The organism is Anaerostipes sp. AF04-45 (genome assembly GCF_003461725.1).
Lineage (GTDB): Bacteria > Bacillota > Clostridia > Lachnospirales > Lachnospiraceae > Anaerostipes > Anaerostipes caccae.
This window is the reverse complement of record NZ_QTXQ01000001.1, coordinates 115,343-229,548: the sequence shown is the minus strand read 5'-3', so window position 1 is coordinate 229,548 and position 114,206 is coordinate 115,343. Positions and strand designations below refer to the sequence as shown.

General features: G+C 45.5%; 119 protein-coding genes, 5 tRNA genes and 1 pseudogene (2 of these 125 running past the window's edge). 108 read left to right on the top strand and 17 right to left on the bottom strand.

Annotated elements, in window-relative coordinates:
• From DWV34_RS01110 to DWV34_RS01050, 14 genes are all read left to right on the top strand, one after another.
• A protein-coding gene (locus DWV34_RS01110; protein ID WP_118475084.1) for a BglG family transcription antiterminator crosses the window boundary here: on the top strand, nucleotides 1–1,538 show its 3' portion. Its footprint begins 454 nt before the window's first position; 1,538 of the gene's 1,992 nt are visible here — the last part of the coding sequence; its start codon lies off the left edge, out of view; its stop codon occupies nucleotides 1,536–1,538.
• 1 nt (nucleotide 1,539) lies between these two features.
• Nucleotides 1,540–1,986, top strand: coding sequence for a PTS sugar transporter subunit IIA (locus tag DWV34_RS01105; RefSeq protein WP_006567563.1), 447 nt, complete (start codon nucleotides 1,540–1,542; stop codon nucleotides 1,984–1,986).
• A 52-nt stretch (nucleotides 1,987–2,038) separates the two neighbouring features.
• Nucleotides 2,039–2,329 (top strand): PTS sugar transporter subunit IIB, encoded by a 291-nt coding sequence (locus DWV34_RS01100; RefSeq protein WP_006567562.1) that lies wholly within the window; start codon nucleotides 2,039–2,041, stop codon nucleotides 2,327–2,329.
• Between the two features lie 32 nt (nucleotides 2,330–2,361).
• Nucleotides 2,362–3,639: a PTS ascorbate transporter subunit IIC gene (locus DWV34_RS01095; RefSeq protein ID WP_006567561.1), complete on the top strand. Its 1,278-nt coding sequence runs from the start codon at nucleotides 2,362–2,364 to the stop codon at nucleotides 3,637–3,639.
• A gap of 43 nt (nucleotides 3,640–3,682) precedes the next feature.
• Nucleotides 3,683–4,066, top strand: a complete 384-nt coding sequence (locus DWV34_RS01090) for a tetratricopeptide repeat protein (protein ID WP_118475082.1) — start codon at nucleotides 3,683–3,685, stop codon at nucleotides 4,064–4,066.
• A gap of 14 nt (nucleotides 4,067–4,080) precedes the next feature.
• Nucleotides 4,081–4,926, top strand: coding sequence for a class II fructose-bisphosphate aldolase (locus DWV34_RS01085; RefSeq protein WP_118475080.1), 846 nt, complete (start codon nucleotides 4,081–4,083; stop codon nucleotides 4,924–4,926).
• A gap of 116 nt (nucleotides 4,927–5,042) precedes the next feature.
• A complete protein-coding gene (gene deoC, locus DWV34_RS01080; RefSeq protein ID WP_006567558.1) occupies nucleotides 5,043–5,693 on the top strand; it encodes a deoxyribose-phosphate aldolase in 651 nt (216 codons plus the stop codon).
• 3 nt (nucleotides 5,694–5,696) lie between these two features.
• A complete protein-coding gene (locus DWV34_RS01075; RefSeq protein ID WP_118475078.1) occupies nucleotides 5,697–6,599 on the top strand; it encodes a PfkB family carbohydrate kinase in 903 nt (300 codons plus the stop codon).
• Nucleotides 6,596–7,198 carry an AAA family ATPase gene (locus DWV34_RS01070; RefSeq protein WP_009289323.1) on the top strand — a complete coding sequence of 201 codons (603 nt, stop codon included), beginning with the start codon at nucleotides 6,596–6,598 and terminating at the stop codon, nucleotides 7,196–7,198. The genes DWV34_RS01075 and DWV34_RS01070 overlap by 4 nt, the downstream gene beginning before the upstream one ends.
• A gap of 154 nt (nucleotides 7,199–7,352) precedes the next feature.
• A complete protein-coding gene (locus DWV34_RS01065) occupies nucleotides 7,353–7,730 on the top strand; it encodes a BlaI/MecI/CopY family transcriptional regulator (protein WP_118475076.1) in 378 nt (125 codons plus the stop codon).
• Nucleotides 7,731–7,906: 176 nt separating this feature from the next.
• Nucleotides 7,907–8,119: a M56 family metallopeptidase gene (locus DWV34_RS18065; protein ID WP_227051754.1), complete on the top strand. Its 213-nt coding sequence runs from the start codon at nucleotides 7,907–7,909 to the stop codon at nucleotides 8,117–8,119.
• 543 nt (nucleotides 8,120–8,662) lie between these two features.
• Nucleotides 8,663–8,866 (top strand): hypothetical protein, encoded by a 204-nt coding sequence (locus DWV34_RS17325; protein WP_147342245.1) that lies wholly within the window; start codon nucleotides 8,663–8,665, stop codon nucleotides 8,864–8,866.
• 120 nt (nucleotides 8,867–8,986) lie between these two features.
• Entirely contained in the window at nucleotides 8,987–9,724 is a 738-nt protein-coding gene (locus DWV34_RS01055) for a hypothetical protein (protein ID WP_118475074.1), read from the top strand.
• Nucleotides 9,725–9,869: 145 nt separating this feature from the next.
• Nucleotides 9,870–12,344: a DsrE/DsrF/DrsH-like family protein gene (locus tag DWV34_RS01050; RefSeq protein WP_118475072.1), complete on the top strand. Its 2,475-nt coding sequence runs from the start codon at nucleotides 9,870–9,872 to the stop codon at nucleotides 12,342–12,344.
• A gap of 48 nt (nucleotides 12,345–12,392) precedes the next feature.
• Here DWV34_RS01050 and DWV34_RS01045 read toward each other — a convergent pair whose 3' ends face one another.
• Nucleotides 12,393–13,073, bottom strand: coding sequence for a Crp/Fnr family transcriptional regulator (locus DWV34_RS01045; RefSeq protein ID WP_009289317.1), 681 nt, complete (start codon nucleotides 13,071–13,073; stop codon nucleotides 12,393–12,395).
• Nucleotides 13,074–13,224: 151 nt separating this feature from the next.
• On the opposite strand from DWV34_RS01045, the gene DWV34_RS01040 reads away from it, so the two are divergent.
• The 4 genes from DWV34_RS01040 to ftsH are packed head-to-tail and all read left to right on the top strand — an operon-like array spanning nucleotide 13,225 to nucleotide 18,355.
• Nucleotides 13,225–14,622 (top strand): SpoIIE family protein phosphatase, encoded by a 1,398-nt coding sequence (locus DWV34_RS01040; RefSeq protein WP_118475070.1) that lies wholly within the window; start codon nucleotides 13,225–13,227, stop codon nucleotides 14,620–14,622.
• Nucleotides 14,623–14,653: 31 nt separating this feature from the next.
• Nucleotides 14,654–15,967, top strand: coding sequence for a tRNA lysidine(34) synthetase TilS (gene tilS / locus DWV34_RS01035; protein WP_118475068.1), 1,314 nt, complete (start codon nucleotides 14,654–14,656; stop codon nucleotides 15,965–15,967).
• Nucleotides 15,968–15,982: 15 nt separating this feature from the next.
• On the top strand, nucleotides 15,983–16,507 hold the full coding sequence (gene hpt, locus DWV34_RS01030; protein WP_009289313.1) for a hypoxanthine phosphoribosyltransferase: 525 nt from the start codon (nucleotides 15,983–15,985) through the stop codon (nucleotides 16,505–16,507).
• A gap of 18 nt (nucleotides 16,508–16,525) precedes the next feature.
• Complete coding sequence (gene ftsH, locus DWV34_RS01025) at nucleotides 16,526–18,355, top strand: ATP-dependent zinc metalloprotease FtsH (protein WP_187115064.1); 1,830 nt, start codon at nucleotides 16,526–16,528, stop codon at nucleotides 18,353–18,355.
• Between the two features lie 582 nt (nucleotides 18,356–18,937).
• Here the strand turns inward: ftsH and DWV34_RS01020 are convergent.
• Nucleotides 18,938–20,197 (bottom strand): dicarboxylate/amino acid:cation symporter, encoded by a 1,260-nt coding sequence (locus DWV34_RS01020; RefSeq protein ID WP_118475066.1) that lies wholly within the window; start codon nucleotides 20,195–20,197, stop codon nucleotides 18,938–18,940.
• 145 nt (nucleotides 20,198–20,342) lie between these two features.
• Here DWV34_RS01020 and DWV34_RS01015 point away from each other — a divergent pair.
• Nucleotides 20,343–20,424, top strand: a tRNA-Tyr gene (locus DWV34_RS01015).
• A gap of 3 nt (nucleotides 20,425–20,427) precedes the next feature.
• A tRNA-Leu gene (locus tag DWV34_RS01010) sits at nucleotides 20,428–20,514 on the top strand.
• 105 nt (nucleotides 20,515–20,619) lie between these two features.
• Here DWV34_RS01010 and DWV34_RS01005 read toward each other — a convergent pair.
• A complete protein-coding gene (locus DWV34_RS01005) occupies nucleotides 20,620–22,038 on the bottom strand; it encodes an MATE family efflux transporter (RefSeq protein WP_118475064.1) in 1,419 nt (472 codons plus the stop codon).
• Nucleotides 22,019–22,477, bottom strand: coding sequence for a MarR family winged helix-turn-helix transcriptional regulator (locus DWV34_RS01000; protein WP_022260654.1), 459 nt, complete (start codon nucleotides 22,475–22,477; stop codon nucleotides 22,019–22,021). The genes DWV34_RS01005 and DWV34_RS01000 overlap by 20 nt, the downstream gene beginning before the upstream one ends.
• Before the next feature lie 239 nt (nucleotides 22,478–22,716).
• Between DWV34_RS01000 and DWV34_RS17320 the strand changes: the two genes are divergently transcribed.
• Nucleotides 22,717–22,893, top strand: a complete 177-nt coding sequence (locus DWV34_RS17320; RefSeq protein ID WP_009289308.1) for a hypothetical protein — start codon at nucleotides 22,717–22,719, stop codon at nucleotides 22,891–22,893.
• 100 nt (nucleotides 22,894–22,993) lie between these two features.
• On the top strand, nucleotides 22,994–23,242 hold the full coding sequence (locus tag DWV34_RS00995) for a hypothetical protein (RefSeq protein ID WP_009289307.1): 249 nt from the start codon (nucleotides 22,994–22,996) through the stop codon (nucleotides 23,240–23,242).
• 144 nt (nucleotides 23,243–23,386) lie between these two features.
• Here the strand turns inward: DWV34_RS00995 and DWV34_RS00990 are convergent, their stop codons facing one another.
• Entirely contained in the window at nucleotides 23,387–23,590 is a 204-nt protein-coding gene (locus DWV34_RS00990; protein ID WP_022260655.1) for a cold-shock protein, read from the bottom strand.
• A 290-nt stretch (nucleotides 23,591–23,880) separates the two neighbouring features.
• Nucleotides 23,881–23,953, bottom strand: a tRNA-Gly gene (locus DWV34_RS00985).
• A gap of 235 nt (nucleotides 23,954–24,188) precedes the next feature.
• On the opposite strand from DWV34_RS00985, the gene DWV34_RS00980 reads away from it, so the two are divergent.
• The 12 genes from DWV34_RS00980 to DWV34_RS00935 all read left to right on the top strand — a co-directional run bounded on the left by DWV34_RS00980 (nucleotide 24,189) and on the right by DWV34_RS00935 (nucleotide 36,865).
• Nucleotides 24,189–25,226 (top strand): CpaF/VirB11 family protein, encoded by a 1,038-nt coding sequence (locus DWV34_RS00980; protein WP_009289305.1) that lies wholly within the window; start codon nucleotides 24,189–24,191, stop codon nucleotides 25,224–25,226.
• Entirely contained in the window at nucleotides 25,223–26,725 is a 1,503-nt protein-coding gene (locus DWV34_RS00975) for a hypothetical protein (protein WP_022260656.1), read from the top strand. Before DWV34_RS00980 ends, DWV34_RS00975 begins: the two co-directional genes overlap by 4 nt.
• A 132-nt stretch (nucleotides 26,726–26,857) precedes the next feature.
• Nucleotides 26,858–27,004 (top strand): hypothetical protein, encoded by a 147-nt coding sequence (locus DWV34_RS17155; RefSeq protein ID WP_006567517.1) that lies wholly within the window; start codon nucleotides 26,858–26,860, stop codon nucleotides 27,002–27,004.
• A 9-nt stretch (nucleotides 27,005–27,013) separates the two neighbouring features.
• Nucleotides 27,014–27,499, top strand: coding sequence for a hypothetical protein (locus DWV34_RS00970; RefSeq protein ID WP_009289302.1), 486 nt, complete (start codon nucleotides 27,014–27,016; stop codon nucleotides 27,497–27,499).
• Nucleotides 27,477–28,166, top strand: coding sequence for a CPBP family intramembrane glutamic endopeptidase (locus tag DWV34_RS00965; protein WP_022260658.1), 690 nt, complete (start codon nucleotides 27,477–27,479; stop codon nucleotides 28,164–28,166). The genes DWV34_RS00970 and DWV34_RS00965 overlap by 23 nt, the downstream gene beginning before the upstream one ends.
• Nucleotides 28,163–28,492 carry a hypothetical protein gene (locus DWV34_RS00960; protein ID WP_009289300.1) on the top strand — a complete coding sequence of 110 codons (330 nt, stop codon included), beginning with the start codon at nucleotides 28,163–28,165 and terminating at the stop codon, nucleotides 28,490–28,492. The genes DWV34_RS00965 and DWV34_RS00960 overlap by 4 nt, the downstream gene beginning before the upstream one ends.
• A 12-nt stretch (nucleotides 28,493–28,504) precedes the next feature.
• A complete protein-coding gene (locus tag DWV34_RS00955; RefSeq protein ID WP_118475062.1) occupies nucleotides 28,505–28,858 on the top strand; it encodes a DNA methyltransferase in 354 nt (117 codons plus the stop codon).
• A 16-nt stretch (nucleotides 28,859–28,874) separates the two neighbouring features.
• The gene (locus tag DWV34_RS17315; RefSeq protein WP_006567512.1) at nucleotides 28,875–29,051 is read left to right on the top strand and encodes a hypothetical protein; all 177 of its coding nucleotides are present in this window, start codon (nucleotides 28,875–28,877) and stop codon (nucleotides 29,049–29,051) included.
• Between the two features lie 33 nt (nucleotides 29,052–29,084).
• A complete protein-coding gene (locus DWV34_RS00950) occupies nucleotides 29,085–29,462 on the top strand; it encodes a hypothetical protein (protein WP_009289299.1) in 378 nt (125 codons plus the stop codon).
• A 14-nt stretch (nucleotides 29,463–29,476) separates the two neighbouring features.
• A complete protein-coding gene (locus DWV34_RS00945) occupies nucleotides 29,477–33,616 on the top strand; it encodes a right-handed parallel beta-helix repeat-containing protein (protein ID WP_118475060.1) in 4,140 nt (1,379 codons plus the stop codon).
• 328 nt (nucleotides 33,617–33,944) lie between these two features.
• Nucleotides 33,945–36,239, top strand: coding sequence for a leucine-rich repeat protein (locus DWV34_RS00940; RefSeq protein ID WP_187115063.1), 2,295 nt, complete (start codon nucleotides 33,945–33,947; stop codon nucleotides 36,237–36,239).
• A 95-nt stretch (nucleotides 36,240–36,334) separates the two neighbouring features.
• Nucleotides 36,335–36,865 carry an HAD domain-containing protein gene (locus tag DWV34_RS00935; RefSeq protein WP_118475058.1) on the top strand — a complete coding sequence of 177 codons (531 nt, stop codon included), beginning with the start codon at nucleotides 36,335–36,337 and terminating at the stop codon, nucleotides 36,863–36,865.
• Here DWV34_RS00935 and DWV34_RS00930 read toward each other — a convergent pair.
• Entirely contained in the window at nucleotides 36,862–37,470 is a 609-nt protein-coding gene (locus DWV34_RS00930) for an ATP-binding protein (RefSeq protein ID WP_009289293.1), read from the bottom strand. The genes DWV34_RS00935 and DWV34_RS00930 overlap by 4 nt on opposite strands.
• Nucleotides 37,471–37,564: 94 nt before the next feature.
• Here DWV34_RS00930 and DWV34_RS00925 point away from each other — a divergent pair, with 94 nt between their 5' ends.
• The 7 genes from DWV34_RS00925 to DWV34_RS00895 all read left to right on the top strand — a co-directional run bounded on the left by DWV34_RS00925 (nucleotide 37,565) and on the right by DWV34_RS00895 (nucleotide 42,269).
• The gene (locus tag DWV34_RS00925; RefSeq protein WP_009289292.1) at nucleotides 37,565–38,239 is read left to right on the top strand and encodes a Crp/Fnr family transcriptional regulator; all 675 of its coding nucleotides are present in this window, start codon (nucleotides 37,565–37,567) and stop codon (nucleotides 38,237–38,239) included.
• A 73-nt stretch (nucleotides 38,240–38,312) separates the two neighbouring features.
• A tRNA-Phe gene (locus DWV34_RS00920) sits at nucleotides 38,313–38,385 on the top strand.
• A gap of 32 nt (nucleotides 38,386–38,417) precedes the next feature.
• Nucleotides 38,418–38,488: transfer RNA gene (locus DWV34_RS00915), tRNA-Gly, on the top strand.
• Between the two features lie 116 nt (nucleotides 38,489–38,604).
• Nucleotides 38,605–39,090, top strand: coding sequence for a GNAT family N-acetyltransferase (locus DWV34_RS00910; RefSeq protein WP_006567504.1), 486 nt, complete (start codon nucleotides 38,605–38,607; stop codon nucleotides 39,088–39,090).
• A gap of 49 nt (nucleotides 39,091–39,139) precedes the next feature.
• Entirely contained in the window at nucleotides 39,140–40,294 is a 1,155-nt protein-coding gene (locus DWV34_RS00905; RefSeq protein WP_009289291.1) for an NAD(P)-dependent malic enzyme, read from the top strand.
• Between the two features lie 66 nt (nucleotides 40,295–40,360).
• The gene (locus DWV34_RS00900; protein WP_006567502.1) at nucleotides 40,361–40,786 is read left to right on the top strand and encodes a MarR family winged helix-turn-helix transcriptional regulator; all 426 of its coding nucleotides are present in this window, start codon (nucleotides 40,361–40,363) and stop codon (nucleotides 40,784–40,786) included.
• Between the two features lie 118 nt (nucleotides 40,787–40,904).
• A complete protein-coding gene (locus DWV34_RS00895; protein WP_006567501.1) occupies nucleotides 40,905–42,269 on the top strand; it encodes an MATE family efflux transporter in 1,365 nt (454 codons plus the stop codon).
• A gap of 56 nt (nucleotides 42,270–42,325) precedes the next feature.
• On the opposite strand, the gene DWV34_RS00890 is transcribed toward DWV34_RS00895, so the two are convergent.
• The gene (locus tag DWV34_RS00890) at nucleotides 42,326–44,218 is read right to left on the bottom strand and encodes an X-X-X-Leu-X-X-Gly heptad (protein ID WP_009289290.1); all 1,893 of its coding nucleotides are present in this window, start codon (nucleotides 44,216–44,218) and stop codon (nucleotides 42,326–42,328) included.
• Nucleotides 44,215–46,305: an efflux RND transporter permease subunit gene (locus tag DWV34_RS00885; RefSeq protein WP_009289289.1), complete on the bottom strand. Its 2,091-nt coding sequence runs from the start codon at nucleotides 46,303–46,305 to the stop codon at nucleotides 44,215–44,217. Before DWV34_RS00885 ends, DWV34_RS00890 begins: the two co-directional genes overlap by 4 nt.
• Nucleotides 46,306–46,488: 183 nt before the next feature.
• On the opposite strand from DWV34_RS00885, the gene DWV34_RS00880 reads away from it, so the two are divergent.
• The 18 genes from DWV34_RS00880 (at nucleotide 46,489) to DWV34_RS00795 (ending at nucleotide 62,504) form a co-directional block, all read left to right on the top strand.
• The gene (locus tag DWV34_RS00880) at nucleotides 46,489–47,088 is read left to right on the top strand and encodes a TetR/AcrR family transcriptional regulator (protein WP_006567498.1); all 600 of its coding nucleotides are present in this window, start codon (nucleotides 46,489–46,491) and stop codon (nucleotides 47,086–47,088) included.
• Nucleotides 47,089–47,201: 113 nt separating this feature from the next.
• Nucleotides 47,202–48,617: a 4-alpha-glucanotransferase gene (malQ, locus tag DWV34_RS00875; RefSeq protein WP_006567497.1), complete on the top strand. Its 1,416-nt coding sequence runs from the start codon at nucleotides 47,202–47,204 to the stop codon at nucleotides 48,615–48,617.
• Nucleotides 48,618–48,630: 13 nt separating this feature from the next.
• The gene (gene nth, locus DWV34_RS00870) at nucleotides 48,631–49,281 is read left to right on the top strand and encodes an endonuclease III (RefSeq protein WP_009289286.1); all 651 of its coding nucleotides are present in this window, start codon (nucleotides 48,631–48,633) and stop codon (nucleotides 49,279–49,281) included.
• A 3-nt stretch (nucleotides 49,282–49,284) separates the two neighbouring features.
• On the top strand, nucleotides 49,285–49,989 hold the full coding sequence (locus DWV34_RS00865; RefSeq protein WP_118475056.1) for a 3'-5' exonuclease: 705 nt from the start codon (nucleotides 49,285–49,287) through the stop codon (nucleotides 49,987–49,989).
• Between the two features lie 136 nt (nucleotides 49,990–50,125).
• Complete coding sequence (locus DWV34_RS00860) at nucleotides 50,126–51,613, top strand: VanW family protein (RefSeq protein ID WP_022261203.1); 1,488 nt, start codon at nucleotides 50,126–50,128, stop codon at nucleotides 51,611–51,613.
• 13 nt (nucleotides 51,614–51,626) lie between these two features.
• Nucleotides 51,627–52,616 (top strand): AIR synthase family protein, encoded by a 990-nt coding sequence (locus DWV34_RS00855; RefSeq protein WP_009289283.1) that lies wholly within the window; start codon nucleotides 51,627–51,629, stop codon nucleotides 52,614–52,616.
• Nucleotides 52,617–52,624: 8 nt separating this feature from the next.
• A complete protein-coding gene (locus tag DWV34_RS00850) occupies nucleotides 52,625–53,107 on the top strand; it encodes an Lrp/AsnC family transcriptional regulator (protein ID WP_039930266.1) in 483 nt (160 codons plus the stop codon).
• Complete coding sequence (locus DWV34_RS00845; RefSeq protein WP_009289281.1) at nucleotides 53,107–54,267, top strand: aminotransferase class I/II-fold pyridoxal phosphate-dependent enzyme; 1,161 nt, start codon at nucleotides 53,107–53,109, stop codon at nucleotides 54,265–54,267. The genes DWV34_RS00850 and DWV34_RS00845 overlap by 1 nt, the downstream gene beginning before the upstream one ends.
• Nucleotides 54,268–54,269: 2 nt before the next feature.
• Nucleotides 54,270–54,770: a tRNA (cytidine(34)-2'-O)-methyltransferase gene (locus DWV34_RS00840; protein WP_009289280.1), complete on the top strand. Its 501-nt coding sequence runs from the start codon at nucleotides 54,270–54,272 to the stop codon at nucleotides 54,768–54,770.
• A 28-nt stretch (nucleotides 54,771–54,798) separates the two neighbouring features.
• Complete coding sequence (locus DWV34_RS00835; protein ID WP_022261202.1) at nucleotides 54,799–55,509, top strand: DUF975 family protein; 711 nt, start codon at nucleotides 54,799–54,801, stop codon at nucleotides 55,507–55,509.
• Between the two features lie 14 nt (nucleotides 55,510–55,523).
• A complete protein-coding gene (locus DWV34_RS00830) occupies nucleotides 55,524–55,706 on the top strand; it encodes a DUF975 family protein (protein ID WP_009289278.1) in 183 nt (60 codons plus the stop codon).
• Nucleotides 55,707–55,730: 24 nt separating this feature from the next.
• A complete protein-coding gene (locus tag DWV34_RS00825; RefSeq protein ID WP_108912300.1) occupies nucleotides 55,731–56,468 on the top strand; it encodes a hypothetical protein in 738 nt (245 codons plus the stop codon).
• A 52-nt stretch (nucleotides 56,469–56,520) separates the two neighbouring features.
• On the top strand, nucleotides 56,521–57,957 hold the full coding sequence (proS, locus tag DWV34_RS00820; protein ID WP_009289276.1) for a proline--tRNA ligase: 1,437 nt from the start codon (nucleotides 56,521–56,523) through the stop codon (nucleotides 57,955–57,957).
• Between the two features lie 9 nt (nucleotides 57,958–57,966).
• Nucleotides 57,967–59,316, top strand: a complete 1,350-nt coding sequence (locus DWV34_RS00815) for a CCA tRNA nucleotidyltransferase (RefSeq protein ID WP_009289275.1) — start codon at nucleotides 57,967–57,969, stop codon at nucleotides 59,314–59,316.
• Nucleotides 59,313–60,110, top strand: coding sequence for a glycerophosphodiester phosphodiesterase family protein (locus DWV34_RS00810; RefSeq protein WP_118475054.1), 798 nt, complete (start codon nucleotides 59,313–59,315; stop codon nucleotides 60,108–60,110). The genes DWV34_RS00815 and DWV34_RS00810 overlap by 4 nt, the downstream gene beginning before the upstream one ends.
• 58 nt (nucleotides 60,111–60,168) lie before the next feature.
• Nucleotides 60,169–61,221, top strand: a complete 1,053-nt coding sequence (locus DWV34_RS00805; RefSeq protein WP_006567484.1) for a D-alanine--D-alanine ligase family protein — start codon at nucleotides 60,169–60,171, stop codon at nucleotides 61,219–61,221.
• 2 nt (nucleotides 61,222–61,223) lie between these two features.
• A complete protein-coding gene (murI, locus tag DWV34_RS00800) occupies nucleotides 61,224–62,042 on the top strand; it encodes a glutamate racemase (RefSeq protein ID WP_009289273.1) in 819 nt (272 codons plus the stop codon).
• A 9-nt stretch (nucleotides 62,043–62,051) separates the two neighbouring features.
• On the top strand, nucleotides 62,052–62,504 hold the full coding sequence (locus tag DWV34_RS00795; RefSeq protein WP_009289272.1) for a DUF1934 domain-containing protein: 453 nt from the start codon (nucleotides 62,052–62,054) through the stop codon (nucleotides 62,502–62,504).
• Here the strand turns inward: DWV34_RS00795 and DWV34_RS00790 are convergent.
• A complete protein-coding gene (locus DWV34_RS00790; protein WP_009289271.1) occupies nucleotides 62,430–62,951 on the bottom strand; it encodes a phosphatase PAP2 family protein in 522 nt (173 codons plus the stop codon). The genes DWV34_RS00795 and DWV34_RS00790 overlap by 75 nt on opposite strands.
• A 93-nt stretch (nucleotides 62,952–63,044) precedes the next feature.
• Between DWV34_RS00790 and DWV34_RS00785 the strand changes: the two genes are divergently transcribed.
• The 3 genes from DWV34_RS00785 to DWV34_RS00775 are packed head-to-tail and all read left to right on the top strand — an operon-like array spanning nucleotide 63,045 to nucleotide 64,451.
• A complete protein-coding gene (locus tag DWV34_RS00785; RefSeq protein WP_022261201.1) occupies nucleotides 63,045–63,473 on the top strand; it encodes a GNAT family N-acetyltransferase in 429 nt (142 codons plus the stop codon).
• Nucleotides 63,474–63,479: 6 nt separating this feature from the next.
• Nucleotides 63,480–64,103 carry a DUF4190 domain-containing protein gene (locus DWV34_RS00780; protein ID WP_009289270.1) on the top strand — a complete coding sequence of 208 codons (624 nt, stop codon included), beginning with the start codon at nucleotides 63,480–63,482 and terminating at the stop codon, nucleotides 64,101–64,103.
• Complete coding sequence (locus tag DWV34_RS00775; protein WP_022261200.1) at nucleotides 64,104–64,451, top strand: DUF2752 domain-containing protein; 348 nt, start codon at nucleotides 64,104–64,106, stop codon at nucleotides 64,449–64,451.
• A gap of 59 nt (nucleotides 64,452–64,510) precedes the next feature.
• Here DWV34_RS00775 and DWV34_RS00770 read toward each other — a convergent pair whose 3' ends face one another.
• The gene (locus DWV34_RS00770; RefSeq protein ID WP_118475052.1) at nucleotides 64,511–65,878 is read right to left on the bottom strand and encodes a putative bifunctional diguanylate cyclase/phosphodiesterase; all 1,368 of its coding nucleotides are present in this window, start codon (nucleotides 65,876–65,878) and stop codon (nucleotides 64,511–64,513) included.
• A gap of 136 nt (nucleotides 65,879–66,014) precedes the next feature.
• On the opposite strand from DWV34_RS00770, the gene DWV34_RS17830 reads away from it, so the two are divergent.
• The 16 genes from DWV34_RS17830 to DWV34_RS00690 all read left to right on the top strand — a co-directional run bounded on the left by DWV34_RS17830 (nucleotide 66,015) and on the right by DWV34_RS00690 (nucleotide 80,054).
• Nucleotides 66,015–66,143: a hypothetical protein gene (locus DWV34_RS17830; protein ID WP_022261199.1), complete on the top strand. Its 129-nt coding sequence runs from the start codon at nucleotides 66,015–66,017 to the stop codon at nucleotides 66,141–66,143.
• A gap of 121 nt (nucleotides 66,144–66,264) precedes the next feature.
• The gene (locus DWV34_RS00765) at nucleotides 66,265–67,578 is read left to right on the top strand and encodes an O-acetylhomoserine aminocarboxypropyltransferase/cysteine synthase family protein (RefSeq protein WP_006567474.1); all 1,314 of its coding nucleotides are present in this window, start codon (nucleotides 66,265–66,267) and stop codon (nucleotides 67,576–67,578) included.
• Nucleotides 67,579–67,708: 130 nt separating this feature from the next.
• Entirely contained in the window at nucleotides 67,709–68,605 is an 897-nt protein-coding gene (gene metF, locus DWV34_RS00760) for a methylenetetrahydrofolate reductase [NAD(P)H] (protein ID WP_006567472.1), read from the top strand.
• Nucleotides 68,598–69,224, top strand: coding sequence for a vitamin B12 dependent methionine synthase activation domain protein (locus tag DWV34_RS00755; RefSeq protein ID WP_022261198.1), 627 nt, complete (start codon nucleotides 68,598–68,600; stop codon nucleotides 69,222–69,224). The genes metF and DWV34_RS00755 overlap by 8 nt, the downstream gene beginning before the upstream one ends.
• Nucleotides 69,215–71,569, top strand: coding sequence for a homocysteine S-methyltransferase family protein (locus tag DWV34_RS00750; RefSeq protein ID WP_009289266.1), 2,355 nt, complete (start codon nucleotides 69,215–69,217; stop codon nucleotides 71,567–71,569). The genes DWV34_RS00755 and DWV34_RS00750 overlap by 10 nt, the downstream gene beginning before the upstream one ends.
• Nucleotides 71,569–72,294, top strand: coding sequence for an AzlC family ABC transporter permease (locus DWV34_RS00745; protein WP_006567469.1), 726 nt, complete (start codon nucleotides 71,569–71,571; stop codon nucleotides 72,292–72,294). Before DWV34_RS00750 ends, DWV34_RS00745 begins: the two co-directional genes overlap by 1 nt.
• Nucleotides 72,291–72,605, top strand: a complete 315-nt coding sequence (locus DWV34_RS00740; RefSeq protein ID WP_009289264.1) for a branched-chain amino acid transporter permease — start codon at nucleotides 72,291–72,293, stop codon at nucleotides 72,603–72,605. Before DWV34_RS00745 ends, DWV34_RS00740 begins: the two co-directional genes overlap by 4 nt.
• Before the next feature lie 153 nt (nucleotides 72,606–72,758).
• Complete coding sequence (gene fba, locus DWV34_RS00735; RefSeq protein ID WP_006567467.1) at nucleotides 72,759–73,628, top strand: class II fructose-1,6-bisphosphate aldolase; 870 nt, start codon at nucleotides 72,759–72,761, stop codon at nucleotides 73,626–73,628.
• A 335-nt stretch (nucleotides 73,629–73,963) separates the two neighbouring features.
• Complete coding sequence (locus DWV34_RS00725) at nucleotides 73,964–74,413, top strand: GGDEF domain-containing protein (protein WP_287629951.1); 450 nt, start codon at nucleotides 73,964–73,966, stop codon at nucleotides 74,411–74,413.
• An 88-nt stretch (nucleotides 74,414–74,501) separates the two neighbouring features.
• A complete protein-coding gene (locus DWV34_RS00720; RefSeq protein ID WP_009289261.1) occupies nucleotides 74,502–75,200 on the top strand; it encodes a TrmB family transcriptional regulator in 699 nt (232 codons plus the stop codon).
• 1 nt (nucleotide 75,201) lies between these two features.
• Nucleotides 75,202–76,452 (top strand): diaminopimelate decarboxylase, encoded by a 1,251-nt coding sequence (locus DWV34_RS00715; RefSeq protein WP_009289260.1) that lies wholly within the window; start codon nucleotides 75,202–75,204, stop codon nucleotides 76,450–76,452.
• A gap of 162 nt (nucleotides 76,453–76,614) precedes the next feature.
• Entirely contained in the window at nucleotides 76,615–77,646 is a 1,032-nt protein-coding gene (locus DWV34_RS00710; RefSeq protein ID WP_022261197.1) for a hypothetical protein, read from the top strand.
• Between the two features lie 22 nt (nucleotides 77,647–77,668).
• Nucleotides 77,669–77,887, top strand: a complete 219-nt coding sequence (locus DWV34_RS00705) for a hypothetical protein (RefSeq protein WP_022261196.1) — start codon at nucleotides 77,669–77,671, stop codon at nucleotides 77,885–77,887.
• Nucleotides 77,888–77,924: 37 nt separating this feature from the next.
• Nucleotides 77,925–78,122 carry a hypothetical protein gene (locus DWV34_RS00700; RefSeq protein ID WP_022261195.1) on the top strand — a complete coding sequence of 66 codons (198 nt, stop codon included), beginning with the start codon at nucleotides 77,925–77,927 and terminating at the stop codon, nucleotides 78,120–78,122.
• Nucleotides 78,123–78,585: 463 nt separating this feature from the next.
• Nucleotides 78,586–79,044, top strand: a complete 459-nt coding sequence (locus tag DWV34_RS17125) for a hypothetical protein (protein ID WP_147342244.1) — start codon at nucleotides 78,586–78,588, stop codon at nucleotides 79,042–79,044.
• A 110-nt stretch (nucleotides 79,045–79,154) separates the two neighbouring features.
• The gene (locus DWV34_RS00690; RefSeq protein ID WP_009289257.1) at nucleotides 79,155–80,054 is read left to right on the top strand and encodes an AraC family transcriptional regulator; all 900 of its coding nucleotides are present in this window, start codon (nucleotides 79,155–79,157) and stop codon (nucleotides 80,052–80,054) included.
• Here the strand turns inward: DWV34_RS00690 and deoC (DWV34_RS00685) are convergent.
• Nucleotides 80,015–80,728 (bottom strand): deoxyribose-phosphate aldolase, encoded by a 714-nt coding sequence (gene deoC, locus DWV34_RS00685; RefSeq protein WP_006567459.1) that lies wholly within the window; start codon nucleotides 80,726–80,728, stop codon nucleotides 80,015–80,017. The genes DWV34_RS00690 and deoC (DWV34_RS00685) overlap by 40 nt on opposite strands.
• A 232-nt stretch (nucleotides 80,729–80,960) precedes the next feature.
• On the opposite strand from deoC (DWV34_RS00685), the gene DWV34_RS00680 reads away from it, so the two are divergent.
• The 11 genes from DWV34_RS00680 (at nucleotide 80,961) to DWV34_RS00630 (ending at nucleotide 91,028) form a co-directional block, all read left to right on the top strand.
• Nucleotides 80,961–82,892 (top strand): BglG family transcription antiterminator, encoded by a 1,932-nt coding sequence (locus DWV34_RS00680; protein ID WP_243000795.1) that lies wholly within the window; start codon nucleotides 80,961–80,963, stop codon nucleotides 82,890–82,892.
• The gene (locus DWV34_RS00675; protein WP_118475050.1) at nucleotides 82,889–83,305 is read left to right on the top strand and encodes a PTS sugar transporter subunit IIA; all 417 of its coding nucleotides are present in this window, start codon (nucleotides 82,889–82,891) and stop codon (nucleotides 83,303–83,305) included. The genes DWV34_RS00680 and DWV34_RS00675 overlap by 4 nt, the downstream gene beginning before the upstream one ends.
• The gene (locus DWV34_RS00670) at nucleotides 83,302–83,574 is read left to right on the top strand and encodes a PTS sugar transporter subunit IIB (protein WP_006567456.1); all 273 of its coding nucleotides are present in this window, start codon (nucleotides 83,302–83,304) and stop codon (nucleotides 83,572–83,574) included. Before DWV34_RS00675 ends, DWV34_RS00670 begins: the two co-directional genes overlap by 4 nt.
• Before the next feature lie 19 nt (nucleotides 83,575–83,593).
• Nucleotides 83,594–85,003, top strand: coding sequence for a PTS ascorbate transporter subunit IIC (locus DWV34_RS00665; RefSeq protein ID WP_006567455.1), 1,410 nt, complete (start codon nucleotides 83,594–83,596; stop codon nucleotides 85,001–85,003).
• A 131-nt stretch (nucleotides 85,004–85,134) separates the two neighbouring features.
• Nucleotides 85,135–86,745 (top strand): PTS system mannose/fructose/sorbose family transporter subunit IID, encoded by a 1,611-nt coding sequence (locus tag DWV34_RS00660; RefSeq protein ID WP_006567454.1) that lies wholly within the window; start codon nucleotides 85,135–85,137, stop codon nucleotides 86,743–86,745.
• 16 nt (nucleotides 86,746–86,761) lie between these two features.
• Entirely contained in the window at nucleotides 86,762–87,169 is a 408-nt protein-coding gene (locus tag DWV34_RS00655) for a PTS sugar transporter subunit IIA (RefSeq protein WP_006567453.1), read from the top strand.
• A gap of 2 nt (nucleotides 87,170–87,171) precedes the next feature.
• Complete coding sequence (locus tag DWV34_RS00650) at nucleotides 87,172–88,221, top strand: galactitol-1-phosphate 5-dehydrogenase (protein WP_009289254.1); 1,050 nt, start codon at nucleotides 87,172–87,174, stop codon at nucleotides 88,219–88,221.
• A gap of 18 nt (nucleotides 88,222–88,239) precedes the next feature.
• Nucleotides 88,240–88,914 carry a D-allulose 6-phosphate 3-epimerase gene (gene alsE, locus DWV34_RS00645; RefSeq protein ID WP_006567451.1) on the top strand — a complete coding sequence of 225 codons (675 nt, stop codon included), beginning with the start codon at nucleotides 88,240–88,242 and terminating at the stop codon, nucleotides 88,912–88,914.
• Nucleotides 88,915–88,927: 13 nt separating this feature from the next.
• Nucleotides 88,928–89,488, top strand: coding sequence for a 6-phospho-3-hexuloisomerase (hxlB, locus tag DWV34_RS00640; RefSeq protein ID WP_006567450.1), 561 nt, complete (start codon nucleotides 88,928–88,930; stop codon nucleotides 89,486–89,488).
• A gap of 12 nt (nucleotides 89,489–89,500) precedes the next feature.
• Nucleotides 89,501–89,971 carry a PTS sugar transporter subunit IIB gene (locus tag DWV34_RS00635; RefSeq protein ID WP_006567449.1) on the top strand — a complete coding sequence of 157 codons (471 nt, stop codon included), beginning with the start codon at nucleotides 89,501–89,503 and terminating at the stop codon, nucleotides 89,969–89,971.
• Nucleotides 89,972–89,987: 16 nt separating this feature from the next.
• Nucleotides 89,988–91,028 (top strand): galactitol-1-phosphate 5-dehydrogenase, encoded by a 1,041-nt coding sequence (locus DWV34_RS00630; RefSeq protein WP_022261193.1) that lies wholly within the window; start codon nucleotides 89,988–89,990, stop codon nucleotides 91,026–91,028.
• 63 nt (nucleotides 91,029–91,091) lie between these two features.
• Here DWV34_RS00630 and DWV34_RS00625 read toward each other — a convergent pair whose 3' ends face one another.
• Nucleotides 91,092–91,892: an ElyC/SanA/YdcF family protein gene (locus tag DWV34_RS00625; RefSeq protein WP_006567447.1), complete on the bottom strand. Its 801-nt coding sequence runs from the start codon at nucleotides 91,890–91,892 to the stop codon at nucleotides 91,092–91,094.
• Nucleotides 91,893–92,438: 546 nt separating this feature from the next.
• On the opposite strand from DWV34_RS00625, the gene sdaAB reads away from it, so the two are divergent.
• Both sdaAB and sdaAA read left to right on the top strand, forming a co-directional pair.
• Complete coding sequence (sdaAB, locus tag DWV34_RS00620) at nucleotides 92,439–93,101, top strand: L-serine ammonia-lyase, iron-sulfur-dependent subunit beta (RefSeq protein WP_006567445.1); 663 nt, start codon at nucleotides 92,439–92,441, stop codon at nucleotides 93,099–93,101.
• 11 nt (nucleotides 93,102–93,112) lie between these two features.
• Nucleotides 93,113–94,003: an L-serine ammonia-lyase, iron-sulfur-dependent, subunit alpha gene (gene sdaAA, locus DWV34_RS00615; protein ID WP_006567444.1), complete on the top strand. Its 891-nt coding sequence runs from the start codon at nucleotides 93,113–93,115 to the stop codon at nucleotides 94,001–94,003.
• 52 nt (nucleotides 94,004–94,055) lie between these two features.
• Here the strand turns inward: sdaAA and DWV34_RS00610 are convergent, their stop codons facing one another.
• Nucleotides 94,056–94,913 (bottom strand): tagatose bisphosphate family class II aldolase, encoded by an 858-nt coding sequence (locus DWV34_RS00610; protein ID WP_022261192.1) that lies wholly within the window; start codon nucleotides 94,911–94,913, stop codon nucleotides 94,056–94,058.
• Between the two features lie 150 nt (nucleotides 94,914–95,063).
• Between DWV34_RS00610 and DWV34_RS00605 the strand changes: the two genes are divergently transcribed.
• The 4 genes from DWV34_RS00605 (at nucleotide 95,064) to DWV34_RS00590 (ending at nucleotide 99,043) form a co-directional block, all read left to right on the top strand.
• Nucleotides 95,064–95,816 carry a MurR/RpiR family transcriptional regulator gene (locus DWV34_RS00605; RefSeq protein WP_006567442.1) on the top strand — a complete coding sequence of 251 codons (753 nt, stop codon included), beginning with the start codon at nucleotides 95,064–95,066 and terminating at the stop codon, nucleotides 95,814–95,816.
• Between the two features lie 377 nt (nucleotides 95,817–96,193).
• Nucleotides 96,194–97,117 carry a 1-phosphofructokinase gene (gene pfkB / locus DWV34_RS00600; RefSeq protein ID WP_022261191.1) on the top strand — a complete coding sequence of 308 codons (924 nt, stop codon included), beginning with the start codon at nucleotides 96,194–96,196 and terminating at the stop codon, nucleotides 97,115–97,117.
• A gap of 1 nt (nucleotide 97,118) precedes the next feature.
• Entirely contained in the window at nucleotides 97,119–98,504 is a 1,386-nt protein-coding gene (locus DWV34_RS00595; RefSeq protein WP_006567438.1) for a PTS fructose transporter subunit IIC, read from the top strand.
• 89 nt (nucleotides 98,505–98,593) lie between these two features.
• On the top strand, nucleotides 98,594–99,043 hold the full coding sequence (locus tag DWV34_RS00590) for a PTS sugar transporter subunit IIA (protein ID WP_006567437.1): 450 nt from the start codon (nucleotides 98,594–98,596) through the stop codon (nucleotides 99,041–99,043).
• Between the two features lie 148 nt (nucleotides 99,044–99,191).
• On the opposite strand, the gene DWV34_RS00585 is transcribed toward DWV34_RS00590, so the two are convergent.
• Nucleotides 99,192–99,953: a DeoR/GlpR family DNA-binding transcription regulator gene (locus DWV34_RS00585; protein WP_009289251.1), complete on the bottom strand. Its 762-nt coding sequence runs from the start codon at nucleotides 99,951–99,953 to the stop codon at nucleotides 99,192–99,194.
• A gap of 211 nt (nucleotides 99,954–100,164) precedes the next feature.
• On the opposite strand from DWV34_RS00585, the gene DWV34_RS00580 reads away from it, so the two are divergent.
• The 4 genes from DWV34_RS00580 (at nucleotide 100,165) to DWV34_RS00565 (ending at nucleotide 104,582) form a co-directional block, all read left to right on the top strand.
• Complete coding sequence (locus DWV34_RS00580) at nucleotides 100,165–100,911, top strand: nucleoside/nucleotide kinase family protein (protein WP_006567434.1); 747 nt, start codon at nucleotides 100,165–100,167, stop codon at nucleotides 100,909–100,911.
• 3 nt (nucleotides 100,912–100,914) lie between these two features.
• A complete protein-coding gene (locus tag DWV34_RS00575) occupies nucleotides 100,915–102,180 on the top strand; it encodes a zinc-binding dehydrogenase (RefSeq protein ID WP_009289250.1) in 1,266 nt (421 codons plus the stop codon).
• 131 nt (nucleotides 102,181–102,311) lie between these two features.
• The gene (locus DWV34_RS00570) at nucleotides 102,312–103,460 is read left to right on the top strand and encodes an aldo/keto reductase (protein WP_009289249.1); all 1,149 of its coding nucleotides are present in this window, start codon (nucleotides 102,312–102,314) and stop codon (nucleotides 103,458–103,460) included.
• 18 nt (nucleotides 103,461–103,478) lie between these two features.
• Entirely contained in the window at nucleotides 103,479–104,582 is a 1,104-nt protein-coding gene (locus DWV34_RS00565) for a metallophosphoesterase (RefSeq protein WP_009289248.1), read from the top strand.
• Here DWV34_RS00565 and DWV34_RS00560 read toward each other — a convergent pair.
• Nucleotides 104,571–104,918 carry a winged helix-turn-helix transcriptional regulator gene (locus DWV34_RS00560; protein WP_009289247.1) on the bottom strand — a complete coding sequence of 116 codons (348 nt, stop codon included), beginning with the start codon at nucleotides 104,916–104,918 and terminating at the stop codon, nucleotides 104,571–104,573. The two genes, DWV34_RS00565 and DWV34_RS00560, sit on opposite strands and share 12 nt — an antisense overlap.
• A 180-nt stretch (nucleotides 104,919–105,098) precedes the next feature.
• On the opposite strand from DWV34_RS00560, the gene DWV34_RS00555 reads away from it, so the two are divergent.
• The 5 genes and pseudogenes from DWV34_RS00555 to DWV34_RS00535 all read left to right on the top strand — a co-directional run bounded on the left by DWV34_RS00555 (nucleotide 105,099) and on the right by DWV34_RS00535 (nucleotide 108,407).
• Entirely contained in the window at nucleotides 105,099–105,980 is an 882-nt protein-coding gene (locus DWV34_RS00555; RefSeq protein WP_009289246.1) for a hypothetical protein, read from the top strand.
• Nucleotides 105,981–106,041: 61 nt separating this feature from the next.
• Nucleotides 106,042–106,830 (top strand): protein-ADP-ribose hydrolase, encoded by a 789-nt coding sequence (locus DWV34_RS00550; protein WP_009289245.1) that lies wholly within the window; start codon nucleotides 106,042–106,044, stop codon nucleotides 106,828–106,830.
• Nucleotides 106,831–106,984: 154 nt separating this feature from the next.
• A pseudogene (locus DWV34_RS18060) lies at nucleotides 106,985–107,398 on the top strand (GNAT family N-acetyltransferase).
• Between the two features lie 15 nt (nucleotides 107,399–107,413).
• Nucleotides 107,414–107,941 carry a YgjV family protein gene (locus tag DWV34_RS00540; RefSeq protein ID WP_009289243.1) on the top strand — a complete coding sequence of 176 codons (528 nt, stop codon included), beginning with the start codon at nucleotides 107,414–107,416 and terminating at the stop codon, nucleotides 107,939–107,941.
• 142 nt (nucleotides 107,942–108,083) lie between these two features.
• On the top strand, nucleotides 108,084–108,407 hold the full coding sequence (locus DWV34_RS00535) for a hypothetical protein (RefSeq protein WP_009289242.1): 324 nt from the start codon (nucleotides 108,084–108,086) through the stop codon (nucleotides 108,405–108,407).
• Nucleotides 108,408–108,748: 341 nt separating this feature from the next.
• On the opposite strand, the gene DWV34_RS00530 is transcribed toward DWV34_RS00535, so the two are convergent.
• Nucleotides 108,749–109,330, bottom strand: coding sequence for a zinc dependent phospholipase C family protein (locus DWV34_RS00530; protein ID WP_009289241.1), 582 nt, complete (start codon nucleotides 109,328–109,330; stop codon nucleotides 108,749–108,751).
• Nucleotides 109,331–109,487: 157 nt separating this feature from the next.
• On the opposite strand from DWV34_RS00530, the gene DWV34_RS00525 reads away from it, so the two are divergent.
• From DWV34_RS00525 to larC, 4 genes are all read left to right on the top strand, one after another.
• Entirely contained in the window at nucleotides 109,488–110,378 is an 891-nt protein-coding gene (locus DWV34_RS00525) for a DMT family transporter (protein ID WP_009289240.1), read from the top strand.
• A gap of 152 nt (nucleotides 110,379–110,530) precedes the next feature.
• A complete protein-coding gene (glpK, locus tag DWV34_RS00520) occupies nucleotides 110,531–112,027 on the top strand; it encodes a glycerol kinase GlpK (RefSeq protein ID WP_009289239.1) in 1,497 nt (498 codons plus the stop codon).
• Between the two features lie 190 nt (nucleotides 112,028–112,217).
• Nucleotides 112,218–112,964, top strand: coding sequence for a nickel pincer cofactor biosynthesis protein LarB (larB, locus tag DWV34_RS00515; protein WP_006567423.1), 747 nt, complete (start codon nucleotides 112,218–112,220; stop codon nucleotides 112,962–112,964).
• Nucleotides 112,961–114,206, top strand: partial view of a nickel pincer cofactor biosynthesis protein LarC gene (gene larC / locus DWV34_RS00510; RefSeq protein WP_009289238.1) — the 5' portion only. It continues 17 nt past the right edge of the window; 1,246 of the gene's 1,263 nt are visible here — the first part of the coding sequence; it begins with the start codon at nucleotides 112,961–112,963; its stop codon lies off the right edge, out of view. The genes larB and larC overlap by 4 nt, the downstream gene beginning before the upstream one ends.

Sequence of the window (114,206 nt, the reverse complement as noted above, 5' to 3'; positions counted from 1 at the left end):
TTCGGATCCGTGATACGAAAAAGGAAGGAATGAGAGTCGCAGGGCAGGAGACGAAGATCCGGTTTTGTATTTCGGAATACATTTTCAACAGTCAAAAAGACACAGGAGATATAGGAAACCAGTTTTATAAAGATATGTTTTCGTCCGATGAGGTGGAGAATCTGAGGATCATTCTCATGGAAGCGATCACAGATTTTAACCTTAGGCTTACGGATATCGCGTTCCGCAACCTGCTCGTACACAGCCTGATCATGCTGAAGCGTTTCGAGAAGAAACGGCATGTAAAATACGATGAAGAAGAGATTGAGCTGTTCTCGGGAACAAAGGAGTTCCGCTGTGCCCAGCAGATTATAACTGAGATTTCCGGGAAACTGGGCATCTCCCTGGGAGATGAAGTCTATTATCTGACCCAGCATCTGATTTCCAGCCAGCGTTTTCTGATCGAAAATCTGGACGGGGATTACGAGTATAAGGAAGAAATTGAGGATATCTTAAATACCATCCGATCGGGGACAGGAATCGATCTGTCCGACGACAATCAGCTGATCAACGGGCTGGCCATGCATTTGAGCGCGGCTCTGCAGAGGCTCCGGTTTGACATGAATATCAGAAATGAGTTTCTGGACAGCATCAAAAATCTGTATCCGCTTGCCTTTGAACTTGCAGTCGTGGCAGGGGAGGTGATTGAAAAGAAACATAAGCTCAAGGCAAAAGAGTCGGAGATCGGATTTCTGGCCATGCATTTCGGAGCGGCACTGGAGAGAAAAGGTCTGAACCGAAAACAGGAGCCAAAGAAAGTCGTTCTGGTCTGTATCGCAGGCATTGCCACGGCTCTGCTTTTAAAAGAAAAATTACAGCATAAGTTCGGTCAGTACATAGAGATCGTAAAATCCTGTCCGGTGCAGGACGTGGATGAGGAATTGATCGACGGCGCCGATCTGGTGCTGACTACGGTAGAGCTTCCGGATTTTCAGTCCGAAAAAATAAAAAAGATCAAACTGTTTCTGGATGACGATGATTTGAATCATTTGGCTACGGTGATCACAGACAGCGGAAACCAAATGAAAGTAATTGATTACAGCAGCATCTTCCGGGAAGATCTCTTCTTCACCGATATGGAGTTTAAGGATAAACAGGAAATCCTTGAATTTATGACCGATGCCATGGTCGAAAAGGGCTATATCAACCAGGAAATCAAGCAGTCCATCTTTAAAAGAGAGGAGATGTCAACCACGGAACTGGGAAGCCTGGTGGCTATCCCCCATGCACTGTTTAACGATATGCAGGAGGCGGCGGTTTCCGTCATGGTCCTGAAAAAACCGGTCATCTGGGAAAATGAAAAAGTCCAGGTCGTCTTGATGTTAAACATTCCCCAGAGCAAATACGATGTCTGGGAAGTTGTATTTAAAAACCTATATCAGTTTTTGATCGGAAATTCCGGCGTGGCGAAGCTGGTGAGGCACCCTTGTTACGGGCAGTTTATCAAAGACTTATTAGAACAGGAAGAGAAGCTTAAAGAAACAGCAGGGAGGATATGAAGTGGAAAAGCTAATCTTAAACGAAAACAATGTGCAGCTGCAGACAGAAGCAAAAGACTGGGAGGAGGCAGTGAGGATCGGAGCGGAAATGCTGGTCAGCCAGGGATGCGCCGAACAATCCTATGTGGAAGGAATCATAAGTGCCATCAAAGAACTGGGGCCGTACATCATCGTGGCCGACGGCCTGGCTATGCCGCATACAAGGCCGGAATGCGGGGCCACCGGCATCGGCTGCAGCCTGATCACCTTAAAAGAACCTGTCTACTTTGACGGGGATAAGGAACCGGTGAGAGTCCTGATCTGTTTTTCGGCGGTGGACAGCGAAAGCCATCTGGACATTCTGAAAATGATCGTTGGCTTCGTGGAAAAAGGATGGATTCCGGAGATCGCTGCAATGAAGGATCAGCAGGAATTATTTGATTTTCTCAATAAGAATAGTAATGCCTGACAAGGCTTCTATAAAAAGAAACACGACAACCAATTTAAAAGGAGGATAGAACATGTTAAAAATTTTAGCAGTGTGCGGGGCAGGACTCGGAAGCAGTTTTGCATGCCAGATGAGTGCGGAAGCGGTACTGAAAGACCTGGGAGTAGACGCAAAGATGGATCACACGGATATTTCCAGTGTATCCGGGGCACAGGCAGACATCATCATCGCCGCAAAGAATTTCGAAAAGCAGTTTGAGCGTTATACGATCAGCTGCCCGACCGTATTTTTGGAGCGTCTGGTAGACAAAAACGAAATCCGGGAGAAGCTTGTACCGGTGTTAAAAGAACTGGGAGAACTTTAAAAACAAGAGGAAAAAGAAAGTGAGGAAAAACTATGCAAGTATTGAATTTTATCATCAATAATATTTTAACGCAGGCCTCCATCATCATCGCATTGATTGCGCTGCTCGGTCTGGTCCTGCAGAAAAAACCGGTGGGAGCCGTCATCTCAGGAACAATGAAAACCATGCTCGGATTTCTTGTACTGTCCGCAGGTTCCGCTGTCATCGTCTCATCGCTGACGTATTTCGGAGATATCTTTAAGGCCGCGTTCGGACTGAAGGGTCTGGTGGCCTCCATCGAGGGAATCAACGGACAGGCCATGAATGAGCTTGGTCTTGGAAGCGAGATCGCCATCACCCTTGCGGGAATTTTCATCGTTAATATTATCATTGCAAGATTTACAAAATTTAAATACATATTCCTGACAGGCCAGGCACTGTTGTGGGAGGCGACGCTCTGTGTGGTATTCGCTTATTACTGTGGTTTAACAGGTGTACCGCTGATTATCATCGGAAGTATCGTGGGAGGATTCTTTGCGACCTTCATGCCTGCCTTTGCACAGCCCATTGTAAAGAAGATCACCGGCAGCGAAGATATCGCGCTCGGACATTTATGTACCATCGGTTATATGTTCACGGCTCTTATCGCAAAACTGACCGGCGGAAAATCAAAATCCACAGAGGAAATCAATCTTCCTAAGAGCCTGGAATTTTTACAGGATACGTACCTTTCCGTCATGGTTGTCATGGTACCGCTTTATGTAATTACAGCCGCGTTTGCAGGGCCTGCCGCATGTGCAGAATATGCGGGAAATACAAACTTTATCGTTCATGCATTTTTACAGGGTATGCAGTTTGTCGTAGGTGTCTATGTGCTGATGACAGGAGTCCGTATGCTTTTGGCCGAGATCGTTCCTGCATTCCAGGGAATTTCTATGAAGCTGGTTCCAAACTCAGTGCCTGCACTGGACTGTCCGGTATTGTTCCCATATGCACCGAATGCGGTCATATTCGGATTTGTCTTTACAACCATCGGTTCTATCATCGGAATGTTCCTGACTCCGGTATTCGGACTTCCTATGGTACTGCCGGGTGTACTTTCCAACTTCTTCGCAGGCGGAACTGCAGGTATATTTGCAAACCAGGTAGGAGGAAGACGGGGAGCCATGATCGGATGTATCGCCCACGGAATCTTTATTACCTTCCTGCCGGCGATGCTCTCACCGATGCTTGCCGACATCGGATTCATCAATACGACCTGTACGGATGTGGATACGGTAGTGACCGGCTTCCTGTTCATGCTGTTTAAATCAATCGCTGCAATATTTTAGTCCGTAAATAAATTGTTTATGATGCGGCAGGAGGAAATAAAAAATGTTTTTGTTTAAAAAGAAAAAAGAGAAAGCGGTCAAAGAAGAGGCTGTGCCTGAAATCAGCCGGGAAGAGCTTTTAAAAAAGGCTGAGGCCATACAAAAAGAGCTCCCGGAGCTTTCAGGGGAGGAGCGGAACAAGGCACTGAACGAGCTTGGAGGCCTGTATTTTGAGGCTGAGGAGACAGACAAGGCGATCAGCACATATGAAACCAGCCTTTCAGAGAGCAAAGCCCTTGGGAAAGCATATACCGATCTGCTGAAGCTTTATAACATAAAGAGAAGAGAAGCTTCAGAGGCAAAAGATGATGCAAAGATGAAAGAATACATGGATAAAATTGACGGGCTGATGAAACTGTCAAAAGATGTAATTCGTGGAAAAGCGTAAAGGAGATAACCGATATGTATAGAAATTTAATAGACTTGTTTAAAGAAAATGAAGGTAAGGGGGCTGTGGGTGCTTTTAATGTGCACTGTTTCGAGATGCTTCCGGCAATGGTCCAAGCGGCAGAGGAACTCGGCGTGCCCGTGATCCTTCAGACTTCTCTCGGCACTGCCAGATACATCGGATTTGAACCGCTGATCGCCGCAGTGAAAGCGATCGCAGAAACATCTTCTGTAAGTGTTGCCTTACATATGGATCACTGCAAAGATATTGATGCGCTGAAAGAAGCTATTGACAAGGGGTATTCCTCTGTCATGTATGACGGGTCTTCCCTTTCTTTAGAAGAAAATATCAAAAATACAAAAGAAGTGGTTGCCTATGCCCATAAAAGAAATGTATCTGTGGAAGGTGAAGTAGGCTCCATAGGCGGCGCGGAGGAAGGTGTGGTCGTTGCGAAAGATGATGCCATGTATACGAAACCGGAAGATGCCCTTTATTTTGCCGAAAACACCGGGGTGGACGCACTGGCTGTTTCCATCGGGACAACCCACGGGCAGTACAAATCCAAGGCAAAGATCAACTATGAACTGCTGACCGAGCTGAAAGCGAAACTTGGGGATACCGGTCTGGTCCTCCACGGAGGTACCGGAGTGTCTGACGAAGATATGAGGCGCTGCGTCAGAGAGGGAATGAAAAAGATCAATGTTGGAACAGAACTTAACAAATCCTATATCGAAGTGGTGAGGGAAACCTTTACCGGGGAGGATGTGACTCCTCTGACTTCACTGAGAAATCTTCTCGGGCCTGCAAATGACAAGATCGCAGATGTTGTAAAAGAGAAAGCATCTTTATTCAGAATCTAAGAGGCAGAAGATAAAACCGGGAAAACGCATCTTACTTTCCCGGTTTTATCTGTTACAATAGAAAGTAAGAAACCAGTCAAACAGCCGCTTTAGTTTCAGAGAGAAGGAGCCTTGTTATGGAGAGAAATGAAATCTTAAAAACTGTTGATCACACACTGCTTGCACAGACGGCCGTATGGGAGGAGATCAGGGTGATCTGTGACGATGCCATTGCCTACGGGACAGCTTCCGTCTGTATTCCGCCGTCTTTTATTAAAAGAGCCAAAGAATACGTGGGGGACAAGATGAAGCTTTGTACGGTCATCGGCTTTCCCAACGGTTATTCTACCAGTGCAGTAAAGGAATTTGAGACAAAGAATGCCCTTGTAAACGGTGCAGATGAGATCGACATGGTCGTAAATCTGGGAGATATAAAAGAAGGCAGGGACGATAAAATTATAGAAGAAATTCGTCTTTTAAAGAAAGCCTGCGGCGACAGGATTCTGAAAGTGATCGTAGAGACCTGTCTGCTGACGGAAGAGGAAAAGATCCGCATGTGCCGGGCAGTGACAGACGCAGGGGCTGACTTCATCAAGACATCTACGGGATTTTCCACGGGCGGCGCCACGTTTGAGGATGTGGAGCTGTTTAAAAAACACGTGGGAGAGGGTGTAAAGATCAAAGCCGCAGGCGGGATCGCCTCTTTTGACGACGCGGAACGCTTTCTTTCACTGGGGGCAGACCGTCTCGGAACCAGCAGGCTGATCAAGATCATGAAGGAGGAATAGCCTATGGCAGTAGTCTGTGTAGGGCAGTCTGCCTATGATATTGTAATCCCATACGATGGGGAGCTGACAGAGAATCAGAAGTACCGTGTCAGAGACCAGCTGGAATGCGGGGGAGGCCCTGCCATGAATGCGGCTTATCTCTGTGCCCTGTGGGGAGAGGAAACCAGTCTCATCAGCCGTATCGGGGACGATGATTATGGAAAGAAGCTTAAAAAAATCCTGAGAGAAGCTGGAGTCGATACGGCCCATCTCGTGGAGGAAGACGGGATAGAGACGCCTTACAGCATCATTCTTTCCAATACAGGAAACGGAGCCAGGACCATCTTTAATTTCCCGGGAGAAATACGGTACCGGCAGTATACCTATCCCAGAATTGATGTGAGTGTGATTTTAAGCGACGGACATCTCCCAAAATTAAGCATCGGGGCCATTGAAAAATATCCGTCGGCATTGTCTGTACTGGATGCGGGGACCTGCCGTGAGAGTACTATGGAAGTCGCCCCATATGTGGACTATATTGTCTGTTCTGAAGATTTTGCCAGACAGTATACAGGAAAGGCTGTGGATCTTTATAACCCCGGACTGTGCAGAGAGATATTTAGTCAGATTCAGAGCATCAACCGGAAGCATGCGGTGATCACTCTCGGAGAAAAGGGACTGCTGTATGAAGAGGACGGGGAACTGAAACATCTTCCCGCCTATCCTGCCAGGGCCGTTGATACGAGTGGTGCCGGGGATATCTTTCACGGGGCATTTGCCTACGGACTGGCAAGAAAGATGCCTCTTGAAGATATTTTAAAGCTGAGCTCCATGGCTTCTGCGATCTCGGTGGAAAGTCTGGGAGGACAGAGTTCCATACCGTCTCTGGATCTGACGGAACGAAAGCTAAAGGAGCAGGAGAGATGAAAAAGACATTGATTTTACTGGCGGGGTATCCGGGCACCGGAAAGACTTATATGTGCAATAAGCTTTTGGAGCAGGAGAAGGATTTTCAGGTGATTTCCCAGGATGACATGAAGGAACAGCTTTGGGACGAATTTGGCTTTGACAACATGGAAGAAAAGACGGCTCTGGAGAATAAAAGCTGGACGCTTTACTATGAGCAGATAGAAGATGCCATGAATCAAGGGAAACGGCTGGTATCTGATTATCCTTTCAGCGAAAAGCAGAGAGGAAAGCTTAAGAGACTCTGTGAAGAATACGGATATCAGCCTGTTACGATCCGCCTGGTGGGTGATCTGGAAGTCCTTTTCGGGCGGTCAAAGCAGAGAGATCTGGACACAAGCCGCCACTTAGGCCATGTGGTGAGCCGTTATCACAAAGGGGATGTGCTTCTGGACAGGACGAAAGGCGACTGCTTTGTGGATTATGATATTTTCATGGACCGGTGCAGAAACCGGGGATACGGAGAATTCTGCCTGGGGAAACTAATCGAAGTAGATGTGACCGATTACAGCAAGATCGATTATGATAAAATATTAGGACAATTGAAAAAGTGGCTTTAGAGATAGCCGTAAACCTCATTCTATTATAGGATGGGGTTTTTTTAATAAATTCTTGCGAAAACCGCGATTAGTCTATTAGGTTTCTTGTGATTCCGTTTCTGCTGTGCTATAATTATGCTAAAATATTAAATGAATAACAAAGGAGAATTTAGTTATGAGAGAAAAAGATTTGACAAACAGGGAAATATTGATTATGAAATGTGCGTGGAGTTCAGAAAAAGAATTGTCGGTTATGGAGATGCAGGAAAGGCTGAGAGAAGAATTCGGCTGGGATGCAAAACATTCTACGCTCCGTACATTTCTTGTGGATATGGAGGGAAAAGGATTTATAACGCTCGAAAGGAGGGGGAGACATTCCTATATTAAGGTGTTGTCCGGGGAAGATGAGTATAAAAAGACCGAGACAGCAAAGATGCTGGATTTCTGGTTTGACGGGTCAAGTCAAAGGATGATGAGTGCATTGACAAATGAAGTGACCGAAGATTCGGTGGATCATCTTATGGGGGTATTAGATGAGCTGGGAGATGACTGAAATCCTTGTCCGGGTGTTTTCAGGGATTTTTTATTTATTTAAACACAACCGCCTGAAGGCAGCTTTGAACAATGCCTGTATTTGCAGCAGGCAAACGCAAAAAGTGGCGGAAATTTGAAGAAAGTAAATGTCTGTAAGACGAAAAAAAATGTGTTTTTCAAAGCTATCAGGCACCAGTGCCGTTTATCTGCGGAGTTATCAGACCTAAAATCATACTACCTGAAGAACAGTACACGAAAAAGGAACTTGAGATCATCCTGCTCCATGAACTAGAATATTATAAACAGAAGGATATATTTTGGAAACCTAAAGCAGTATTTTGGGACGATCATTTCGAGCGTTGCAAGAAAAAGCGGATACCGCCAGTATCTGGCCTCTTCACTTTATGAAAACAGCAGGAGGCTGGAACTGCGGATACGGAGAACCGCCTCTATCAGGAAGATGAAGGGAGTGCCGTCGAAAAGCGCATAAATATTTTTTATGCTGCTTTTGTACTTTTAGAGCAGCAACTATTTCCGTAATATCATATTGGTATTATAAAGGATATCTCTATCTAGAAGATAAGACCTGCATCAAGATAGAAGAAAAGGCAGATTCGTCCAAGATAATGAAGGAGAAAAAAAGATCAGGAACATTATTGTCAAAGAAGAGAATCATGAAAGATGCGGTGCCGGGTAAAGAGAAAGATATATGGATTGACTGGTTGCCGGGGGTAAAAGAATTATTGATGAGTAAGAAATTCCGAGCAGAGAAAGGGAACAGGATCCAGATGATGCTGCTCTGTTCTGAATGTGATAGATAATCCAAAGGTAAAAATTAATGAAATCCTTGCAGGGATTATAGAGCCGGGCGGAACGCAGAATTTGTCTGTGATAACGATTATCTGCGGCACAGCTTTTTGATAGAGGAAAGAGGAGAATACCAGTTTTTACATGTTAAAAACAGGAGAAAGTGGTGTCGATATGAAAATAGGAAGATATAAAAATAGATTCATATTTTTAATAATAATCAGTTTGATTTGTGTCGGATGTCAGAGGGAAAAAGAACATTTATCAGATGTGTTCGATTTAAAAAATGACAAATTAGCGGGAGTCTATGATCCGGAATATTCTTCAACGATCGTTCAAAACGCTTAGTTTGTTTTTTATGAAACGGAAAATCAGGAAATCATTAGAATCAACAAAAAGAATCATAAAAGAACAACAATCATAAGCCCAGATGAGAAGTCGGAAGTACAAAGTGAAGGCGGATTGGAATTGTCAAAAGACAGTTTATATTACGTCCATAATAATTGTGTTTTTAAAAGCGATCTGAATGGAAAAAACATCCAAAAACTTCTTTCCGCAAAAGATAAGAAAGAAATAGAATGGATACATGGAATTAAATTATATAACAATGAAATATACTTGTTAGTCGAAGGTGATGAAGGTAATACTATTTTTCGATTCTATCCTAAGAACAAGAAAATGGAAAAGATTGCAGAAGATATAAGAAAGTCATGTTTTTCTGGGGACAATTTATATTATATAGAATATGGGGAGGTGGGAATTAATAAGGTTAACTTAAAGACTCTGAAGGGTAAGATTGTACGGGGACAAGCATGGAAAGATAAACTGCAGTATGAGGATAATATAGTTCTATATAAGGGAATTGTAGAGAATCAAGGGAAAGTATATTATATTTGCTGGGGCGAGGATGGAAAGGTGAGACTATACGAATATAGAAATCATAAGAAAGACAAAATACAACATGGTTTTTCCAACAATTCTTATGAGTTTGTTTATAACTCCTCCATGATTGTTGGATATAACACTCATTGGGATACCTCGGAGGAAAGATATATACAAATTTATCACTTGGATTCTGAACAGGAACAAAAGATTAAAATGCCAAATGATGATTGGTATGCTTTGCTTGTAGTAGATGACTTGTTATTTTGTGGTTATCCCGATGATAAAGATGATTTCTATCATATGATAAAAATAGATAATTAATGGAAAAACACTGGACATCCATAAAGATGTATATGACTTCAGACATGAATAATATTTTCCTGTGTGACATGGTCACAGAGTAATCACTGTATTTCAGATATGATAACACCAGATATGATATTTTAAAAAATATGAGGTGGAAAATATGAGGAAAAAAACAGTGATCATCGGCGGTGTGGCAGGCGGGGCGACGACAGCGGCCCGTCTTCGGAGAAAAGATGAGAGTATGGAAATTGTGCTTCTGGAACGGGGCGAATATATTTCCTATGCCAACTGCGGGCTTCCGTATCATGTGGGTGATGTGATCAAAAACAGGGAGTCTCTGCTTCTTCAGACTCCGGAGGCCATGAAAAAGAAATTTAACATAGACGTCAGAGTGCAGAATGAAGCCGTGAAAATTAACCCGGAAGACCAGACAGTGACCATAAAAGATTTAAAGAAGGGCATAGAATATGAGGAAAGCTACGATTATCTGGTGATCGCCACAGGCTCCTCTCCGGTCGTGCCTCCGATCCCGGGCATTGACGGACCGGATATTTATACTCTTTGGACGGTTCCGGACACAGACAGAATAAAGAAAGTCATAGAGATAAAAAAGCCGAAGACAGCAGCGGTAATCGGCGGCGGATTCATCGGCCTTGAGATGGCGGAGAATCTTAACAGGGCAGGCCTTCAAGTGAGTATTGTGGAGATGCAGGACCAGGTCATGGCACCTCTGGATTTTGAGATGGCCCAGCTCCTTCACGAAAACATAGAAATGAACGGTGTCAGCCTGCTACTGGGAGACGGCGTGGCATCTTTTGAACATAAAGACGGGAAAACGTTGATCACACTGAACAGTGGGAAGGAATTACAGACAGATATGGTCCTGCTGTCCATCGGAGTGCGTCCAAACAGCGAACTTGCGGGGGAAGCAGGTCTAAAACTTAACGGCAGAGGCGGTATTCTGGTTGATGAGATGCTCCGGACTTCCGAAGAGAATATATATGCAGTAGGCGATGTCATAGAGGTTGAAAACTATGTATTGAAAGAACCAGCAATGATTCCTTTAGCCGGACCGGCCAACAAGCAGGGAAGGATCTGTGCGGATAATATTGCAGGAGGACAGAAGAAATATAAAGGAACTCTCGGGACTTCAGTCGCACAGGTTTTTGACCTGACAGCCGCGGCAGCCGGGGTTAATGAAAAGATGCTGATCCGTAAGGGGAAGGTCCGGGGGAAGGACTATGAAACTGTACTGATTAATCAGAAATCCCATGCGGGATATTACCCTGGCGCTGTTCCGGTTACGTTAAAGCTGTTGTTTGACCTTGATGGAAATATTCTTGGCGCACAGGCAGTGGGGCAGGAAGGTGTGGATAAACGAATCGACGTGCTTGCAGGCGCCATGCGTTCTGGAAATACGATCTATGATCTGGAAGAGCTGGAGCTTGCCTATGCCCCTCCTTATTCATCAGCGAAAGATCCGGTAAATATGCTTGGCTTTACGGCAGAGAATGTTTTGGAGAAGATGGTCTCTTTCATGAGCTGCCGGGAACTGGATGACAGGATTGAAACAGAAGGATGGGAGAAGGACTTAACCATTTTGGATGTAACCGAAGAGATGGAGCGGATGGTGTTCCATATTCCGGGTTCCGTTCACATTCCGCTGGGGCAGCTGAGGCAGAGAATGTCTGAACTGCCGAAGGACCGGCTGATCGTGACTTACTGTGCGGTTGGAGTCCGTTCCTACAACGCAGCCAGAATCCTTGAGCAGAATGGTTTTTCAGATGTAAAGGTGCTGGAAGGAGGAACAAGTTTTTATCAGTCTATGCATTATAAAGACAGCCAGTCATCTGCCTGCCGGGAAGAAGAGCAGCTGAAAGTAGCAGAGGCAGAGCCAAAAGAAGTAAGGCTTGTTGACTGCTGCGGCCTTCAGTGTCCGGGGCCGATCATGAAGGTTCACGAGACCTTAGAATCCATGGAGGATGGCGAGACGGTCAAAGTAGCAGCCACAGACATGGGATTTCCGAGGGATATTGAGTCCTGGTGCCAGAGGACAGGAAATACTTTAGTCAAGAAGGAGCGGGACGGAAAACAAAATGTAGTCTTTATAAAAAAAGGAAAAGAAGGGCAGGAATTGTGTGCGGCAGCCGCTGACGTAATCAGCGGTCAGGGCAAGACGATGGTCGTGTTCAGCGGAGATATGGATAAGGCCCTTGCATCCTTTATTATCGCCAACGGTGCCGCAGCCATGGGCAGGCCGGTCACCATGTTTTTTACCTTCTGGGGGCTGAATATTCTGAGGAAGCCGGAAAAACAGCATGTAAAAAAATCAGCTGTGGAGAAGATGTTCGGAGCTATGATGCCGAGAGGAAGCAGGAAGCTTAAACTGTCCAAAATGAATATGGGCGGTATGGGAACAAAAATGATGAAGCGGGTCATGAGAGAGAAGAATGTGGAAACTCTTGAAAATCTGATGAAACAGGCCATGGAAAACGGTGTGAAGCTGGTGGCATGCACCATGTCCATGGATGTGATGGGCATCAGAAAAGAAGAGATCATTGACGGTGTGGAGTTCGCAGGAGTGGCCTCCTATTTGGGAGACGCGGAAAATTCTGATGTAAATCTTTTTATCTGAACAACAAAATGCAGCAAAACGGCATCTGTCCGTTTGCTGCATTTTATTTCAGCTGATCAGCTGTTTTAAGCCCTTTTTATCAAGGATTGTGACTCCGCCTCTGGACAGTTTTACCAGTCCTTCCGATGAAAAGTATTTCAGCATACGGCTCACAACTTCCCTGGCGCTTCCGGTGTATTTGGCGATCTGTTCATGGGTCATATGGATGTCGTCAAAACCTGTTTTTCCACTCTCATCCAGGAGAAAAATCGCAAGCCTCTGATCGAAACTCATGAACAAAATCTGCTGCATGGTCCACATCACGTCGGAAAAACGCTCGGTAGCCTGTTTATAGGTAAAGGCTTCCGCATAAATATTTTGGTCAACAATTTCGGAATATGCGCCTGCGCTGATCTGTATGATCTCACTTTCTGTTACCGCCTCCATCTGTACTTCAAAAGTGATGGCAGACAGTACGCAGGAAGCAGAAAGGACACAGACATCTCCCTGATCCAGACGGTACAGAGTGATCTCCTTTCCTTCTTCTGAGAGCATGTATGTCCGCACACTTCCGCTTTTGATGATCAGCACGCCGGTACATTCACAGTTCTGGCACCGGATAATTCCTCCCTTTTCGTAGCGGACAAGCTGAGACCACTGGGAGAGAGTCTTTTTTTCTGTTTCTTTCAGGTGCTCCCAAAAAGGAAGGGACGACTTTAAGATAGGGATGATTTCGTCTGCATGCTCCATTCGTTACCTCCAATCAATACTTTAAATTTATTTTAGCTGTCCCAAAGAGAAATAACAAGAGCTGTTTGTATGGAAATCGGTCCCTTAGATTCGTTTCAGCAAATTATGACACAAGACCCTTGTATAATTAGAAGCTGAAGGAGGGTGCAGGATGCCGATTATTAAGAAAAAAGAACCAGTGGAAGAGATATTTTTCAATGAGCTGGAAGATATCATATCATATAATATGAAACAGATGGAGCACTGCCTCACTACGATCGGAAAGAGGATGTGCGCAGAGCAGGATGAAGACTTGGAAAAAAAGACCGGAAGAACGATCATAGAGAGCACGATTTTAAAAGAATGTATGCTGTGCCGGGAAAAAGATAAGTGCCGGCTGACTCTCGACGACAGGGACAAGCTGGGGGAACTTCTGGAGAAGCAGGGAGGCCTCAGTGTGCAGAATATCCGCTCTGTCTGCAAATGCCAGCGGGAGAAGGAGTGGGTGGAAGAGATCAATACGATCTATGAAAGGGAGCTTTTTTTGTATGCCTCTGAACAGCGTTTTATCGAAATGCGCAGGATGATCGGGGAACAGTACATAGAGGCGGGAAGGATGTTTAAAAGCTTCTCGGCCCAGAAATATCAGCTGTCCGGAGTCCGCCCCATGCAGGAAGTTATTGAGAAGGGGCTGAAAGCCCATCATCTGAAAGTGAAAAAGGTGTACATATATGAAGATGACATGAGGGGAAAGCAGATTTACCTGTTTTTAAAAGCCCAGAAGGGAAGGGAAGTAACGACCAAAGAAGTAGCCCGGTGGCTGTCGGTCATTTTACAGGAAAAACTTCAGCCGCTGCCCAACGGTAAGCAGGCCATCGGAGAGAACTATGAGATGATGGGGGTGCAGGCGGCGACCAAATTTCATGTGCTGACAGGGGTGATCTCCAGGGCGGAGAAAGAAGATATGAAAAATGGGGATAATTTTTCTATGGGTACTGTGGGAAATCACAGGTTTGTCTCTATGATCTCCGACGGCATGGGCACAGGAACCGCTGCAAACAGAGACAGCAAAGCGGTGATCGAGACACTGGAGGAACTTCTGGAGGTGGGATTGGACGAGAAAAGAGCCGTCCAGCTTCTGCAGTCTATTTTTGTGTTCTGGCCGGAGAAGGAGCGCTATTCGACCCTTGATTATCTGCAGATCGATCTGCACGCCGGAATCGGTAGTTTTCTCAAATTGGGTGCCTGCCCGTGTTTCCTTAAGCGGAAGGGACAGGTGGAGATGGTGCAGCTTCCAAGCCTGCCGGTAGGTGTTTTAAAGGAAAAGACACTGCCGATACACCGGAAGAAGCTGGAGGCGGAAGATTTCATTTTACAGGTCAGCGACGGCATCATTGACTCCATGGGCGAAAAAGGAGTGGAACTGCTGATGGAGTATATGAAGCAGATCCATACCACACGGCCCCAGGGATTTGTGGATGAACTGATGGAGAAAATCGAAAAAACCGAGGGATACGAAAAAAAGGATGACATGACGATGATCGGTCTCGGAATTTGGGATAAGTATTGAATCCTTGGATTGGGAATGATAAAGTATTGATATGGATAAAGTACGAAAGTTTATGGAAAAACATCATATGATCGGTCAGGGAGACTTTATCGCTGTGGGAGTCTCCGGGGGAGCAGACTCTGTGTGCCTGCTCCTGCTTTTATGTGAGCTTAAGCAGGAGTATGATCTTGAGCTCTGCGCAGTCCATATCAATCACGGTATCCGCAGGGAAGCGTTCAAAGACCAGGAATTTGTGGAAAACTTATGCCGTCGGCGGAAGGTGCCGTGGATAACTTTTTCAGAAGATGTGAAAGGCATAGCTGAAAAACAATCTATGTCTCTGGAAGAGGCAGGGCGGATGATCCGCTACCGGTGTTTTAGGAAAGTTCTGGATATGCACGGAGGCGGAAAGATTGCAGTGGCTCATCACCAGAATGACCAGGCGGAGACGATGCTTTACCGGATGTCCAGGGGGACCGGAATACAGGGACTGAAAGGGATGGAAGCCGTCCGGGCAGATGTGATCCGGCCTCTATTGTGCCTTAAGAAAGAGGAAATTCTTGCTTATTTAAAAGAAAAGGGCCAAGACTGGATGGAGGACGCCAGTAATGAAGATAATACGTTTGCCAGGAATAAGATCCGTAATCAGGTTATTCCGGCGCTCACAAAAGTCAATGCAAGGGCGGTGGAACATATCGTTTCATTGTCTGAAGAAATCGAAGAGTGGAGCCGGTATTTAGAAGAGCAGCTGTCTGAGGCATGGAAAGCCTGTGTAAAGCAGGAAGGGAAGGGAAGTCTCATCGATACTGGCCGGTTTCTGGAGGAACCGGAGCCGATCAGGAGGCTTTTGGCAAAACAGGTTATAGAACAGACCGCAGGCAGAAAAAAGGATATTGAGAAGGTCCATATCCAGAGTTTCTGTGATCTGGCTTTCAGGGAAACCGGGAAATCCATCGATCTTCCATATGGACTTATTGGGAGAAAAACATACGGGGGACTCTTGGTGGAGGAAAAGCAGACAAGAGCAGAAACAGGGACTGCGGGACAGCTGGTCCTGACCGAGACGGACCGGTATGAAAAAATGGAGGAAAAAGATTTTACCAAAATCATTGATTATGATAAAATAGACAAAGACATCCAACTGCGGTACAGAAAGCCAGGAGATTTTTTTGTATTTTCAAAAGATGGAAAGAGTAAGTCTCTGAGCCGGTTTTTTATTGACCAGAAAATCCCGCGGGAAGAGCGGGACCGGATACCGCTTGCGGCAGACGGAAGCCGGATCATATGGATCATCGGTCACCGCCTGAGCGAGTTTTATAAGGTTTCTGAAAAAACGAAAAGATATTTAAGATTGGAATACAATTAGGAGGAAAACATTAAAATGGAACATGCAGAGATTAGAGAGTTGATCTCAGAGGAAGCTGTGGATAAGAGAATCAAGGAGATGGGAGCTCAGATCAGCAAAGATTATGCGGGGAAAGAAGTACATTTGATCGCGATCTTAAAAGGCGGCGTCTTTTTTGCGTGTGAGCTCGCCAAGAGGATCACAGTCCCTGTTACGATTGATTTTATGTCCGTGTCCAGCTACGGAGATTCCAGAGAGTCTTCCGGTATCGTAAAGATTGCCAAGGATCTGGATGAACCGATCGAGGATAAGGAAGTTCTGATCGTGGAAGATATCATTGATTCCGGAAAAACACTGAACCACTTAAAGCCAATGCTTTTGAGCAGAAAACCTAAAAGCATAAAGATCTGCACCCTTTTAAATAAACCGGAGCGCCGGGAGGTGGATGTGGAAGTGGCATATACAGGATTTGACGTGCCGGATGAGTTTGTCGTGGGCTATGGCCTGGATTTTGCTCAGAATTACAGGAATCTTCCATATATCGGAGTCGCAGAAGAATAGCAGAGAGGAGACAGTAAGTTGAACCCAAGAAGAGGAAACAGCAATTTTTTGTTCCTTGCAGTCATCTTATGTCTGGGGATTATTTATTTTTCCAGGATGATGAACAGCAGCGAGGACAATTATAATTACGCACAGTTCCGTCAGGACGCAAAAGCGGGGCAGGTTGTGGGAATCACCATGAAGCAGAACAAAGAGGTCCCAACCGGCACTATGACGGTAGAGTTAAAAAATGAAGTGTATAAAAACTGTAATATTACCGACGTTGACGCGGCGGTAAAAGAGATCGAGAATAAATATCCGAATCTCTACAAAAAAATGGTAGTGAAGCCGATCGACCGGAGCGGGGACTGGATCACGACCCTGCTGCCGAACCTTTTGATGGTGGGAATCCTTGTATTTTTCCTGATCATGATGATGAAGCAGAATGGCGGCGGCGGAAAAATGATGGATTTCGGAAAGAGCCGTGCCAAGATGGCAAATCCGGACGGCCCCAAAGTTACATTTGACGATGTGGCGGGTCTTACCGAGGAAAAAGAAGAACTGGAAGAAGTGGTGGATTTCTTAAAAGATCCCAAGAAGTTTATCGGCATCGGGGCAAGAATCCCGAAAGGTGTCCTCTTAGTAGGACCTCCGGGAACCGGTAAGACACTGATAGCAAAAGCCGTTGCCGGAGAGGCCAATGTTCCGTTTTTCAGCATTTCAGGTTCTGATTTCGTTGAGATGTTTGTCGGTGTCGGGGCTGCCAGGGTCAGAGACCTGTTTGGAGAGGCAAAGAAGAACGCGCCATGTATTATTTTTATTGACGAGATCGACGCGGTGGCCAGACGGAGAGGTTCCGGACTGGGCGGCGGCCATGACGAGAGGGAACAGACCTTAAACCAGATGCTTGTGGAAATGGACGGTTTCGGCGTCAATGAAGGCATTATTGTCATCGCAGCTACGAACCGTGTGGATATCCTCGACCCGGCAATCCTCCGTCCGGGCAGATTTGACCGGAAAGTCGGCGTGGGACGTCCGGATGTCAAAGGAAGAAAAGATATCCTTAAGATCCATGCTAAGAAGAAGCCATTGGGCGATGATGTGGATCTCCACGAGATCGCCAGAACGACAGCGGGATTCGTGGGCGCAGATCTGGAAAACCTGATGAACGAAGCGGCCATCCAGGCGGCCAAAAATAACCGGGGATACATTGTGAAAGAAGACATTGACAAATCCTTTATCAAGGTGGGCATCGGCACAGAGAAAAAGAGCCGTGTTGTCCCTGAGAGCGAGCGGAGGATTACGGCTTACCACGAGGCAGGCCATGCAATCCTGTTCCACGTGCTTCCGGATATGGGACCGGTCTATACGGTTTCCATCATACCGACCGGCGTTGGCGCGGCGGGATATACGATGCCGCTTCCTGAAAACGACAATATCTTTAACACGAAAAATAAAATGCTGCACAATATCATGGTAAGTCTCGGAGGAAGAATCGCAGAAGAGCTGATCTTTGAAGATATCACGACCGGAGCCTCCCAGGATATCAAGCAGGTTACCCAGCTTGCCAGATCTATGGTCACAGAGTACGGAATGTCAGACCGTCTCGGCCTGATCAATTATGACAGCGGAGAAGGGGATGAAGTCTTCCTCGGAAAAGAAATCGGTCAGCCCCGCCCGTACGGAGAGCGGGTGGCGACCATCATCGATGAGGAAGTAAAAGACATCGTGGATGACTGCTATAAGAAAGCCAGAGCGATCATCGAAGAGCATATGGAAGTGCTCCACAGCTGTGCAAAACTGCTGTTGGAAAAAGAACGAATCAATCAGAGTGAATTTGAAACCTTGTTTGAAGGTACAGAAGCGTGACATTTTTACCAGTTCTGCGGCTTGCTGTCTCAGGAAGGTAAGATTTTCTAACTTTCAACAAAGTTTCTCCGGCGGCCCGTTCGGAACTCGCTGACGCTCAGACAGCCTCACTGCGCTTCGCGTACCGCCTCCGAACCTTCGTTGAAAGAAGAAAAGCTAACCTTCCTTCGAATGCAATGCCTCCGAACTGGTAAAAATGGACATAATGTCTGCTGGACAAGTATTCTTTGAACAAAAGAAGCTATCCAATGATATTTTTTAGCACTATTAGAGGAGCACATTTCAAAGCGTGACGGAAATAGTGGTAAAAAACTCATACCCACAGGGCACACCGTATTTTATACCCTTCGGGTGGATGTGCTTCGCACAATAAGGTATAAAAAAACTGCCGTACTAAAAAGGTGCGGCAGTTTTTTGCACGAAATGGACGAAATATCTTCTGGAGAAGGCTGATAAATAAAGAAATCTTACATTGAATAGCCCTTTTTATTCAATAATACCTTTCCAGCAGACATTATGTCCATTTTCTATATGATTGGAGTGAGGCATTCTAAGAGCCGAACGGAAATCATGTGGAAAATGTCATAGGTTATTGGATATGTTCACTTTTCTACGCGCTTCTTTCCGTTTTTCCATGGCATCTACGCAGATCGTGCAGGCTGCATCCCCGGTGATGTTGACGGTGGTTCTCGCCATATCGAGGATACGGTCGACTCCTGCTACGAGGGCGATTCCCTCTAAAGGAAGCCCGACACTCTGAAGCACCATGGCAAGCATGATGACCCCGGACCCCGGAACTCCGGCGGTTCCTATGGAAGCCAGGGTCGTCGTCAGAATGACCATCAGCTGCTGGGTTAATGTCAGATGTACACCGAAGATCTGGGCAATGAAAATAGCGCTGACTCCCTGGTAGATTGCGGTACCGTCCATATTGATCGTAGCGCCAAGCGGCAGGACGAAGCTTGCGATCTCTTTTCTGGCACCAAGTTTTTCTGTACATTCATAGTTAAACGGCAGAGTGCCCACACTGCTGGCACTGGAAAACGCAAATAGCATGGCCGGGCTCTGTTCCTTAAAGAATCTGAGCGGGCTGATGCCGCTGAATCCTTTGACCGCGCTGGAATAAACTACAACCATATGCACGATGCTGGCAAGATAGGCCACTCCGATCAATTTCAGAAGAGGAAGCAGTACGGACGGACCATTTGCGGCCACGACCGGAGTGATCAGTGCGAACACGCCAATCGGCGAAAGGTTGATGATGAGGCCCATAATGTTGATGCAGACTTCGGAAAGACTCTCCACAAGGTCTGCCGCGGGTTTTCCCTTGTCACCGGCAATGATGATGCCGAATCCGAAAAACAGTGCGATGACAATGACCTGGAGCATTGTGGCGCTGACTAAAGGCTCGACTGCGTTTGACGGAAAGATATTTACAAGGGTTTCGATAAGAGAAGGAGCCTTGGTAGCGCCTTCGTATGCCTCCAGAGAGGAGCTGTTCATTACATAGCCGCCGCCTACGTTCAGTACATTTGCGAACAGCAGGCCGAATGTAACCGCAAATGCGGTGGTAACGATGTAAAAGCAGATGGTTTTTCCTCCGATGGAACCTACCTTTTTGATGTCCTGGAGAGAGACGACCCCCTGGATGATAGAGAACAGGATCACAGGGACGACGATCATTTTGATCAGATTCAGAAAAATAGTCCCGAACGGCTGAATGTAATTCTCAGCGATCTTCGGATGGCCCTGAAGCAGAAGACCGGACAGGATACCTAAGAATAGAGCTGTCAGGATCATCACGGTCAGGGATAATTTCTTTTTTTGTTTTTTTGTATTCATACTTTCTTTTCTCCTAAATTTGTAGTATAGCCACGAAATATTTTAAAGGAAAAAGGCGGAAAAAACAATGGGATTCATCGGAATTCTCAAAAAATACTTGCATTTTCATATTTCATACAGTATAATTTTAAATTGTCAGGAACACGGTGGGATTCCCGAGTGGCCAAAGGGGGCAGACTGTAAATCTGTTGGCAACGCCTTCGAAGGTTCGAATCCTTCTCCCACCATCAGCCGTTGTGGCGGAACTGGCAGACGCACAGGACTTAAAATCCTGCGGGACTTATACTCCCGTACCGGTTCGATTCCGGTCAACGGCATATTTCAGGATAAGACTTATATACAGTCAGGGGCAAAACTAAAAACGGGTATACACACATTTTACAGTGCGTATACCCGTTCTTTTTGTGAGTAAATCCTTGCTATCATGCAGGACTGGTTTCCATTTCTTCGGTTTCCTCATCTTTTTCTTTTATATGCCGATTCAGTTTTTTCATCTCCGGAACGACAAAGAGGGCCACGATCACGGCCGATGACATATCTGCGATGGGTCCGGCAAAGAGGATTCCGTTAAGCCCCAAAAAGAGCGGCAGGATCAAAATCAGGGGAACCAGAAGCAGAAGCTGGCGGAGCATAGAGAGGACAGACGCCTTTAGAGGCTGCCCCGTAGCCTGAAAATAGTTTGTGGCCACGATCTGAAATCCGGCGCAGAAAATACCGAACAGATAAATCCTCAGACATTTCTCAGCGAAATTCACAAATGCGGAATTTCCTCCCCCGAATAAATTTACGATCAATCCCGGAAACAGCTGGCATAACAGCCATCCGATCAGTACGGAAACGGTAGCCGCCGCCACCGCATTTTTAAACAGATGTTTGATGCGGCGATATTTTTCTGCCCCGAAATTAAATCCGAAGATCGTCTGGGAGCCGATACCAATGCCGATACAAACAGATGCCAGGATCATGGCAAGCTTCATGACGATCCCCATGGCACTCAATGCCACATCTCCGCCCACGGCACTTTTGTTTCCGTAATATACGAGAGAGTTATTCATCGTAACCTGCATGATGCAGGCTACCAGCTGGGTGATGCCTGAGGAAGTGCCCAGTGCGATCACATTTTTGCAGACAGAGCCATCCAGCTTTAATTCTTTTAGATGCAGTCTCATCTGGCTCCGTTTGCAGAAGTAGAGAAACAGGATCAGTGCGGAGATGATCTGTGATGTAATTGTTGCTATGGCCGCGCCTTTGACACCCCAATGAAAGATAAAAATATAAATTGGATCAAGAATGGTATTCAATATCGCCCCGATCAGGATTCCATACATGGACAGACGGGGACTGCCGTCTGTCCTTGCCATATTAGAGAGACACGGTCCGATGACACTGAATGGAACACCGATCAGGATGATAGACGCGTAATCCTTTGCGTAGGGCATGATACTCTCTGTTGCTCCGAATAAACGAAGGATCGGTTCCATAAAAATAAAGCCGATCATGGCCAGCACGATTCCGGTGATAATGGAGAGCATAAAGTTATTGTTTAATGTTTTCTCGGCTTCCTCTTCTTTTTTCTGTCCCAGCTTGATTGCCGCATAAGCACTTCCGCCGGACCCGAGCAGAGTGGCGAATGCCATGATGATCGTAATGATAGGAAATGTAACCGTTGTGGCCGCATTTCCAAGGTAACCCACTCCCTGCCCGATGAAAATCTGGTCTACGATATTATAGACAGAGTTTACCAGGACAGAGATCGTGGAAGGTACTGCAAATTGGAGCAGCAGCTTTCCGACCGGCTCATATCCCAATGGATTTTCTTTCTTATTTGTCTGTGTTTCCAAATGATTTCAACCTCCTGTTCTGTATATATGAATATGCATTGTCTGAAATTTTTGTAAGCAGAAGTTCTGCCTGCTGGATTTCTTCTTCCGAAAGATTCTGTAACAATATTTCGTTCCACTGTCCGCGCAGATCAAAAATCATTTGGAGAGCAGGTTCTGCCTCACGTGTTGTGAACAAATGCTGGACTCTCTTATCACAGACATCCGGCTCCCGTCTTAAATATCCCTGATCCTCCATTTTCTTTACCGCTTTTGTAACAGTGCCTTTATCGAAGTGTCCGATCTTGGCCAGTTTCTGCATGCTGATTCCCGGATTTTCATAAATGCACACGAGAAAGAACTGCTGTCCCGGACCGATCTCTGTGTCAGCCAGGGACCAGTCAAAGAATCTCATTCCGTGACGGTGGATAACAGAGATCAGTCTGCTGATTTTTTTCATAAAAGTCTCCTTTTTCGAATAAAGTTGAATACACCAACTATTTTGGGCCAAAAAAATTAGTACTTTGAACATAGATGAATCAAAATACTATCTTAGATAAATATAATATAGCATAAATTAGTTGCATATTCAACTATATGTAAGAATAAAATAGAATATCGGCATGTAATTACCATAAATTACCATCAACTGATGCGCATCGCTGGTGATAAAATGAGAATATAAGAAGGAGGGAGAGCATGGGATATGGGAAAACAGACAGTAAAAGTACAGACGAACATGATCGCCAAGGTGCATTGGACCTTTCATTGATACCGGAAGATAAGCCCACGGAGAGACTGAACAGACGAATGAAAAAAATATTTGATGAGGCCAGAAAAAAGGAAGCGGCAGAGGAGGATAACAAAGACTTTTGAATACCGGACACGTTGTATTTTATGCCCTTTGGACTTGGCGCGTCCGGCGCAGTAGGGTATAATACTTACTAATATAATAATTTTTATGGAGGAATGTATTATGGAAATTACAAGTCTGCTGCCGGGCGTGAAAATTGTAAAAGAGGACGGAGGAGTAAAAGAAGACGTTTTTATCTCCCAGGGGGACAAAGTTAAGGTGACAACTGTGGATGAAACGGTGACGGGGACTTTCATGCTTGTGGAGTTTGCACGTTACAGTGAAGAAGATGATATTCTCCATATGGTGAGAGATGAAGAAGGATTTGCTGTGCCCTTCGACCAGATCATTGATATTGTAAGAGCAGATTAATCCTCTGCAGGGAAGGCACCAGCAACTGTATGACGCGACCGCTGCAGAACAAAATGTCATAACAAAAGAAATCAGTGTTTCCAAAATTAATAAAAAAAGATGCTCAGCGTTGTGCTGGGCATCTTTTCAGAATGATCAAAGCTATTATGCAAGACAAACGTTGACTGCCTGTAATCCGCGGTTACCCTGAGTTGTCTCAAATGTAACTTTCTGTCCGTCTTCTAAAGATTTAAAACCTTCTGCAGCAATTCCTGAAAAGTGTACGAATACATCTTCTCCTGTGCTTTCGTTTGTGATAAATCCAAATCCTTTAGTGCTGTTAAACCATTTTACTGTACCGTTATTCATGTGGTACCTCCTAATATTTTTATTGTATTTGAAGCAAAAATAAAAAAATCACATATTTTTTGTAAATCATCAAGAAGTGGTAATGATTTACAAAAAATATGTGAAAATCAAAATCTTATCAAAATACTTGTTTATAATAACATGAGGGAATATAATTGTCAAGCAATTCTGAAAAATAATTCACTGTCTCATTTGGGAATTATTCAAGTTCTTAAATAAAAAACTTTAACAGGACAGCAGTGAACAAATACAGACATAAAAAAACGGCTTATTTAAGCCGTTTTTTCAAGAGCGATAGACGGGACTCGAACCCGCGACCTCAACCTTGGCAAGGTTGCGTACTACCAACTGTACTACTATCGCATATTATCTGAAGTTCTTTGCTGAGAACAAAATTTATTCTACAATATCAGGGCAGAGATGTCAACTATATTTTTTACTTTTTACTATTTTTTTGCTGTATGAAAAACAATTAACGGATTGACAAAAAGATAAATATAAGTTAAAATATGGAAATAAGATATCTTATATCAAAATACAGCCAATCACTTCTACATCTATTTCAAGACAACCCCATTTCCATTGATCAGGAGGAACTATGCAGAAATTTGCAATCGAAGACAAGTATTTTGGGCCGCTGCTGCCTTTCATTCAGGACGATATGGTCACCGACGTTAACTGGAACGGAAAAGAGCTGATCGTTGACGACCTGGAGCGGGGCAGGCATACTGTTGCTGGAACAGAGATTTCAGAAAGTTTTATCAGCCAGTTCAGCGCAAGAATAGCCAATGCAGTCTCTGCTCCGTTTAATAAATATGATCCTTTGGTGGAAGCAGAAGTAGATGGACTGAGGATTTCCATTATACATGAAGATGTATGTGCCACCGGGCGGAGTATTTCTATCAGAAAGTCACCGGCACTTGTAAGGCTCAGCGAAGATAAAATTTTTAAAGAGAATTACTGCGGCAGAGAAATCCTGAATTTCCTGAAAAACTGCATTCTGGGACATATGAATATTGTGATTGCAGGTCAGGTAGGCAGCGGCAAAACAGAACTTTTGAAATATCTGACCAGGTTTATTCCGGACATGGAGAGAGTTATCACGATTGAGGACAGCTTAGAGATTCATTACCGGGAGATTAATCCGGGAAAAGACTGTGTGGCCATTGAGGTCAATGAAGATACTTTTGGCTATGTAGATGCCATTAAAGCATCTTTAAGACAGCTGCCTACGTGGATTCTTTTGTCGGAAGCCAGGGGCGAGGAAGTACAGCATTTAATACAGTCCCTTACCACGGGACACTATTCGCTGACAACCGTTCACACAGATGATGTGCGAAGGATACCGGAGAGGATGAAAAATATGGTGGATGATCCTATCGCATCGGAACGTATAGAGAGGGACGTCTATGGATTCGTTGACCTGGGAATCCTGATACGGAAGGAACAGAGTCCGGATGGCAGAATTCGCCGTTACATTGATCAGATTGCCTGTTTCTATTTGGACAAGACCGGACAGAAAACAATACAGTTGATCTTAAAGGACCGGAGGATTATAAATAAAGAACTTCCGGAGAAATTAAAGAAGAAATTTTTGGTCAAAGATCCGTTCCGATGGGAGGGGAGTGAACCATGAGACAACATCATAAACGAACAATTCTGACAACATTTCGGTACATCAAATATACAAATCTAAAAAAAGAGATTCGTGGCTATGGATACTCTTATTCATTTAAAAAATATCTCGCATCTTTACTTTTATCTTTCCTTGGAATTCTTTTAGCAGGAAAATTTTTTCATCTGCAAATACCTTATATCATAGGCCTGGGTCTGGCATATCTGTGTTTTTTTCCGATTATTATCATCCGGCAGTTTAAATATATGTATGAACAGCAGAGATTCAGGGATGTGGTGAATTATTTGGAGCAAATGATGTATTCTTTCAAAAAACAGCCTAAGATCATTGTGGCATTGGAGGAGACAAAACAGCTTTGTGAAGGCCGTATCCTGGAGCTTATCGATGAGGCAGAAAAAGCCATCAGCAGTCCGGGTGCAGTGGACGATTTATACCGGCACGCACTATCCTGTATCGAGCAGGAGTACCGCTGTGACCGGATGAAGATGCTGCATGACTATCTGGTCAAGGTGGAAAATCTGGGCGGTCAGTACCAAAGTACATTAAATATCATATTAGACGATGTGAAAGAATGGACAGAGCGGACATATCTCTTTCAGAAAGAGAGAAAAAGCATGAAATTTAAGATCGTACTATCTCTAACCGCATCTCTGGCAGTCGCGGGGACCACAGTTATGATGCTGGCCAGCGATGAGATGCTTGGAAAGGTGCTCAGGGGACCGCTCTATCAGAGAACGACGTTTTCTCTTTTGGTTTTATTTCTGATGTTATATCTGGGAGCACAAAAACTGCTCACAGGCTCGTGGCTGAAAGATACACTGGATGAAAATCCGGAACAAATCAAAAAAGATTTTAAGACAATGCGGGAGGAAAAGGACGGAAAACAGCCGTGGATCATTACTATACTGAGTTTTCCCGTTTTACTCCTGGGGTTTGACTGGCAGAATCTTTATATTATAGGGGCGGTAACAGCCCTGATAGCCGCAGCGTGGTTCACGCCGTCGTTAAAGAGAAAGAATGCCGGGGGAAGAATTCTAAAAGAGATCAATCAGAAGTTTCCATATTGGCTCAGGGGGATCGCACTGAGCCTTCAGACAGAAAATGTCTATGTTGCGATAAGGGATTCTCTTGATCAGGCACCTTATGTATTAAAGGAACAGATAGAGATACTTCTTCATAACATTGATGAAGATCCCGAATCTATACTGCCGTATCAGAATTTTCTGTCGGAGTTTGATCTGCCGGAAATACAGTCTGCCTCCAGAATGCTGTATTCCCTTACCAACTGTGGGAAAGACGATTCCGAGGCACAGATAAATACCTTGATTCACCGGAATAATGTATTGATGGACAAGGCAGAATGGCTTCAAAATGAGAACGATGTAGCAGGGATAGGAGCATTGACATTTGTGCCCATGATACTGGCAACTTTCAAGATGATCATGGACCTGGGCTTGATTTTTGGAAGTTTCTTTACGCTTTGGACGAAGCTTTCGTAATAGACAGGAGGATATATGCAGGATTTTTTTGAGGAACTGGGAGCGGTTTTATTTTTGCTGCTTACAGGCATTGGTATTTGTGCAGTCTACATTCATTTTGTTCAGCTGATCAGCTGAAAGGAGGTGACACCTATGAAGACAATCATTGACGAATACGGCAGCATCATCTTGTGTGTGATCGCGGGAACCGCGGTGCTTGCGTTTCTGGGAGTACTATTATCTGCTGCTGCCCGGTTTGGAACGGCCTTTTTTGACTCTATCAGCTGCGCATTGTGTTAGGAGGATGAGGTGAAGCAGACCATTGAGAATTACGGAAGGATTATTGTGTTATTAGCAGCAGCTTTTGGAGCAGTTTTCCTCATACGAAATACAGTCTATTCACAGCTGAAAGCAAACGGCGTGATACAGGATACCAATCATATCTCATCCAATGAATTTTTTCAAAAGCAGGGCAGACCAAAGTTGTCTGGAGTCCGCGGGGAAGACGGTACGGCAAGAAGACTTGTCATTAGAAAAGAAGAAAAGCTGATTCCGAGAAAGCTTGTAAAGGCAGAGGATAAAAAAGACGGTGACTTGACAGAAAAAATCAAGATTTTTGTTGTCACGAATGAGGGAGGGAAAGAAGTGAGATCTCTGTTTGAGTCAGAATATCTGGATACGAGTCATGATAAAGAATTCATTCTTTTATATACGGTTAAAAACTCCATAGGGTTAGTTTCGGAAGGAAGAATTAAGATACTGGTAAAGAATTATGGTGAAAATCACAGTGAATGAAGATGTGAAGCGGTTCCTTATATATTATACAATTTACAGAATCTGCGGACAGCTGTGCAGCCTGATCGGAATTCCCGGTCTGTATCCAAATCTGATCAGCGGCCTGTGCCTGATCCTTCTTTGCAGCCCCTTTTTGGCAAAGGATCAAAAGAAAGGATTCATAGTCCGCAGAGAGCTGATCTTATTTACAATATCTTTCTTTTTCCTCACGCAGTACATCTCTGTTTATCTAACTGATATTTTTCATAACAGCAAATTTATAATGAATCAAGAGGCTGAGAAAAGCCCGATCTTAGTAAACGCAGCTGCGGCAGGGATTGTTGGACCGGCAGCCGAGGAACTTTTATTCCGCAGATTCTTGTATGAAGGACTAAAACCAATTGGAAAAGTAAAGTCGTCTCTGATTTCCAGCGTTATTTTTGGGCTGTGTCACAGACAGGTGATCCAGGGAATCTATGCATCACTGTGGGGGAATGTCTTTTGTTTTGTGTATGAAAAACATCAAAGCTTAAAAGCACCTTTTTTAGTACATATGATCAGCAATATGCTGTCTTTTTCACCGATTCTTTGGATCAGTCTGAATCATGTTTGTTTTACCGTCTGTATTACTTTTATTTCCGCATGGATCGTCTGCCTGGCGATTAAGAAGAAAGGGGAATGTTTATGAAGATGCCTGTCGAATTAGTCGTCAGTGTGATTCTGCTCTGCCTCGGTGCCTTTATAATGGCTTCATATAACGGAGCGGCACTGGAGGAGGCCGGAGCGAGAGCTGTTCATGAGGATATGATAGGGAGAATTGAGGCCAGTGGTTTTGACCCTTTGACTATTAAAGAGTGTGAAAAAGAGGCGTCTGAAAAAGGATACAGTCTTTCCATAAAAAATGACGGCTTTTATGATGATAAGCCAAAGTATAAAGTAGTGCTGGCTTATCATCTGAGGATAAAACTGCTGGGAATTGCCAGCCGGCAGGAGATTGAAGGGTATGCATTATGAGGAGGATAAAAAATGAAGCTGGCTGTAGAGACATTTGTATGCTGTTTTATTATAGCCGCAGGAATGTTTTTAAATGTCGTTTATTGTGCCAATACGAAGGTTGTCTCCAACGCAAAGCAGTACCAGTCGGCCGCAGTCCATAAGATGGATGCGGCAGGTTTTTCAAAAGCAGTGGTGGAGCAGTGCCGGAAGGAGGCAAAGGAGGACGGGTATGTTGCTTTGGATGTATTAAAGGAACAGGCTGATGAGAACAGGGCCCGCTCTCTTGTAACATTGAAGTATAAATTATATGTACCTCTGCTGCGGATAGAAAAGGTTTGTCAGATCAGAAGCTATGCGAACAGTGTAATAGAGGATGAAGAATGACTGAAAGGAGTTATTTATGAAAAGTTTTTTAGAAGATTATGGATTGATTATTGTAGCGGTGATTGTAGTGCTGGCTTTATGTGTTTTTGCCAAAGGTACTTTTGTGACGCAGTTTCAAAAAGCGCTGACGGATACCATTTCAACATTTTTTGAGAAGTCAGGTGCAAACAGTTCGTTTATTCTGCTGGGATGACATGGCGGGGCATAAAGCAGAGGAGGAGCCATTATGAAAGGGGCAGTCACAGGAATTATTTTACTTGTCATCTTAATCTACTCTGTGTTTATAACACAAAATATTGCAGGCCTCACAACCAGAAAAACAGAACTTACGATGGATGTCTCCAATGCGGTTGAACAGACTTTGGACAATATGAAGGAGGAACAGTATGAATCCAGAGAGCAGATGGCAGAGGCATTTGTCCGGGATTTAAAGACACAGATTACATCAGATGCCCACATAGAAGTGGAGATTATCGGAGCCGACCATATCCACGGCCTGCTGGACGTCAATGTCCGTGAGACCTTCCTTACTTCAGACGGAAAGAAAAAAACGATCGAGGTCAGAAAAACAGCAGTGCTGGAACAGTTTCAGGAAGAAGCATAAGGGGGCATGTCAGAATGAAAAAATGGGGAAAAAGAATCATTTCCGGTGTGATTGCAGCAAGCCTGCTGACGGCAGCTGCGATATCGGGATCAGAACAGGGCACAGGCACAGTGGCTTCGGTCGTTCAGGCCGGCACAGAGACGAGCTTTATGGGAAAACTGCTTGAGGGTGGATACATCGATGTATTCACCTCCTGGACTCAAGAAGAACAGAATAAATTTTATGACGGGTTAAGTCCTCAGCAGCAGTCTGTGTTTTTGGAAGTGACAAACTGTCAGATTACAAGGGAACTTATAAAAAGCGAACGGTCAAAGGAGGAGCTGGAACAATTTTTTGACCGGCTGCAGCCTTATTTTTTGATACTGAAGAAGGGAAATCAGGAGAAGCCGGATGATGAGATCGTCATAGAGTGTATAAATCAGATTGAGGGAACAGATTATCATTCTTCAGAGCAATATATAAAGCAGCTGGTTTCAGAAAAAAAGGATCATTATCTGGAATTTTACGACGCCCTGAAACTGGTGAAGGACGGGAAACTGGAAATTGAGAGCGCAGTGGATGATTTCTATAAAGAACTTGGCTTTCTCAAGAAAGATAGGGTTCCAGCAAACTCAGCAGAAGTATCCCGGCAGCCAGTCCAGGTACAGAAAAAAGCGGCGGCAAAAGCTGTTTCAGACAGATATTCCAACTTTAAAGCCGTGAGTTCTTTGAAAGCTTTGAAAGATGCTGTGGCTTCCGTAAAGAAAGGTGAGAAAATAGCCGTCCGTGTGGACAAGGGTTTTAATGTGACATCAGTGATCAGGACAAACGGCCGGCATGTGAAGATTTACGCGGACGGTGAGAGCGGACATAATCTCAACAGGACTGCAGGATATAAAGATGTCATGTTGGAAGTAAATGGAGGATCACTTACATTAGGGGCTTATGACGGAGATGGAAGAGCAAAAAATAATCTGTACATCAACGGAAAAAATATCGCTGCGTCAGCTCCTTTGATAGAAGTTACATCAGGGCACCTGTATCTAAATAAATACAGCCGTATCATAGACGGATATTTTTTGGCGGACTTTGCGGGAGGGGCAGGAATTGCACTGAATTCCGGTACATCCTGTTATATGTTCGGCGGCAGGATCGACAACTGCCGGGCAAAGAGCAGCAAAGACGTATCTTCCAGTTCACCGAAATCTTCTCACGGAGGAGGTGTCCTGGTCGGCAATGGTTCTTCTTTTTACATGTTTGCGGGATCAATAGAACACTGTCAGGCGATTCATGGCGGAGGCATTATGAACTATGGAACCCTGAGGCTGTACGGAGGTGCGATTTCAGACTGTGCAGCGTCCAACCAAAAGAAGGATGCTCTCGGAGGAGCGGTTAAAGTGCAGGGAGCGATCGAAACGAATGGAAAAGTAAGCTCTACAAAAGGTGACTTGGGCGTCTGGAAGTACACGAGATCCGCTGCATGGATTGTGAATGGAAAAGATGGATATCAGCAGGGAACCACCACGGGTGTGGTATTAAAAAACAATCAGGCAGATGCAGGCGGAGCCATATGTTTGAATAACGGTTCAAACGGAGCCATCCAAGACTGTAATATTAATGGAAATCACAGCACCGGAAACGGAGCAGGCATCTGTCTGTCAAACGGCAGTTATAAAAAGGGCGCCGCTTTGGAACTAAAGACGGGAGCCGTGATTCACGGAAATGAAAGCAAAGGTTATGGAGGAGGTATTTACTGTGCAGATTCTGTGAAAGGCTCTTTAAGCGGAGGAACTATGTATGATAACTCGGCAAAATATGGCGCAGGCATCTATCACGAGGCAGAATTCCGCATGAGTGGAGGAACTGTAAGAAGTAATCATTCCGGCAATTCCGGGGGCGGAATCTATGCAAAGGGAAAACTTTCTATGACCGGAGGGGAGATATCTGCCAATACAGCCGCCACATACGGGGGAGGAGCCATTTTAAAAACTGTAGGAGGTTCTGTAAGCGGAGGAAGTATCAAAGGCAATTCCGCCTCTGCCAATGGTGGGGGACTTCAGATAGACGGAACAGTCTCACTTTCAAACGCATCGGTAAGTTCTAACAGCGCTTCCGGGAAGGGCGGAGGTATCTCAGTAAGTTCATCCGGCACATGTAATTTAAGCAGCGGCAATGTCAGCGGAAACACCGCAAAGGCGGGAGGCGGGGGTATTTACATTGACGGCACCTGCAAGGCAAACGGGAGCAGCTTTACTGGAAATCAATCCTCCGGAGACGGAGGAGCTGTTTACATAGCCAGCGGTACTTTTACAACGTTTCAGGCGAATCAGGCAGTAAACATCCAGGGAAACAGTGCGTCCGGAAATGGCTCAGGTATTTATAACAGAAATATTACGGTTCTGAACAACAACGCCCATATCTTGAACAATCAGTGCAAAAATGGTACACAACGGGGTATTTTTCATGAAGGAAGTCTGTTTTCAATAGAAGGAAATACGGAGATACAACAGGAAATTTATCTTGCAAAGGACCGGTTTGTTACGGCTTCCAACCGATACTTTTCCAACAGCAATTCATTGAAGGCCAAAATTTCTCTGGATACTGCCAATATACGAAACGGCTATGCGGTAGTAAAAGGGAATGTATCAAATTCTGCGGACGGTAATTACAAGACAGGAGAGGCATTGCTGAATAATCAGTCTGCGGGCGGAAGATTTGTGTATGCAGGCAGCGGATATGTCATGAGACCGGGAAATTTAAAGAAATCATCTTCTGGCTGTGCTCCATTCAGCATTGTTCTGAGTCAGGCATACCAGATTCGCTATGATAAAAATTCAAAAGAGGAGGTCATGAACATGCCGACGGCAGCAGTTAAGTATTGGGAGGAGGATATAAAGCTGTCGGCGCTGACACCTACCGGTGGATCGGGCGCGTTTGTGGCATGGAATACGAAAGCAGATGGGACAGGAGACGGGTATCAGCCGGGGAATGTTTATACGGCAAATGCGGATGCGACTCTTTTTGCACTGTGGCCCCATTACAGGGTGGAATATCTGCCTGGAATTCGGAGTGCCGCTGGCACGACGGACAGCCAGGAACAAAACAAATCTGAGGATATACTACTGAGAAAAAACGGGTTCCGGTCATCAGAAGGGAAGTTTGTAGGCTGGAAACAGGATATCAGCAGTGCCCGCAAAAGAATGGAATTAGAACCGGTGGGATATAAAGAATTAAAAGAAGAGCGGGAAAAGGGTAAATTAAATCATATATTAGACTTTGCAGAAAGCTATAAAAAAGTCAATTTATCTGAAAATTTGGATAATATAAATAGCTTATTGGATGTTGAAGATATATTTTTTATGGAAGGCCAATGGGACAGTAAACCAGATATTATTCTGAACGATAAAAAGACTTTTTTAGAGAATGAAAAAATAAAGAAGAATGATTTATTAAAAGTTGTAAAGGGTTGTTATGATGAAGAAGATGGAGAATTGACAAAAAAAGTACAGATTATAAAACTAGATTACACAAAAAGTATGAAAGGATACCGGCCGGAAACCCAAAATTTTTCTGGAGGAATGAATGATACAGATGTAATGGACACTTATTTTATGAAGCTTGAAAAAGATGAGACAGTAGAAGTCAAAGTTACTTTTCAAGCTGAAGACAGCGTTGGAAATGTTGCAGAAAAAGAAGGCACGGTATGTGTAACTTATAACAATCCTCCCAAATTACATTCACAGAATCTTGCATTTTATCAAAAAGATATAGACAACAATCCACAGACCATTCTTAAAGAAATATTTGAAAACTATCAGGTAGAAGACATAGAAGATGACAAAAAAGGCCTGAAAGTACCAGTGTCTGTTATTGATCCAATACCGCTGCAAATTGAAAAGTTAAATTCGGTAGGTGAGCATAAAATTGTTTATCAGGCAATAGATTCTTTGGGGAAGAAAACAAAACTTGATTCGATAGTATATATCGCCGAGAACAATCCTTTTAAAGACTCATATAAATATAATGTAAGATTTATAAATAAGAAATATTTGTATACCTTGAAAGAGTCGAGCAAATGGAAGAAAAATGAGGAATTAAATGCTCAGCTCACAAGTCAGCTGGAAAAAACAAAGGAAGATGCTGAGTTAAAATATGAATTTGAAATAAAGAAATAAATATACAGGGAATGGCGAAAGTCGTTCCCTGTATATTTCAAATTAATACATGGAATTTTTTACTTATTTTTCTATAATATATTTATGAGAGAAAAGATACTAAAAACCATCATTATATTAATCATGTGGAGATGTTATGAAAAAAGAGGTTAAAATTATATTAGTATCTTGTTTATTTGTAATAGTGAATTTTAGCATTAGAAGCGGAACGACAATTCATGGGGAAAGTTTTATTGGGCAGACTTTTAAAGCTGGCAGTTTTTCATATGAAGTTATTTCAAAAAATGAAGTTTTGGTCTATAAGTATGACCATCAGGAGCCGGATACAATGGAAGTGGTTTCATCGGTGGAATACCAAGGGAAAAAGTACAATGTTACAAAGTTTCATTATGATCATTCGGATGCGATAACTAAGAAGATAATAATTCCAAGTGGTGTAAAAGAAGTGATTATAAATCCTGACGGAGTACCCGGCTATAAATATCCAAATCTGGAGGAACTCATTTTCCCAGATACTTTGGAGTACATCAACCCCGGCTTTTCTTTTACTATGACGAATTTAAACTCCATCCAGCTGTCCGATAAAAACAAATATTATAAAGTGGAAGATAATGTTCTGTTCAGCAAGAATGGTACTGACCTGATTGCCTTTCCAAGCGGAGATGACAGGATATCTTACCGCATTCCGAATGGCGTCCGGACAATAAAGAAAGAAGCCTTTGCGTCCAATCAAAATTTACAGGATGTTTTAATTCCTGTTTCTTTAACAGAGTTAGAGCCGTGGACATTTGCCGGTTCCCACATTCAGCGATTAGATCTTTCCCATGTAAAAAAGGCTGGGAGAGGAACGTTTGAATTCTGCCATAACTTAAAAGAAATAAAACTGGGAAGAGAAACTGTTCTAAATGGAGGGCAGTTTTATGAAAACCGTTCACTGAAAGATATTTCCGTGGAGGAAGGAAATCCGAAGCTATGGTCAGAAGACGGTGTGCTGTACGGCCGTTCCGGTGATGATAAGACATTGGTCTGTTATCCATCGGCAAAAGAAGAATTAAGCTATGCTGTTTCTCCCGGTACTAACTGCATTGAAGACAGCGCATTTCATATGTGCCGTCTGGATCAGGTGTTCCTGCCGCCGAGTGTACAGAAGATCAGTAGTTCTGCATTTAATTATGGAAACGACGGGAAAGCTGAAAAGCCAATCCAAATTTATTTGTGCGGGGACAGGCTGCCGGAGATAGAGAAGGCAGCTTTTACCGATTTAGCTTCCGGAAGTGTAATCTATTTAAAAAACCAGGAACTGAAAAATCAGTTTGACTTAGGAAATCAGAAAAACCGGTATATTGATCAGCAGGATAAAGAGTCAGTGATCCAAGTCTCAGGCATGGAGCAGCAGCCGGCTGAAGATATCATATTGGATAGTGAGTCGGTTTCTCTGGACATGGGGAAGGATGGAAGACAGGTAAGCCGTTTGCTGGAAATTTCGCTGTTTCCTCTTTCATCCACGGATAAGATCATAGTTTCGGGAAGTGACCATAGAATTTTAACGGTAAGCGATCTAGGGAGGATTACTGCAGTATCACCGGGGACTGCTTTGGTTACAGTAAAGGCAGGGGACGTAAAAAAAGAGTGCCGCGTGACTGTGTATGGCCCTCTGGGGAATTCAGATGATATCCCAATGCAGTTTTATATAGGGGCAGAAATACGCCCGGAACCGGTTGTGAGAAATCATAACGGCCAGGTGCTGAAGCGTGGAAATGATTATACAGTGGAGTATAAAAACAATAAAAATCCCGGCAGGGCAGAAGTGCTGATAGAAGGTATCGGCTGCTTTCAGGGTAGTATAAAGACATCTTTTGATATACGGATCAGGGGGAATGATGTTTCCGGAGCAGAGGTTGTCTATCCGCAAAGGTATTACTATTATGAGGGAAAACCAGTTACGCCGAAACCATCGGTGAGCCTGAACGGAAGACATCTGGAAGAAGGGAGAGACTACTGCATAGAGTACATGGGGAACAATGGTATCGGCTTTGGCTGTGCCTGTCTGACCGGGATCAATGATTACTATGGTCAGAATTTTTCTTATTACCAGATCATACGGAGAAAAGACAACAATAAAAAATACGAAAAAATCAGCTTTGTCTCTCAGCCCAAAAACAGTGTATATACCGGAAAATCAATCTTCAGGACGGTCAGAGTAAAAAGCGGCAACCGGGTTTTAAAGTTAAACAAAGATTATACGGTGAAGTATACTGCAAATAAAAATTGCGGAAAAGCCAGGATGGAAGTCATAGGAAAAGGGGGTTATACAGGAAAGATCAAAAGGTATTTTGTAATTGTTCCAAAGAAAGCGCGGATCGGGAAGATAAAAGCCGGGAAAAAGAAGGTAAAAGTTTATATCAGGAAAAGTCCCGGCAAGCCAAGCGGTTATCAAATCTGCTGGTCAGCAGGAAAAAAGTTTTCTAAATCAAAGTCTGTATTTACCGCCGGAACAGTGCGTTGGATGAGAAGACTGAAACGAAAAAAATATTACTGCATAAAGGTACGGGCATATAAGACGATAAATGGAAAGAAATATTTTGGAAGTTACAGCGGGATAAAAAGAGTGAAGATAAAATAAAACAGGACTTATCCCGGAATTTCCCGGAAAACGAATGAAAGTAATGCTGCGTCTTGATATAATAGAAAAGGTACCAGTTATATAAAGAGAAAGGGATGGAGCATATGAGAGCCTTTGATAAATGGCGGTTTCGGGTAAAGCCTCAAAAGATCATTTTTTTAGATATCGACGGTGTGCTGAACTCTATGGAACTGTTTGATAAACTGGAAGAAAGAGACATGGAGCCGTTCATGGGCATCGATGTGGATGAAGATAATTTAGAACAGCTGAGATATATCGTGGAGAAGACGGGGGCACAGATTGTCCTGTCGTCAAGCTGGCGCCATGCGTGGCATGAAAAAGGGCCGATGATCAGGGTAGGGAGAGCATTGGATCAGGCCATGGCTTCCTATGGCCTGAAGATTATATCAAAAACGAAACATCTCCATAAAGGAAACCGTTCGCTGGAAGTAAAAGACTGGATGCGCGGGAAACGCATCCGGTCTTTCGTGATTCTTGATGATACGGATTATGATTGGGAAGAGTACAGCCTGGGAGAACACTGGGTCCGCACAAGCTTCATGGAAGGCGGGCTTACCAGAGAGCTGGCCGGAAAGGCAGTGGATATTTTAAATCAAAGTTCTTAATCCAGGATGATCCCTTCGGTAGAAATGGTGATAACATTGAGCGGAATGGATTTTTTGCTCTGTTCAAGGGCAGTGCGCACCGCATATTCCAGTCCTCCGCAGCAGGGGACTTCCATCCGGGTGACGGTGATGCTCTTTAAATTGTTTTGGCGGATGATCTCTGTCAGCTTTTCTGAGTAGTCCACGGGGTCCAGTTTTGGACAGCCGACTAAGGTGACTTTCTGTTTCATAAACTGTTCGTGAAAGTTTCCGTGTGCGAATGCGGTACAGTCGGCGGCAACCAAAAGGTGGGCGTTGTCAAAGTACGGGGCGTTCACAGGCACCAGCTGGATCTGAACCGGCCATTGGCGCAGCGCACTCATATTATTCTTTCTCTGGTTTTCAAGAACTGCCGCTTTGTTGTAGTCCGGGGCCTCCCTGTCTTCAAAGGAGATGGCGCCGGTCGGACACATTGGAAGGCAGTTTCCGAGTCCGTCGCAGTAATCATCCCGGATCAGTTTTGCTTTTCCGCCGATCATCTGAATGGCACCTTCGTGGCAGGCAGAAGCGCAGAGACCGCATCCATTACATTTTTCCTCATCTATTTTAATTATTTGTCGTATCATTTTTAATTTCCTCCTTGAGTTTGTAATCTCATCATACTATAATGAGCACGAGTTGTCTGTTGAAAAATCAACATATTTAGAGGAGAGTTGTAAAATGGAGCAAATATTATCTCATTGTCCCCTGTTCCGAGGAATAAAAGAGGAGGACTTAGAGGGGATGCTGGGCTGTCTGTCAGCCAGAAAAGAAACGTATGCTTCCAGGGATACTATTTGTCTGAATGGAGACAGGATGGATGAAGTGGGGATTATCGTGGAAGGAGAAGTCCTGATTGTCAGAGATGATTTTGAGGGGAGGAGAGCGATTCTTGCCCATATTGGGCCGGGTGATGTGTTCGGAGAGACCTATGGCTGTCTTCCGGATGCGGAGCTACCTGTATCGGTTGAATGTGCCAGAGATTGTACGGTGTTGTTCTTGAATTACCATAAGGTACTGACGACCTGCGACGCCAGCTGTGCGTTTCACCAGAGGCTGATTGAAAATATGGTTGTGCTTTTGGCTGAAAAGAATGTACGTTTGAATCAAAAGCTGGAGTGTCTTGAAAAAAGGACTACAAGGGAAAAGATTCTTGCATATATAAACCAGGAACAGGAGAAGCAGAAAACATCCCGGATTAAGCTTCCTTTTTCTAAAAAAGATCTGGCCGATTATCTGTGTGTGGACAGGAGCGGTATGATGGTGGAGCTGAGAAAACTCCAGACGGAAGGTGTTTTGTCTGTTGAGAAAAATATCATTGCGGTTGAAAAGAGACAGGATAATTCCGCAGGGTGACAAAAAATCTAAAAAAGTTCTTGATTTGGGCTTTATGATATGGTAAAGTATAGAAGTCGCAGAAATGAGACATGCCCAGATAGCTCAGTCGGTAGAGCAGAGGACTGAAAATCCTCGTGTCGCTGGTTCGATTCCGGCTCTGGGCATTACAGAGAATTGAAAAGACTCTGTCATATATGCGGGTGTAGTTCAATGGTAGAACTCCAGCCTTCCAAGCTGATCACGTGGGTTCGATTCCCATCACCCGCTTAGCAAGCCGTTTTAGAGATATCTCTAAGATGGCTTTTTTCTTTCTTCCGCGGCAGCTTTGACCGGCTTGCAAAAGCTGCGGGATCAAAAGAGTGAGAAAAAGGAGTGGATTGTACATGGAACTTACGGTGAGACAGTTTAAAAAAGAAGATTTAGAAGAGATGACAGCGATATGGAATCAGGTAGTGGAGGAGGCCAATGCGTTTCCGCAGGAAGATACTTTTTCTTTAAAGGAAGCAGAAGAATTTTTTGCAGGCCAGTCTTATACTGGGGTGGCTGAATCGGATGGAAAGATTCTTGGACTTTATATACTGCATCCGAATAATGTAGGCAGGTGCGGACATTTATCTAATGCCTCCTATGCGGTCAGCAAAGATGCAAGAGGACGGCATATTGGAGAACAGCTGGTTTTGGACTGTATGGAAAGGGCGAGAGAGCTGGGATATAAAATTCTGCAGTTTAATGCGGTGGTAGCGTCTAATCAGGGTGCGCTGAGACTTTATGACCGGCTTGGATTTCAGCGGCTCGGGACAGTGCCCGGGGGCTACCGCTTGGCAGACGGCAGATATGAAGACATTATTTTATTTTATATCACACTGTAATATAATAAAAGAAAACCGTAGATGAAAGAGATTCATAAAGGAGAAGGTCATGGATTACAATGAATTGGCGCTGAAGATGCACGAAGAAAACAGAGGAAAAGTGGCAGTAAGGTCAAAGGTGACGGTTGAGACGAGAGAAGATCTGAGTACAGCTTATACACCCGGAGTGGCAGAACCGTGCCGAAAGATCAGGGACTGCAAAGAGGATGTGTACCGCTACACTGCAAAAGGAAATCTGGTAGCTGTGGTTTCCGACGGGACAGCAGTGCTTGGCCTTGGTGATATCGGACCGGAGGCGGCCATGCCGGTCATGGAAGGAAAAGCGATTTTATTTAAAGAGTTTGCCGATATCGATGCGTTTCCGATCTGTCTGGACACGAAAGATGCGGAAGAGATCATAAAGACAGTAAAAAATCTGGCGCCTACATTCGGAGGGATCAATCTGGAAGATATCTCTGCGCCGAGATGTTTTGAAATAGAACGCAGGCTGAAAGAAGAGCTGGATATACCGGTGTTTCATGACGATCAGCACGGGACAGCCATTGTCGTGGCAGCAGGGCTGATCAATGCGCTGAAATTTACGGGAAAGAAGCTGGAAGATGCAAAGATAGTGATCAACGGAGCGGGTTCTGCCGGTATTTCTATCTGTAAGCTTCTGCTTCAGTTCGGGGTAAAAGACGCGGTGCTCGTTGACCAGAAAGGCGCCCTGTGTCCGGGGGAAGCGTGGATGAACGATGCGCAGAAAGAAATGGCTGAAAAAACAAATAAAGACAGACAGACAGGAGATCTCTCTGAGATTATGAAGGGAAAAGACGTGTTTATCGGCGTTTCTGCACCGAATATTGTCACATCAGAGATGGTCGCGTCTATGGCAAAGGACCCGGTAGTATTTGCCATGGCAAATCCAGTGCCTGAGATTATGCCGGATGAGGCGAAAAAAGGCGGGGCGAAGGTGGTAGCTACCGGCCGTTCGGATTTTCCGAATCAGATCAATAACGTGCTGGTGTTCCCTGGAATTTTCCGCGGGGCTTTGGATGCCAGAGCTTCTCAGATTACAGAAGAGATGAAGATGGCGGCGGCCCGGGCAATCGCGGGAATCATAGCTGAGGAAGAATTAAACGAGGATTATATTATCCCCGGAGTGTTCGATAAGCGGGTTTGCAGTGCGGTTGCAGATGCGGTAAAGGCAGAGAGCCGGAAATAAATTAATGGTTGAAATTTTTGGTCCAGTCTTGTAGAATATGTAGTGCACTACATATGGAGGCGGATTATGAACCAGGAACGGGAAATCGGAGCCAGATTTAAACATATCCACGATAAGTTTACTCAGCATATGAATCAGAAACTGCGCTGCCTGAATGTGACTTATTCCCAGATGGAACTGCTTTTATATCTGGCAGAACATCAGAATCGGAAGATAACCCAGAAAGATATCGGAGAATTCATGAGAGTGAAACATTCCACGGTCATCGGTATTTTAAGGCGTCTGGAGACGAAAGGATTTTTATACTGTGTTGTGGATGAAGAGAATAAGAGATGCCGCAATGTGATTCTCACACAGAAAGGGCTGGATTTAAAAAGTGAAATGGAAGTCCACCTGAGAGAAGAAGAAATGCGCATCAGAAAAGCATTGTCGGAAGAAGAGTCGCAAAGACTCTGTGAATTGCTCGGAAAAGTACTCGAAAGCCTGGAATAAGATAGAAAACAGCAGATGAAAGTGCCCTGCGGCGCTTTCATTTTTATTACAGACGTGAAATTTTATTAGAGTCCATTATGTAGCTGGCTGCATTTACGATAAAAGGAGGAAGAAACGAATGGATAATAAGGTATTTGAATCATATCCGGTGCCTAAAGCGGTGGCCACGCTGGCCCTGCCCACAGTGCTGAGTATGCTTGTAACTATTTTTTATAATATGGCCGACACTTTTTTTGTCGGACAGACCGGAGACCCAAACCAGGTTGCGGCAGTGTCTCTGACGACGCCGGTATTTATGCTGCTCATGGCGGTAGGAAATATTTTTGGCATCGGCGGATGTTCCTATATCTCCAGGATGCTTGGAGAGGGAGAGACAGAAAAGGTAAAGAAGATCAGCAGTTTTTGCTTTTATGGCAGTATCATAGCAGGCGTCATCATGATGATCGTCTTTCTGGGAGGAATGCCGGTTATTCTGAAACTGATCGGATGCAGTCCCAACACAGAAGAATACGCGCGGAGCTATCTGACCTATATCGGTCTGGGATCTGTCTTTGTCGTAATCTCCATGGCCTTTAACAATGTAGTCAGAGGAGAGGGAGCCGCCAAGATTTCCATGATCGGAATGATGATCGGGACCATCGTCAATATCGTGCTGGACCCGGTGATGATTCTGGGCATGAACATGGGAGTCGCGGGTGCGGCCATCGCAACTATCATCGGAAATATTTGTACGGTTGTGTTTTATCTGTTTTTCTTTGCAAAGATGAAGACAGGACTTTCAATTTCACCGAAGCACTTTACGGCAAAAGAAAGAATCCTTTCGGGGGTATTTGCCATTGGGATACCCGCGTCGATCAATAATATTCTGATGAGCACAGCAAACATTATTCTGAATAATTTTCTCGCATCTTACGGTGACATTCCGGTGGCGGCCATGGGTGTAGCTATGAAGGCAAATATGCTAGTCATTCTCGTGCAGATCGGACTGGGCTCAGGTGTCGCTCCTCTGATCGGATACTGTTACGGGTCAGGAAATCTGGAGAAGATGAAGAAGACGATGAAGTTTTCCATGGCATGCAATGTGATCATGGGAACAGTGCTGTCACTGCTTTATCTGCTGTTTACAGAGCCGATCATCCAGGCATTTATCAACGACGGATCGGTGGTAGCCCACGGTGTGAGAATGCTGAGAGTTTTAATGATCTCCGGCCCGGTTATCGGCATCATGTTCGTCTTTATGTTTGGGTTCCAGGCGATGGGAAAAGCAATTCCGTCCCTGATCCTGTCACTGAGCCGGCAGGGGCTTGTATTCTTCCCGGTTCTGCTGATCACAAATTATTTATTTGGACTTGAGGGAATCGTATTTGCCCAGCCTGTGGCGGATTTGGCGTCGCTGGGTGTTTCCTTCCTGCTGTTTATAAAGATAGCAAAGGAATTGAAGGAAAGAGAGAAAGAACTGGAATTACAAAAGGCGGAAGCATAAAAAGAGCCATGGAATCGGTATTTAAAACCATTCCATGGCTCTTTTTGAGGCAATTATTACTCGATTTCTTCTGTCTCGATCATGAATTTGACACTGCCTTTTGTTCCTTTTGCTTTTTTTGTAAAGGTCTGATACTTATCGCCCTGTTTTACCGTGTCATTGATCCGGTCCAGAGTGTTTTGGACATCATGGTCCATGATGTTTACCAGACGTTTTATGCCGTCCTGGTTAAACTGAATCAGGCCCGTATTGAGGGTGTCAGCCCCTGTGTACAGTGCATCTGTACCGGAGGAAAGTTTGCTGCCGCCGGATGCCAGCGTGCCGGTCGCGGAACTCAATTTTTTGCCCCCAGATGCTGCGGTGTGGATTCCCTGTCCCAGCTGGTTGGTTCCGGATACCAGACTGCTCTGCCCGGATGACAGATCTCCGGCGCCTTTATTCAGTTTCACTGCCGCCGAACGGAGACTGGATGCAGCAGTGGTCAGTTCTCTGGTGTCCAGGCTGCTTAATTTTTTAAAGGATGCCTGAGTGGACGGATCGCTCAGTTTCTGGATCAATGCCTTTGCGGGAGCTAAGGAAGAGGATAAAGCCTTGCTCTGCTGGTCGATAGTGTCATTTTCGTCTTTCATCTTGCCCTGAATGGCCTGCATGGTTCCGATTGCAGTTTTAATATCACCAATGTCAGAGGCATCCGTAACCGTTCCTCTGCCGAGCATAGCGGTAAGGCTGTCGATTTGTCCCTGAAGTGCCTGGCTGTACTGAATATTGGCGCTTTTGATGGTCTCAAAAGAGGAAGTAATGGAGTCCAGACCGGAAGCAAGCTCCTGAAGTTTTTTCTGGCTCGGAAGGCTGCCGGTCAGAGATTTCATACTTTCCAGACCGGAGGCAAGCTCCTTCATCATAGATGGAAGAGACTTTGTTTTCTTCTCCAGTTCGCTGGTCCCTGCCTTTAGATCCTTGGTGCCTTTGCTGAGTTTTTTGGCTCCGGAAATAAGATCATCCTTTTTATCGTCCAGAGTATTTAAGCCTTTGGACAGTTCTTTGGTCTTTTTGTTGAGGACTGCGGTGCCGTTTTTCAGAGTTTTGGAAGCATCCCTTAACTCCTTAACGCCTGAGAGCAGTTCCCCGGAACCATTTACCAGTTTCTCTGATGCATTGGAGAGAGTAGTCAGAGAATCATTCAGTTCATCGATCGAATCCGCTTTATCCAGGCCGAACTCTGAGAGAGTGTCGGCAGATGCCACGGTTGCAGTTACTGTCATCTGGAAATCCTTCACATCCGCAGTAAATTCAAAGGAATCCGGAATATTAAATTTTTGGCCGATGGCACTGTCTTTCAGCTTCAGGCTGTCTGACAGTCCGGGGAAGGCCACACCCATGAGAATGTGTTTGCTGCCGTCGGAAATATCCTTGGCGTTTTCCATTTTCACGTTTGAGAAATGTTCTGTGGGCAGTACCACAGCGGTGATCATGGTAAACGGCGTATAGATCCCGTTGTGTACATCATGGTTTGTAAACTCATAGCGTACCCGGACTTTTCCGCTCTTTCCCACCAAATCCTTCGGGCTGATTTCTTTGCCGTCCAGATAATAAGTCACCTGCATGGAGACCGGAAGTTCTTTGTCGGTTTTTCCCTGATAATAGATGTCATTGCCGTTGGCATCCCAGGTGATGCTGTGTTTGCCGCCTTTCTGAAAAGTCTCGTCACCTTTCACATTTTCGATGTCATTTAAATCAGTAGCATCTTTGATTTCAGCCGATTTCTTTTTGTTTTTCAGCCAGTCGCTGACAATGACTGTCTGTGTATTGCCTTCAGCGTCTGCTTTTACATAGACAGTTTCCTCTTTTTCTTGGGAATCGGCTGCATATACCGGAGCTGCGGCCATTGAAGCGCACAAAATCATTGAAGCCGCCATGGCCAAAGTCCTGCTTAATTTCTTTTTTCTCATGTTTCGTCCTCCTTTATTTCCTGAATATGGCCCATGCCAAAGGTTGTTTTGCAAATTAATTTATCAAATATCATAAACATCGCCGGAAGGATGCATACAACGCTGACCGTACTGATGACGGCTCCTCTGGCGAGCAGAGTGCAGATCGAACTGATCATATCAATCTTGGAGTAAAGCGCTACTCCGAACGTTGCGGCAAAAAAGCTGAGCCCGCTTGTAATAATAGAAAGCATGGATGTCTCGTGGGCGATGCGGATGGATTTCCGTTTTGTATTTCCGCGGATACGTTCTTTCTGATAGCGGCTGGTCATCAGGATCGCATAATCTACGGTTGCGCCCAGCTGAATGGTGCCTATGACAATGCTTGCCACGAAGGGCAGTTCCTCCCCTGTATAATATGGGATAGCCATATTGACGCAGATGGCAAACTCAATGACGGCTACCAAAATAACCGGAAGGGATGCCGATTTAAATACGATCATGATAATAATAAAAATGGCTGCGATCGAAGCAATGTTGACATTGCGGAGATCCACATTGGTTACGTCTGCAAGATCCTTTGTAAGGGGGGCTTCCCCGATTACCATGGATTCTTTGCTGTAACTTTTTACGATGGTATTGATCTTCGCGATCTGCCGGTTGACCTGATCGGTTGCGGTTTTGTAGTCGGAACAGATGAACTCCATCTCATAATGGGGACTGATGAGGTTTTCGCTGATCGTGCCCGGAATCATATCGGTCGGAACGGCGGAACCTACTACGGAATCCATGCCGAGAACCCATTTGACACCGTCTACCTGTTCGATCTTTTTCTGCATCTGAGACTTTTCCTTTGCGGACATGCCGGATTTCAGCATGACCATATGGATATTGCTCATATGAAAATCGTCGCTCAGCTTCTTATTTGCAACATTGCTCGGAAGAGACTGGGGCAGTGATTTATCAATGTTATAGTAGATCTGTGTGTTGTTGTTTCCGTAAACGGCAGGAAACAAAAGGATCAGAAAGATCAAAATCGCTGCCTTGTAATGCTTCGTGATAAAGTGGGAAGCGTTGGACAGATCCGGGATGATGGATTTGTGTGTCGTCTTGTCGATCCATTTGTCAAAGATCAGGATCAGGGACGGCAGAAGCGTTACGCAGCAGATCACACCGATGACCACGCCTTTGGCCATGACCACACCGATGTTCATGCCGAGGGCAAAGGTCATAAAACAAAGGGCTGCGAAACCTGCAATCGTCGTAACGGAACTTCCGGCAACGGACTTAAAGGTATTGGAAATTGCATGAGCCATGGCTCTTTGTTTGTCGTTGTCAAACCGTACCTTGTTATCTTCATAGCTGTGGAGCAGGAAGATGGAATAATCCATCGTCACACCCAGCTGAAGAATCGCCGTCAGTGCCTTTGTTATGTAAGAGATTTCTCCGAGAAAGATATTGCTTCCCAGGTTATACAGGATCGCGATGCCGATGCTTGCCAGAAACAGGACCGGCGTCAGCAGGGATTCCATTGTGAGGCACAATACGAGCAGAGACATCACTGCAGCGATGACCACATAGATTGGCATTTCTTCCAGTGCCAGGTTTTTAATATCCGTAACGATGCCGGACATGCCGCTGATAAAACACTGTTTGCCGACGACGTGGCGCATCTGACTGACTGCCTCCATCGTTTCGTCGGATGATGTGGTGTTGTCAAACAGGGCAATCATCATTGTCGCATTCTTGTTAAAGAAAACATTCCGGATCTTTTTCGGCAGCATTTCCTTTGGAAACGTGGTATCTGCCAGGTCGTCGTACCAGAGAACCTTTTTTACATGGTCTACTTTTTCAATTTTGTGTTTGATCTTCTGGACGTCTTTTACCTTGGCGTCTTCTACGACGACCATGGAGAAAGCCCCGGTTCCAAATTCATCTACCATAATGTCCTGACCCTTGACTGTCTCCAGTGAATTGGGGAGATAGCTCAGGATGTCATAGTTGATCCTGGTTTTGGAAATGCCGATCAGTGATGGGATCAACAGCAGAACGGAAAGCAGAACGATTAATTTCCGATGCTTTGCAATCCATTTTCCAAATTTAATCATAATCAGTCCTCCTAAATGAATGACCAAAAGTCATTTTTCTTATTAATGGTATACTATAGAAATGACTAAAAGTCAATAATTATCCGAAAGATTCTTTGGTTTTTTGAAAAATATTGACTTATGGTCATTTTTAAGTATAATGATGTTATAACATAGGCAAAAGCAAAAGGGGGATACAGGCCAATGAGTAAAGTAGAAGAAAATAAAAAGAGAAAGAAAACAGCGCTGCTTGACACGGCATATCACCTCTTTACACAAAATGGCTATCAGAAGACATCAATCTCGGATATTGTAAGCCAGGCAGGGGTTGCCAAGGGGACATTTTATCTTTATTTTAAGGATAAGACCGATATCCGTTATAAGCTGATCGCACACCGGGCCGGACTGATTTTTAAAAAGGCTTACAGGGATCTGGAACGAGCTGATATCCGGCTGTTTGAAGACAAAATCGTGTTTTTGGCAGACAATATTATTGATCAGCTGTACCGGAATCCCACACTCCTGAAACTGATCTCCAAACATCTGGGGTGGGGCATCTTTAAAAATGCGATCAATGAACCGATGGACGGAGACTATGAAAATATATATGAAGCTTATATGAATCTGATGAAGGAATCCGGAAGGGAATTTGAGGAGCCGGAGACAATGATCTACCTGATCGTGGAATTGATTTCCGGAAGCTGTTACAATGCAATTCTGTTCGGACAGCCCGTCACATTGGAGCAGTTAAAGCCGTTTTTGTATAAAACGATCCGCAGTATTATAAAAAATCATCAAAAATAGTACGATGTACGTTATTTTAAGCAAACAACCACAGGAAATCATGTTATAATGAGGGATACGAAAACTGTTAATCAGATGATGAGACCCTCATCAGTAGTTATAAGGAGTATTGAATGAAATCTTGTGGTATTTTGCTGCCTATCTTCAGCCTGCCGTCTTCATACGGCATCGGGTGCTTTTCTAAAGAAGCCTACCAGTTTGTAGACTTTCTGAAATCAACAGGCCAGTCTTACTGGCAGATCCTGCCTTTGGGTACGATCGGGGAGGGGAACTCTCCATATTTATCCTATTCAAGCTTTGCGGGAAGCGTCTTATATATTGACTTAGAGCAGCTCCAGGCAGAAGGCCTTCTGACTCCTGAGGAATGTGACGGCTGGGAGTTTGCGGACGGCGAGGACAAAGTAGACTATGACAGAGTCTTTATGTCCAGGGAGATCCTGCTCTGGATCGCATACAGCCGCTTCCGCGGAGGAAAAGACTACGAAGATTTCAAACATGTCCACAAAGAGTGGCTGGATGACTTCTGCAGATATATGGATTTAAAACAGCCGGGAAAAGGGAGAGAGTATTTTTGCTTTGTCCAGTACAAGTTTTTGAGCCAGTGGCTGAAGCTGAAACAGTATGCCAATGCAAACGGCATCAGTATCATTGGAGACCTGCCATTCTATGTGGCAAAGGAAGGCGCCGATTTTCTGGCACATCCGGAAATGTTTCAGCTTGACGAACAGGGAGAGCCGAGAGTTCAGGGAGGATGCCCTCCGGATGCTTTTGCGGAGAACGGCCAGCTCTGGTCAAATCCTGTCTATGACTGGGAGTATCACAGGAGTACAGGATATGACTGGTGGATGAAGCGGTTAAGCCACAACTTCCTCTTATATGACGTGCTGAGGCTGGATCACTTCCGGGGCTTTGATGAATACTTTGTCATTCCGGCAGATGCCGAGACAGCAGCAGGAGGCAGATGGGAAAAAGGGCCGGGGCTGGAATTTTTCACGGCATTAAAAGAGAGAGTCGGGGATGTGAAGATCATCGCGGAGGATCTCGGTTTTCTCACAGATTCCGTGAGAGAGCTGCAAAAGGAGATCGGTTATCCGGGAATGAAAATACTGGAATTTGCCTTTGGGGCATGGGATGACAGTGCGTATCTGCCGCACAAATATGAAGAAAACTGTGTGGTTTACACGGGAACCCATGATAATGATACGGTCCTCGGATGGTATGGTGACATGCCGGAGGCAGATAAAAATTTCCTGCATCACTATTTAGACCACAGCACGATTGTGCGCACCGGAGAGGTGAACCTGGATCTGATTTCTCTGGCCCTTGAGAGCAGAGGAAATACAGTGATCATTCCGCTTCAGGATTATCTGGGGCTCGGAAGCCGGGCCAGGATCAATACGCCTTCCACGGTGGGGGACAACTGGGAGTGGAGAGTCACAAAAGAGCAGCTGAACAGTGAACTGAGGAAAACGATCCTCACACTGCATGACCGCTACCGGTCAGAAGAAACTATCGGAGGAAACTCATAAGGAGCAGAAACCTATGGCGAAAGTATCCAAAAGAGTAACAAAGGAACGAGTGAGAAAGATCTGTGATATTCTGAACGAGACTTATACGACAGAATACAAATGTTATTTAAACCATGAAAATGCATGGCAGCTGCTGATTGCGACGATGCTAAGCGCACAGTGTACGGATGCCAGAGTCAATATTGTGACAGAAAAGCTGTTTAAAAAATATATGAGTTTAGAGGCATTCGCCCGGGCAGATATCAGGGAACTTGAGAGAGATATTTATTCCACAGGATTTTATAAGAATAAAGCGAAAAACATCATTGGAGCCGCGGGCCAGATCATTGAGCGGCACGGAGGGGAAGTGCCGGAGAGCATTGAGGAGCTGACCGCTCTGGACGGAGTGGGAAGAAAGACTGCCAATGTAATTCGGGGAAATATCTTCCATGAGCCGAGCATCGTGGTGGATACCCATGTAAAAAGGATCTCCAAAAAATTATATTTGACAAAGAACGACGATCCGGTGAAAATAGAGCACGATTTGATGAAGGTGCTGCCGAAAGAGCAGTGGATTCTCTACAATATTCAGATCATTACCCACGGAAGGAACGTCTGTATCGCCAGACGGCCGAAATGCGGGGAATGTACCCTTCAGAGCGTCTGCCCTTCATGTGAGGTATAGCCTATGAGAGAGTACGTTGCCTTTGACCTGGAAACCACAGGACTTTCCGTGGAGGAAGACCAGGTGATCGAGATCGGGGCGGTGAAGGTCAAAAACGGCAAAATTGCCGGAAAATACAACTGTATTATCTATCCGGAGCGGGAAGTGTGGGACTTCATCATCCGGCTGACAGGGATCACGAGGAAGATGCTGGACGGCGGAATCCCCATGCGCGAAGGCGTGGAGGGCTTCCTCGCATTCAGCGAGGGTTATCCGGTGCTGGGACATAATCTGATGTTTGACTACCGGTTCATGAAAACTGCGGCAAAGAGATTTCGTTATGCTTTTGAAAAAGAAGGTGTTGATACCCTCAGGGCCGCCCGGCTGCTGCTTCGCGGGCTGGAGAGCAAAAAGCTTTCGAGTCTCTGTGAGCATTATCACTATGTCAATCAGGCGGCTCACAGAGCCTATGACGATGCACTGGCAACCGCGGTTGTATTTGAGTCCATGAAGAGAGAATTCGGAGAGGACCAGAAGGTCTTTGTTCCGGAACCGCTTCAGTACCGTCCCAAAAAACTCCAGATGATCACGGCAAAGCAAAAACGGTACTTGAACGAACTGAGGAAATATCATAAAATAGAGGATAACGACAGCATAGACGGACTGACAATGAGTGAAGCTTCCAGGATAATAGACGAGATTATTTCAAAATATGGGGTGATGCGATGAAAAAGAAAAGAATGATCGCCGGGATCATAGCGATCCTTTTGGTGATCGTAATGGTCGGCACGACAGTCGCCGGTTATTTAATGGTGTAATTAAGGACAACAATTTTGCAGACGTGAACATTTTAGGAAGGATAGGTATGTCAAAAAGAATGAAAGCCGGCATTGCTGCCGGGATCTTAGCCGTCATCTGCATTGGTGTATTTGTATATATCAGTCAGACGGTAAAAGGGGCTACCAAAGATAATAAAATAGTCCGGGGGGTTATATTCGAAGGAAAATCCCTGGCAGGAATGACAAAGGAAGAAGCAAAAAAACAGATTGAAGATTATATAGAGAAGGAACAGAAAAAAGATATTACATTTTATGTGGACGGCGAGAAAGCAGTGACAAAACTTTCGAAGACAGGCGTCACATGGGATGTGAAGAAAACAGTAAAGGATGCCTACGACGTGGGACGTTCGGGAAGCATTATAAACCGCTATTCCCAGGTCAAGAAAGACAAGACAATCGTAAAGATTGAGCGCAGCTATGACCAGAAGATATTTGACAGGGAACTGGACTCTGCGGCGAAAAAGATTGTCTCAGAGCCCAAAAATGCATCTTTAAAGAGAAAGAACGGAAAGTTTATCATCATAAAAGAAAAGACAGGGTATGCGCTGGACAAAAAGAGTACGTTTCAGGCGTACAAAAAGCAGGTTGAGGCGGAAAGCTTTAAAGTACCTCTGAAAGTTACAAGGAAAAAGGCGGAGTATACCAGCGAAGACATGGCAAAAGTCAAAGATAAGCTGGGGACAAAGACAACCTATTACGGATCTTCCGCACCGGGGAGAAAAGGAAATGTTGCCAACGGCGCAAAGATGATCAACGGAACAGTTGTATATCCGGGAGAAACTTTTTCCGTGTACAAAGCGGTTTCTCCGTTTACGAGCGAGAATGGCTATTACCTGGCAGGCTCTTATGAGAACGGCCAGACAGTGCAGACTTACGGAGGAGGAATCTGCCAGGTCTCTACGACACTTTACAATGCGGTGATCCGGGCGGAGTTAAAGATCAAAGAACGCCACCCTCATTCTATGACCGTATCCTATGTGCCAAGATCTGCCGATGCAGCCATCGCCGGAACTTATAAGGATCTGAAGTTTGAGAACCAGTATGACTTCCCTATATATATAGAAGGAATTGCCGACGGTTCTAATATCACGTTCAGCGTCTACGGACAGAAAACCAATCCGAACCGGCACGTGGAGTTTGTCTCTGAGACGACTTCAGTGAGAAACAGTTCCGGAGAGAAAGTGATTAAGGACCCGACACTGGAAGAAGGGAAACGGGTTGTAGAACAGGTCGGGCATACCGGCTACACTGCGAAGCTTTGGAAGATCGTTAAGGAAAAGGGCAAGAAGACACAGAAGATTCTGTTTAATACGTCCAGCTATATGGCGACTCCGAACACGGTGAGAGTAGGAACCAAGAAAAAAGAGAAGAAAAAAGACGAGGACAAGAAAAAGAAAGACAGCAAATCGACTGAAAAATCAACGGAGAAATCCACAGAAAAGAAAAAAACTCCTGCGAAGAAATCAACAGAAAAGAAGAGTACTCAGGCAACTCAATCATCCAAAGAGAATTGATCAGGGAAAAATCATGAAGATAGGAAAAATTCCGGAAGCCACTTTAAAAAAAGTTATATTAGAACAGCTGGGAGCGAAGCGGGACGAAGTCCTGATCGGTCCCGGCATTGGAGAAGACTGTGCGGCATTGAAGCTTGAAGAAGGAGAGGTATTCGTACTCTCCACCGACCCGATCACAGGAGCGGCCAAAGAAGCGGGCAGGCTGGCAGTGCATATCACCGCCAATGACCTGATCTCTTCGGGAGCCGAACCGGTGGGACTTATGCTCACAGTCCTTCTCCCTCCGGAGACGAAGGAGAAAGAACTCAGGCAGCTGTCGGCAGAGGTGCAGGAAGAGTGCCTAAAGCTTGGCATTGCAGTGATCGGGGGCCACACAGAGGTGACCGATGCGGTCAGGCAGCCCCTGATTTCCGTCACCGGAGTCGGCAGGGTGAAAGAGGAAGAACTTGTGTCTACCAGAGGCGCCAAGCCGGGGCAGGATATCGTGGTGACCAAATACATCGGCCTGGAAGGAACCGGTATTATCGCCAGGGAACAGGAACAACTGTTAAAAGAACGTTTTCCGGAAGAGTTCCTTGACGAGGCGAAGGCCTGTCTTGAACAGGTTTCGGTTGTACCTGAGGGAAAGATCGCACGAAAGTATGCATCCTCCATGCATGACATTACAGAGGGCGGAATTTACGGTGCTCTCTGGGAAGTGGCCCAGGCCTCGGGTGTGGGACTGGAGGTTTCGATCGAGGATATTCCGGTCAGGCAGCATACGATAGAGCTTTGTGAGTTCTTCGATCTGAACCCGTACCAGCTGATCTCCAGCGGTTCTATGCTGATCGTTACGGACCATGGGAACGCTCTTGTGAGAGAACTGGAGCGGGAAGGGATCAAGGCCACGGTGATCGGCCGCACCACAGATTCCAATGACAAGATCATTTACCGACAGGGCAAGGCGGCGAGCCTGGAAGCTCCGAAACAAGACGAATTGTATAAGATTGGAGAGAGATCATGAATCAAGAGCTGAGAGAATCAATATTAAAATTATTAGAAAAGAACAGCCGTCTGGACTTAAAAGAGCTGGCGGTTCTTCTTGATTCTACGGAAGTAGATATCGCCAATGAAATTGCCGAGATGGAAAAGGAACACATTATCTGCGGGTATCACACACTGATCAACTGGGACCACACGAGCCGGGAACAGCTGACTGCCATGATTGAGGTAAAAGTGACACCGCAGAGGGGAGAAGGCTTTGACAAGATTGCAGAACGTATCTACAATTTTCCGGAAGTAAAAGCGCTGTATCTTATGTCCGGGGCCTATGATTTTATGGTCATGCTGGAAGGAAAGACAATGAAGGAGATCTCTATGTTTACTTCTTCTAAACTGGCTCCTCTGGAGGCGGTTTTAAGTACGGCCACTCACTTTGTCCTTAAAAAATATAAGGACCACGGAACGGTGCTGGAGGCAAAAAAAGCAGATAAAAGACAGGCGGTGACTCCATAATGAAAGATATGCTGTCTAAAAAGGCCGTGATGCTGGAACCCTCCGGTATACGGAAATTTTTTGATATTGTGAGCGAGATGCCGGAGGCGATTTCCCTGGGGGTTGGAGAGCCGGACTTTGACACTCCGTGGCGGATCAGGGAAGAAGGTATTTATTCTCTTGAAAAAGGCAGGACATTTTATACATCCAATGCCGGGCTCGTAGAACTCAGGGATGAAATCTGCAGATATTTAAAAAGAAAATATCATTTGCGCTACCGCAATGACGAAGTGCTTGTCTCGGTGGGCGGAAGCGAAGGGATCGATGTGGCTCTTAGGGCTATCATAAATCCCGGGGATGAGGTCATTGTGCCCCAGCCATCGTTTGTCTGCTATGTGCCGTGTGTCATTATGTCAGACGGGGTCCCGGTCACTGTAGAACTTAAAGAAGAGAATAAGTTCAAGCTGACGAGAGAACAGCTTGAGGAGGCGGTGACGGATAAGACGAAAGCCATTATTATGTCATTCCCAAATAATCCTACAGGCGCTATCATGACAAAAAAAGACCTGGAGCCTATTGCCGATTTTGCGAAAGAACATGATCTGATCGTAATCTCTGATGAGATTTACTCTGAACTTACATACGGACACAAGCATGTCAGTATTGGTGCACTTCCGGATATGAAGGAACGGACGATTGTCATCAACGGTTTCTCCAAGGCATTTGCCATGACGGGCTGGAGACTGGGCTATGCGGCAGCTCCGAAAGTCATCATGGAGCAGATGGTGAAGATTCATCAGTACGGTATCATGGCGGCGCCGACCACGAGCCAGTATGCAGCGGTGGAGGCACTCCGCGCCTGTGATGATGAGGTGGAGGAGATGAAAAATTCCTATAACCAGAGGAGACGTTATCTGCTTCACCGGTTCCGGGAACTGGGGCTTGAGTGTTTTGAGCCGGAGGGAGCTTTTTATGCATTTCCGTGTATTAAGGAATTTGGCATGAGCTCGGAGAAGTTTGCGGAAGAACTTTTGAAAGAACAGAAGGTTGCCATCGTCCCGGGAACAGCTTTCGGTGCCTGCGGAGAAGGATATTTGAGAGTATCCTATGCGTATTCCATCGACGAGCTGAAAGAAGCCCTGAACAGGCTTGGCACATTTATTGAGAAACTAAGGAGATAATCATGCTGCATATTGTTCTGCATGAGCCGGAGATGCCGGCCAATACCGGAAATATCGGAAGGACATGCGTTGCCTGCGGCGCGGTCCTGCATCTGATCGAACCGCTGGGATTTAAACTGAATGAGAAGATGATCAAAAGGGCAGGACTGGACTACTGGGAACACCTGGATGTGAGGACTTATGTGAATTTTGAGGATTTTCTTGAGAAAAATCATCATCCTAAGATTTACATGGCAACTACGAAATCCAGGCAGACCTATGCAGATGTCACTTATGGGGGCGCGGATGAAGACGTCTATCTGATGTTCGGCAAGGAGAGTGCCGGGATTCCGGAGGAAATTCTGCTTGACTACAAGGAGACGGCAGTCAGGATTCCGATGCTTCCTGAGATCCGTTCCCTGAACTTGTCCAACTCTGTGGCGATTGTGGCCTATGAGGTGCTGAGACAGCAGAGATTTGACCATTTCCAGAGAGAAGGGCAGCTGCACCGCTACGAGTGGTAGCAAATAAGGAGAGAGAATATGAGAGAGAATGGGCCTTAAGGAAATTCGTAGGTTTTCAAAAGAAAAATTAAAAGAAAATTGGAAAGTTTTAGTTGTTATTCAAACCATTATATTTTTTATCGGCGTAGGATTGTCAGCGTGGCTAGTGGGAACAACCATGCTTTTTCCAGGTTCAATCCTCCAGATCATGGTGGAGCTTATAATGTACGGTCTAATGGCTGTTTTTATCACGGGGAGTGCTGCAGCGTGTCTGAAGGTATTAAAAGGAGAAGAGGCGAAGGTAGAGCAGGTCTTTTATTTGTTCAGGAATAAGACAAAACAGGTTTTATGGCTGATCTTCAGAAAATTTATAATAACTTTGCTGATTGCTTTTCTTATAAACTTTTTTGGCGGTATCATACCTTATGCAATAGGATTGGATGACCCATATATGCCGGCAATTTCGAGTTTCTTGGCTTCGGTTATTGTTGAACTGCGCTATTTTCCGGCACTGTATCTGCTGTTAGAAGGTGAGGAAGAGATATCCCGAAAGGCAATATGGCGGGGAAATGATATGATGCACAAGAATTATATAAGATTATTGGGGCTCTGTCTTTCGTTTCTGCCATGGATGCTGCTTGCCCTGATTCCCTGCGGATTGGGATTATTGATTGTAACTCCTTGGTATCAAATAAGCCTGGCTGTATTTTATACAGATTTAAAGAGACAGGAAAAAAGTAAAATAGAAAAAGGGCATTGAAAAGAAGTGTGCGAATGATGGAAGGCAATTATATCAGCCACATAAGTCTTCAGCTATCTTTCCTGCCGTTTATCCTGTTATCTGTACTTACATGTGGAATCGGATTTTTATTTGTGGTACCATGGAAGAATGTGGCAGAGGCGTTGTTCTATATGGATCTGATCTGCAGAGATAAAAAGTTTGCGGGGCAGATTTGAAGTGGGAGAGTAATGAGAGAGAGAATGAAACTCAAGGATATTTGGGATTTAGCGAAGGTAAGGGCTAAAGATAATCTGTATACTCTGATTTTGATTGAAATTATTATTATAATGATCATCATAGGTCTTGAGACATGGAAAGTAAACTTGGTGGTGCTGTTTCCTGCTCTGCCGGCTGCACTGATGCTGCAGATTTCAAAACAACTGCTGATGTCTGTTTTTTGGACAGGTAATATTTTTGCTTGTATGATGGTAGCCATAGGTGTGGAAGCGAACGTAGACTATATTTTCTATGTATTTGAGAGTAAGTCAAAAGGAATCTTATGGCTGCTTCTCAGAAAAATTTTAATGACGAACGTGTATATGATTTTATTTTCCTGTAGCAGCTATATTTTAAACTTGACACTTTATCTGGATTCTCTCTATCTGTCATTAATAGAACAAATACTGGCTGTTATCGTCGTAGAGCTGCGTTATTTTCCCGCATTATATTTACTTCTGGACGGAGAAGAGCAGAAATGCAGCCCGGCAGTGCGGCGGGGAATCAGCATGATGCATGGTAATTACTTGAGATTAATCGCGTTTTGGCTGTTTTTTCTCCCGCGGCTGTTCATCGGTCTGCTGTTCCTGGTAGTGGGTGTTCTGGTAGTCGCTCCATGGGTTCAGGTTTCTCTGGCCACATTTTATATGGAATTAAAGCAGCAGGAAAAGATAAGAATACGCAGTAAGTCGGAAGATGACATCAGACAAGGCAGTACATGAGAAATAAAAAGATATTTTAAATAAATTAAGAGATAAGAAGGAGATCAATCACATGGCAAAAGAAAAGAAGCTGGTAGAAGCCATCACTGCAATGGATGAAGACTTTGCACAGTGGTATACCGACGTTGTTAAAAAGGCAGAATTAATTGAATATTCCAGTGTAAAAGGATGCATGATCCTTCGCCCCAACGGATATGCCATTTGGGAAAATATTCAGAAAGTAATGGATGCTAAATTTAAAGAGACAGGTGTGGAAAATGTGGCAATGCCGATGTTTATTCCGGAAAGCCTTTTGGAGAGAGAGAAAGACCACGTGGAAGGCTTTGCGCCGGAAGTTGCGTGGGTGACTCACGGAGGGAATAAGAAGCTCGAGGAGCGTCTCTGTGTAAGGCCGACTTCTGAAACTCTGTTCTGTGATTTTTACTCTAATATCATCCAGTCTTACAGGGATCTTCCGAAGTTATATAATCAGTGGGTGTCCGTAGTCCGCTGGGAAAAGAGCACGAGACCGTTCCTGCGCACCTCTGAGTTTTACTGGCAGGAAGGCCATACGGCCCATGCGACAGCCGACGAGGCTGAGGAGCGCACGGTTCAGATGTTAAATATGTATGCGGACTTCTGCGAGCAGTACCTGGCAATTCCGGTTGTCAAAGGACAGAAGACGGAGAAAGAAAAGTTTGCAGGGGCCAATGCCACTTATACGATCGAAGCACTGATGCATGACGGAAAAGCTCTTCAGTCAGGGACAAGCCATAACTTCGGGGATGGATTTGCTAAAGCGTTTGATATCCAGTATACCGATAAGAACAACAAACTGCAGTATGTCCATCAGACATCATGGGGCATGTCCACACGTATTATCGGGGCGATCATTATGGTCCACGGCGACGATTCAGGACTCGTGCTGCCTCCGAAAATCGCACCGGTACAGACGATGATCGTGCCGATCATGCAGAAAAAAGAAGGAGTTCTCGAAAAAGCAGAAGAGATCAGAGAGCGCCTTTCTAAAAATTATAAAGTAAAAGTAGACGATTCCGACAAGAGTCCGGGATGGAAGTTCAGTGAACAGGAAGTTCAGGGAATCCCAACCAGAATCGAGATCGGACCGAAAGATATCGAAAAGAACCAGGCAGTGATTGTGCGCCGCGATACGAGAGAAAAGATTTTTGTTTCTCTTGACGAGATCGAATCAAAGCTTTCCGAAGTGCTTGACCAGATGCAGAAAGACATGCTGGAACGGGCGAAAAAGCATTTGGAGGAGAATACCCACGAGGCAGGAAACTGGGATGAGTTTACGGAGATCATCGAAAAGCAGCAGGGCTTTGTAAAAGCAATGTGGTGCGGGGAAACCGAGTGTGAAGAAGCCATCAAGGACGAGACAGGGGCTACTACCAGATGTATGCCTTTTGAACAGGAACATCTCGGAGACGTGTGTGTGCACTGTGGAAAACCTGCGAAGAAGATGGTTCTTTTCGGAAAAGCATATTAAAGGAATTTTATGTTTAAGATTGAGATACCTGAAAAAGCAAAACAGATCATAAATCAGCTGGAACAGGCCGGCTACGAAGCATATGTCGTAGGCGGCCCGGTCCGGGACTGCATTTTGGGGAAATGCCCTACGGACTGGGACATTACCACATCCGCATCTCCTTACCAAGTAAAGGAGATTTTTTCATATACGATCGACACGGGAATCGCCCACGGTACGGTGACAGTGATGATGGGAAAAGAACCGTTTGAAGTGACCACTTACCGGGTGGACGGAGAATACAGAGACCATAGAAGGCCCGAAGAAGTCTGTTTTACCAAATCCCTGAAAGAAGATCTGCTGAGAAGAGATTTCACTATCAATGCCATGGCATACAATGACAGAGACGGACTGATCGATTATTACGGCGGAGCGGAGGATCTTAAAAAGAAGACCATTCGCTGTGTGGGAGATGCCCGCAGACGTTTTGATGAGGATGCCCTCAGAATTTTGAGGGCGCTGCGCTTTCAGGCACAGCTTGGCTTCGTGATAGAAGAAGAGACAAAGCAGGCCATACAAAAACAGGCGAAGTTCTTAAAAGATATCAGTGCGGAGAGGATTCAGACGGAGCTCACAAAGCTTCTCCTGTCCGATCACCCGGAAACGATCCTTGACGCATTTGATCTGGGCGTTACAAAAGTGGTGCTCCCGGAATTCGACCGGATGATGGAGACACCTCAGAATAACCCTCATCACTGCTATAACGTAGGAGTTCATACGGTGGAGGCTTTAAAAAATACTGAGCCGGACCATATACTGCGGTGGACGATGCTGCTCCACGATGTGGGAAAGCCTGAAGCCAGAGTCGAAGGGAAAATAAAAGACAGTTTTCAGGGACATAACACCATCGGAGAAGAGGTGTCCAGGAAGATTTTGAAAAGACTGAAATTTGACAACCAAACCATAAAGCAGGTGACCAGACTTGTATATTGGCATGACGTACGGTTCGGTTCTTTGGATGAGGTCAGCAAAAAGACTGTGAGACGCTGGGTCAGCAGAATTTCGGTGCCACTGTTTGAGAAACTTTTAAAAGTCCAGCAGGCAGATATTTCAGCCCAGAGCACTTTTATGCAGGAGGAAAAGCAGCAGATCCTTGACCGTACGAGACTGCTGTTTGAGGAAATCAAAGAGGAAAAGGACTGTCTTCAGGTGAAAGATCTGGCTCTTGACGGAAAGGACCTGATCAGTCTGGGAATGAAACCCGGCAGAGAAATAGGAGAAATGCTGGCAGGACTTTTAGAACTTGTTTTAGAAGATCCGGCCAAAAATAAAAGGGAAGTATTGGAGCAGGCTGTCAGGAAGAAAAGAGGAGAGTTATGATCATACTTGTGATTCCGTTTTGTATCTTTCTTTACCTGTATATGATCTATCCCGGGAAGCCAAGAAAACATCCGGTGCTGGAAACGAAATGTTTTGCTCACCGGGGGCTCCATGGCTTTCACGGGATACCGGAAAACTCTATGGAGGCTTTCAGGAATGCGGTTACCTACGGATATGGGATTGAACTGGATGTACAGCTTACAAAAGATGATGTGATGGTCGTCCATCATGATTACGATCTGAAGAGAACCTGCGGTGTCAACAAAAAGATTCGTGATCTGACCTACCGGGAGCTTAAGAGATATTCTCTGATGGAGACAAAAGAACGGATTCCCCGGTTTGCGGATGTGCTGGCTTTGGTAGACGGAAAGGTGCCGCTTCTGGTGGAACTGAAAATGGAGCACTGTGACCGGAAACTCTGTCGGCTGGCGGCAGAAGTGCTGGATCAATACCGGGGACTCTACTGTATGGAATCTTTTCATCCGTTTGCACTGTTCTGGTTCAGGCTAAACCGTCCGGAAGTCATACGCGGGCAGCTGTCCATGAATTTCAGAAAGGATCACCATAAGGGGAACCAGCTTGCCTACTGGGCGGAACAGAATCTTTTGACGAACTTTGCCACAAAGCCGGATTTTATTGCATACAAATATATTTACTGGGAGGAGCCGTCCCTAAAGCTGTGCCGGAAGATTTCGGGAATCCCGGTCTATGGATGGACGTTCCGAAGCAGAGAGGAATATGAAAAGTACCGCAGAAAGTTTTATGGATTTATTTTTGAAAAGTTTATGATATAATGTACGCGAAGCGTGAATATGATAGCATTGCGCACTCGGAAGGAGATGTAAGTCAGAGATGAAGAAAAATATCGCTGTGATCTTCGGGGGAAGATCCTCCGAACATGAAGTGTCCTGTGTTTCGGCTGCCACAGTCATACGAAGCCTGGATGAAGAAAAATATAATGTGATTTTAGTGGGGATAACAAAAGACGGCCGCTGGCTGCTTGTGGATAAATTAAAAGAGATTGAAGACGGAAGCTGGAGAGAATCCAGGGTGAATGCGATTATTTCTCCGGATACAGAAGATAAGGCATTGGTACTCCTCGCAGAGGGTACATACCGGCTGCAGCCTGTGGATGTAATCTTCCCGGTGCTTCACGGTTTAAACGGAGAAGACGGGACCATTCAGGGACTGTTTGAAATGGCTCAGATCCCGTATGTGGGATGCGGGGTACTGGCTTCCGCGGTATCGATGGATAAGGTTTATACAAAGATCATTGTGGAAGACCTTGGAATCCGGCAGGCACAGTTTGTCCATATCCGCAGGAGTGACTTAACTCAGATGGAGGACGCTCTTGACCGGGCAGAGGCAAAGCTTTCTTATCCGATGTTTGTGAAGCCTTCCCGGGCAGGGTCTTCCGTGGGAGTTTCCAAGGCGGAGGACAGGGAAGCACTTTCAAAAGCACTGTCAAAGGCTGCCGAACATGACCGCAATATTTTAGTGGAGGAGACCATCGTTGGACGGGAAGTGGAATGCGCCGTCCTCGGAGGAAAAGAGATAAAGGCTTCCGGTGTGGGAGAAATTCTGGCCGCTGCCGATTTCTATGATTATGATGCCAAATATAATAACCAGGAATCAAAGACCCTGATCGATCCTCCGATGCCGGAGGAGACGAGAGAGGAGATCCGGAAATCCGCAGCTGAGATTTTTAAGGCTGTTGACGGATACGGTCTTTCCCGCGTAGACTTCTTTATTGCAGAGAATGGGGAGGTCGTGTTCAATGAGATCAATACACTTCCAGGATTTACGTCCATCAGCATGTATCCGATGCTCTGGGCGGCCCAGGGAATCAAAACGCCGGCCCTTGCAGACGAGCTGATCCGTCTTGCGGAAGAAAGGTTTGAATAAATATGAGCAGTGTACGTGACAATGCGCCCATCGGAGTATTTGACTCAGGGGTCGGGGGGCTTACCGTAGCCAGGGAGATCATGAGACAGCTTCCCGATGAAAGCATGATCTATTTCGGAGATACGGCCAGGGTACCCTATGGTACGAAGTCGAAAGATACGGTCATCCGGTACTCCAGGCAGATCGTAAATTTCCTGTTGAGCAAAAATGTAAAGGCCATTGTGATAGCCTGCAATACGGCCAGCGCCCTTGCTATGCACAAGCTCCAGCAGGAATATATCGTTCCCATGATCGGCATGGTGCGTCCGGGGGCTATTGCGGCCGCCAGGGCCACGAAGAATCACCATATCGGCATCATTGGAACCAATGCCACTGTAAAGAGCGGCCAGTATGGAAAGTATTTAAGGGAACTGAACCCGGATGTAACCGTGGTGACAAAAGCCTGCCCTCTGTTTGTGCCCCTCGTGGAAGAGGGACTGATCGACGACAGGATCACAGAAGACATGGTATCCAGATATTTGCGGGAGTTTGACCAGTATCAGATCGATTCCCTGATCCTTGGATGTACCCACTATCCTTTGCTGCAAAATCCCATCAAAAATTTTGTGGGTGACAATGTAACCTTGATCAATCCCGCCTACGAGACGGCGAAATCTCTGAGGGAACTTCTGAAAGAAAGGGAGATGGAGGCGGAGAGCGGCCATACAGCTGAGTATCATTATTATGTCAGCGATATGGAAGATCAGTTTCTGAGTTTTGCGGACCGGGTTCTGCCCTGTCATGTGGAAAAAGTACAGCCCATAGATATTGAAAGGTATTAGAGGAGACAAATGAACAAAGAAGTGATTATCAATATTTCCGGTCTTCAGCTGGATGCCGGTACGGAAGAACCTATCGAGCTGATGACGACAGGGGATTACTATCTGAAAAACGGAAAGCACTATGTCATTTATGATGAGCTGACCGACGATTCCCAGGTCGTAAAAAACCGTCTCAAGATCAGCCCGAAGGTCGTGGAAGTAACAAAAAAGGGAGCCAGCAGCTCCCATATGGTATTTGAGCGGGGAAAAGAAAACCTCACTTATTATGACACTCCTTTCGGAAGCCTTCTGCTTGGGATCAATACAAGCAAGATCGACCTTGAGGAGAAAGAAGACAGCATGGCGCTGCACATCGACTACGGACTGTCCATTAACTCAGACCACGTTTCAGACTGTTCCATCGACGTGTCCATTGCGTCGAAGCAGCAGGAACACAGTGACTGCACAGACAGTGCCCAGTAGGATCCCGCCGAGGACATCGGTTGGATAATGTACATACAGATACAGCCTGCTGAACGCGATCAGTGCTGCCAGGACAAAAGCTGGGATTCCCAGCTTTTTGTCGTATAAAAACAAGGATACGGCGGCACAGAAAGAAGAAGCTGTATGACCGGACGGAAAAGAATACTGGCCCGGAGGAGGAATCAGAAGTTTGATATCCCGATAGGTAAAAGGTCTTGCCCGGCCCACCAAAGGCTTGATGATATGATCCCCTAATATGTAAGTAACCAGCATAGCAATGAGCATGCCGACACCCGCTTTTCTGTATTTTTTTGTGAACAGAAGGATAACGGCGATCAGAATCCATATCGTGCCCGCGTCGCCTAAATGTGTGATCCTGGAGAAGAAATCATCCAGGAACGGGGTTCTTATATGTGTTTGGATAAAGTCGAGTATTTGAAAATCCATAAAGGCTCCTCACTTTTTTTATTAAATTATATCACAAAACCGGGCTTCGTGTTATAATATCAAAATGAATTACAACAGATAGAAGGAATGAAGATGATTACACTAGTTGCAAATCACATCGGAGTGGATACCTACCTTTGGCTCCGGGAAGCCGTAGGCTTTAAAAAGCTCACCAGGACTCAGGCCGTGAAGGCGCTGAAAAACAGTCTTTATGTGGTGGCGGCCTATGCGGATGACAGGATCGTCGGCATGGGGCGGATCGTGGGGGACGGAGCGGTCATCTGTTATATCCAGGATCTCATGATACATCCGGACTACCAAAAGGCCGGTGTCGGAAGCAAAATAATTGAAAATCTGATTGCTTTTGTGGAGAGTATCCGGGAGGATGACACAGAGATGATGCTGGACCTGATGTGTGCAAAGGGAAGAGAAGCCTTTTATGAGGCCCATGGTTTTATTTCCAGGCCAAATGAGAGTCTGGGACCCGGCATGATAAGATACCTAAAGGAAAGGAGAGCATAAAAATATATGGAAGAGAAGAGATATGACCCTTATACAGGAGAAGAGATCAAGGAACAGGTGCAGGAGTTTGAAAGTCAGGAAGAGAATGATATCCAGAGAGAGACTGAAGTTCAAAGCGAACCGGAAGCAGAGGAGGTGCAGTCTCAGACAGCTTCATCTGATACGATTGTAGTAGGTGAGAGCGGATATTATTATCAGCAGAATCAACAGGCGAATTACGGATATCAGGGAGGCCAGACCGGCGGACCGGCATATCAGAGTCAGGAAGAGCCCCCTCAGAACAATTATGCAACGGTCTCTCTTGTGCTGGGTGTCCTGGCGATCGCACTGGCCTGCTGCTGTTTTCCGGTATCATTTGTCCTTGGCATCGTTGCGATCGTATTATTCTGTATTTCCCCGAAATACATGGGAAAGAAAGACGGCAAGGCTGTGGCAGGTCTGATCTGCGGCATCTGCGGACTGGTCCTCTCCATCATGATCACTGTTTTCGTGGCTGTAAATCTTGCAGGCGGCGATTTTGAGAGCTACATTAATAATTATGATACTCATGACACCAAGCCTGATAACGATGATTTTTGGGATGATACGGACGATGTAGACACAAATGACAACTGGGACGAAGAAATCTAAATGATGCAAAAGATTCTAAAATTTATTCCGGCATTTCCATGTGTATTTAAGCTGGTCACCAATCTTTACTGCCCCGCCTGCGGAGGGACCAGGGCGGCGCTGGCTTTTTTAAGGCTTGATTTTTTGACATCGCTGAAATGCAATCCAACGTTTGCCTATCTTGTATTGATTGCGGGGTGGCTTGGCATTGGAGCATTGGTCAGGAAAACAGGAAAGGGAACTGGGGAAATCTTTCGTTTCCGTATGTGGATGCTGTATGTGGGACTGGCAGTATTTTTTGGATTTGGGATACTGAGAGATATAGGATTATATTTTTATCATTATGATTATTTGGGAGATTTTTATTAATTAAATGCGTGTAACACAGAAAGCAGTGCGGAAACGAAAAAGGTTCCGGCACTGCTTCATTATTTGAATACTTTCTGCTTCTGCATTGTATCCTTCCATTTTTCAAATTCATCGATTGTCAGGGGCTTGGAAAAATAATACCCCTGAACCATCTCACAATGGAACTGTTTTAAAAGTTCCATCTGTTCCTTTGTTTCTATTCCCTCCGCTACCAGATGGATACCTAACTTCTCTGAAATTTCAATAAATCCGGAGATGATTGTCTGGGCCTTTGGGTTTGTCATATCGACAAAGAACTGACGGTCCAGCTTTATTGTATCCACATCAAAATCCTTCAGCAGTGCAAGTGCAGAATACCCAACACCGAAATCATCCAAGGCACAATGAAATCCCAGCCTGTGCATTTGTTTAATGCAGTTCTTCACCATCTCCCGCTGCTGCTTGTCTAAAAAACTGTATTCGGTTAATTCAAATTCAATCATACCGTCGGGAATCCCATACTTGGCCTTTAATTCAGAAAACTTTCTGAGAAAATTCAGGTCCTTGAAATGCGCTCTGGATAAATTAACGGATATCGGAAACAGATCCTTCTGCTGTTCTATCCGCTTATGAAGATAAGCGCAGACTGTCTCGTATACATACAGATCCAGTCTGCAAATTTTACCGTTCTCTTCAAACAGCGGTATAAAGTCTGAAGGACAGATCATGCCTTTATCCGGATGAATCCATCTGACCAATGCCTCGGCTCCGCTGAGTGTCAGATCAGCCAATCTGACCTTGGGCTGGAGATAGATCTGAAAATCTCGTTTTTTTATGGAGTCTTCAAACATAGTGTTTAGTTCATACTCTAACTGCATCTGTTTTGCCATCTCCGGATGAAAGAAAGAACACGGATCTGTTCCGTGCCGCTGTCTGCAGGCTGTCCTGGCCCGGTCAAGTACGATCGTGACATCCAGTTTCGGGTCATCAACAAGATAAATGCCCTGCAGAATAGTAAACTGATATTCAATATCTGAAGATGCATTAAAAGAATTGATATCTACAGTCATTTTCTGGAGCCGGTATCTGATTGCTTCTTTGCTGTGTTCTTTCAGACAAAGAAAAAAACAGTCTGAATTGTCCCGGGCAGCTATTTCTCCGGTGCAGATGTGCCGGATGAGCTTACTGTAGATATACTTTAATGTATCATTTCCTGCAGCAGATCCAAAATATTCATTTATAAATTTAAAGCCTTTTATATTTAGAAAAACGACCGCATAAGTGGAAGGTTCCATCCGAGCCGCCAGTTTTTCATATGCTGCCCGAAATGCCGTATCATTCATTCCTCCTGTCAATGCATCTGTGAATGCGATCCTTTCAACCTGCTTTTGTCTTAGCCTGTAAAAAAGAATTACAGAAAGAAAAAGAAAACAAACTAAATAAGTCATTATTATCACCCCAATAATACTCCCTTAGAATAATACCACTGTCTCACAAATTCATCAATCATAAATCTGTGTACATATACGCACAGCCTGCCAACAGTACAGTGTCAGTGTCTCAACAGTGAGGAGAGTATTTTCCATGTTAAATAAGCTTGGATTTGCCCGGGCAATGAATGCAAAAGGAACCGGAGCTGTTTTTCAAAATGACGACGCAGCGGTTCTGGACTTTGACAAAATAGGAAGGAGTTACAGCATCTTAGAAAACTGATAAATCCTGAGCACGAATGAGAATCAATAAAATCCCAATTTCCTATTGACTTTATATGAAATGCTTTTTATAATACAACAAAACAATTCATACCAGTCATATAGGAAATGGAGAGAAAGCCATGTATCAGAAGAAATCCAGAGAAGAGAGAAATTTGAAATTTGAAACACTGCAGCTGCATGTGGGACAGGAGCAGGCTGATCCGGCTACTGACGCCAGGGCAGTTCCCATTTACCAGACATCTTCTTATGTCTTTCACGACAGTGAGCACGCAGCGGCCAGATTTGATTTAAGCGATGCCGGAAACATTTACGGCAGACTGACCAACCCGACTCAGGATGTATTTGAACAGCGCATAGCAGCTCTGGAAGGAGGAGCGGCGGCACTTGCCACAGCGTCCGGCGCAGCAGCCATTACATATACGATCCAAAACCTTGCACAAAACGGAGATCATATTGTAGCAGCAAAAAATATTTATGGCGGAAGCTATAATCTTCTGGCCCACACGCTGCCGGAATTCGGAGTGGAAACAACGTTTGTGGACATTTTTGAGGATGGAGCCGTGGAAGCAGCTGTCAAAGAAAACACAAAAGCAGTGTTTATTGAAACATTGGGCAATCCTCATTCGGATGTGGCGGATATAGAGAAGATGGCAGAGATTGCACACAGACACCGGATACCTCTTGTAATCGACAATACATTCGGGACTCCTTATTTAATCCGTCCCATTGAGTATGGAGCGGATATCGTCGTACACTCTGCAACAAAATTTATCGGAGGTCATGGGACTGCCATTGGAGGGGTTATTGTAGACAGCGGAAATTTTGACTGGGAGGCATCAGGGAAATTTCCTTCCCTGACCGAGCCAAATGCAAGCTATCACGGCATCAGCTTTACGAAAGCAGCGGGCAGAGCAGCATTCGTCACAAAGATCCGCGCAATTCTGCTTAGAGATATGGGAGCAGCCCTTTCTCCATTTCACGCATTCCTATTTCTCCAGGGATTGGAGACATTATCTTTAAGAGTGGAAAGGCATGTGGAAAATGCACTGAAAACGGTAGAATTTTTGAGTCAGCATCCCCAGGTGGAGGCGGTGCATCACCCTTCTGTGACCGCAGATGAAGAACAAAAGAAATTGTATGAAAAATATTTTCCAAACGGCGGCGGTTCGATCTTTACGTTTGAGATCAAGGGAGATGACAGGACGGCAAAAGAGTTCATTGACAATCTGGAGATCTTTTCGCTGCTGGCAAATGTAGCCGATGTGAAATCTCTCGTGATTCATCCGGCATCTACGACTCATTCACAGCTGAATGAGGAAGAATTGAAAGAACAGGGGCTGAGAGCAAATACTATCAGACTTTCCATCGGAACAGAGAACATAGATGATATTCTTGAAGATCTAAGTGAAGCTTTTAAGGCAGTTAAAAAATAGAAAGATTCGGATAAAACGATGTCTGCTCAGCCTGAAAGAAGCCTGTCAGACATCGCTTTTTCTGTGTAGACAGAGAAAATCGAACATGATAAAATTGCTTTAATGTATTACAGGAATAAAGGAGAAGCAGATGAAGATATCAGAATTACTAAAGGAAAAGGCCACCATTTCATTTGAAGTATTCCCGCCCAAGAACAAAGAAGGGGATATTTCTTCCATTTACTATACCATTGAGGAACTGGCAAAACTGGACCCGGATTTTATCAGTGTTACATACGGAGCCGGCGGATCTTCCAAGGGAAAGACCGTGGAGATCGCATCGGCCATTAAAAATAAGTATCAGATCGAGTCCGTAGCTCATCTAAGCTGCATTACATCCACAAAAGAAGATATTCTCACGGAATGCAGGGCATTAAAGGAGCACAATGTCGATAATATTCTGTCACTGAGGGGAGACTATCCTGCGGGAGAAGAAGAAAAATACCGGGGAATGGATCTGGAGTTTCACTATGCCAGCGAACTGAACGGATTTATCAGAGAAAATTTCGGGGATTCCTTCTGCCTTTCCGGGGCATGTTATCCCGAAGTCCATCAGGAGGCAGACTGTTTCCGGGATGATTTAGAAGCACTGAAAAAGAAGGTGGATGCGGGGGCAGAATACCTGATCACCCAGATTTTCTTTGACAACAGCTATTACTACCGGCTGGTAAAAGAAGCGAGAAAAATAGGCATTGATGTTCCGATTCTTGCAGGGATCATGCCGGTGACAAATGCAAAATCTCTTCTGCGCACGGCCAAATTGTGCGGCTGCTCCATTCCGTTCCAGCTTTCCACGATGATCGAGACATATTATAATTATCCTGAGGCTATGAAAGAGATCGGGATTAACTATGCTGCCCACCAGATCATAGACCTGATCACAAACGGGGTGGACGGAATTCATATCTATACGATGAATAAGCCGGAGATCGCGCAGAGGATCTTTGGAAATATTCCGACCGTGTTAAAAGAGCTGAATCATGATTAAAGAAAATACACTGAAATACTTAGGGCATTCGGGGCAGCAGATCACGGATGAGATGGAAAGCCTGCTGGATGATTGTATCCGGGAGGTGAAACAGGCTTCCCAGCCCAAGGTTATCTCACGCAGATTTGAGCTGTCAGGGGAAACGCCCTATATAAAAGAACTGGGAGTTCATCTCCCCGGGGATCAGATACAGGAGGCTTTCTTGCAGTGCAGCCACTGCCTTTTTATCGGAGCGACCCTCGGGGTCACCCTGGAGCGAAAGGTAAAGTACTACGAAAAAAGCAATATGACAAAAGCAGCCGTTATGGATGCGGCGGGAAGCGCTTATCTGGAAGCTTACTGCGATGAGTATGAAGAAGGGCTGGGGTATCCAAACAGATCATACCGACTCTGTCCGGGCTATGGTGATATTCCGCTGTCCTTCAACAGGGAGATCGCAAGAGTGCTCGATGTTGGGAAAACTCTTGGGGTCACACTTACGCCGGATCATCTGATGATACCTCAGAAATCCATGCTGGGTCTCATAGGTATCGGCACGCCTGAGAGGAAAAAACAGTGCGGACAGTGTGTAATGAAAGAAGACTGTGCATTTAGAAAGAGAGGCCAGAGATGTTACTAGACAGAATCGGAAAAGACTTACTCATATTTGACGGGGCCATGGGGACCCAGCTTCAGGAGGCAGGACTCCGCGCCGGAGATATCCCCGAAGAATTAAATATTGACAGACCGGAGCTGATCGTATCGATTCATGAAAAATATCTTGGGGCAGGAGCAGACTTTATCACGACCAACACATTCGGATGCAATGAACTGAAAATGCAGGAGTCAAAATACGAATACCGGGATATGCTGCGCGCCGCGGTTTCCAATGCAAATGAGGCAAGAAAAAATGCAGGGCGTGAACAGGATGCCTATATCGTACTCGACATCGGTCCCATCGGACAGCTTTTAGAACCCATGGGTACCCTTACGTTCGATGAAGCCTATGACATCATCCTTTCACAGGTGGAAACGGTGAAACATGATGTGGATGCGGTGCTGTTTGAGACGATGAGCGATCTGTATGAGGTGAAAGCCGGTATCCTGGCAGTAAAAGAAAACACATCTCTGCCGGTGTTTGTGACTATGACATTTGAACAGAACGGGCGGACTCTGTCCGGAAATGATCCGGTCACCTTTGTAAATACAGTGCAGGGTCTGGGAGCGGATATGCTGGGCGTCAACTGTTCTTTAGGACCGGCAGAGCTGGGGCCGATCATTGAAGAAATTTTAAGCGTATCTTCTGTGCCTGTGATGATTCAGCCAAATGCAGGACTTCCATGCCTGGAACACGGGGAGACCCATTATCATGTGACCAGCGATGAATATGCTGAGCTTATGCAGGGATATTTGAAAGACGGCATCTCCGCCGCAGGAGGGTGCTGCGGAACGACTCCGGAATTTATCCGGAAGTTAAAAGCCGCGGCTCCGAAAAAAGCGGCACCGAGAAAGATTGAAAAAAAGACGAGGGTGTCCAGCCAGACAAAAACCGTTACATTCGGAGACCGGGTCATCGTCTGCGGGGAACGGCTTAATCCAACCGGAAAGAAGAAACTGAAGCTGGCCCTGAAAGAAGAACGGTATGATGAGCTCGTATCGGAGGCAATCAAACAGGATGAGGCGGGAGCCGATGTGCTGGATGTAAATGTGGGTCTGCCGGGTATCGATGAACCGGAGACGATGAAACATGTGGTAAAACTCCTCCAGGAAGTGATCACCCTGCCGCTTCAGATCGACAGTTCCAATGCCCGGGCCATTGAGCTGGCATGCCGGTATTACAACGGAAAGCCGCTGATCAACTCTGTCAACGGAAAAGACGAAGTCATGGAAGCCATTTTTCCAATCGTGAAAAAATATGGGGGCGTTGTAATCGGTCTGACGTTAGATGAGGGAATTCCTCTGAAAGCAGAAGAGAGATTTGAAATCGCACAAAAAATCATTGCGAAGGCGGCGGAATACGGCATTGGGAAAGAAGACATTATCATCGACTGTCTGACCCTGACGGCTTCTGCACAGCAAAAGGAAGTAAAGGAAACGCTAAAAGCGATAGAGATGGTAAAGAAGCTGGGAGTGCATACTGTTTTGGGCGTCTCCAACGTCTCCTTCGGCCTTCCGAACCGTCCGCTCTTAAACCGGACATTTCTCGCACTTGCCATGCAGGCCGGGCTGGATCTGCCGATCATTAATCCTCTGGATAAGGAGCTTATGGGCACCATCGATGCGTTTCATGTCTTGTTTTATAAAGATATCGACAGTGAAAGCTACATCAGGAATCAGTCAAATGCGGCAGAGACGAAAGCAGCAGTTCAGACAGAGTTCTCTCTCCACGACATCATTCTCCACGGACTGAAGGATGAAGTGGAGGCAAAGACGAGAGAAGAACTGGAAAAGAAAGAACCGCTGGTACTGATCAATGAGGTGATTATTCCGGCTCTTAATGTGGTTGGAAAAGACTATGAGACGGGGAAGATCTTTCTCCCTCAGCTGATCCAGTCGGCAGAGACGACAAAAAAAGCCTTTGAGGTTGTGAAGCAGTGTTTCACCGCAGATGCAGGCGAGGAAAAAGGACCGGTGGTGATGGCCACTGTGGAGGGTGATATCCATGATATCGGGAAAAACATCGTCAAAGTCGTCCTGGAAAGCTATGGATACCGGATTATCGACCTCGGCAAAGATGTGAAGATAGAAAAGGTAGCAGAGGCATGGAAGAAGTATCAGCCGAAGGCAATCGGCCTGAGCGCACTGATGACGACTACGGTCATATCGATGGAAAAAACCATTCAAAGACTCCGGGAGGAGGACTGCAGCTGTCCGATCTGGGTAGGAGGAGCGGTGCTCACAGAAGATATTGCAAATAGTATCGGAGCCGACTACTATGCGGAGGATGCCATGGCATCTGTGGCCCTCCTGGAAAAGCTTATTTAATGCCTGGAGGGTTAGAAACAGTGAGAAATACGAAAGAACATTTCAAATATGCAGTTACAAAATCCATACCGGTTTTCTTTGGATATATATTTCTGGGAATTGCGTTCGGCATCCTTATGTCAAAGGCAGGATACGGGCCGTTCTGGACACTGGCTGCAAGCCTGTTCATATATGCCGGTTCTATGCAGTTTGTCTTAGTGTCTTTTCTCGCAGCAGGAGCGCCATTGGGCCTTGTGGCACTCACAACACTGTTTATCAACGGCAGGCATATGTTTTACGGTCTCTCCTTCGTGGAGCGTTTCAGGAAAATGGGCAGATATTACCCTTATATGGTATTCTCTCTGACAGATGAGACGTATTCGGTCCTCTGCTCTATTCCGGATGAGAAAACAGAGGCGGAACCCAGGATCATGTTCTGGATCTCAGCTTTGGATCAGGCTTATTGGGCAGCTGGTTCTCTGATCGGGGCACTGGCAGGAGGTCTGCTTCCATTTGATTTTAAGGGCATCGAGTTCTCCATGACAGCACTGTTTCTGGTGATTTTTCTGGACCAGTGGAAAAATTCCAAAAAACACGGCGCAGCGGCAGCAGGACTTGCTGTTTCCGTTTTCTTCTTGATTCTGTTGGGACCGGACCGGTTTTTACTGCCCTCACTGCTGATACTTGCGGCAGTCATGTGCCTTGGCTTTATAAGAGAGGAGCAAAAGGGGGAATGTAAGGAATGATGAAGGCGGTTTCTATTATGGCAGTGGTAGCATTTGTCACACTTTTTACGAGAGTACTTCCGTTTGTATTATTTGGAGGAAAGAAAGGCATGCCTAAAATGATCGGCTATCTGGGAAAGGTACTTCCGGCGGCTATCATCGCGGCACTTGTGGTGTATTGTTTTAAAGAACTGACAATTCAGCCTGCTCTTCAGAAACTGTGGAGCCTGGCGGCAGGGGCGGCAGTCATTCTGCTTCACCTTTGGAAGAGGAACACCCTGCTCAGCATTGCAGGCGGAACAGTGCTGTATATGCTGCTCGTACGGATATAAGAGCAGGAACGGCTGGAATAAATGCAGTAAGTTTTCCCTGTTAGTCCCGGCTTTTTTGGGAACCCTGTGACTTGCGCAACTTGGCCAAATAGGATATAATAAGTTTGATGTGAAAAAAATAACAATTCATTAAAGAATTATGGAGGATTTATCATGTTAGTATCAGCAAAAGAGATGTTGAATAAGGCAAAAGCCGGACACTACGCTGTAGGACAGTTTAACATCAATAATCTGGAGTGGACAAAGGCAATCTTATTGGCAGCAGAAGAGACAAGATCACCGGTGATCTTAGGTGTTTCTGAAGGTGCCGGAAAATATATGACAGGATACAAGACAGTGGTTGGAATGGTAAACGGAATGTTAGAAGGATTAAACATTTCTGTACCGGTTGCCCTTCACTTAGACCATGGTTCTTATGAAGGATGCAATGCTTGTATCGAAGCAGGTTTTTCTTCTGTTATGTTCGACGGATCACACTACCCGATCGAAGAGAATATTGAAAAAACCAAGGAATTGGTTCAGGTAACAAGAGGAAAAGGAATGTCCATCGAAGCTGAAGTAGGTTCCATCGGCGGAGAAGAAGACGGAGTCATCGGAAAAGGTGAATGTGCAGATCCTGAAGAGTGTAAGGCAGTCGCTGACTTAGGTGTTACGATGCTTGCAGCGGGAATCGGAAACATCCACGGAAAATATCCTGAAAACTGGGAAGGATTAAGCTTCGAGACACTGGATGCGATCCAGAAGCTGACAGGAGACATGCCGTTAGTACTGCACGGCGGTACAGGAATCCCTGATGACATGATCAAAAAAGCAATCACTCTCGGAGTCGCAAAGATCAACGTAAACACAGAGTGCCAGATTGCATTTGCCGAGGCTACACGCGGATACATTGAAGCAGGCAAAGACAGAGAAGGAAAAGGATTTGACCCGCGTAAATTACTTGCTCCTGGTACAGATGCGATCAAAGACATGGTGATCACAAAGATCAAGTTATTCGGATCTGAGGGAAAAGCAGACGAGTAAAATAATATATGAAGGAAAGCGCATCTCCAGATGGGATGCGCTTTTTGTGTGAAAAATTTTAAATGAAAGTTTCCGGCAGTATTCTTTGTCTCATGGATCAGAGAGAAGCTGGTAAGAGCACTGAAGTTCATGGAAGACAGAACAAAGAATATTTTCCTGATTTTCAGTTTCAGCTGGTTTTTAACTATGGTATTGTTTAATGTACAATTTACTTATCCCCAAAACCGTATTCTGAAAGTCATATGTCTGCTTGTGATGGCGCTGAATGTCACCTTGAATTTTATTATTATATATTATCTGGTAATAAATTATAAAAATATAAATGATTAAAAGAGATCGCCTATATGGACAGCCTGACAGGATTAAAAAACCGCAACAGCCTGTTCCATGACGCGCAGGAATTGATCCGGAAGAATCAGAGATTTTATTTGATTTTTATCGATCTGGACTGCTTTAAACAGGTGAACGATCTGTACGGGCATCTGGCCGGAGATGAGTATCTCTGTGTGTTTGCCGGGAAGACAGAAAAGTTTTTGAAAAATCAGGGTATGCTGTACCGTATGTCGGGCGATGAGTTTATCTGTCTGTTTATGGAAAAAGACCCGGAAGAATTTTTAGAAAAGCTTTCACACCTCAGCTTCAGTGTGACTGACTGTTATATACCGTTTAAGGGATGCAGCGCAGGGAGCGCTGTGTTTCCGGATGACTGTCTGTCGCTGGACAAGCCGATTTCTTTGGCGGATAAAAAGATGTACCGTAAGAAAAATAAGAAGCACAGCTGCTGAATGATCATTTTTTTTAATAACGTTTATTGACAAAAAAATGTCGCCGTATTATAGTATTCCTATAAAGGAACACGAATGGAGGCGCAGAATGGAAAATGTTGAATGTCTGATGAATTTCGGGCTCACCAGGCAGGAAGCGAATCTCTATGTTCTTCTGGTCTTGGAGGGAGAACTGAATGGATATGAGGCAGCGAAAAAAAGCGGCATCTCCAGGTCCAACACCTACAATGCGCTGGCAGGACTTGTGGAAAAAGGGGCCGCCTATATGTCCGAGGAAGACACTGTGAAATATCAGGCAGTGCCTGTGGAGGAGTTCTGTGACAATAAGATCCGGGACTTGAAAAAAAGCAAAAAAGAGCTTGCTGCAAAACTTCCGAAACAGAGGATTAATAAGGGGGCATATCTGACCATCAAAGGGGAAAGACAGATCCTTGACAAGTTTACGAATATGCTGAGGGAGACAAAAGAACGGGTCTATGTGTCTGCTTCCAACGAAAAGCTGAACATGTTCCGGGAGTATTTTACCGATTTAGCCGGCCGCGGCATCAAAGTAGTGATCATTACCAATGAGCCTTTTGAGCTTAAAGGGGCCATCATCTATCTGACGGAGCATAAGAAAGAACAGATCCGCCTGATCACAGACTCTACCTATGTGCTCACGGGCGATCTTGTGGACCGGTATAATGCAGCCTGTCTGTATTCCAGCAATCATAACCTGGCAGAGGTATTCAAAGACGCTCTCGCCAATGAGATAAAACTATTAGAAATCAAGAAAGGGAATCAATAAAATGGCAAAAAAACCGTTTGTAACAAAAGAGCAATTAGATGACATCGTAAAGAAGTATCCGACTCCGTTTCATTTATATGATGAAAAAGGAATCCGGGAGACTGCACGGAATTTAAATAAGGCATTTTCCTGGAACAAAGGATTTAAAGAATATTTTGCTGTGAAAGCGACACCGAATCCTACGATCTTAAAGATTTTAAAGGAAGAGGGATGCGGAACCGACTGTTCTTCACTGACAGAACTTATGATGTCTGACCGCTGCGGATTTGATGGAAGTGAGATCATGTTTTCTTCCAACGACACACCGGCTGAAGAATTTGTGCTTGCGAAAAAACTGGGAGCCACGATCAATCTGGATGACATCACACATATTGACTTTCTGAAAGAAGCAGCGGGAATCCCGGAAGTCATTTCCTGCCGGTACAATCCGGGCGGTGTGTTCTCTCTCGGAACAGATATCATGGATAACCCCGGAGACGCTAAGTACGGCATGACGAGGGCTCAGATGACAGAGGCGTTTTTAAAACTGAAAGAACTGGGTGTCAAAGAATTCGGAATTCATTCTTTCCTGGCCAGCAACACAGTGACTAATGAGTATTATCCGACCCTTGCAAAACAGCTGTTTGAACTGGCAGTGGAACTCCAGAAAGAGACCGGTGTGCACATCGGATTTATCAATCTCTCAGGCGGCGTTGGTGTCCCTTATCTTCCGGATCAGGAGGGCAATGACATTGCAGTGATCGGTGAAGGGGTACACAAGGCTTTTGATGAAGTACTTGTCCCTGCGGGTATGGGAGATGTGAAGATCTTTACGGAACTGGGCCGCTATATGCTGGCGCCGAACGGTCATCTGGTGACAAAGGCGATCCATGAAAAGCACACCCACAAAGAATATATCGGCGTGGATGCCTGTGCGGTCAACCTGATGCGTCCGGCGATGTACGGAGCTTACCACCATATTACTGTGGTGGGAAAAGAAAATGAGCCGTGTGACCACATGTATGACATCACCGGATCTCTCTGTGAAAATAACGATAAATTCGCCATCGACAGAAAGCTTCCCGAGATTGAGAACGGAGACCTGCTGGTGATCCATGATACCGGAGCACATGGTTTTGCCATGGGATATAACTACAACGGAAAATTAAAATCAGCGGAGATTTTATTGAAAGAGGACGGAAGCACGGAGATGATCAGAAGGGCTGAGACGCCGGAAGATTATTTTGCTACGATTGAAGGGTTTAACTTCTAAAGAATACGATAATGAAAGAAGGCAGGTTCTGTATGCAGACAGGATCTGTCTTTTTATGTGGCGTAATTTTTTGAAATAGTTTGCGGCAAAATAGTCTTATGATATAATGATAGTTTTGATTATTAAATTAGTTAATAATGACTGCCGTTGGAGGATTGCAAGATGCAGAAATTTATGAAGGAGATAGAAGTAATAACATTATTATCGCTGATGTTTTTGTTGACGGGCTGTCAGAAACATGAGTCTTTACAAACGAATCCGGAAGATCAGCTTGCGATCTCTATTATGACAACCAGGAACGGACAAAAGGCAGGTACATTTGAGAGTGATATTTATCTGTTTGACATAAAAACTGCGAAAACAAAAAAGATAGCGACAGTTCCGTATACCTCTCAATATCCGCTTTCTGTATATGATCCTCAGAAAAAGCTGCTCTATTATTCATCCAGGTTAAAAGGGACACATGAGGATGAAGTCTTTGTATATGACTGCAGGACAAAGGAAACAAGGCAGCTGACCGACTGGTGTGATGTCCTGAATTATATGTTTATCAAAGAAGATAAGCTGTATCTTGCTGCAATGGATACGAAAAAAACAATCATTACATCATACTGGTGTGACAGAGAGACAGGAAAGCCAACAGATTTAACATGGGATCACGATCTCTTTGTGGATTACGTGACATACAATCCTTTGACAAAGGGTTTGTACTGTAATCTTTATTCCGACAGAGAATCATATAAAAGGCTTAATGAACCTGAAAATGGGATCAGACAAAGATTCTATCAAATCAAACCGGATGGATCTTTCAGACTGATCACAGAAGAGAAAAGGAAGATCATCGGTTCTCTTGTGGCAAACAGCCGAAAGATGCTCTACATAAGGAAAAATACAAGCGTGCCCAATGTTCCCGAAATGAAAGGCTTAAAAGAACAGATCATAGAAGTGGTATCCTATGATTTTCAGTCAAAAAAGAAAACGGTTTTATCAGAGAAAGATAAATCATTGTGCCAGATGGGTTTTATCTACCTGGATAAGAAGGGAACGACTCTCTATGGGCTGAAAAAGGGGCAGGGACTGGGAGATCCCGATAAACTGGTATCCTATGACCTGAAAACTCACAAAGAAAAAATTTTGTTTCGATATCCCGGAACAGAAGGTGCCATCAACAATGCATGTGTTGTAAAAAAATAAAAGGCTTGCAGGAGGTGTATAAATGTTAAAGAGAAAATTGTTGTGGTGTTTAGTAATCTCCTGTTTTCTGCTGCTGATGTTTGGCACCGGCAGTAAGGCAAAGGGACGAGAACAAATAATAGAATCAACCGAGATACCTGAACCAATGCAGCCGGGCAGTGAGATTGTGTTTGTAGACAGCAGTCATTATAAAAATTTTAAAAGGGGGACTTCCGCACAAAAAACTGAGAGAAGAAGATAAAAATCTTTCAAAAAACTCGGAGTTAGAAGAAGGACTTGTGATCAGAGAAGAATATCCGGTTCCAAAAAAGGGGGTAAAAGTAACCTATGCAGATGACGGATACATTAATCGGATTTTATATCATGGAGAGGACTACGAAGTTTCCGATCATGTAGAAATAAACAATGTTGATATAGGAGAGATATTTTCAAAATGGACTGCTCCTGTTCTTTTGTTTTTCTTTGAGAAGGTATAGTCATCGGCCGTTATTCACTCTGTCAGAGCCGTTAATCACTGGAAAAGCATTTACATCATAAAAACCTCCTGTTATATTTGCGTCATAAAAGAAACCGGATGAAAAGCAAAGACAGGAGGTTTTTATGGGTACATATTGAAGATTTGCATTTAAAGATGGAGTTTATATTAATAAAAATGCAGGGCGGGAATTTGATGAGGGAATCAAAGATTTGTTTCCGGATGTGTCGGCAGTGTGTCATAATTTTAGCTTTTCTCAGATAGAGAAAACAATTTTTTATACACTGTCAAACTTTTCTGATAATCCAGAAGCCGCAGCAGCGAATCTGCATAACCTTTCTCTTGCAGTTGCACATTTAGATCAAAACTCGGAAGCCTATCTAAATTCAATAGAATTGATAAAAATTATTGCAGTTAACCTTGAGCCTCAAAGTCCGGAACAGGCGGAGAGCCTATGTGACTGTTTGAATAAGCTTCTGTATATCTTAAACAGTGCTCCTGAAAATCTCAGGTATGGAAACAGCAGGTGGAATTCTTCCATCGGAGAGGAGTTTGACCCGCAGTTCTGGTGTTATGTGAATAATGAGGGTAATCTTTTTTCTTCAGATACCGGAATACAGGATTCAGAGGATATTCAATTACCGGATGATCCCATAGAAGAAGGATTTTATCTCTATGATGAGGAAGAAGGATCGGTATTAGATTATATTATTGAGCAAGTAAAACCTGAGTCCCAGATCAGTATTTATACTGCATTAAATGAACTGTATGATAAACCGTTTATTTATTCTTCTTCTAATCTGGGAGCAGAGTTTTATCCGTCAACGCATTCTAAGATCAAGCCATCTGACAAGCCGATCTATCACTGGGGAGTGACAAAACGTGATTCCCAAGGGACAGAATGGGGATGGAAAAAGCTGTAATCTATGAATTAAAAATTTGGTGATGCGGAACTGATTGACAATGCGGGACTCCATGTGTAAGATTAACTCGTTACAGAGAAAGAAGTATTTTTGTAAAAAGAGAGGTCATCATGGGTCATATCCCTGTCTACGGAATGGAACATACATTTTTGGATGAAAAAACCGGGCTCCTGTATCGGAATTCCCGGTTTCGGCAGACGGCGTCCATCCATACCCACACCTTTTATGAATTTTTTATCGTCGCAGAAGGAAGTGCCCTGCACCTTGTCAATGATTCCATCCAGACGATCACACAGGGGGATCTTGTCTTTATACGGCCGAAAGATACCCACAGCTATCAGTTCTACTATTCGGATGACTTCCGTATTATAAATATCGGATTCAGTGAACAGCTGCTGCAGAATATACGGTTATTTCTGGATCACACGGCCATGCTCCGGACGCTGACGGAGTCGGAGCTGCCGCCGTGTGTCCGCTTAGATAAATCCGGCAGGGAGGAAATCAGTGTGCGGTTTGAGGAGATCGGCGCCCTCATGGACACACCAAAGATCCAAAAGACCGTATTTTATGCCAAATGCTGTCTTGCAGACGTATTCACAAGGTATTTCTTTTCCTATGACACGGAGGAGATTCCCACAGTCAGCAGCCCCTCCTGGTTTCAGCCCATGCTGAACGAAATGCAGAAATTCGATAATCTGAGGATTGGGTTTCCGAAAATGATCGAACTGTCCTCATGTTCTTCCAATCATCTGTGCAGGGTCTTTAAGTCTGTTATGTCCGTGACTCCAACCGAGTATATCAACAGTAAGCGTCTGGAATATTCGGTTTATCTTCTCACACAGACCTCCAAAGAGATCATAGAGATCAGTATGCTGTGCGGCTTTTCTTCGCTTAGTCATTTTTATCATCTGTTTAAGAAGAAATACCAGTCTCCGCCGTCCAGGTTCCGGAAGATGAATGGAAATTACATTCAGGATTCCAGTCCTAAAACAACAGGAACGGATTTGTAGCCGACACCCATTCTGTCGATTCCCATATCGATCAGCTGTAAGAAATGTTCTCTCGTGCGGATGCATCCGCTTCCCTTGATCTTACACTTCTCACCTACTTCGTCCATCATGAGCTGTATGACATCCGGCGCCGCTCCCCGCAGTTCATATCCGGTGAGGAAACCTGTACTTGTCTTCACAAAATCTGCACCTGCCTCCATACAGCAGCGGCAGGTTTTTTTGATCTGTTCTTCTGTGAGAGCATCAGTCTCAAAGATCACTTTTAATTCCTTGCCGTATTTGTGTGCAGTATCGGCACAGGCTTTCAGGTCCGCAGTGACCTTTTCATATTCTCCTGAGCGGATCAGGCCAAAGTTTGCCACAACATCGATCTCCGTCACGGTATCGTATCCGGCTGCGATCTCGACCTGTGCGGTTTTGGATTCGGTAGAGCTGGTTCCGAAAGGAAAATCCGTGACCGGACAGAGGCCCGTTTCAGTGCCTTCCACATACGGGGTACAAAGCTCAATATAACCCGGATTGATGCAGATGGTGGCACATCCTAATTTCACTCCGTCTTTTGTCAGTTCTATGATCTGTTCTTCTGTAAACTCCGGTTTCAGAACGGAATAGTCGATATAAGAAGCCAGTTCTTTTACCGTCATTTCTTCAGCCTTTTTTGATATCTTTTTCATAGTATACCTCCTGTATTTTCATTGTTTATCACTGTAATTGCAATATATCATCATTTCAGCTGCATTTCTTGTCTTATAAAATCATTATTTTGTACTATATTGATATGAAGAGGCGGTTTCTCGTTTTGGAACATCTTAAGAACTTCTGCATATGTGGAAAGCTTTTGGCATAGCTTTCAGGCTTTCAAATGTGCTACAATTTTGATAAACCCCAGTAGAAGGAGAGAGGACATTGTTGACGGAAAGACAGTTGCAATTAGTAAAATACCTGCAGGAATGTGATGGTTATACGACGGCGGGAAAACTGGCAGAGGTGTTTCATGTCAGCAGCAGATCGATCCGCAACGATCTGGATGCAGTCCAATATTATTTGAAAGAACTGCCGGTGGAAATCGAACGCACACCAAGACTCGGTGTCCGTCTCATTGTCAAAAAGGGATTCGATATCACAAGCCTTTATTCCAGCAATGAGATCAAAGTCCATTCCAGGGAAGAGAGAGTTATCATTATTACTGTTCTGCTGATGATCTCAGAGAAAGTGACCATCGAGCAGCTGGCTGAGAAGCTTCAGGTCAGCAAGAATACGGTTGTACAGGATTTGAGGCCGGCGGAAGAATTTTTAAAGAAGCATGAGGTACGGCTCATAAAAAAGTCCTATTACGGCATGTCCCTGAAAGGCGAGGAAGAACAAATACGGAATACACTGTTTAATTTATATATAAAGACGGCCAGCGAAGGCTCCCTGAACATACTGCACATTTTGAAAGATCATGCAGAAGTGGACCCGGAAGCAGGAAGGAACATGATCCGGAGAGTGGAGGCGGCCATGGGCATCCGGTTTGCGGATGAATCCATCGGGGAACTGGAAAGCATGATTCTTGCATCACTGTGCCGAATCCGGTGCGGGTTTCATGTCAGGGGCCGCACTTTGGACGACGCGGACGGCGTTTGCAGAGAAGCGATTCTTTCAGGCCTCCCCGGTTTTCAGGTGACAAAAGGGGATCTGAGCTATTTTGTCATGCTGTTCCAGAGCACGAAGCGGATGGACGGGGAGAGTCTTGAAAATTGGGATGAGGACGGCAGGGTGATGCAGGCTACAGAGCAGCTGATCCGGAAGTTTTGCAGTGATTTAAAGATCAGCAGTGAGATTGACCCGGAGATTCAAAGACAGATCATGATGCATTTAAAAGTGGCGGTGTTCCGGCTGAAAAATAAAATAAAGATCAAGAATCCCCTGATGGAGGATATCAAGTACTCCCATTCCTTTATGTATGAGCTGACGGAACGGCTGCTTAAAGGGCAGGAAGAAATGCTGGGCGTGGTATTTCCCGACGCTGAGATTGCCTATACGACCATGTATTTTGAAGTGCTGTTTCAGGAAATCTTCAGCCTGAATCTGTCACCGGAGGTCGTGCTTGTCTGCGGGGGAGGCACGGCGACAGCAGTGCTTTTAAAACAGCGGATTTCAGAATACTTTCCGGAACTTCGGGTCAGAAAAATCTGCAGGGTCAGTGATGTGGAGGAGGAAACTGAAAGAAACCGGCCCGACTTTATCATCAGCACAGTTCCGCTGAGTCTTAGAAATCAGCAGGTCATTCACGTAAATCCGCTCTTGAATTCTCCGGATATCGACCGGGTGAAAAATATTATTTCCGTCCTCGCATACAACAGAAAGAACCAGTATCTGGTTCACAGAATCCACCAGACGATGCAGAGGGGCATCGGGGACCTTTTAAAAGAAGAATACTGCCGGTTTGATGCAGAAACAGATGACTGGAAGGAGGCCATTGCCATGGCCTGTGAGCCGCTGATCAAAAATGGACTTGTGAAGCCGGAGTATGTGGAAGAGATGATCCACATTGTGCAGAATCTGGGGAACTATATGGTGTTTATTCCGGAGATTGCTTTCGTTCACGGGAGGAAAGACAATGTTCGGGAAAACTGCATCAGCCTGATGAAGCTAAAACATCCCATTGATTTTGGGAGCAAGGCAAAGGTAGATGTGAAAGTCATCATTGTCCTCGGAAATATTACCGAGAACGAGAATCTGGCAGATTTGGTCCGGATTCTGGCGTGGGAGAACAACATGGAAAGAATTAAGCATATCAGTTCTTATGAGGAACTTCTTTCTCTTAGATCTGAAGAGGGAGGCGGCAGCCTATGATCTGTGCCGAAATCTTGGAGGAAGTCAGTGAATATACACAGACTATCAGAAAAAGCTGTGAGATACTCGAGCGGTATGGGATGGTGACCGGGGAATATTACCGGGGGATCATTGACAATATCGGAGAATACGGTGGATATTTCTATCTGGGAGAAGGGGTATGCATGCCCCATGCGAAACCGGAGACGGGTGTTTTGTCCACGGGACTGTGCATCATAAAACTAAACACACCGGTGGATTTTGAAGGAAAAAAAGTGCGCATATTTTTTACGCTGGCGGCCAGGGATGAGGCGGCTCATTTTGTGCTGATGAAGCAGATAGCGGAAATCTGTTCGAAAAAGCAGAGCCTGAAAAAGATGCTGGAATGCAGAAGCAGTGAGGAGATGCTTATGATGATGGAGGAAGAACAATGAAAAGAATCATGACAGTCTGCGGCACCGGCCTCGGATCAAGCTTCCTGGTGGAAATGAATATACAGAAGATCCTGAGAGAGCTCGGGAGAGAGCAGGAGTTTGAGACATGCCATTCCTCAGTATATGAAATGAGTGCCATGGACGCAGACTATTTTATCGTTGCAAACGATTTAAAGGACAGTATTCCGCCTGTGGAACATCTGATCGTACTGGAATCCCTGATTGACGAAGAGGAATTGAGAGAGAAACTGACAACGTTCTTGTCTTAAAGATAAAAGAGGGATATATATGTTAAAAATGCTGAGAGACCTGGTACTGGAACCGTCCATCGTGGTCGGAGGCATCGTCTTTTTAGGCTTGGTGCTGCAGAGAAAGAGCCTGGAGACCACGGTAAAGGGGACTCTTAAATCGGTCATAGGGTTTATGGTCATCCGGATCGGGGGAAATATCATCACAGAGAGTGTGGAACCTTTCGGAAGGATGTTTCAGTACGGATTTCACGTATCCGGCGTGATCCTGAGTGTGGAAGGAGCCGCGGGAATTGCAGTGGGCAGGTTTGGGATGGAGATTTCCGTCGTCATGCTGCTTGGGATGGCGGTCAATCTGATTTTGGCCAGGATCACCAGATTCCGCTATGTGTTCGTGACCGGCCATCAGACGTTATTCATGGCAGGCATGATCGTCGTATGCATGAAAGGCGCGGGAATCAGCGGATGGATCTTTTATGCCATCGGGGCCCTGGCTCTTGGGATTCTGATGGTATTTTCTCCTGCCATTCTGCAGAAATATACGAGGCAGATCTGTAAAAATGACTCGGTGGCTTTGGGACATTTCGGCGGGAGTGCTTACTTTCTGGCTGCATGGCTGGGAGGAATCTACGGAGAAAACTCTAAGTCCACGGAGGAAATGCGTCTTCCGAAAAAACTTGCATTTTTGCGGGATTCTTCTGTTACCGTTTCCATTACGATGATTGTCATGTATGTGGTGGTTGCTCTTGCCTGCGGCAGTGAATTTGTAGAACAGAATCTGTCAGAAGGAAAAGATTATCTGGTCTATGCCATCGTCCAGGGGCTGACCTTTGCCGTGGGATTTACTGTGGTCATCACAGGAGTGCGCTGGTTTATCAATGAGATCGTGCCCGCAGTGAAGGGGATTGCGGATAACTGGATTCCCAATGCCAAACCGGCAGTGGACAGCCCCGTCGTCTTTCCGTATGCGCCCAATGCCCTGATCGTGGGGTTTATCTCGTCATTTTTGGGAGGGCTTCTTTCTCTCGGTATCATGATCGCATGTAATCTCACCGTGATTCTTCCGGGAGTTGTTCCGCATTTTTTCTGCGGAGCCACGGCAGGAGTCTATGGAAATTCTACGGGAGGAAGAAGGGGAGCTATTCTGGGCGGCTTCCTGAACGGAGTGCTGATTTCGTTTCTTCCGGTGATTTTTCTGCCGTACTTGGGGGAACTGGCAAACGCCTCTGTCACATTTCCGGATGCGGATATGGGATTTGCGGGAGCATTTCTGGGAGACTGGCTGAACCGGATCGGAAGCTACGGGACTCTGACCATTCTGATCGGCATTGTGATCATCATGATCCTGATCCCGGAAATGATGGATGACATGGAAGAAAACCAGGACGAATGGTTTTCATTTGACACCGATGAGATCTTAAAAGAATCAAAAATGGCGAATAAGAAATAACAGGGGAAAGCGGGGATCTGCGCCGGGGCAGATCCCCGCTTTCCGCATTTCAGGAAATTAATTGGTATGGCGGCAGTTTTCTTATGCCGGTAGACTATACATATCAGATAACAGAAAAGGAGGAAAGTATTATGTTAATTTCAGCAATCTTAGTCGCGCTGATCGCCATTGGAAGCCAGTGGTGGTTCAGCCACGCAATCACCCGTACATGGCTGTATCCGATCTGGGCAGGTTTCCTTGTGGCGGTAGCTATGGGAGAACCGGTCCTTGGCATGAAGGCCGCAGCCTATATCCAGCTTACATACCTTGGATGGATCACAGCCGGAGGAACCATGCCGGGCAACCTGATGGTAGCCGGAGTGTTCGGAACGGCGCTGACCATCATTTCCGGGGCATCTCCGAACCTGGCGCCGACCTTTGCGGTGCCGTTCAGTCTGCTGGGAATCCTGATCAACCAGGCCTATATGACTATCAACAGTTTTTGGGTACATAAGGCAGACCAGTACTTGGAGAAAGGCAACATCCGCGGATTAAGGCTTATGAACTACCTGCCGTCCGGAATCACTGCCACAGTCCTCTACGGAATTCCGGCATTTGCCCTCGTATATTTCGGAGGAGATTTTGCAACCAACGCCTTAAAGGCAATACCGGAGCCGATGATCGCAGCGTTAAATGTGGTTGGGGCACTGATGCCGGCACTTGGAATCGCAATGTTGTTAAGCTTTCTCGGCAAAAAGAAAATCGTGGCATTTTTCTTTATCGGTTACTTCCTGACCATCTACGCGAAAGTTGATACCATGGCGGTGACTGTATTTGCAGCGGCTGTAGCAGTCCTGATCTATCTCTTTACAGGAAAATCAGAACAGGCCGCTGAGGCGGAACAAATCGAAACAGCTTCTCCTGAGGAGGCCGATGTGCAGACCGGCGGCAAAAAACTTTTGAAAAAAGATCTGGTCAAACATTTTCTTCTCGGATACTCCAGCGAGACCTGTTATAACTATGAGCGTCTCCAGGCACTGGGTACAACCAATGCCATGGTACCGATCGTGAGAAGGCTCTATGAGACAAAAGAACAGCAGGCAAAAGCATTAAAGAAGTATATGGTATTTTTCAACACGGAGCCTTCATGGATTGGAACTGTGATTCATGGAGTCGCCGCATCTATGGAAGAACAGTCTGCCAACGGAGCGGACATTGACGCGGAAGACATCAATGCGGTTCGTACAGGATTAATGGGACCGATGGCGGGAATCGGGGACACAGTTTCCCAGGGTATCGCTTATCCGATCTTAGCCGGAATCGCCTGCAGCCTGGCATTGGCCGGAAATGTAGCCGGACCGATCCTGTTTGAGGTTGCGTACAAAGTTCTGATGATCGGTATGGGATATGCCATGTATATGATGGGATATAAACAGGGAAAAAGTGCCATCGTAAAAATCTTAAGTGCAGGAACTTTAAACAGAATCACCGAAGCATTCAGTATCGTGGGACTGATGGTTGTCGGAAATATGGCGGCTACAAGGGTTAATATCAAGACTCCGATCGCATTTAAAGTCGGGGAAGTAGGAATCAATCTTCAAAATATCTTAAATTCTCTGCTTCCTGGAATGCTGCCTTTGATCGCGACGCTGCTCGTGTGGAAGCTTCTGAGCAAGAAGGTGAAGCCGACCTATATCATCGTTATTATCTTTGTGGTAGGTGTTATCACATCCCTGATCGGCCTGCTGGCTGTGGCATCATAAGACGGAGGAATGAGACATGGTTGGAGTTTTATTAATCAGTCACGGACTGCTCTGCCAGGGACTTGCTGACAGCGTCTCCATGGTAGCAGGAAACATAGAGCAGTCAGAATGTATATCTCTGAAACCGGGCCAGGACCCCGGGGAGTTTAAGGAAAAGGTAAGACAGGCAGTGGAAGAGCTGGACACCGGCATGGGAGTCCTTGTGCTGACGGATCTTTTAGGAGGGACACCGTTTAACAGCATTGCCATGCTGTGCCAGGAATATCCGGCAGCGGTCATCACCGGAGCCAATATGGCTATGGGGATCGCCGCGGCGCTTCAGAGGGAGGAGGACACGACACTCTCAGAACTTGCGGAGATCTGTGAACAGGCGGGACATGACGGTATAAAGAGGCTCGACATTCAGGAGAAAGGAACGGCGTGAAGATGAAAGCAGTGAGACTAAACAAAATCGGAGATTTCCGGATGGAAGAAGTGCCCCTTCCGGAGGTAAAGGGAGAAGAACTTCTCGTGAAGGTGGAGGCCTGCGGGATCTGCGGATCCGATCTTCCCAGAGTATTTGAGCTGGGAGCACATGTTCACCCTATTACCATAGGACATGAGTTCGCGGGGACGATCGTAAAAGCAGCAAGGGAAGAGGACCAGGAACTGGTGGGGAAGACGGCAGCCGTCTTCCCGCTCATCCCATGCGGAGAGTGTGAATTTTGTAAAACCGGGCACTACGCCCAGTGTTCGAATTATAACTACCTGGGGTCCAGGTGTGACGGCGGTTTTGCGGAGTACTGTGTCATCCCTTCCCGTTGGAATCTGGTATTTTCAGAAAATCCGGAAGTGACAAAGGAAGAACTGAGTCTGGTGGAACCGGCCACAGTGGCACAGCATGCGGTGAGAAGATCAGGGATCAAAGCCGGGCAGACCATTGCCATTTTTGGCGCAGGACCCATAGGAATCATGGCGGCCCGCTGGGCAGAAATTTTCGGCGCCGGGAAAGTGGTCTTGTTTGACATCAGCGAAGAAAAAATTGCATTTGCAAAAGAGCGGGGACTGACGATTTTAAATTCCATGGAAGAAGATCCAAAAGACGGCCTCCTGAGAGTGATGGGAACGGATCATGTGGATGCAGTCATCGAGGGAACCGGAACTTCCGCAGCACTTAATCAGGCGGTGGAAATCGTAAGAACCTTCGGACGGATCGCCATGCTCGGAAATCCCCACAGGGACACTTCCTTAAAACTTGCAAATCACAGCAGCATTCTGAGAAAAGAAGTCGATATCGCGGGAGTATGGAATTCTTATTACGCACAGATGCCTCTCAATGAATGGCAGTATACGGCGGATATGATCGATGCGGGCAGGCTTAAAGTGAATGATCTGATCACCCATACGTCCGATCTGGAACATTTGAGTGAGCTGTTTGAGCAGATTTATCAGAAAGAAATCACGATCTGCAAGGCAATTTACAGCTCTAAGGCTTGAGAGAAAGGAGACGATTTTATGAAAGAGAAGTTTGCTGTCTCCCTGATGTGTATGGATTTTCTGAAAGTCGGGGAACAGCTTAACATATTAAATGACTGGGTGGGAATGTACCATGTGGACATCATGGACGGTCATTACTGTAAAAACATCACCCTGTCACCGGACCTGGTGAAAAGTTTTAAAAAGGTCTCCAAACTTCCGCTGGATGTACATCTGATGACGACAAATCCGGAAGACTGGATTGACCCGGTGGCAGAGGCAGGTGCGGATATCATATCACTGCATGCTGAGACCATCAACGGTCAGGCATTCCGCCTGTACAACAGGATTGAGGAACTGGGATTAAAAGCAGGGCTTGTTTTAAACCCGGCAACTCCCCTGTCTGAGGCCGCCCATTACCTGAACCGGATCGACCTGCTGACTATCATGACCGTGGATGTGGGTTTTGCCGGGCAGCCGTTTATCGAAGAAATGCTCGATAAGATCCGGGAGGCAAAGCGGATAAGGGAAGAAAAGGGATACCACTACCAGATACAGATCGACGGGTCCTGTAAAGCTTCAACATTTAAAAAACTCACCGAGGCAGGTGCGGACATTTTAATCCTCGGAAGCTCCGGGCTGTTCGGGCTGGACAAAGACCTGAAAACAGCCTGTGCGAAAATGACGGAAAGTTATAAAGCAGCGCTGGGGTGACAGGGAGGTTAACGTGGAATATAAAGATTTTAAAGAATTGATTATGGGAGAACTGGACCAGTCACTGGCGGCGGTAGACGGACAGGAGGTCCGGGCGCTGACGGAGATGGTGCTTCATTCGGAAAAGATATTTGTCACAGGCGTCGGGAGAGTCTTTATGATGATGGAGGCTTTTGCTAAAAGGCTGAATCATCTGGGTATCGATGCATTTTGTGTGGGAGATGTGAATGAGCCCGCGATCACCGAGAAAGACGTGTTAATTGCCGGTTCCGGCTCAGGGGAGAGTCTGATTCCCCTGGGGCTTGTGAAAAAGGCAAAACAGTTCGGTGCGTCGGTGATCCATATCGGTTCCAATGCGGATAGCTCCATGGCTCCCTATGAGGATCTGTTCGTGAGGATTCCGTGCAGGACAAAGCTTGCCCTGCCGGACGAGATCGAGTCCGCACAGATCATGAGCAGCCTGTTTGAGCAGAGTCTTCTTCTGCTCTTGGATGCGGCGGCGCTGATGATTATGCAGGAAAAGGAAATTGACGACGTGGATTCTCTGTGGGAGAAGCACGCAAACCTGGAATAGGAGGAAACAAAAATGGAACAATTATTGCTTGCGAGGGTAGACGACCGGCTGATCCACGGACAGGTGATGACCGCGTGGATGAAGCTTCTGCCTGCAAAAGAAATATTGATTGCAGATGATAAAGTGGCAAAAGACCCATTTATGACACAGGTGCTGACTATGGCGGCTCCGGCCGGGGTAAAGGTGAAAGTTTACTCCGTAGAAGAGGCGGCAAAAGCGCTGAAAGACGGCCTGAAAGTCCCGTCCATTATGCTGGCAAAAACACCGCTTACCTATGAAAAAATTGTAGACCTGGGAGCTCACATCCCTGCAATTAACATCGGAGGCATGGGGATCAGCGGCGAACGAAAGACTTTGTATAAAAATATCGCAGCCGACCCTCAGGAACGGGATGCGATCAGAAAATTTCTGGATCAGGGAATCCAGGTGAAGATCCAGGTAATACCTGCCGACAAGGTTGTGGATGTTGCCGGGCTCTTATAGAATGGGGGATACATTAATGAAAGCGATGAGACTTCATGAGATAGGGAAATTTACATTGGACGAAGTGGAAGTTCCAGAGCCGCAGGGACGGGAGATTCTCGTGAAAGTGGACGCCTGCGGGATCTGCGGCTCCGACATTCCGAGAGTCTATGAGCTGGGAACAAAGGTTTATCCGGTAACCCTCGGACATGAATACGTGGGCACGGTTGTGAGTGTCGGAAACGATGAGGATCAGGAACTGATTGGTAAAACCGGGGCTGTCTATCCGGTAGTTCCGTGTATGGAATGTCCCAGCTGCCGGATCGGCCAGTATGCTCAGTGTGAGAGCTACAAAAACCTGGGTTCCAGAACAGACGGCGGCTTTGCCGAGTACTGTCTGCTTCCATCTCGGAAACACCTTGTATTTCCTGAAAATACAGGGGTTTCCCCAGAACAGCTGGCACTTGTGGAGCCTGCCTGTGTGGCTCTCCATGCGATCCGCAAGGGGGAGATCAAAGGCGGGGATACGGCAGTGATTTTCGGGGCAGGCCCCATCGGGATCCTGACGGCCCGCTGGTGCGGAATGTTCGGCATTCGGGCCGTATTGGTGGAGATCAGTGAGGAAAAAACAGAGTTTGCCAGGGAAAAAGGGCTGGAAGTCATAAGTCCTGCAGACGGAGAGATACCGGAACAGATCCGGACGATGACCGGAGGACATATGGCGGATGCGGTCATCGAAGGGACTGGAAGTTCTCCGGCATGGAATCAGGCCGTGGAATGTTTAAAGCCTTTTGGTATGCTGGTGCTCCTTGGAAATCCTCATCAGGACACGGTGCTCAAACTTGACAGCCACAGCCAGATACTGAGAAAAGAATTACGGCTTACCGGAGTCTGGAACAATTATTATAATGACCTTCCGTTTAACGAATGGCAGTACACTGCGGACAGGATCGCCGATCAAAGTCTGAAAGTAGACGACCTGATCACCCACAGTGCAGATCTTGAACACTTGAAGGAATTGTTTGACCAGATATATAACAGAGAAATCACTATATGCAAGGCTGTCTGCCGGCCTTAATAAGAAAAGTCTGTATCATGCCCTGAGCGATGAAGGGAGAGATACAGACTTTTTTCAGATGCTTTATATTTTAGGGGATGCATATTTGGGGTTGGCTGTCCGTATATTTTCAGAATAGATATCCTTTAATTCTACAAAGGCGTTTTGGACCGTGTCAGGGATGTCTACTTCTGCGATATAGTTACAGCCTTTTGGTCCATATCCATTTGTATCGTTGGACAATCGGGGGATTTCTCCCATAAGGAGTGTTATGTACTGTTCCATGCTCCACATTCCCCATAGAGATTTGTCGCAAAATTCCAGCTTTTCATTCTCTACGATAACTTTATTGCGGTATGCGGCAAAATTAACGGCGGTGATGTCTGGTGTATGTTTGGCAAAACCTGCCCACATCCGGCGCTGCATTGCGGCATCCTGCATAAGGATTACATTTTTTGTTTCAACGCGGCTGTTTTTAAGAACTTCCAGTGCGTTCGTGATATTATTGCCGCAGTTTGTGGAGGTCCGTTCGATCAGAATATTCTGAATTCCATATTTTTGTGAAATATATTCCTCCATGATGTCGGCTTCCATTCTTCCGTTCGTCTCAATTTCAGGGCATTGATCGTGAATGTTTTGGCGCAGAAACTCTGTCGTATGTCCTTCTCCGCCGACGATCATCAGTCTGCGGGCAGCACCATTCAAATAGCCTGCTGCGGCCGTGTCACAGCCCGCTGGAATACTCCCGCCGAATAAAATGAGAACATCCGCTTTTTCAAATCCATATTTTTCTTTCAGTGCGTTTTGCCTCAGTTCCTCAATGTCTCTTACTCCGCAGAAGTCGGCAAGGATATTTATATTTTCAGCTGTTTTTTTCAAATCCATTTGGTATCATCTCCGGTTTTTGATTTCAATTTCAGATTATAAAGTCTTTCTTCTTTTATTCTACACGAGAGACTCAATTCGTCCAGCATATTTTACTGTGTTCAAAGCCGAATGATTCATAAAATCGGAAAAACGAAACATACTGATGAAAAGTAAAAAACAGACAATGGAGAAAAACTCATGACATTTTCCACATGATTTCCGTTCGGCTCTTAGAATGCCTCACTCCAATCATGTGGAAAATGGACGTATTGTCTGTTGGAGAAGGGCCTCTGTCAAAAAAGGTGCCACTTTTCGAAAGTTATTTACCGCTATTGTAGGAGCGCATTTCAAAAGCGCGACGGAAATAGTGGTAAATAACTTATGACATTTTCTACATGATTTCCGTTCGGCTCTTAGAATGCCTTACTCCAATCATGTGGAAAATGGACGTAATAACTGCTGGAGCAGGCTGCTTAAAGACAAAAGGCACCATCTGCGATAGTTTTTCTCCATTGTCGGAAGGAAGCCTTTCCAGAGTTGACTGGAGATAATGGAGAAAAACTTATGAATTTATATGATATTATGGGGCCGGTTATGGTAGGCCCGTCCAGTTCCCATACGGCAGGAGCTGTCAGAATCGGCTTGATTTCGAGAAAGCTTTTGGGCGAGCAGGTCCAGAAAGCTGAGATCTTATTTCACGGTTCCTTTTTGGCCACAGGTACCGGACACGGCACAGACCGGGCAGTCATCGCGGGACTTTTGGGAATGGCACAGGATGACCTGAGGATTCCGAAAAGTTTTGAGCTGGCCAGGAAACAGGGAATGGAGTGGACATTTGGGAGAGCATATCTGAAAGATGTTCATCCAAACAGTGTAAAGCTGCGCCTGACAGGGGAAAGCGGAAGAAACCTTGAAATTGTGGCCAGCTCTCCCGGGGGCGGAAGAGTGGAGATCTGTCAGATGGATGGCCTTTCCACGACTTTTTCCGGGGATATCCCTGTACTGATCGTTCACAACGAAGACAGCCCCGGACATGTGGCCGCTGCTGCCTCTCTGCTTGCGGATGCAGGAATAAATATTGCGTCCATGCGGCTTTCCAGGGACCAGAGAAACGGCAGTGCGGTCATGGTGCTGGAGTGTGACCAGGAGATACCGGAAGAAACGGTGAGAATGATTGAGAACATGAAAGGAATTCAAAAAGCCGCCAGTCTGGCGGGTATGGATTGAGGTGAAGAAATATGGGCTTTGAATCAATGGCAGATATGGAAAAGGCAGCAGCCGCGGGGAAGATTCCTCTTTGGAAAGCGGTCATGGAGGAAGATATGAAAGAGCGCAGTGTTTCCATGAAAGAGACAATGGATAAGATGAGGGAGCGCTATCAAGCCATGAAACAGGCGGATACAGACTATGAGGAAAATTTAAAATCTTTCAGCGGCCTGTCCGGCGGTGACGGAGCAAACATGCAACGTTTGGTCCGGGAAGGAGAAGCCGTTTCCGGCGGCTTCATGGGGATGGTCGTCACAAGAGCATTGAAGATGGGAGAATCCAACGCCTGCATGAAACGGATCGTAGCCGCACCCACGGCAGGAGCCTGCGGCGTGGTGCCGGCAGTCTTTCTGACATATGAACAGTTTTATGGGATACCGGAGAGAACGATGACCGAGGGGCTGTTCATGGCCGCCGGGACCGGTCAGGTCATAGCCCGCAGAGCCAGTATCTCCGGTGCACAGGGAGGCTGTCAGGCGGAGGTCGGGACTGCGTCTGCGATGTGTGCGGCGGCACTGACCTCCATCCGGGGAGGGAGTAATGAACAGATTTTATCGGCAGGAGCATTTGCCATGAAGAGTCTGCTTGGACTGGTCTGTGATCCTCTGGGAGGACTGGTGGAAATACCGTGTATCAGAAGAAATGTAACGGGAGCCGTCAGCGCAGTGGCCTGTTCAGATATGGCGATGGCCGGAATTCTTACGAGAGTGCCCTTTGACGAGGTAATTGATGCCATGGGAGAAATCGGGGAAATGATGCCTGGAGGACTCAAAGAGACAAGTCAGGCGGGACTTGCCGTCACAGAGACTGGGAAAAGGGTCGCTCTCGATCTGGCCAAGAGGAATCAGACGCCCCAATGTTAAAAAAACCCGGCCTGTAAATGATAAGGCCGGGTATCAATATCTTTATTTCAATTTAGTAACGGTTCTGGCTGTTGCACATCCTGATTTTTTCTTCTACAACAGCTGCCATTGCTTCTTTTGCTTCCTTTGTATAAATCCTTGGATCGTTGGCTTCAGGATTTTCAACCAAAGTTTTTCTCAGTTCCTGAGAATAAGGAATTTTTAATTCTGTAGCAATGTTGACTTTACAGATTCCAAGCTCAATGGCACGCCTCACAGCGTCGCCCGGGACACCGGATGCGCCGTGGAGCACAAGCGGTACAGATACTTCCTCACTAATCTCTGCCAGACGGTCAAAGTCAAGCTTCGGTTCTTCTTTATATAAACCGTGGGCAGTACCGATGGCTACGGCCAGAGAGTCAATGCCTGTGCGGGCCACATAGTCGGCAGCCTGTGCAGGATTTGTGTACATGGAGTCTTTTTCGTCTACTACGAGATCATCCTCGCGTCCGCCTAAACGTCCGAGCTCTCCCTCTACGGTAACGTCGTGGAGATGAGCATAGGCCACGACTTTTTTTACTTTTTCTATATTTTCTTCATATGGAAGGCTGGAAGCATCAATCATTACAGATTTTGTGCCCAGGTCAATAGATTCTTTAATGGCGTCAAATTCTTCGTGGTGGTCCAGGTGAAGTGCCACCGGAACATTATATTTTTTAGCAGTTGTCTCGACGATCGCCTGAAGATAATCACGGTTTGCATAAGAAAATGTGCCCGGAGTACCTGCCAGAATGATCGGAGAGCCAAGCTTTGCAGAAGTCTCTGCCACGACCTGGATCGTCTCTAAGTTGTGAATGTTAAATGCCGGCACGGCATATCGTTTTTCCTGTGCATCTAATAACATATGTCTGGTTGATACCATCTTACTCATATTCATCCTCCTAAAGCTTTCCTGCTTTTTGTCTTAGTTTAACCATTTACATTATAAAAAAATCAGCTGTGAAAATCTTTTCAAGTTATGAAAACGGATGAAAATCATGTATAATAAAAAAGATCTTTCACACAGACAGGAGGACGAGTTATGATTATTGAGATAAACAGCAAGATTGCCGAAAATCTTTCCAAGACCGAATTGGGAGTTGTCAATTATATTAATGACAATGAAGACAAGCTCTCAGAACTGTCCATCGTAGATATTGCATTTGAAACATTTTCTTCCCCGGCAACTGTGTCCAGAGCCATCCGTAAATGCGGGATCAATGGGTTTAACGAGCTTCGGTATAAATTAACGGCGAAGACGGAAAATACAGAAGTGAAAGACTTGAATGAAATCATGAACAAGTCTCTGATTGAGGCGACTTCCGTGATTGAGCACATGTCTATTCCAAATGTGCTGAATATTCTGCACACCATGAAGGATGCAAAGAGGGTCCTGATATTCTCCAGGGGACCGACACACCTGGTGGCACAGGAACTGAGCATGAAGCTTCAGGTACTGGACTTTTTTGTGGTGGATGTGGAAGACCCGCAGATTATGAGAATTATGTCGAAGAATCTTCAGGAAGACGAAGTCGTAATCATTTTATCTCTGAACGGAGAGACGAAGGAATTGATCGAGTCGGCGAGAAATGCAAAGCTTCGGGGCTGCAAAGTGATCACTCTGTGCTGCAGCAGCTCCAGTGAATTGTTTGAGTATTCGGACTATACATGGCTTGGGTATAAACATTCCCATATTGCGATCAGAAACTATGAGGTGACATCCAGGCTTCCGCTGTATATCATGTGCAGAATTTTGGTGGATTTCCTGGTAGAAAATATTGAACACAGGGATTAGAAAATATAGAGGGAACAGAGAAAACGATAAATTTCTCTGTTCCCTCTATATTATTCTTATTTTGACTTTAATATTTTATAAATTTTAAAAAGCAGGACAGTTGTCGCTATGAGAGCTGTACATAAAATAGCTTTGATTAAAAAAGAAATTATGAAAATTGCTGTTGGCAGTAAATTGTAAAGTATATCCATGGATGTCTCTTTTCTTTTTTGATATTGAGAGTTTCTTCTATATTTTACCAATAAAAAGTAACTATTGTAAATTTTATTTCCAAAACAGTAATTTAAAGTTTATTTTCAGGATATGAAAAGATTTTCATGGAATACTTGTCTATAATGAAAACTGTAAAAAGAAATTGTATTCTATGGAGGAGCAGTATGATTTATACCTTAACTACAAATCCTGCCATCGATATGAACATATCCACAAAAGGAATGGAACGTGCCAAGGTAAACCGTACATTCGATACGGTTTACACACCCAATGGAAAAGGTGTCAATGTGACTCTTACATTGAAACATTATGGGGTGGATTCCACGGTAACCGGATTTTTTGGAGGATTTTCGGGAAAATATATTGTAGAGGAACTGGAAAAGAGACAGGTTCCGGTGAAACCGGTCTGGGTTGATGACACGACAAGGATCAATATATTTTTGAATGATGGAGAGGGAGAATTCAAATTTGTCAACAGCGGGTCCTTCGTGGGGAGAGATCAGCAGGACGAGATGCTGCATCTGTTTGAGACGGCCGAAGATTTGAGCTGTCTGGTGATCAGCGGCAGTCTTCCGCCCGGAATCGAACCGAGTTTTTATGAAAGCATTTTATCCATATGCAAAAAGAGGGGCGTCGATGTTGTACTCGACATCAGTTCTCCGAAACTAAAAGACTTATTGAAATACGAACCTTTGCTGATCAAACCCAATGACGAAGAGATCGAAGAAATCTTCGGAATTAAAATTAAGAACGAGGAAGATATCCTTCATGTTCTTACCTTCCTGAAAGAACAGGGAGCAAGAAATGTACTGCTGACGCTCGGAAGCAAGGGAGCATATTTCAGCAACGGAGAAGATGTTTACTATTCATCTTCCCAGCCGGTTAAGTTATTAAGCTCGGCGTGTGCGGGAGATGCCGCACTGGCAAGCTTTTTAAGCCTTTGGCTTGGTCATCCGGAAAATGTTGAGGATGCATTGAAGCGTTCTGCTGCCACAGGGGCAAACGTGGCGGAGAGCAACGCGCTCGGTGATTTTGCCAAAGTAGATACTTACTTTCACAACATCAAAATAAGAAAGGTGGAGAAATGATATGAAAAAACTATTAGGTGTTACAGGATGCCCAACCGGGATCGCCCACACTTACATGGCTGAGGAAGCTTTGAAAGAAGCTGCCGAAAAGCTGGGTGCCGAAATGAAGGTTGAGACAAACGGAGCTGTCGGTGTGGAGAATGAACTGACTGCTGAAGACATTGCAGAATGTGACGGAATTATCGTAGCTTGTGATAAAAATGTAGATATGGACCGTTTTAACGGTAAACCGGTCATCGAAGTGCCGGTTGCAGACGGAATCAGCAAGGCAGAAGAATTAGTACAGAAAATGCTTAATGGAAATGTTGCCGTAAGAGGCGGACAGGTAAAAGCAGAGGGTACAGAAACAAAAGCAGAAGAAGGAAAAGATTCCATCGGACATCAGATTTATAAGCACCTGATGAATGGTGTATCCCATATGCTTCCGTTTGTTGTAGCCGGCGGTGTCCTGACAGCAATCTCTTTCTTATGGGGTATTTATTCTTTCGATCCGAGCTCAGATCAGTACAATGTAATCGCTGCGACGATCAAGACAGTCGGCGGTACTTCTATGGGAATGATGGTTCCTGTGCTGGCGGCATTTATCGCTCAGTCCATCGGTGACCGCCCTGGTATGATCGCAGGTTTTGTAGGCGGTATGATCGCCAATAATACCGGTTCAGGATTTATCGGAGCCATTATCGCAGGTTTCGTTGCAGGATATTTTTGTAAATTTGTTGTAAATGCATTAAAAGGACTGCCTAGACAGTTTGAAGGTTTAAAATCTATTTTCTTTATACCAATCATTACAGTGGCGGTTGTAGGTATTCTGATGCAGGTTACTGCTGGGCCGGTTTCAGGCATCAACAAGGGAATGATGGACTTCCTGGCAGGACTCCAGAACTCAAGCCCAATCATCTTAGGACTCGCTGTTGGATGTATGTCTGCATTTGACATGGGTGGTCCGGTAAATAAAGCTGCATATGTAACAGGAACAACACTTTTAGCTCAGGGTAACTTCTACTTTATGGCAGGTGTATCTGCGGCATGTATCACACCTCCGCTCATCATCGCACTTGCAGCTACTTTCGCACCGAAGAAATTTACTAAGGCTGACCGTGCGGCAGGACTTGTAAACTATGTATTGGGATGTACCCACATCACAGAAGGTGCGATTCCATTTGCGGCAAAAGACCCTGTGAGAGTACTGCCGATTCTGATGGTAGGTTCCTCTATCTCAGCGATTCTTTCCTACGTGATGAAAGTTCAGGTTCCTGCACCTCATGGCGGATTTTTAATCCTTCCGTTAGTACATCCGGCTGTAACATGGGTATTATGTATCTTGGCAGGTTCTGTAGTAGGAGCAGTACTTTATGTTCTCACTGCAAAGGATGTAGAGCAGAAATAATAGATTACCCTAAAGGGCATCCCGTATTTTATGCCCTTGGGGCTTGGCGTGCTTCGCACGATAATGTATAAGAAAGGTTGGTAACTTTTATGGAAATTATGGAATTATTTGATGAATCAACAATGAATCTTGACTTACAGGGTGAGACAAAAGATCAGATTATTGAGGAAATGGTAACCCTTTTGGACGAAGGCGGAGTGCTCGCCGACAAAGAAGCTTATAAAAAAGCGATCTATGCAAGAGAAGAGCAGTCCTCCACAGGACTCGGATTTGACATCGCGATCCCGCATGCCAAGACCGCAGCAGTAAAAACTGCACGGGTGGCCTTCGGAAAGTCTGACAAAGGATTTGATTTCGGAGCCGAAGACGGGACAAAAGCACACCTGATTTTCATGATAGCGGCCACCGATACAGACAGCAACCTGCACCTGCAGGCGCTGGCAACACTCTCAAGAAATCTGATCAAAGCAGATTTCAGGAAAAAACTGCTGGAAGCAAAGACAGCGGGAGAAGTCATCGAAGTGTTAAAAACTTTATAAATAATAGCAGACCGGCAGCGGAATTAATTTTCTGGTGCCGGTTTTTCTGAGATGAGACAGAACTCCTCCTCCGGTAAATAGGATATCTATTTTTTACATGATTAGAGTGAAGCATTCTAAGAGCCGAACGGAAATCATGTGGAAAATGTCATACCAGGATAACTTCCGTTAATTCGCTCAGTGTCTTATAAGTGGCGGACGGCAAATCTTTATCGGTTATAAAGTAGTCGATATCTTTCCAGTTGGCATACTGTACCAGAGAACAGATATGTGCCTTGGAACTGTCGGAGATGACAACAATGATCTTGGACTGGGGAATGATCGCCTGCTTGATCTGGGCGTCCGTAAATTCAGAGACCGCAGGACCGTTGTGCTGTTCAAAGCCGCTGGTGCCTAAAAATGCGATATCCACCTTGATTGTGTTGATAAAATTGGTCGTCTGAAATCCTTCTGTGGACATATTGTTGGGATTGAGCTGGCCTCCGGTGAGAATCGTCACATTGTTTCCGTTATTCAGATGATAGGTTGTATTGATGGAATTTGTGACGATAGTATAGCCTGACTTTTGGCTCAGGAGCTTTGCCATGCACTGCATGGTGCTTCCGGCATCCAGATAGATGACGCCCTGTTCCGGAATCAGTTCCAGGCCTTTTTCACAGAGAGCATATTTGACGGCGCTGTTTTCGCTGATCCGTGTCTCTATAGGAATGGGACGGAAACTGGAGATCAGTGTAGCCCCGCCGTGGCTGCGCTCGATGGCTCCGATCTCCTGAAGATGGGTCAGGTCCCTCCGGATCGTCTCTTTTGTCACCTCAAACTTGTCCGCGAGCTCCCCGATCTTTGCACTTCCCGTGCTGTTGATATATTCAATGATTTCCTTCTGCCGTTCTTTTGCGAGAAGTTTTCCCATGTCGGTTCCTCCTTTTCTGCTGTTATATTTATCATAACAGATTCTCAGATTCATTTCAAATTGAAATCCACATAAACAAAAACAAAACAACAGAAACAAACATAATTTAGGGCAAAGTATTGACATGACAATGAAGAAATCATATAATTTACCCATAAAACAAAAATAAACGGACATAAAACAACGTAAACAAAATTTAATGAGGTAGATCATGAAAAATTGGAAAGAGTATGTGTTTGATGTCAACGGATTTCAGATCAATACGGTTTACAGCGGGGAAGCCATAGAAACCATTTTTCTGCCCATGCTGAGAAAGCTCACCGGGATGCAGAAAAAACTGGGCCGGAGACTGATCGTATTTCTGGCGGCGCCGCCGGCAGTGGGAAAGACGACATTGTCCAAGTTTCTGGAATATCTGGCTTTGCAGCATGAAGATCTGACAGAGATACAGGCTATAGGCCTGGACGGTTTCCACTACCATTCAGATTACATCAATTCCCACAATGCGGTCGTGATGGGAAAAGAAGTGCCGATGAAGAAAGTCAAGGGATGCCCGGAAACATACGATACTAAAAAACTGGAAGACAAGCTGAAAAAGATTAAAGAAGAGGACATTCTGTGGCCCATATATGACAGAAACATCCACGATGTGGTGGAAGATGTAGAAAAGATCACGAAGGACATTGTGCTGATCGAAGGCAACTGGCTGCTTCTTGACGAGGAGCCGTGGAAGACATTAAAGGATACCGCAGATTATACAATAATGATCCGCTCAGAAGAAGAGACGTTAAAGGAACGGCTGATCGGAAGAAAGATGAAGGGCGGACTTACGAGAGAAGAGGCAGAGGACTGGTACATAAACAGCGACAGCGTGAATGTGAGAAGGGTTTTGGAGACTTCTCTGGACGGGGATCTGATGTTAAAAGTAGAAGCAGACGGAGATTATATAGGAGGATAAAGGATGAAATCAACAGCAGCAGTTCTGGCAGGGAAAAATCAGGTATATGTAAAAGAAGTGGAGCTTCCGGAAATCGGGGAAGAAGAACTTTTGGTAAAGGTTGTGTCAAACAGCATCTGCCTTTCAACTTATAAGGCGGCACTGAGAGGCGGGGAGCACAAGAGAGTGCCGGATGATCTGAGTCCGGAGCACCCGACGATTACCGGCCATGAGTTTGGCGGATACATCGTAGAAGTGGGAGAAAAGCTGAAAGACCGCTTCAAGCCGGGAGAGAAATTCGTACTTCAGCCGGCTATGGGACTTCCGAGCGGATATTCTGCCGGATACAGCTACGAATACTATGGAGGAAATGCAACTTACTGCATCATTCCGAAGGTTTCCATCGACATTGGATGCGTACTTCCATATGACGGTGATTATTTTGCAAATGCGTCTCTGGCAGAGCCGATGTCATGTATCATCGGGGCATTTCACGCTACCTACCACACAACACCATATGTGTATGAGCACAGAATGGGATTAAAGGACGGTGGAAGTGTTGCGCTGTTAGGATGTGCTGGCCCGATGGGAATCGGAGCCATTGATTATGCATTAAATGGACCGTACAATTCAAAGCGCATCGTTGTAACAGATATCAATGATGAAAGGCTTGAGAGGGCAAAATCCCTGATCACTCCGGAGGATGCGGCATCTAAGGGCGTGGAACTCATCTATGTGAACACTGCAGGAAAAGAAAATGCGGTAGAAGAACTGAAAGAATTAAACGGCGGAAAGGGATACGATGAGGTATTTGTATTCGCACCGGTAGAATCTCTCATCGAGATGGGAGACGACCTTTTAGGAAACGACGGCTGCCTGAATTTCTTTGCAGGTCCTACGGACAACAACTTCAAGGCAAAGTATAATTTCTACAATGTCCACTATGAAGGAACCCATATCTGCGGAACTTCAGGGGGAGCGCCTGCGGATATGATCGAGTCTCTGGAATTGTCTGCGGCAGGAAAGATCAATCCGTCTTACATGGTTACACACATCGGAGGCATTGACGCGGCGCCGGATACGATCCTGAATCTGCCGAAGCTTCCGGGAGGCAAAAAGCTGATTTACCCTCATATCAAGATGGAGTTGACTGCCATCGAAGATTTTGAGAAACTGGGAAAAGAAAACGAAATGTTTGCACATCTGGCGGAGATCTGCAAGGCAAACAACAATGTGTGGTGCAAAGAGGCAGAAGAATATCTTCTCGATACTTTAGCGCCGGAAAAATAAGAGAGAATGATGCAGAAGGAGTCCTGATTAGTTTCAGGGCTCCTTTTTTCGGAAATTGTTGACTTTGAGTGAGCTCCAAGTGCTATGATAGAGAAAACCACTGAAATGAAGAAAGGTCAGGGACAAATAATATGAGATATCGTATGCTTGGGAATACAGGGCTTGAGATCAGTGAGATCGGGCTTGGATGTGAGGGCTTTGTAGGAAAAGACGAACATGAAACAGAAGAACTCTTAAATCTGGCACAGAAAAAAGGAATAAATTATTTAGACCTATATACGCCTGATCCGGATCTCAGAGATCGAATCGGAAAGATGCTGAAAGGAAGGAGAGAAGAGTATTTCCTTCAGGGGCATCTCTGTACGATTTGGAAGGATGGACAATATAAGCGCACCAGACAGATTGATGAAGTCAGGGAAGGATTCGAAGATATGCTTCAAAGACTATGTACCGATTCTTTGGAAGTAGGGATGATACACTATGTAGATTCCTTAAAAGACTGGAAGGAAGTATACGAGGGCCCGGTCATGCAGTATGCCAGAGAACTGAAGGCTCAGGGAAAGATTCGCCATATCGGGCTGAGCAGCCACAATCCGGAGGCTGCCATGGAAGCTGTAAAGAGCAGAGAGATCGAGGTTCTTATGTTCAGCATCAATCCTTGCTATGATCTGCAGCCCGCCGGGGAAAACTGTGAGGCATTATGGGATGACAAAAATTATAAAGGGGATCTTGTGAATATGGACCCGGCCAGGGAGGAGCTGTATGAAATGTGCAGTAAACAGGGTGTGGGCATTACCGTCATGAAAGCTTTCGGAGGAGGGGATCTGCTGAGTGAGGAATTATCACCCGCAGGCAGAGCGCTGACACCGAGTCAATGCATTCACTATGCACTTACCAGGCCTGCCGCAGCATCTGTCCTGGCTGGGGCTCACACTGCCGAAGAACTTTCAGACAGTCTGAGGTATGAAGAGGCAGGCGAAGATGAGAAGGATTACGCCCGTGCCCTGGCTGAGTTTCCGAATATCAGCTGGAAAGGCCACTGTATGTACTGCGGCCACTGCGCGCCTTGTCCGAAGGGAATTGAGGTGGCCTCTGTCACTAAGTTTTTAAATCTGGCAAAGGCTCAGGATGATGTTCCTGAAACAGTGAGAGAACACTATGCGGTTCTAGAACATAAGGCATCAGAGTGCATTGGATGCGGTATTTGTGAGAATCGGTGTCCGTTTGAAGTGTCCATCATTGAAAACATGAAAAAAGCCGCTGAAATATTCGCACAATAAGCCAAAGGAGAATTCGCATTGTACTTATTATTTTTTATACTGCCGATCCTGATTCTCATACCGGCAGGGATTTATTTATATATTTTCTTCCGCAGGATTTTAAGCCTTTTCTTAAAAAGAGACGTACGCATAGTGAAAGTGGTGAGTGCGGTTTTGGCACTGGCTTGTGTGTTTTCAGCATGGCCGGCCTATGGATGGGGAGGAGTGGCGGTCCTGCATCTTGTGGGAGTCTCTCTGGTCCTTGAGCTGATCAATCTTCTCTTAAAAAGAACGCCGTTTGTTTTCAAGAAATGGGATCTGATTTACAGAAGCGGGATACTGTCTTTTCTCATCATTGCGGTTGTCTTTTCCTACGGATATATTAATATGCAGCAGATTAAGAAGACCAGTTACAGGATCGGGACTCCTAAGATACAGCAGGAGGAAACGCTCAGAATAGCTCTCATGTCAGACATCCATCTGGGTGTTACGATGAGTGCCAAAGATCTGGAGAATTGGTGCGGCAAAATACAGAGTCAGGAGCCGGATCTGGTTCTTTTGACTGGAGATATCTTCGATGAGGATACAAAGAGAGAAGAGATGGAACGGGCGGCCAAAGCTTTGGGATATATGAAGAGTACTTATGGAAGTTTTTATGTATATGGGAATCATGATTCCAATCAGTACAGGGAAAAGCCGGAGTACACTTCTGGTTATCTCAGGAATACGTTAGAAAAAGCCGGAGTCCGTGTGCTGGAGGATGAGGTGTTTAAGACAGGGAAGGATATCTGTATCATCGGGAGAAAGGATGCCGGTGACCGGGACCGGAAGAGTCTGAAAGAGATCATGAAAGATGCACCGGAAAACAGTTTCAGAATCCTGATGGATCACCAGCCCGGAGATCTGAAGGAAAATAACAGGCAGGGCATCGATCTTCAGGTGTCCGGACATACCCATGCCGGGCAGATCTGGCCGACCGGGCAGCTGATGCAGCTTCTTGGAATCAATGAGATCAACTATGGTTACCGGAAGATCGGGAACCTCCAGACCGTGGTGACATCCGGCATGGCGGGATGGGGGTATCCGATCCGCACGGGAGGCCACTGTGAATACGTGATCATAGATGTGGTGTTAAAGAAATGAGGTCTCACTGCGGTGCATTTTGTCTCTGTATTCGGTTCCCCACTGCACCATGGAGTCCAGGATCGGTTTTAAGCTCAGGCCGGTTTCAGTGAGAGAATATTCTACTTTCGGAGGGACCTGAGGGTAGACTTTCCGGTTTACCAGTCCGTCGGCTTCCATAGAGCGCAGATTGCTGGTCAGGACTTTCTGCGTGATTCCGGTCACGGAGCGCATCAGTTCGCTGAACCGTTTCGTTCCGGTCAAAAGATCACGTATGATTAAGACCTTCCATTTGTCACCGATCAGCTGCAGTGTCATTTCCACAGGACATTCCGGGATGTTTCGTTTTTTTGACATTGTGTACTTCCTCCTTGCTATGTTTATTTTATATCTTCCCATTTAGAAATACAATAAGTAACCTGGCGGCGGCATAGTATCTTTTGGATACCATGCCACCTTTTTGTGCGTGGTTTACGGAGTATGGAAGACCGATTAGAATAAAAGAAGAGAATGAAAGGTGCAAAAGGGGGATGAAATATGGGGACAGAAAATCAAAGGGTGTTAAAACAAAAGCTTTCGCAGGCAGGAGCCATTGTAATTGGCGCAGGCGCAGGGATGTCGGCGGCAGCCGGACTGCTGTATTCCGGAGAACGGTTTGAGAAGAATTTTAAGGAATTCATAGAGCGGTACGGACTCAGAGATATGTATTCCGCAGGTTTTTATCCGTTTCCTTCCCCGGAAGAAAAGTGGGCTTACTGGAGCAGGCATATTTATTTAAACCGATATGATATGCCCTCAGGAAAAGCATATACAGATCTGTTTCAGGCAGTGAGAGATAAAAATTATTTCGTGCTGACAACCAACGTAGATCATCAGTTTTGGCTGTCCGGATTTGAGGATCGGAGAATTTTTGCCGTCCAGGGAGATTACGGCCTGTTTCAGTGTAAAAAAGCGTGCCATCCGAAGCTCTACGATAATGAGACTCAGGTGAGGGCCATGGTACGGGAGCAGAGGAACTGCAGGATACCAAAGTCCCTGATACCAAAATGTCCGGTCTGCGGCGGAGAAATGGAAGTAAACATTAGGAAAGATGAATATTTCATAGAAGATGAGAAGTGGCATGAGGCGGCCGGACGGTATAAAAGATTTCTCAGTGAGAACAGAGGTAAAAGAATTCTGTTTCTGGAACTTGGCGTCGGAATGAATACACCGGGGATTATAAAGTACCCTTTCTGGCAGATGACTGCGGAGAATCCAAAGGCAGTCTATGTCTGTGTCAATTCCGGGGAAGCGTACTCTCCAAGGGAAATAGAAGCGCAGTCGATTTGTATTGACGGGGATATTGGGAAACTTATAGATATTTGTGTTTCGAGTCAGAAAATTGACTTGATTGACGAAAAAAAGAATTCTTGCAATTAAGAAGTGGATATGGGGGTTACACTGATGGGGTGTAAAAACATCAGGAAGGGAGAAAGAAAAAATGACACATGACGAGCAAAGAAAATATCTGATTCAGAAACTTCTTGATGAGGATATTCAATATAAAGATGTAGTTATTCCAGAAGATGTGCAGCAGCAAAAACTGCTGCTGCGCAGTTTAATGAATGTTAGACCGCCAAAGGCTGTCAGCCGCGAATTTATGGAAGTGCAGGATAACTACTTGTCCGATGAACGTGATGCAGCAGGAGTTGTTGATGCGGCATCCCTTCCCGTGGTTCCTCAATATCCGCGTCTTGTATTATGGCAAAGTGATATTACCGTGTTAAACTGTGATGCGATTGTAAATGCAGCGAATAGTCAGATGTGTGGATGTTTCCGGGCTTTGCACTCCTGTATCGATAATATCGTGCATACAAAAGCCGGTATTGCCCTGCGTCTGAAATGCAATGAGATTATGCAGAAACAAGGCCGCGAAGAACCTGCCGGGCAGGCGAAGATTACACCAGCATACAATTTGCCGTGCAAATATATACTTCACACCGTTGGCCCAATCATCGAAACGGGACATCCAAGTGAGCAGCAGAAAGAGCAGCTCGCGTCCTGCTATCGTTCCTGTTTACAGCTTGCAGCTGAATCCGGGTGCAAGAGCATTGCTTTTTGCTGTATCTCAACCGGCGTTTTTATGTTTCCAAACCGGGAGGCAGCCGAGATTGCGATTAAGACAGTCAAAGATGTTCTCGCTGTGGATACAAGGATTGAGAGAGTTATCTTTAATGTATACAAAGACTTAGATAAAGAAATCTACGAAAAATTACTTGCGGTAAATTGAGCGTATCATCACATAGAATTTTTACATCTGGTATGGTATGATTTTGAAAGTGAGAAAACATTACAAATCGGAATTTACCGAATTAAGTTAATCGTGCCATAATCAAATTTGATGGAGAATGACCGTTATGATTAGAAATTTGTAGAAAGTAGATATAAATAGGGTTGCTGACATATGGTTAAAGACCAATCTGAAAGTACATTCTTTTATTTCTGAACAATACTGGACAAGTAATTATGAATTAGTGAAGGAAATGTTGCCACAGGCGGAAGTCTACGTGTATGAAGATGATAAAATAATTCAAGGCTTTGTAGGTGTAAGAAATGAATATATTGAGGGTATTTTTGTTTTTGATGAAATGCAGTCACATGGTATTGGCAAAATTTTGTTGGATTATATCAAGGATAAAAAAGTCAGATTACAGTTAAACGTATATCAGAAGAATGTCAGGGCAATGTCTTTTTACCAAAGAGAAGGGTTTACTATTTAGTGTGAAATGATGGATGAATTCACTGGCGAAAAAGAATATGTAATGAACTGGGAATCAAAGTGGAGATCAGATTTTTGAGAGGTAATAATGTAAATGCGTTTTTTGTTGATACAGGGAATAGGATTTTGGGGAACCATTTTATTTTTCTTATCTTATCAGTGTAGAAATAATAAAACACTGTTTCAAGTTCAATTTGTTTCTTATTTATGTTATACCATACATTTATTGCTGTTAGGAGCAATTACTGGTGGGATAAGCTATATATTGAATACAGTGCGTTCTTTCTGCTTGGGAAGTAAGAATGATTTTTTGAAAGGCAGATTGGTATGTTGTATACTCTGCATATTGCAGGTAACAACGCTGGTTTTTACTTGGAACGGATGGTGGTCGATACTTCCGGTTGTTGCCAATATTGCAGCAACGATAGGTGGATACACATACAACGCACGGAAAATCCGTATAGTTGGAATGTTGATCAATTCACCGTTGTGGATTGTATATGATATCGTTGTTGGTTCTTGGGCTGGAATATTAGATGAAATAGTTAGTGAAGTATCTATGATTATATCTATTATCCGTTATGGATGGGAAAACATGGATTTATCAGAAATTGAGGAATAATTGAAAGAAATGAGAAATCGCAAATGACCGAACTGCAATAGAGAGGCTTCTTGTTCGGAAGATAGGAAAATGTGAAAGAAAATTTAACGACTCATAATTTTATCAATAGAAAATTATAAAAGAAGGAAGGCGATTCAACAATATGAAGATTGAAGGGAACCAGAAGGAACTGGACGCAATGGCAGAATTTCATAAGGGAAACCGTGTTGAGGGGTTGAGGATGCAAGAGGAATTCGCAGCAGAATTCCGCAAGGAATATGAAGACAAAGACCATTGTCCTTGTCTGAAAGCCTGTCGTTATCATGGAAACTGTAAGGAATGTGTAGCAATCCACAGGGCGCATCAAGAACATGTTCCTAACTGTATGCGGCCATTGATTAATAAGAAGCTGAAATTGATGTCAGAATTAACAGAGCATACCTTGGCAAATGAAATAGAAGCCCCACATGAGATTTTAAGAAAATAGGCAAGCCAACTTCCAGTTTGTATAGAACATAAAACAACTTAATAATCGCTACTTTCACAGAAGCATCACTGAGCAGGAGATCCGAAAGGACTTCCTGTTTTTCTGCTATGAAAAAAGGGAAAACTATCGCAGATGGTGCTTTTTGTCTTTAAGCAGCCTGTGCCAACAGATATTACGTCCATTTTCTACATGATTGGAGTGAGGCATTCTAAGAGCCGAACGGAAATCATGTGGAAAATGTCATACCCACAGGGCATCCCGTATTTCATACCCTTCGGGTGGACGCGCTTTGCGTGATAAGGTATAGTTTTTAATGTATTCAAACATATCGACTGGGAAATTTATAAAAGTGGGTTTACTGTATGATATCTCCCGGACAAAAACTCATTTTTCTGTGCCAGTCCTTTGCAAACGATAAGGGCTGAATGAAGAATATACCGGCAGTCATTTCCCGGTGTTGAGGTGGAGCGGATATACTGCCGGTGCAGGTTTTTAAGCCACGGTTCGAATCCGCAGATGCCTGAGTCAGATTTTATACGCCGGCTGACCTGGTCCGTTCTCAGATAGTTTGAGAAGACCAGGTGGAGCCGGCGTTCATATTTTATATGCTCTTTCAGAGAATAGTGAAATTCTTTGTTATGGGAACGGGTAAAAGAATCAGCGAGATAATGCATCATCTCACCCGCCCGGAACCAGCCCGTAAAAGTATTCCGAAAGCCTGACGAATAAGCCTGATCCATCAGATGTCTGCGGGAGTCATAACTGTGTCCTTGCAGATCTGCGGCGTTGGAGCCGCCCAGATAGGAGAAAAGATTGAAATCGGGCAGAACATTTCCCAGAATAAATGCAAATGTTTTGGGCTTGTCCAGGAACATTCGGCGGGCCAGCAGTTTTGAAAGGGCGTAATGATCTTTTGTTTCCATAGGATACCTCTTTATAAAAACGATGTTTCCGATTCTGTCTTTATAGTATCTGTGAATTGTGTATAAATAGTGATGGAAGTTTAAAAAATTCGCAAGACGATATCACTGTTTTATATTATAATAAACTGAACTACAAAAGAAAGGATTTAAGAAACCTATGAACCAAAATACAAAAGGTGTAATCTTTACGATGCTGGGCGGAATCTTCTGGGGGATTTCCGGGATTATCGGGAAATATCTGTTTGACGAAAAGCAGCTCACGGCCGTCTGGCTTGTGACGCTGAGGCTTTTGTCAGCAGGACTGCTTATGCTTATGCTGGCGGCAGTCCAGAAGAAGGGGGATATATTCCGTGTATGGAAAAAGAAACGGACGGCAGTCAGCCAGCTGGTATTTTGTCTGTTTGGGATGACAGCCTGCCAGATGTCTTATTTTCTTGCAATCCAGTATTCTAACCCGGGGACAGCCACGGTGCTCCAGTACATTGCCCCGGCGCTGATCATGCTGTTCTGTCTGGCAGTGGAAAAGAGAAAGCCGAAGCGTCTGGAAGTGATTGTTTTAGTCTGCGTTATAGCCGGTGTTTTCCTGCTGGCGACTCACGGAGATCCGGGAAGCCTGGCCGTCACAGGCAGGGCTTTGTTCTGGGGACTTGCGGCTGCCGTGGCTCTGGCTGTCTATAACATTCAGCCGGAAAAGCTCCTCAATGAATTTGGGTCCATGGAGACCGTGGGATGGGGGATGTTTATAGGGGGACTTCTTATGATACCTGTGACGGGATTTTTTCATGTACCCGGTATATGGGATATGACAACGGTCCTTTTGGCACTGGCCGTTATCATCTTCGGAACGGTGATTCCGTTTGGATGTTATCTGGAAGGCGTCCGTCTGCTGGGACCCGTGAGAGCCAGTATGTTTGCGTGTGTGGAACCGCTGGTGGCGGCAGTCATGTCCGCGCTGCTGCTGGGAGAGGTCTTTGTCGGTGTGGATGTTCTGGGATTCGCCCTGATCATCGGAGGGGTAACATCCCTGGCGGTGTTTGACCGGTCGTAATCTAATGAAGAGGATTTGTCTGCGTCCTTCTGCATGGATGAAAAGTTTATAAATAATTGCTGTTCTGTTGGATATATTTGTGCAATATGCTATAATAAATCAGACATAACGTGTGGGAGCACAGAGAAATAATGGAGATCTAGGAGGGCAATATGGAGAGATACATTATGGCACTGGATGCGGGAACAACGAGCAACCGGTGTATCCTGTTCAACAGAGAGGGCAAGATCTGCAGTGTGGCTCAGAAGGAATTCACTCAGATATTTCCGAATCCGGGATGGGTGGAGCATGATGCGGGAGAGATCTGGTCTACGCAGCTTGGAGTGGCGGTGGAGGCCATGCAGAAGATCGGTGTCACGGCGGAACAGATCGCGGGCATCGGCATCACCAACCAGAGGGAAACTACGATCCTTTGGGACAAGGAGACAGGGGAGCCGATCTACAACGCTATTGTGTGGCAGTGCCGCAGGACCTCAGAGCTCTGTGATTCCCTGAAAGAACAGGGACTGGAAGAAAAGATACGGGATAAGACCGGTTTGATTATCGATGCCTATTTTTCCGGGACGAAGGTTAAGTGGATTCTGGACCACGTGGAAGGAGCAAGGGAGAGGGCGCAAAAGGGAGAGATTCTCTTTGGAACCGTGGAGACATGGCTGATCTGGAAACTCACAAAAGGAAAAGTCCATGTGACGGATTATTCCAATGCGTCCAGAACCATGCTGTTTAATATCAAAGATCTCACATGGGATAAGGAGATCCTTGAGATTCTTGATATCCCGGAAGCGATGCTTCCGAAACCTGTCCAGTCAAGTGAGATATACGGTGAGGCAGACCCGTCATATTTCGGCGGTGCGGTTCCTATCGCTGGCGCGGCGGGAGACCAGCAGGCGGCTCTGTTCGGACAGACCTGTTTCAGGGCGGGTGAAGCCAAGAATACATACGGTACGGGAGGCTTCCTTCTCATGAATACGGGCCGGATGCCGGTGAATTCTCAGCACGGGCTTTTGACAACGATCGCATGGGGCCTGGACGGTAAGGTGGACTATGCGCTGGAAGGATCTATTTTTGTGGCGGGAGCTGCCATCCAGTGGCTGAGGGATGAGTTAAAACTCATCGATTCTTCCCAGGATTCTGAGTATATGGCCCAAAAAGTGAAGGACAGCAACGGCTGTTATGTAGTGCCGGCGTTTACGGGACTGGGTGCTCCTCACTGGGACCAGTATGCCAGGGGAACGATCCTCGGCATTACCCGCGGAGTCAACAAGTGCCACATTATCAGGGCGACATTAGAGTCTATTGCATTTCAGGTCAACGATGTGCTGAAGGCTATGGAGGCCGACGGAGGCATTCATTTAAGTTCTCTCAAGGTAGACGGAGGCGCCAGCCAGAACAATCTTTTAATGCAGATGCAGGCAGATATCAGCGGTGCCCCGGTACACCGTCCGGCCTGTGTGGAGACGACAGCTATGGGAGCGGCATACCTGGCAGGCCTTGCAGTCGGCTATTGGGACAGCAAAGAGAAGCTGTCCGAGAACATGGAGATCGACTGTGTCTTTGAACCTCAGATCAGTGAGGAAGAAAGAGAGAAAAAAGTATCCGGATGGAAACGGGCAGTCCGCTATTCATACGGATGGGCAAAAGAAGAATAAGAGAGTTGATTTTTTCACCAGTCTTCCCACTGGTGAAAAAATATGATAATATTGGTTGGACCAATTAAGGAAGATTGTAAAAAATATTGACTTGGAGTGAGCTCCAGGTGATATGGTAAATTCAGGAGCACACAGTGGCCGGCAGGAAGATGCCGCGGCCTTCAAATAAAAAAGTAAGGAGTGCGCAGAGATGGAAGCACATGAAGTATTAGAAAAAGTCAGCCGGGGAGAAATGTCCGTTGGGGAGGCAGAAGCATTTTTCCGCAGGGAGCCCTTTGAGGATATGGGGTATGCCAAACTGGATACCCACAGAAAATTAAGGAACGGAGCTGCCGAGGTTGTCTTTTGCAGCGGTAAAGCTGATGACCATCTGGTCAGTATTTTTCAGAGATTATGGGAACAGAACGGGGAAGTATTCGGAACGAGAGCTTCCCGGGCACAGTATGAACTTGTCCGGCAGGAACTTCCGGAACTTACATACGATGCAGTATCCCGCATTATGAAGATTGAAAAGCCCGGGAAAAAGAAGATTGGAAAGATTGCGGTATGCACAGGAGGCACGGCGGATATTTCTGTGGCCGAGGAGGCGGCCCAGACAGCGGAGTTCTTCGGCAATCACGTGGACCGCATCTATGATGTGGGAGTCAGCGGCCTTCACCGGCTCTTGTCCCGGCTGGATGTGATTCAGAGTGCCAACTGTGTCGTTGCGGCGGCGGGAATGGAGGGCGCTCTGGCAAGTGTCATCGGTGGACTTGTTGACAAGCCGGTGATCGCGGTGCCTACCTCTGTGGGCTACGGGGCCAGTCTGAACGGCATTTCGGCTCTGCTCACGATGATTAACTCATGTGCCAACGGCATTGCGGTTGTAAATATTGACAATGGATACGGTGCCGGCTACATGGCATCACAGATCAACAGACTGGGGGAACGATCATGAATCAGACACTTTATTTAGAATGTTATTCGGGGATCAGCGGCGACATGATGACAGCGGCTCTGTTGGATCTCGGGGCCGATGAAAAGGTCCTTTCAGAGGCTCTTGAAAGCCTTCCTGTAAAGGGAGTTCGGACAGAGGTGAGAAGAGTATCAAAGGCTGGGCTGGACGCATGTGATTTCCATGTGATTCTGGATCACGAACATGAGAACCACGACCACGATATGGAATATCTTCACGGACACAGCCACGACCATTCTCACGGAGATCACGGACATCATTCTCATGACCACGAACACAGGGGGCTCGCAGAAATTCTTGAGATCCTTTGCAGGGCACAGATCACGGACGGTGCAAGAGAGAAGGCGGTGAGAATTTTTGAGATACTCGCAGAGGCGGAGGCCAAGGCTCACGGGACCAGTATAGAAAAGGTCCATTTTCATGAGGTGGGAGCCGTGGACTCTATCGTGGATATTACGGCAGCAGCTGTCTGCCTCGACAACCTTCAGATTGACAAGGTCATTATTCCTGTGCTCTGTGAGGGAAGCGGGTCTGTGCGCTGCCAGCACGGTGTGATCCCGGTCCCGGTTCCGGCAGTTACCGCCGTCACGTCTAAATACTCCATTCCCCTGCACATGACGGATGTGCAGGGAGAACTGGTCACTCCGACCGGCGCCGCTATCGCAGCGGCCATCCGGACTTCCGCCCGGTTGCCGGAGCGGTTTGTGATCGAGAAAACCGGGATCGGGGCCGGAAAGAGAGAGTATGAACGGCCGAGCCTGCTGCGGGCCATGCTGATCCGGGAAACAGAAGACGGAAGCGCCGGCGATTATATATACAAGCTGGAGAGCAATATTGACGACTGTACCGGGGAAGCGCTGGGATACGTGATGGAGCGGCTGATGAAGGCAGGGGCAAGAGATGTCCACTATACACCCGTATTTATGAAGAAGAACAGACCGGCCTATCAGCTCAATGTTATCTGCAAGGAGGAAGACATAGAGAAACTTGAGGGGATCATTTTCCGGGAGACGACGACCATCGGCATCCGCAGACAGAAGATGGAACGAAGTGTACTGAAACGGCAGGTGAAAACAGTGAAGACTTCTCTGGGGGAAGCCCGGATCAAGGTGTGTTTTATGGAAAACGGAATGAGAGCCTATCCGGAGTATGAGAGTGTCAGGGAACTGTGCAGAAAGAACGGGCTTTCTTTCCAGGAAACCTACCAAAGGATCGAAGAGGAAT

Bases quoted from the DNA above. Each gene is read 5' to 3' on its own strand.
- DWV34_RS00780 (WP_009289270.1), top strand. From the start codon at position 63,480: ATGGAAGAGAAGAGATATGACCCTTATACAGGAGAAGAGATCAAGGAA.
- sdaAA (WP_006567444.1), top strand. From the start codon at position 93,113: ATGGGCTTTGAATCAATGGCAGATATGGAAAAGGCAGCAGCCGCGGGG.
- DWV34_RS00530 (WP_009289241.1), bottom strand. From the start codon at position 109,330: ATGGAAACAAAAGATCATTACGCCCTTTCAAAACTGCTGGCCCGCCGA.
- DWV34_RS00880 (WP_006567498.1), top strand. From the start codon at position 46,489: ATGAGTAAAGTAGAAGAAAATAAAAAGAGAAAGAAAACAGCGCTGCTT.
- malQ (WP_006567497.1), top strand. From the start codon at position 47,202: ATGAAATCTTGTGGTATTTTGCTGCCTATCTTCAGCCTGCCGTCTTCA.
- DWV34_RS00895 (WP_006567501.1), top strand. From the start codon at position 40,905: ATGGATAATAAGGTATTTGAATCATATCCGGTGCCTAAAGCGGTGGCC.
- DWV34_RS00580 (WP_006567434.1), top strand. From the start codon at position 100,165: ATGAAAAATTGGAAAGAGTATGTGTTTGATGTCAACGGATTTCAGATC.
- DWV34_RS00630 (WP_022261193.1), top strand. From the start codon at position 89,988: ATGAAAGCGATGAGACTTCATGAGATAGGGAAATTTACATTGGACGAA.
- DWV34_RS00665 (WP_006567455.1), top strand. From the start codon at position 83,594: ATGTTAAAAATGCTGAGAGACCTGGTACTGGAACCGTCCATCGTGGTC.
- DWV34_RS00950 (WP_009289299.1), top strand. From the start codon at position 29,085: ATGAAAGGGGCAGTCACAGGAATTATTTTACTTGTCATCTTAATCTAC.
- DWV34_RS00890 (WP_009289290.1), bottom strand. From the start codon at position 44,218: ATGAGAAAAAAGAAATTAAGCAGGACTTTGGCCATGGCGGCTTCAATG.
- DWV34_RS00650 (WP_009289254.1), top strand. From the start codon at position 87,172: ATGAAAGCAGTGAGACTAAACAAAATCGGAGATTTCCGGATGGAAGAA.
- pfkB (WP_022261191.1), top strand. From the start codon at position 96,194: ATGATTTATACCTTAACTACAAATCCTGCCATCGATATGAACATATCC.
- DWV34_RS01045 (WP_009289317.1), bottom strand. From the start codon at position 13,073: ATGGAGCATGCAGACGAAATCATCCCTATCTTAAAGTCGTCCCTTCCT.
- tilS (WP_118475068.1), top strand. From the start codon at position 14,654: ATGGATAAAGTACGAAAGTTTATGGAAAAACATCATATGATCGGTCAG.
- DWV34_RS00740 (WP_009289264.1), top strand. From the start codon at position 72,291: ATGATGAAGGCGGTTTCTATTATGGCAGTGGTAGCATTTGTCACACTT.
- DWV34_RS00745 (WP_006567469.1), top strand. From the start codon at position 71,569: ATGCCTGGAGGGTTAGAAACAGTGAGAAATACGAAAGAACATTTCAAA.
- DWV34_RS00860 (WP_022261203.1), top strand. From the start codon at position 50,126: ATGTCAAAAAGAATGAAAGCCGGCATTGCTGCCGGGATCTTAGCCGTC.
- glpK (WP_009289239.1), top strand. From the start codon at position 110,531: ATGGAGAGATACATTATGGCACTGGATGCGGGAACAACGAGCAACCGG.
- DWV34_RS01000 (WP_022260654.1), bottom strand. From the start codon at position 22,477: ATGAAAAAAATCAGCAGACTGATCTCTGTTATCCACCGTCACGGAATG.
- DWV34_RS00720 (WP_009289261.1), top strand. From the start codon at position 74,502: ATGGAAAATGTTGAATGTCTGATGAATTTCGGGCTCACCAGGCAGGAA.
- DWV34_RS00590 (WP_006567437.1), top strand. From the start codon at position 98,594: ATGGAAATTATGGAATTATTTGATGAATCAACAATGAATCTTGACTTA.
- DWV34_RS01095 (WP_006567561.1), top strand. From the start codon at position 2,362: ATGCAAGTATTGAATTTTATCATCAATAATATTTTAACGCAGGCCTCC.
- DWV34_RS01040 (WP_118475070.1), top strand. From the start codon at position 13,225: ATGCCGATTATTAAGAAAAAAGAACCAGTGGAAGAGATATTTTTCAAT.
- DWV34_RS00570 (WP_009289249.1), top strand. From the start codon at position 102,312: ATGAGATATCGTATGCTTGGGAATACAGGGCTTGAGATCAGTGAGATC.
- DWV34_RS00610 (WP_022261192.1), bottom strand. From the start codon at position 94,913: ATGAGTAAGATGGTATCAACCAGACATATGTTATTAGATGCACAGGAA.
- DWV34_RS17830 (WP_022261199.1), top strand. From the start codon at position 66,015: ATGTTAAATAAGCTTGGATTTGCCCGGGCAATGAATGCAAAAGGAACC.
- DWV34_RS00995 (WP_009289307.1), top strand. From the start codon at position 22,994: ATGGAAATTACAAGTCTGCTGCCGGGCGTGAAAATTGTAAAAGAGGAC.
- DWV34_RS00865 (WP_118475056.1), top strand. From the start codon at position 49,285: ATGAGAGAGTACGTTGCCTTTGACCTGGAAACCACAGGACTTTCCGTG.
- DWV34_RS00940 (WP_187115063.1), top strand. From the start codon at position 33,945: ATGGAAGTGGTTTCATCGGTGGAATACCAAGGGAAAAAGTACAATGTT.
- DWV34_RS17325 (WP_147342245.1), top strand. From the start codon at position 8,663: ATGTTAAAAACAGGAGAAAGTGGTGTCGATATGAAAATAGGAAGATAT.
- DWV34_RS00855 (WP_009289283.1), top strand. From the start codon at position 51,627: ATGAAGATAGGAAAAATTCCGGAAGCCACTTTAAAAAAAGTTATATTA.
- DWV34_RS00755 (WP_022261198.1), top strand. From the start codon at position 68,598: ATGATTAAAGAAAATACACTGAAATACTTAGGGCATTCGGGGCAGCAG.
- DWV34_RS17155 (WP_006567517.1), top strand. From the start codon at position 26,858: ATGAAGACAATCATTGACGAATACGGCAGCATCATCTTGTGTGTGATC.
- DWV34_RS00990 (WP_022260655.1), bottom strand. From the start codon at position 23,590: ATGAATAACGGTACAGTAAAATGGTTTAACAGCACTAAAGGATTTGGA.
- hpt (WP_009289313.1), top strand. From the start codon at position 15,983: ATGGAACATGCAGAGATTAGAGAGTTGATCTCAGAGGAAGCTGTGGAT.
- DWV34_RS00945 (WP_118475060.1), top strand. From the start codon at position 29,477: ATGAAAAAATGGGGAAAAAGAATCATTTCCGGTGTGATTGCAGCAAGC.
- DWV34_RS01090 (WP_118475082.1), top strand. From the start codon at position 3,683: ATGTTTTTGTTTAAAAAGAAAAAAGAGAAAGCGGTCAAAGAAGAGGCT.
- DWV34_RS00965 (WP_022260658.1), top strand. From the start codon at position 27,477: ATGGTGAAAATCACAGTGAATGAAGATGTGAAGCGGTTCCTTATATAT.
- DWV34_RS00930 (WP_009289293.1), bottom strand. From the start codon at position 37,470: ATGATACGACAAATAATTAAAATAGATGAGGAAAAATGTAATGGATGC.
- DWV34_RS00910 (WP_006567504.1), top strand. From the start codon at position 38,605: ATGGAACTTACGGTGAGACAGTTTAAAAAAGAAGATTTAGAAGAGATG.
- DWV34_RS00690 (WP_009289257.1), top strand. From the start codon at position 79,155: ATGGGTCATATCCCTGTCTACGGAATGGAACATACATTTTTGGATGAA.
- DWV34_RS01065 (WP_118475076.1), top strand. From the start codon at position 7,353: ATGAGAGAAAAAGATTTGACAAACAGGGAAATATTGATTATGAAATGT.
- DWV34_RS00560 (WP_009289247.1), bottom strand. From the start codon at position 104,918: ATGTCAAAAAAACGAAACATCCCGGAATGTCCTGTGGAAATGACACTG.
- DWV34_RS00960 (WP_009289300.1), top strand. From the start codon at position 28,163: ATGAAGATGCCTGTCGAATTAGTCGTCAGTGTGATTCTGCTCTGCCTC.
- DWV34_RS01100 (WP_006567562.1), top strand. From the start codon at position 2,039: ATGTTAAAAATTTTAGCAGTGTGCGGGGCAGGACTCGGAAGCAGTTTT.
- nth (WP_009289286.1), top strand. From the start codon at position 48,631: ATGGCGAAAGTATCCAAAAGAGTAACAAAGGAACGAGTGAGAAAGATC.
- DWV34_RS00795 (WP_009289272.1), top strand. From the start codon at position 62,052: ATGAACAAAGAAGTGATTATCAATATTTCCGGTCTTCAGCTGGATGCC.
- DWV34_RS00900 (WP_006567502.1), top strand. From the start codon at position 40,361: ATGAACCAGGAACGGGAAATCGGAGCCAGATTTAAACATATCCACGAT.
- DWV34_RS00840 (WP_009289280.1), top strand. From the start codon at position 54,270: ATGCTGCATATTGTTCTGCATGAGCCGGAGATGCCGGCCAATACCGGA.
- DWV34_RS00655 (WP_006567453.1), top strand. From the start codon at position 86,762: ATGGTTGGAGTTTTATTAATCAGTCACGGACTGCTCTGCCAGGGACTT.
- DWV34_RS00805 (WP_006567484.1), top strand. From the start codon at position 60,169: ATGAAGAAAAATATCGCTGTGATCTTCGGGGGAAGATCCTCCGAACAT.
- DWV34_RS00710 (WP_022261197.1), top strand. From the start codon at position 76,615: ATGCAGAAATTTATGAAGGAGATAGAAGTAATAACATTATTATCGCTG.
- DWV34_RS00845 (WP_009289281.1), top strand. From the start codon at position 53,107: ATGAAAGATATGCTGTCTAAAAAGGCCGTGATGCTGGAACCCTCCGGT.
- DWV34_RS00810 (WP_118475054.1), top strand. From the start codon at position 59,313: ATGATCATACTTGTGATTCCGTTTTGTATCTTTCTTTACCTGTATATG.
- DWV34_RS00540 (WP_009289243.1), top strand. From the start codon at position 107,414: ATGCGTTTTTTGTTGATACAGGGAATAGGATTTTGGGGAACCATTTTA.
- metF (WP_006567472.1), top strand. From the start codon at position 67,709: ATGAAGATATCAGAATTACTAAAGGAAAAGGCCACCATTTCATTTGAA.
- DWV34_RS00670 (WP_006567456.1), top strand. From the start codon at position 83,302: ATGAAAAGAATCATGACAGTCTGCGGCACCGGCCTCGGATCAAGCTTC.
- larB (WP_006567423.1), top strand. From the start codon at position 112,218: ATGGAAGCACATGAAGTATTAGAAAAAGTCAGCCGGGGAGAAATGTCC.
- DWV34_RS00925 (WP_009289292.1), top strand. From the start codon at position 37,565: ATGGAGCAAATATTATCTCATTGTCCCCTGTTCCGAGGAATAAAAGAG.
- DWV34_RS01050 (WP_118475072.1), top strand. From the start codon at position 9,870: ATGAGGAAAAAAACAGTGATCATCGGCGGTGTGGCAGGCGGGGCGACG.
- deoC (WP_006567558.1), top strand. From the start codon at position 5,043: ATGGAGAGAAATGAAATCTTAAAAACTGTTGATCACACACTGCTTGCA.
- DWV34_RS00885 (WP_009289289.1), bottom strand. From the start codon at position 46,305: ATGATTAAATTTGGAAAATGGATTGCAAAGCATCGGAAATTAATCGTT.
- proS (WP_009289276.1), top strand. From the start codon at position 56,521: ATGGCAAAAGAAAAGAAGCTGGTAGAAGCCATCACTGCAATGGATGAA.
- DWV34_RS01085 (WP_118475080.1), top strand. From the start codon at position 4,081: ATGTATAGAAATTTAATAGACTTGTTTAAAGAAAATGAAGGTAAGGGG.
- DWV34_RS00705 (WP_022261196.1), top strand. From the start codon at position 77,669: ATGTTAAAGAGAAAATTGTTGTGGTGTTTAGTAATCTCCTGTTTTCTG.
- DWV34_RS00975 (WP_022260656.1), top strand. From the start codon at position 25,223: ATGAGACAACATCATAAACGAACAATTCTGACAACATTTCGGTACATC.
- DWV34_RS00595 (WP_006567438.1), top strand. From the start codon at position 97,119: ATGAAAAAACTATTAGGTGTTACAGGATGCCCAACCGGGATCGCCCAC.
- DWV34_RS00625 (WP_006567447.1), bottom strand. From the start codon at position 91,892: ATGGATTTGAAAAAAACAGCTGAAAATATAAATATCCTTGCCGACTTC.
- DWV34_RS00675 (WP_118475050.1), top strand. From the start codon at position 82,889: ATGATCTGTGCCGAAATCTTGGAGGAAGTCAGTGAATATACACAGACT.
- DWV34_RS01070 (WP_009289323.1), top strand. From the start codon at position 6,596: ATGAAAAAGACATTGATTTTACTGGCGGGGTATCCGGGCACCGGAAAG.
- DWV34_RS00605 (WP_006567442.1), top strand. From the start codon at position 95,064: ATGATTATTGAGATAAACAGCAAGATTGCCGAAAATCTTTCCAAGACC.
- DWV34_RS00980 (WP_009289305.1), top strand. From the start codon at position 24,189: ATGCAGAAATTTGCAATCGAAGACAAGTATTTTGGGCCGCTGCTGCCT.
- DWV34_RS00905 (WP_009289291.1), top strand. From the start codon at position 39,140: ATGGATTACAATGAATTGGCGCTGAAGATGCACGAAGAAAACAGAGGA.
- DWV34_RS00550 (WP_009289245.1), top strand. From the start codon at position 106,042: ATGACACATGACGAGCAAAGAAAATATCTGATTCAGAAACTTCTTGAT.
- DWV34_RS00935 (WP_118475058.1), top strand. From the start codon at position 36,335: ATGGAGCATATGAGAGCCTTTGATAAATGGCGGTTTCGGGTAAAGCCT.
- DWV34_RS00770 (WP_118475052.1), bottom strand. From the start codon at position 65,878: ATGACTTATTTAGTTTGTTTTCTTTTTCTTTCTGTAATTCTTTTTTAC.
- fba (WP_006567467.1), top strand. From the start codon at position 72,759: ATGTTAGTATCAGCAAAAGAGATGTTGAATAAGGCAAAAGCCGGACAC.
- DWV34_RS00815 (WP_009289275.1), top strand. From the start codon at position 57,967: ATGTTTAAGATTGAGATACCTGAAAAAGCAAAACAGATCATAAATCAG.
- DWV34_RS17320 (WP_009289308.1), top strand. From the start codon at position 22,717: ATGGGATATGGGAAAACAGACAGTAAAAGTACAGACGAACATGATCGC.
- DWV34_RS00660 (WP_006567454.1), top strand. From the start codon at position 85,135: ATGTTAATTTCAGCAATCTTAGTCGCGCTGATCGCCATTGGAAGCCAG.
- DWV34_RS00775 (WP_022261200.1), top strand. From the start codon at position 64,104: ATGATGCAAAAGATTCTAAAATTTATTCCGGCATTTCCATGTGTATTT.
- DWV34_RS00585 (WP_009289251.1), bottom strand. From the start codon at position 99,953: ATGGGAAAACTTCTCGCAAAAGAACGGCAGAAGGAAATCATTGAATAT.
- DWV34_RS00835 (WP_022261202.1), top strand. From the start codon at position 54,799: ATGGGCCTTAAGGAAATTCGTAGGTTTTCAAAAGAAAAATTAAAAGAA.
- DWV34_RS00535 (WP_009289242.1), top strand. From the start codon at position 108,084: ATGAAGATTGAAGGGAACCAGAAGGAACTGGACGCAATGGCAGAATTT.
- DWV34_RS00765 (WP_006567474.1), top strand. From the start codon at position 66,265: ATGTATCAGAAGAAATCCAGAGAAGAGAGAAATTTGAAATTTGAAACA.
- DWV34_RS01020 (WP_118475066.1), bottom strand. From the start codon at position 20,197: ATGAATACAAAAAAACAAAAAAAGAAATTATCCCTGACCGTGATGATC.
- DWV34_RS00525 (WP_009289240.1), top strand. From the start codon at position 109,488: ATGAACCAAAATACAAAAGGTGTAATCTTTACGATGCTGGGCGGAATC.
- sdaAB (WP_006567445.1), top strand. From the start codon at position 92,439: ATGAATTTATATGATATTATGGGGCCGGTTATGGTAGGCCCGTCCAGT.
- DWV34_RS01075 (WP_118475078.1), top strand. From the start codon at position 5,697: ATGGCAGTAGTCTGTGTAGGGCAGTCTGCCTATGATATTGTAATCCCA.
- DWV34_RS00955 (WP_118475062.1), top strand. From the start codon at position 28,505: ATGAAGCTGGCTGTAGAGACATTTGTATGCTGTTTTATTATAGCCGCA.
- DWV34_RS00825 (WP_108912300.1), top strand. From the start codon at position 55,731: ATGAAACTCAAGGATATTTGGGATTTAGCGAAGGTAAGGGCTAAAGAT.
- deoC (WP_006567459.1), bottom strand. From the start codon at position 80,728: ATGAAAAAGATATCAAAAAAGGCTGAAGAAATGACGGTAAAAGAACTG.
- DWV34_RS00715 (WP_009289260.1), top strand. From the start codon at position 75,202: ATGGCAAAAAAACCGTTTGTAACAAAAGAGCAATTAGATGACATCGTA.
- DWV34_RS00575 (WP_009289250.1), top strand. From the start codon at position 100,915: ATGAAATCAACAGCAGCAGTTCTGGCAGGGAAAAATCAGGTATATGTA.
- alsE (WP_006567451.1), top strand. From the start codon at position 88,240: ATGAAAGAGAAGTTTGCTGTCTCCCTGATGTGTATGGATTTTCTGAAA.
- DWV34_RS00830 (WP_009289278.1), top strand. From the start codon at position 55,524: ATGATGGAAGGCAATTATATCAGCCACATAAGTCTTCAGCTATCTTTC.
- DWV34_RS00555 (WP_009289246.1), top strand. From the start codon at position 105,099: ATGGGGACAGAAAATCAAAGGGTGTTAAAACAAAAGCTTTCGCAGGCA.
- DWV34_RS00750 (WP_009289266.1), top strand. From the start codon at position 69,215: ATGTTACTAGACAGAATCGGAAAAGACTTACTCATATTTGACGGGGCC.
- DWV34_RS00785 (WP_022261201.1), top strand. From the start codon at position 63,045: ATGATTACACTAGTTGCAAATCACATCGGAGTGGATACCTACCTTTGG.
- DWV34_RS00635 (WP_006567449.1), top strand. From the start codon at position 89,501: ATGGAACAATTATTGCTTGCGAGGGTAGACGACCGGCTGATCCACGGA.
- DWV34_RS17315 (WP_006567512.1), top strand. From the start codon at position 28,875: ATGAAAAGTTTTTTAGAAGATTATGGATTGATTATTGTAGCGGTGATT.
- DWV34_RS00790 (WP_009289271.1), bottom strand. From the start codon at position 62,951: ATGGATTTTCAAATACTCGACTTTATCCAAACACATATAAGAACCCCG.
- murI (WP_009289273.1), top strand. From the start codon at position 61,224: ATGAGCAGTGTACGTGACAATGCGCCCATCGGAGTATTTGACTCAGGG.